General features: G+C 62.5%; 100 protein-coding genes and 1 pseudogene (1 of these 101 running past the window's edge). 50 read left to right on the top strand and 51 right to left on the bottom strand.

Annotated features, from left to right (window positions below):
• From CIT25_RS22535 to CIT25_RS22515, 5 genes are all read left to right on the top strand, one after another.
• Positions 1–478: the 3' end of an NAD-dependent epimerase/dehydratase family protein gene (locus CIT25_RS22535; RefSeq protein ID WP_095486718.1), read on the top strand. Its footprint begins 530 nt before the window's first position; only the last 478 of its 1008 coding nucleotides appear in the window; the start codon falls outside the window, past its left edge; it ends in the stop codon at positions 476–478.
• Positions 479–501: 23 nt separating this feature from the next.
• Positions 502–1974 (top strand): aspartate aminotransferase family protein, encoded by a 1473-nt coding sequence (locus CIT25_RS22530; RefSeq protein WP_095486759.1) that lies wholly within the window; start codon positions 502–504, stop codon positions 1972–1974.
• 16 nt (positions 1975–1990) lie between these two features.
• Complete coding sequence (locus tag CIT25_RS22525) at positions 1991–3220, top strand: hypothetical protein (RefSeq protein ID WP_095486717.1); 1230 nt, start codon at positions 1991–1993, stop codon at positions 3218–3220.
• Positions 3221–3497: 277 nt separating this feature from the next.
• Positions 3498–6059, top strand: a complete 2562-nt coding sequence (locus CIT25_RS22520) for a GcvT family protein (protein WP_095486716.1) — start codon at positions 3498–3500, stop codon at positions 6057–6059.
• Between the two features lie 120 nt (positions 6060–6179).
• Positions 6180–7022: a DUF1194 domain-containing protein gene (locus CIT25_RS22515; RefSeq protein WP_095486715.1), complete on the top strand. Its 843-nt coding sequence runs from the start codon at positions 6180–6182 to the stop codon at positions 7020–7022.
• 48 nt (positions 7023–7070) lie between these two features.
• Here CIT25_RS22515 and CIT25_RS22510 read toward each other — a convergent pair whose 3' ends face one another.
• From CIT25_RS22510 to CIT25_RS22500, 3 genes are all read right to left on the bottom strand, one after another.
• Complete coding sequence (locus CIT25_RS22510) at positions 7071–8009, bottom strand: GlxA family transcriptional regulator (protein ID WP_348627380.1); 939 nt, start codon at positions 8007–8009, stop codon at positions 7071–7073.
• A gap of 352 nt (positions 8010–8361) precedes the next feature.
• Positions 8362–8496 (bottom strand): hypothetical protein, encoded by a 135-nt coding sequence (locus tag CIT25_RS38130; RefSeq protein WP_013894968.1) that lies wholly within the window; start codon positions 8494–8496, stop codon positions 8362–8364.
• A gap of 335 nt (positions 8497–8831) precedes the next feature.
• On the bottom strand, positions 8832–9020 hold the full coding sequence (locus CIT25_RS22500) for a hypothetical protein (protein WP_095486713.1): 189 nt from the start codon (positions 9018–9020) through the stop codon (positions 8832–8834).
• A 220-nt stretch (positions 9021–9240) separates the two neighbouring features.
• Here CIT25_RS22500 and CIT25_RS22495 point away from each other — a divergent pair, with 220 nt between their 5' ends.
• Complete coding sequence (locus tag CIT25_RS22495) at positions 9241–10140, top strand: LysR substrate-binding domain-containing protein (protein ID WP_095486712.1); 900 nt, start codon at positions 9241–9243, stop codon at positions 10138–10140.
• Between the two features lie 107 nt (positions 10141–10247).
• Here CIT25_RS22495 and CIT25_RS22490 read toward each other — a convergent pair whose 3' ends face one another.
• The 10 genes from CIT25_RS22490 to CIT25_RS22445 all read right to left on the bottom strand — a co-directional run bounded on the left by CIT25_RS22490 (position 10248) and on the right by CIT25_RS22445 (position 19539).
• Positions 10248–11231 (bottom strand): alpha/beta hydrolase, encoded by a 984-nt coding sequence (locus CIT25_RS22490; protein WP_095486711.1) that lies wholly within the window; start codon positions 11229–11231, stop codon positions 10248–10250.
• A gap of 262 nt (positions 11232–11493) precedes the next feature.
• Complete coding sequence (locus CIT25_RS22485) at positions 11494–11679, bottom strand: hypothetical protein (RefSeq protein ID WP_095486758.1); 186 nt, start codon at positions 11677–11679, stop codon at positions 11494–11496.
• Between the two features lie 190 nt (positions 11680–11869).
• Positions 11870–14005, bottom strand: a complete 2136-nt coding sequence (locus CIT25_RS22480) for an ASKHA domain-containing protein (protein WP_095486710.1) — start codon at positions 14003–14005, stop codon at positions 11870–11872.
• Positions 13950–14924, bottom strand: coding sequence for a methyltetrahydrofolate cobalamin methyltransferase (locus tag CIT25_RS22475; protein WP_095486709.1), 975 nt, complete (start codon positions 14922–14924; stop codon positions 13950–13952). The genes CIT25_RS22480 and CIT25_RS22475 overlap by 56 nt, the downstream gene beginning before the upstream one ends.
• Before the next feature lie 79 nt (positions 14925–15003).
• A complete protein-coding gene (locus tag CIT25_RS22470) occupies positions 15004–16095 on the bottom strand; it encodes a methylenetetrahydrofolate reductase (RefSeq protein WP_095486708.1) in 1092 nt (363 codons plus the stop codon).
• Positions 16092–16691 (bottom strand): methylenetetrahydrofolate reductase C-terminal domain-containing protein, encoded by a 600-nt coding sequence (locus tag CIT25_RS22465; protein WP_095486707.1) that lies wholly within the window; start codon positions 16689–16691, stop codon positions 16092–16094. The genes CIT25_RS22470 and CIT25_RS22465 overlap by 4 nt, the downstream gene beginning before the upstream one ends.
• Positions 16684–16986: a virulence factor gene (locus tag CIT25_RS22460; RefSeq protein WP_095486706.1), complete on the bottom strand. Its 303-nt coding sequence runs from the start codon at positions 16984–16986 to the stop codon at positions 16684–16686. Before CIT25_RS22460 ends, CIT25_RS22465 begins: the two co-directional genes overlap by 8 nt.
• 145 nt (positions 16987–17131) lie before the next feature.
• Entirely contained in the window at positions 17132–18043 is a 912-nt protein-coding gene (locus tag CIT25_RS22455) for a fatty acid desaturase (RefSeq protein WP_245329949.1), read from the bottom strand.
• 46 nt (positions 18044–18089) lie between these two features.
• Positions 18090–18872, bottom strand: a complete 783-nt coding sequence (locus tag CIT25_RS22450; RefSeq protein WP_095486705.1) for a formyl transferase — start codon at positions 18870–18872, stop codon at positions 18090–18092.
• 91 nt (positions 18873–18963) lie between these two features.
• A complete protein-coding gene (locus tag CIT25_RS22445; protein WP_095486704.1) occupies positions 18964–19539 on the bottom strand; it encodes a DUF4893 domain-containing protein in 576 nt (191 codons plus the stop codon).
• A gap of 123 nt (positions 19540–19662) precedes the next feature.
• Here CIT25_RS22445 and CIT25_RS22440 point away from each other — a divergent pair, with 123 nt between their 5' ends.
• Complete coding sequence (locus CIT25_RS22440) at positions 19663–20586, top strand: NAD-dependent epimerase/dehydratase family protein (protein WP_095486703.1); 924 nt, start codon at positions 19663–19665, stop codon at positions 20584–20586.
• Between the two features lie 8 nt (positions 20587–20594).
• On the opposite strand, the gene CIT25_RS22435 is transcribed toward CIT25_RS22440, so the two are convergent.
• Positions 20595–21221: a DUF1638 domain-containing protein gene (locus tag CIT25_RS22435; RefSeq protein WP_095486702.1), complete on the bottom strand. Its 627-nt coding sequence runs from the start codon at positions 21219–21221 to the stop codon at positions 20595–20597.
• Positions 21222–21278: 57 nt separating this feature from the next.
• Between CIT25_RS22435 and CIT25_RS22430 the strand changes: the two genes are divergently transcribed.
• Together CIT25_RS22430 and CIT25_RS22425 are read left to right on the top strand one after the other, a co-directional pair.
• Positions 21279–21419: an entericidin A/B family lipoprotein gene (locus CIT25_RS22430; protein ID WP_095486701.1), complete on the top strand. Its 141-nt coding sequence runs from the start codon at positions 21279–21281 to the stop codon at positions 21417–21419.
• Positions 21420–21693: 274 nt separating this feature from the next.
• A complete protein-coding gene (locus tag CIT25_RS22425) occupies positions 21694–21906 on the top strand; it encodes a hypothetical protein (protein ID WP_095486756.1) in 213 nt (70 codons plus the stop codon).
• A gap of 201 nt (positions 21907–22107) precedes the next feature.
• Here CIT25_RS22425 and CIT25_RS22420 read toward each other — a convergent pair whose 3' ends face one another.
• On the bottom strand, positions 22108–22806 hold the full coding sequence (locus CIT25_RS22420) for a corrinoid protein (RefSeq protein ID WP_095486700.1): 699 nt from the start codon (positions 22804–22806) through the stop codon (positions 22108–22110).
• A 271-nt stretch (positions 22807–23077) separates the two neighbouring features.
• On the opposite strand from CIT25_RS22420, the gene CIT25_RS22415 reads away from it, so the two are divergent.
• The 6 genes from CIT25_RS22415 (at position 23078) to CIT25_RS22385 (ending at position 30680) form a co-directional block, all read left to right on the top strand.
• The gene (locus CIT25_RS22415) at positions 23078–24652 is read left to right on the top strand and encodes a trimethylamine methyltransferase family protein (protein WP_095486699.1); all 1575 of its coding nucleotides are present in this window, start codon (positions 23078–23080) and stop codon (positions 24650–24652) included.
• A 924-nt stretch (positions 24653–25576) separates the two neighbouring features.
• A complete protein-coding gene (locus CIT25_RS22405; RefSeq protein ID WP_095486698.1) occupies positions 25577–26392 on the top strand; it encodes a hypothetical protein in 816 nt (271 codons plus the stop codon).
• A gap of 20 nt (positions 26393–26412) precedes the next feature.
• Positions 26413–27084, top strand: coding sequence for a hypothetical protein (locus CIT25_RS22400; RefSeq protein WP_095486697.1), 672 nt, complete (start codon positions 26413–26415; stop codon positions 27082–27084).
• Between the two features lie 103 nt (positions 27085–27187).
• A complete protein-coding gene (locus CIT25_RS22395; protein WP_095486696.1) occupies positions 27188–27919 on the top strand; it encodes a dienelactone hydrolase family protein in 732 nt (243 codons plus the stop codon).
• A gap of 89 nt (positions 27920–28008) precedes the next feature.
• On the top strand, positions 28009–28563 hold the full coding sequence (locus tag CIT25_RS22390; protein WP_095486755.1) for an RNA polymerase sigma factor: 555 nt from the start codon (positions 28009–28011) through the stop codon (positions 28561–28563).
• A 2-nt stretch (positions 28564–28565) separates the two neighbouring features.
• On the top strand, positions 28566–30680 hold the full coding sequence (locus CIT25_RS22385; protein ID WP_095486695.1) for a VWA domain-containing protein: 2115 nt from the start codon (positions 28566–28568) through the stop codon (positions 30678–30680).
• 168 nt (positions 30681–30848) lie between these two features.
• On the opposite strand, the gene bmt is transcribed toward CIT25_RS22385, so the two are convergent.
• Both bmt and CIT25_RS22375 read right to left on the bottom strand, forming a co-directional pair.
• The gene (gene bmt / locus CIT25_RS22380; RefSeq protein WP_095486694.1) at positions 30849–31865 is read right to left on the bottom strand and encodes a betaine--homocysteine S-methyltransferase; all 1017 of its coding nucleotides are present in this window, start codon (positions 31863–31865) and stop codon (positions 30849–30851) included.
• A 90-nt stretch (positions 31866–31955) separates the two neighbouring features.
• A complete protein-coding gene (locus tag CIT25_RS22375; protein WP_029351899.1) occupies positions 31956–32798 on the bottom strand; it encodes a helix-turn-helix domain-containing protein in 843 nt (280 codons plus the stop codon).
• A gap of 229 nt (positions 32799–33027) precedes the next feature.
• Between CIT25_RS22375 and CIT25_RS22370 the strand changes: the two genes are divergently transcribed.
• The 3 genes from CIT25_RS22370 to CIT25_RS22360 all read left to right on the top strand — a co-directional run bounded on the left by CIT25_RS22370 (position 33028) and on the right by CIT25_RS22360 (position 36868).
• Positions 33028–34038: a fatty acid desaturase gene (locus tag CIT25_RS22370; protein WP_167391082.1), complete on the top strand. Its 1011-nt coding sequence runs from the start codon at positions 33028–33030 to the stop codon at positions 34036–34038.
• Between the two features lie 82 nt (positions 34039–34120).
• The gene (locus CIT25_RS22365) at positions 34121–34942 is read left to right on the top strand and encodes a phosphate/phosphite/phosphonate ABC transporter substrate-binding protein (protein WP_095486693.1); all 822 of its coding nucleotides are present in this window, start codon (positions 34121–34123) and stop codon (positions 34940–34942) included.
• A 93-nt stretch (positions 34943–35035) separates the two neighbouring features.
• Complete coding sequence (locus CIT25_RS22360; protein WP_095486692.1) at positions 35036–36868, top strand: hypothetical protein; 1833 nt, start codon at positions 35036–35038, stop codon at positions 36866–36868.
• A 12-nt stretch (positions 36869–36880) separates the two neighbouring features.
• Here the strand turns inward: CIT25_RS22360 and CIT25_RS22355 are convergent, their stop codons facing one another.
• The 4 genes from CIT25_RS22355 to CIT25_RS22335 form a co-directional block, all read right to left on the bottom strand.
• Positions 36881–38200: a M24 family metallopeptidase gene (locus CIT25_RS22355; protein ID WP_095486753.1), complete on the bottom strand. Its 1320-nt coding sequence runs from the start codon at positions 38198–38200 to the stop codon at positions 36881–36883.
• Between the two features lie 66 nt (positions 38201–38266).
• A complete protein-coding gene (locus tag CIT25_RS22350) occupies positions 38267–39796 on the bottom strand; it encodes a glycosyltransferase family 39 protein (RefSeq protein ID WP_245329948.1) in 1530 nt (509 codons plus the stop codon).
• Positions 39797–39911: 115 nt separating this feature from the next.
• The gene (locus CIT25_RS22345; protein ID WP_095486690.1) at positions 39912–42485 is read right to left on the bottom strand and encodes a GcvT family protein; all 2574 of its coding nucleotides are present in this window, start codon (positions 42483–42485) and stop codon (positions 39912–39914) included.
• A gap of 201 nt (positions 42486–42686) precedes the next feature.
• Positions 42687–44264 carry a trimethylamine methyltransferase family protein gene (locus CIT25_RS22335; RefSeq protein ID WP_095486752.1) on the bottom strand — a complete coding sequence of 526 codons (1578 nt, stop codon included), beginning with the start codon at positions 44262–44264 and terminating at the stop codon, positions 42687–42689.
• 252 nt (positions 44265–44516) lie between these two features.
• On the opposite strand from CIT25_RS22335, the gene CIT25_RS22330 reads away from it, so the two are divergent.
• Both CIT25_RS22330 and CIT25_RS22325 read left to right on the top strand, forming a co-directional pair.
• Entirely contained in the window at positions 44517–45692 is a 1176-nt protein-coding gene (locus tag CIT25_RS22330; protein ID WP_095486688.1) for an MFS transporter, read from the top strand.
• A gap of 111 nt (positions 45693–45803) precedes the next feature.
• Positions 45804–46967, top strand: coding sequence for an MFS transporter (locus CIT25_RS22325; protein ID WP_095486687.1), 1164 nt, complete (start codon positions 45804–45806; stop codon positions 46965–46967).
• A 19-nt stretch (positions 46968–46986) separates the two neighbouring features.
• Here CIT25_RS22325 and CIT25_RS22320 read toward each other — a convergent pair whose 3' ends face one another.
• Positions 46987–47526: a hypothetical protein gene (locus tag CIT25_RS22320; RefSeq protein ID WP_095486686.1), complete on the bottom strand. Its 540-nt coding sequence runs from the start codon at positions 47524–47526 to the stop codon at positions 46987–46989.
• 130 nt (positions 47527–47656) lie between these two features.
• Between CIT25_RS22320 and CIT25_RS22315 the strand changes: the two genes are divergently transcribed.
• From CIT25_RS22315 to CIT25_RS22300, 3 genes are all read left to right on the top strand, one after another.
• Positions 47657–49732, top strand: coding sequence for a prolyl oligopeptidase family serine peptidase (locus tag CIT25_RS22315; RefSeq protein WP_095486685.1), 2076 nt, complete (start codon positions 47657–47659; stop codon positions 49730–49732).
• 220 nt (positions 49733–49952) lie between these two features.
• Entirely contained in the window at positions 49953–51332 is a 1380-nt protein-coding gene (locus tag CIT25_RS22305; RefSeq protein WP_095486683.1) for an aspartate aminotransferase family protein, read from the top strand.
• A gap of 901 nt (positions 51333–52233) precedes the next feature.
• The gene (locus CIT25_RS22300) at positions 52234–53058 is read left to right on the top strand and encodes a methyltransferase domain-containing protein (RefSeq protein ID WP_095486682.1); all 825 of its coding nucleotides are present in this window, start codon (positions 52234–52236) and stop codon (positions 53056–53058) included.
• Positions 53059–53274: 216 nt separating this feature from the next.
• Here the strand turns inward: CIT25_RS22300 and CIT25_RS22295 are convergent.
• From CIT25_RS22295 to CIT25_RS22280, 4 genes and pseudogenes are all read right to left on the bottom strand, one after another.
• Positions 53275–55283, bottom strand: a pseudogene (locus CIT25_RS22295) (ABC transporter ATP-binding protein/permease); the annotation flags it as partial.
• Positions 55284–55351: 68 nt separating this feature from the next.
• Entirely contained in the window at positions 55352–55585 is a 234-nt protein-coding gene (locus tag CIT25_RS22290) for a hypothetical protein (RefSeq protein ID WP_095486680.1), read from the bottom strand.
• 204 nt (positions 55586–55789) lie between these two features.
• Positions 55790–56674, bottom strand: a complete 885-nt coding sequence (mmsB, locus tag CIT25_RS22285; protein WP_095486679.1) for a 3-hydroxyisobutyrate dehydrogenase — start codon at positions 56672–56674, stop codon at positions 55790–55792.
• A gap of 118 nt (positions 56675–56792) precedes the next feature.
• Positions 56793–57959 (bottom strand): isobutyryl-CoA dehydrogenase, encoded by a 1167-nt coding sequence (locus CIT25_RS22280; protein WP_095486678.1) that lies wholly within the window; start codon positions 57957–57959, stop codon positions 56793–56795.
• Between the two features lie 138 nt (positions 57960–58097).
• Between CIT25_RS22280 and CIT25_RS22275 the strand changes: the two genes are divergently transcribed.
• On the top strand, positions 58098–58712 hold the full coding sequence (locus CIT25_RS22275) for a dimethylsulfonioproprionate lyase family protein (RefSeq protein ID WP_095486677.1): 615 nt from the start codon (positions 58098–58100) through the stop codon (positions 58710–58712).
• Positions 58712–60178, top strand: a complete 1467-nt coding sequence (locus CIT25_RS22270) for a cobyric acid synthase (RefSeq protein ID WP_095486676.1) — start codon at positions 58712–58714, stop codon at positions 60176–60178. The genes CIT25_RS22275 and CIT25_RS22270 overlap by 1 nt, the downstream gene beginning before the upstream one ends.
• Here the strand turns inward: CIT25_RS22270 and CIT25_RS22265 are convergent.
• From CIT25_RS22265 to CIT25_RS22255, 3 genes are all read right to left on the bottom strand, one after another.
• Positions 60175–60597: a VOC family protein gene (locus tag CIT25_RS22265; RefSeq protein ID WP_095486675.1), complete on the bottom strand. Its 423-nt coding sequence runs from the start codon at positions 60595–60597 to the stop codon at positions 60175–60177. The genes CIT25_RS22270 and CIT25_RS22265 overlap by 4 nt on opposite strands.
• A 104-nt stretch (positions 60598–60701) precedes the next feature.
• Entirely contained in the window at positions 60702–61535 is an 834-nt protein-coding gene (locus CIT25_RS22260) for a helix-turn-helix domain-containing protein (protein ID WP_095486674.1), read from the bottom strand.
• 99 nt (positions 61536–61634) lie between these two features.
• Positions 61635–61805: a hypothetical protein gene (locus CIT25_RS22255; protein WP_095486751.1), complete on the bottom strand. Its 171-nt coding sequence runs from the start codon at positions 61803–61805 to the stop codon at positions 61635–61637.
• Positions 61806–62385: 580 nt separating this feature from the next.
• On the opposite strand from CIT25_RS22255, the gene CIT25_RS22250 reads away from it, so the two are divergent.
• A complete protein-coding gene (locus tag CIT25_RS22250; RefSeq protein WP_095486750.1) occupies positions 62386–62823 on the top strand; it encodes a TerB family tellurite resistance protein in 438 nt (145 codons plus the stop codon).
• A gap of 10 nt (positions 62824–62833) precedes the next feature.
• Here the strand turns inward: CIT25_RS22250 and CIT25_RS22245 are convergent, their stop codons facing one another.
• From CIT25_RS22245 to CIT25_RS22220, 5 genes are all read right to left on the bottom strand, one after another.
• The gene (locus tag CIT25_RS22245) at positions 62834–64477 is read right to left on the bottom strand and encodes an ABC transporter ATP-binding protein (protein ID WP_095486673.1); all 1644 of its coding nucleotides are present in this window, start codon (positions 64475–64477) and stop codon (positions 62834–62836) included.
• On the bottom strand, positions 64474–65343 hold the full coding sequence (locus CIT25_RS22240) for an ABC transporter permease (protein WP_095486672.1): 870 nt from the start codon (positions 65341–65343) through the stop codon (positions 64474–64476). The genes CIT25_RS22245 and CIT25_RS22240 overlap by 4 nt, the downstream gene beginning before the upstream one ends.
• Positions 65340–66287, bottom strand: coding sequence for an ABC transporter permease (locus CIT25_RS22235; RefSeq protein ID WP_095486671.1), 948 nt, complete (start codon positions 66285–66287; stop codon positions 65340–65342). The genes CIT25_RS22240 and CIT25_RS22235 overlap by 4 nt, the downstream gene beginning before the upstream one ends.
• Positions 66288–66525: 238 nt before the next feature.
• Positions 66526–68004 (bottom strand): ABC transporter substrate-binding protein, encoded by a 1479-nt coding sequence (locus CIT25_RS22225; protein WP_095486669.1) that lies wholly within the window; start codon positions 68002–68004, stop codon positions 66526–66528.
• A gap of 164 nt (positions 68005–68168) precedes the next feature.
• Positions 68169–69443, bottom strand: coding sequence for an acetylornithine deacetylase/succinyl-diaminopimelate desuccinylase family protein (locus CIT25_RS22220; RefSeq protein WP_095486668.1), 1275 nt, complete (start codon positions 69441–69443; stop codon positions 68169–68171).
• A gap of 217 nt (positions 69444–69660) precedes the next feature.
• Here CIT25_RS22220 and CIT25_RS22215 point away from each other — a divergent pair, with 217 nt between their 5' ends.
• From CIT25_RS22215 to CIT25_RS22200, 4 genes are all read left to right on the top strand, one after another.
• Positions 69661–70089 (top strand): L,D-transpeptidase, encoded by a 429-nt coding sequence (locus CIT25_RS22215; RefSeq protein WP_095486667.1) that lies wholly within the window; start codon positions 69661–69663, stop codon positions 70087–70089.
• A 217-nt stretch (positions 70090–70306) separates the two neighbouring features.
• Entirely contained in the window at positions 70307–71389 is a 1083-nt protein-coding gene (locus tag CIT25_RS22210; RefSeq protein WP_095486666.1) for a substrate-binding domain-containing protein, read from the top strand.
• Between the two features lie 84 nt (positions 71390–71473).
• Positions 71474–73729 (top strand): ABC transporter permease, encoded by a 2256-nt coding sequence (locus CIT25_RS22205; protein ID WP_095486665.1) that lies wholly within the window; start codon positions 71474–71476, stop codon positions 73727–73729.
• Positions 73722–74504: an ATP-binding cassette domain-containing protein gene (locus CIT25_RS22200; protein WP_095486664.1), complete on the top strand. Its 783-nt coding sequence runs from the start codon at positions 73722–73724 to the stop codon at positions 74502–74504. Before CIT25_RS22205 ends, CIT25_RS22200 begins: the two co-directional genes overlap by 8 nt.
• Positions 74505–74649: 145 nt before the next feature.
• Here CIT25_RS22200 and CIT25_RS22195 read toward each other — a convergent pair whose 3' ends face one another.
• Genes CIT25_RS22195 through CIT25_RS22175 form a run of 5 tightly spaced genes read right to left on the bottom strand, consistent with a single transcriptional unit; the run spans position 74650 to position 79546 of the window.
• Complete coding sequence (locus CIT25_RS22195; RefSeq protein WP_164759118.1) at positions 74650–75645, bottom strand: lipid A biosynthesis lauroyl acyltransferase; 996 nt, start codon at positions 75643–75645, stop codon at positions 74650–74652.
• A gap of 38 nt (positions 75646–75683) precedes the next feature.
• Positions 75684–76712, bottom strand: a complete 1029-nt coding sequence (locus CIT25_RS22190; RefSeq protein WP_095486663.1) for a zinc-binding dehydrogenase — start codon at positions 76710–76712, stop codon at positions 75684–75686.
• Positions 76713–76748: 36 nt separating this feature from the next.
• Positions 76749–78020 (bottom strand): beta-ketoacyl-ACP synthase, encoded by a 1272-nt coding sequence (locus tag CIT25_RS22185; RefSeq protein WP_095486662.1) that lies wholly within the window; start codon positions 78018–78020, stop codon positions 76749–76751.
• A 15-nt stretch (positions 78021–78035) separates the two neighbouring features.
• A complete protein-coding gene (locus CIT25_RS22180) occupies positions 78036–79226 on the bottom strand; it encodes a beta-ketoacyl-ACP synthase (protein WP_095486661.1) in 1191 nt (396 codons plus the stop codon).
• A gap of 38 nt (positions 79227–79264) precedes the next feature.
• Positions 79265–79546, bottom strand: a complete 282-nt coding sequence (locus CIT25_RS22175; protein WP_095486660.1) for an acyl carrier protein — start codon at positions 79544–79546, stop codon at positions 79265–79267.
• Between the two features lie 414 nt (positions 79547–79960).
• Between CIT25_RS22175 and CIT25_RS22170 the strand changes: the two genes are divergently transcribed.
• Positions 79961–80611, top strand: a complete 651-nt coding sequence (locus tag CIT25_RS22170) for a glutathione S-transferase family protein (RefSeq protein WP_095486659.1) — start codon at positions 79961–79963, stop codon at positions 80609–80611.
• Between the two features lie 152 nt (positions 80612–80763).
• Here CIT25_RS22170 and CIT25_RS22165 read toward each other — a convergent pair whose 3' ends face one another.
• Complete coding sequence (locus CIT25_RS22165; protein WP_095486748.1) at positions 80764–81312, bottom strand: histidine phosphatase family protein; 549 nt, start codon at positions 81310–81312, stop codon at positions 80764–80766.
• Between the two features lie 168 nt (positions 81313–81480).
• On the opposite strand from CIT25_RS22165, the gene CIT25_RS22160 reads away from it, so the two are divergent.
• From CIT25_RS22160 to CIT25_RS22150, 3 genes are all read left to right on the top strand, one after another.
• Positions 81481–82428 carry an AEC family transporter gene (locus CIT25_RS22160; RefSeq protein ID WP_095486658.1) on the top strand — a complete coding sequence of 316 codons (948 nt, stop codon included), beginning with the start codon at positions 81481–81483 and terminating at the stop codon, positions 82426–82428.
• A 203-nt stretch (positions 82429–82631) separates the two neighbouring features.
• Positions 82632–84089 carry an NAD-dependent succinate-semialdehyde dehydrogenase gene (locus tag CIT25_RS22155; RefSeq protein WP_095486657.1) on the top strand — a complete coding sequence of 486 codons (1458 nt, stop codon included), beginning with the start codon at positions 82632–82634 and terminating at the stop codon, positions 84087–84089.
• 85 nt (positions 84090–84174) lie between these two features.
• The gene (locus tag CIT25_RS22150) at positions 84175–85206 is read left to right on the top strand and encodes an aldose epimerase family protein (RefSeq protein ID WP_095486656.1); all 1032 of its coding nucleotides are present in this window, start codon (positions 84175–84177) and stop codon (positions 85204–85206) included.
• A 160-nt stretch (positions 85207–85366) separates the two neighbouring features.
• Here CIT25_RS22150 and CIT25_RS22145 read toward each other — a convergent pair whose 3' ends face one another.
• Positions 85367–86122: an SDR family oxidoreductase gene (locus CIT25_RS22145; RefSeq protein ID WP_095486747.1), complete on the bottom strand. Its 756-nt coding sequence runs from the start codon at positions 86120–86122 to the stop codon at positions 85367–85369.
• Positions 86123–86266: 144 nt separating this feature from the next.
• On the opposite strand from CIT25_RS22145, the gene CIT25_RS22140 reads away from it, so the two are divergent.
• Together CIT25_RS22140 and CIT25_RS22130 are read left to right on the top strand one after the other, a co-directional pair.
• On the top strand, positions 86267–87157 hold the full coding sequence (locus tag CIT25_RS22140; protein ID WP_095486655.1) for an AraC family transcriptional regulator: 891 nt from the start codon (positions 86267–86269) through the stop codon (positions 87155–87157).
• Positions 87158–87960: 803 nt separating this feature from the next.
• Complete coding sequence (locus CIT25_RS22130; protein WP_095486653.1) at positions 87961–88749, top strand: DUF899 domain-containing protein; 789 nt, start codon at positions 87961–87963, stop codon at positions 88747–88749.
• Positions 88750–88915: 166 nt separating this feature from the next.
• On the opposite strand, the gene CIT25_RS22125 is transcribed toward CIT25_RS22130, so the two are convergent.
• Entirely contained in the window at positions 88916–90937 is a 2022-nt protein-coding gene (locus CIT25_RS22125) for a putative bifunctional diguanylate cyclase/phosphodiesterase (RefSeq protein ID WP_095486746.1), read from the bottom strand.
• A gap of 283 nt (positions 90938–91220) precedes the next feature.
• On the opposite strand from CIT25_RS22125, the gene CIT25_RS22120 reads away from it, so the two are divergent.
• Positions 91221–92255 carry a class I SAM-dependent methyltransferase gene (locus tag CIT25_RS22120; RefSeq protein WP_095486745.1) on the top strand — a complete coding sequence of 345 codons (1035 nt, stop codon included), beginning with the start codon at positions 91221–91223 and terminating at the stop codon, positions 92253–92255.
• A gap of 63 nt (positions 92256–92318) precedes the next feature.
• Here CIT25_RS22120 and CIT25_RS22115 read toward each other — a convergent pair whose 3' ends face one another.
• Positions 92319–93239, bottom strand: a complete 921-nt coding sequence (locus CIT25_RS22115) for a sugar kinase (RefSeq protein ID WP_095486652.1) — start codon at positions 93237–93239, stop codon at positions 92319–92321.
• Between the two features lie 153 nt (positions 93240–93392).
• On the opposite strand from CIT25_RS22115, the gene CIT25_RS22110 reads away from it, so the two are divergent.
• Entirely contained in the window at positions 93393–93842 is a 450-nt protein-coding gene (locus CIT25_RS22110) for a FixH family protein (RefSeq protein ID WP_095486651.1), read from the top strand.
• Between the two features lie 13 nt (positions 93843–93855).
• On the top strand, positions 93856–95055 hold the full coding sequence (locus CIT25_RS22105) for a cytochrome-c peroxidase (protein ID WP_095486650.1): 1200 nt from the start codon (positions 93856–93858) through the stop codon (positions 95053–95055).
• A gap of 98 nt (positions 95056–95153) precedes the next feature.
• Here the strand turns inward: CIT25_RS22105 and CIT25_RS22100 are convergent, their stop codons facing one another.
• The gene (locus CIT25_RS22100) at positions 95154–95606 is read right to left on the bottom strand and encodes an Lrp/AsnC family transcriptional regulator (protein ID WP_023676441.1); all 453 of its coding nucleotides are present in this window, start codon (positions 95604–95606) and stop codon (positions 95154–95156) included.
• A gap of 161 nt (positions 95607–95767) precedes the next feature.
• On the opposite strand from CIT25_RS22100, the gene putA reads away from it, so the two are divergent.
• Together putA and CIT25_RS22090 are read left to right on the top strand one after the other, a co-directional pair.
• On the top strand, positions 95768–99379 hold the full coding sequence (gene putA, locus CIT25_RS22095) for a bifunctional proline dehydrogenase/L-glutamate gamma-semialdehyde dehydrogenase PutA (RefSeq protein ID WP_095486649.1): 3612 nt from the start codon (positions 95768–95770) through the stop codon (positions 99377–99379).
• Between the two features lie 98 nt (positions 99380–99477).
• Positions 99478–100536: a glycosyltransferase gene (locus CIT25_RS22090; RefSeq protein ID WP_095486648.1), complete on the top strand. Its 1059-nt coding sequence runs from the start codon at positions 99478–99480 to the stop codon at positions 100534–100536.
• 21 nt (positions 100537–100557) lie between these two features.
• Here CIT25_RS22090 and CIT25_RS22085 read toward each other — a convergent pair whose 3' ends face one another.
• From CIT25_RS22085 to CIT25_RS22065, 5 genes are all read right to left on the bottom strand, one after another.
• Positions 100558–100929 (bottom strand): bleomycin resistance protein, encoded by a 372-nt coding sequence (locus CIT25_RS22085; protein WP_095486647.1) that lies wholly within the window; start codon positions 100927–100929, stop codon positions 100558–100560.
• A gap of 1 nt (position 100930) precedes the next feature.
• A complete protein-coding gene (gene hmuQ, locus CIT25_RS22080; RefSeq protein ID WP_095486646.1) occupies positions 100931–101245 on the bottom strand; it encodes a heme-degrading protein HmuQ in 315 nt (104 codons plus the stop codon).
• Between the two features lie 62 nt (positions 101246–101307).
• Positions 101308–102348, bottom strand: a complete 1041-nt coding sequence (locus tag CIT25_RS22075; RefSeq protein WP_342587109.1) for a TonB family protein — start codon at positions 102346–102348, stop codon at positions 101308–101310.
• Positions 102349–102388: 40 nt separating this feature from the next.
• A complete protein-coding gene (locus tag CIT25_RS22070; RefSeq protein ID WP_095486644.1) occupies positions 102389–102832 on the bottom strand; it encodes a hypothetical protein in 444 nt (147 codons plus the stop codon).
• A 5-nt stretch (positions 102833–102837) separates the two neighbouring features.
• Positions 102838–104997: a TonB-dependent hemoglobin/transferrin/lactoferrin family receptor gene (locus CIT25_RS22065; protein ID WP_245329947.1), complete on the bottom strand. Its 2160-nt coding sequence runs from the start codon at positions 104995–104997 to the stop codon at positions 102838–102840.
• A 300-nt stretch (positions 104998–105297) separates the two neighbouring features.
• Between CIT25_RS22065 and hemP the strand changes: the two genes are divergently transcribed.
• The 5 genes from hemP to CIT25_RS22040 are packed head-to-tail and all read left to right on the top strand — an operon-like array spanning position 105298 to position 109418.
• The gene (gene hemP / locus CIT25_RS22060) at positions 105298–105504 is read left to right on the top strand and encodes a hemin uptake protein HemP (protein WP_095486642.1); all 207 of its coding nucleotides are present in this window, start codon (positions 105298–105300) and stop codon (positions 105502–105504) included.
• Positions 105505–105525: 21 nt separating this feature from the next.
• Positions 105526–106587: a hemin-degrading factor gene (locus CIT25_RS22055; protein ID WP_095486641.1), complete on the top strand. Its 1062-nt coding sequence runs from the start codon at positions 105526–105528 to the stop codon at positions 106585–106587.
• A gap of 11 nt (positions 106588–106598) precedes the next feature.
• A complete protein-coding gene (locus CIT25_RS22050; protein WP_095486640.1) occupies positions 106599–107507 on the top strand; it encodes a heme/hemin ABC transporter substrate-binding protein in 909 nt (302 codons plus the stop codon).
• 11 nt (positions 107508–107518) lie between these two features.
• Entirely contained in the window at positions 107519–108619 is a 1101-nt protein-coding gene (locus CIT25_RS22045; protein ID WP_095486639.1) for a FecCD family ABC transporter permease, read from the top strand.
• 10 nt (positions 108620–108629) lie between these two features.
• Positions 108630–109418: a heme ABC transporter ATP-binding protein gene (locus tag CIT25_RS22040; RefSeq protein WP_095486638.1), complete on the top strand. Its 789-nt coding sequence runs from the start codon at positions 108630–108632 to the stop codon at positions 109416–109418.
• A gap of 181 nt (positions 109419–109599) precedes the next feature.
• On the opposite strand, the gene rirA is transcribed toward CIT25_RS22040, so the two are convergent.
• Positions 109600–110061 (bottom strand): iron-responsive transcriptional regulator RirA, encoded by a 462-nt coding sequence (gene rirA / locus CIT25_RS22035; RefSeq protein WP_095486744.1) that lies wholly within the window; start codon positions 110059–110061, stop codon positions 109600–109602.
• A gap of 202 nt (positions 110062–110263) precedes the next feature.
• Between rirA and CIT25_RS22030 the strand changes: the two genes are divergently transcribed.
• The 3 genes from CIT25_RS22030 (at position 110264) to CIT25_RS22020 (ending at position 112842) form a co-directional block, all read left to right on the top strand.
• The gene (locus CIT25_RS22030) at positions 110264–111559 is read left to right on the top strand and encodes a DUF445 domain-containing protein (RefSeq protein WP_095486637.1); all 1296 of its coding nucleotides are present in this window, start codon (positions 110264–110266) and stop codon (positions 111557–111559) included.
• A gap of 96 nt (positions 111560–111655) precedes the next feature.
• Positions 111656–112084: a phasin family protein gene (locus CIT25_RS22025; protein ID WP_095486636.1), complete on the top strand. Its 429-nt coding sequence runs from the start codon at positions 111656–111658 to the stop codon at positions 112082–112084.
• Positions 112085–112344: 260 nt separating this feature from the next.
• The gene (locus tag CIT25_RS22020) at positions 112345–112842 is read left to right on the top strand and encodes a MaoC family dehydratase (protein WP_095486635.1); all 498 of its coding nucleotides are present in this window, start codon (positions 112345–112347) and stop codon (positions 112840–112842) included.
• Positions 112843–112881: 39 nt separating this feature from the next.
• Here the strand turns inward: CIT25_RS22020 and CIT25_RS22015 are convergent, their stop codons facing one another.
• Positions 112882–114285 carry an aminotransferase-like domain-containing protein gene (locus CIT25_RS22015; RefSeq protein ID WP_095486634.1) on the bottom strand — a complete coding sequence of 468 codons (1404 nt, stop codon included), beginning with the start codon at positions 114283–114285 and terminating at the stop codon, positions 112882–112884.
• 105 nt (positions 114286–114390) lie between these two features.
• Here CIT25_RS22015 and CIT25_RS22010 point away from each other — a divergent pair, with 105 nt between their 5' ends.
• Positions 114391–115254, top strand: coding sequence for a DMT family transporter (locus CIT25_RS22010; RefSeq protein WP_095486633.1), 864 nt, complete (start codon positions 114391–114393; stop codon positions 115252–115254).
• Positions 115255–115343: the final 89 nt, after the last annotated feature.

Raw genomic sequence — 115343 nt, 5'->3', positions numbered from 1 at the left:
CCTCGAGAAACTGTTCAAGCTGATCGACTGGAACCTTCCGGTGCCGATGATCGGCTCGGGCAAGAACCCCTATCAGTTCATCTCGGTGTTCGACTGCGCCGAGGCCGCGCGCGCCGCCTGGAAGGCGGGCGTGCCTGATGAGGCCTATAATCTCGGCTCGCTTAATCCGCCGCCGGTCAGGAAACTGCTCGGCGATCTGATCAGGCATGCCGGTTCGAAGTCGATCCTGATTCCGACACCGGGCTGGGCGGTCAAGCGCACGCTCGACCTGCTCGACCTCTTGAACATGCCGATCATGGATCCGGAGCAGTATCTGATCGCCGACGAGGACTGCGTGCTCGACGTGTCCAAGGCCGAGCGCCAACTCGGCTGGGTGCCGCAATATCGCGACGAGGACATGCTGATCGCCGCCTACAGCGAATATCGCGCCAAGAAAGACGGCCATGCCGTCGCCGCCAAACATGTGCCCGCCGAGTGAAGGGCCAGCAGGAGACTCTTGAGATGACCGTCATGACCAAGCCAGACCACACGACTGCGCGCGCCACGGTCAGCGCGCCGGCGCTTTCGCCCGCCACCACCGTCAAGCCCGATCTGATCAGCGTCGAGCAGGCCAAGACGATGGACGTCGCGCGCATGACCGACCTGTTCAAGGCGCACCTCAACCCCGGCCAGCTGCATTTCATGAGGCTGCTCGGCTTCCACAAGATCAAGATCGAGCGTGCCGAAGGCATGTTCTACATCGATCAGAACGGCCGCAGAATCCTGGATTTCTTCGGTGGTTTCGGCTCGCTGGCCTTCGGCCACAATCATCCGCGCCTTCTCGAAGCGCGCAAGAAATTCCAGGATGAGAAGCGGCAGGAAATCGCCATCGCGTTCATGTCGCAATATGCGGCGGCCCTGGCGCACAATCTCGCCAAATGCTCGCCCGGCGATCTCGACATGGTGTTTCTGGGCTCGTCCGGCTCAGAAGCCATGGAAGCGGCCGTGAAGCTCGCCGAGCGAGCCGCCGGCCCGAAGCGGCCGAAGGTCGTCTATGCCGAGAATTCCTTCCACGGCAAGACCAAGGGTGTGCTGGCGATTACCGACGGCTCGCTCTACCGCGCCGACTTCAAGGTCGCCGACAATGTCGTGCGTATCCCGTTCGCCGACATCGAGGCGGTCGAGCGCACCTTCCGCTCCGATCCCGAGGTCGGCGTCATCGTGCTGGAAACCATCCAGGGCGGCGGCGGGATCATCCAGGCGCCTGCCGAATACTGGCAGAAGTTGCGCGCGCTCTGCGATCAGTATGGCGTGCTGTGGGTCGCCGACGAGGTGCAGTGCGGCTATGGACGCACCGGCCGCTTCTATGCCTTCGAGCATTACGGCGTCGTTCCTGACGTGACGGCGCTGGCGAAGTCGCTCGGTGGCGGCAAGGCGGCGGTCGGCGCGATGATCGCCAGGCGCGAGGTCTACATGAAGGCCTATGGCACGCCGAAGACGGCGATGATCCACGCCATGGCCACCTTCGGCGGCATGGGCGAGGCCTGTATCACCTCGATCGAGGCGCTCAACGTGCTTTACGACGAGGGACTGATCGACAACGCCGCGATGACCGGCGACTACCTCCTGCAACGGCTGCAAGCGCTCAAGGAGAAATATCCCAAGATCATCAAGGACGTGCGGGGCAAGGGGCTTATGGTCGGGCTGGAATTCCACGACTTTTCGCAGACCTTGCCGATGGTGCTGCGGCCTGTGGTCAGCGTGCTTGACGACAAGCTGAAGGGGTCCTTGTCCGGCTTCGTCGGAGCGCTGCTGCTGCGCGACTACGACGTGCTCGTTGCCTTCACCGAATACAACCGCAACGTCATCCGCCTCGAACCACCGCTGATCTGCCAGCGCGAACATGTCGACCGCTTTGTCGAGGCGCTCGACAGCCTGCTGTCGCGCGGCATCGTGTCGATCGTGAAGGATTTCGTCAAAAGCCAGGTCCGCTAGGCTGCTGAGCGAAACCATGCTGACCAAATCCCCCGTTCCGACAAACCTGCTCGACCGGCTCACCGAGGCCGGTCTGGCGTGGGGCGAGGGCACCTATGCGCGTCTTGCCGCACCGATCGGGGCGGCGGCCTTTGCGCTCTACATCCTTCTGACTGCCGTGACGGCATGGTTCATGCCCGACGCCAATTGGGACATGCTGCCCTATCTGGCGATCGCCGAGGAAGGCACCTACCCCGATGTGCAGGCGCTGCACGACTATGCCTATGGCACGGTCAAGGACGGTGTGTCGGCTGGCGAATACAAGGCCTTGGTCGATGATGGCGGCGGCTTCCGCAGCCATATGGCCGGCAACGCCGCCGACTTCCATTCTCTGCTCGGCATGTACCGGGTCAAGTTCCTCTACGCCGAGATCCTTTCGATAACCAGTTCGGTGATGTCGCCGATCGATGCGATGCGGCTGTTACAGGTATTGTCGGTGCTGCTGTTCGGCGCGATCACGCTGTTCTGGCTGCGGTCCGAAGGCGCGCTGCCGCTGGCGCCGGTCGCCGGCGCGGTGCTGATCATGGCCGAATTCGGCGACGTGGCACGCGCAGCGACACCGGATCTCCTGTGCTCGGCCCTGTTCCTCGGCGGACTTTTTGCGTATGTGCGCGGCCGCGAGGTGGCCACCGCAATCTTGCTCTTTCTCGCCTTCATGGCGCGGCCCGACAACGTCGTCTTTCTTGCCATCTTCGCCATGTTACTGGTCGCCTTCCGGCAGAAGGCGTGGGGCGCGCTGGCCGGCTTTGCCGCCTCCCTGGTCGCCTATTTCGTCATCTCGCATTGGGCGCAGCATCCCGGCTGGTGGCCGCATCTGTGGTTCTCCAGCATCGAGCAGCACTACAATATGGACGGCTTCGATCCACCGTTCTCGGTTGTCGCCTATCTTCGGGCCTTTGCCGCCTCGCTGGTCCGCGCCGTCAGTCTCAACGGCTGGATCGGCGTCTCGGTGCTGGCGCTGGCGGGGTGGTATGCCTCAAGCCGCGCCGGCTTCAAGCTCGACCGCCGCGCCGGCATCCTGTTCGCGGCATTGGTGCTCGGCGTGCTGGCCAAGTTCACCGTCTTCCCGATCCACGACACCCGCATCTACTTTCCCAACCTGATTCCGCCGTTTCTGCTGCTCGCTGGTCCATTCATGGCGCTGTGGACGAGCATCAAAGGGCGACGAGCCGCAGTGTTGCACGTCATTCCGGACGATAAACCATGAGTTGCGTCTCCAGCCCGGCGCGCATCATTTTCCCTTGAAGCCGCTGATCTCACCTGCTGCGCCACGCGTCCTTTGGACGCGCAAAGGACGCCGTAGAACTTCTTTCTGCGCATGATCCCAGCGAAAATCGATTCCGATTTTTCGGCGTTATGCGTCGGGGTCGCGCCGCACCTGCGGCGTGTCGCAAACAGGCGGTAGCACGATGGCCGTCGCCTGCATATTGTGCGCCGGTCAAGCGGGCGCCGGCGCCTGCAACAGCACTTTGGAGTCGCGGGCAATGGCAGGGTTTCCGGAAAAGGCGAAGGTCGTCATCGTCGGGCTGGGCGGCATTGTCGGCGCATCGGTCGCCCATCACCTTATCGAGCGCGGATGGCATGACATCGTCGGCATCGACAAATCAGGCATCCCGACCGATATCGGCTCGACAGCGCACGCCTCCGACTTCTGCTACACGACCAGCCATGATTTCCTGTCCTGCTGGACGACGCTCTACTCCATCGATTTCTACGAGAAGATGGGCCATTACGCCCGCATCGGCGGCCTCGAGGTCGCCCGCGTCGGCGACGACGATCGCATGGCGGAGATCAAGCGCAAGATCGCCTCGGCAAAGGCGTTCGGCACGCGCGCCCGCCTGATCGAGCCGGCCGAGATCAAGCAGAAATTCCCGCTGATCGAAGAAGAGATGGTGCAGGGCGGCCTGTGGGATCCCGATGCCGGTCTCGTCATCCCGCGCTCGCAAACGGTCGCCGGCAAGCTGGTCGACCAGGCGGAAGCCTCCGGCAAGCTCAGATCCTTCGCGAACACACCGGCCAAGTCGCTTATCGTCGAGAATGGGCGCATCAAAGGCGTGGTGACCGATCGCGGCACAATCGAAGCCGACTACGTGATTGTTTGCGCGGGTATCTGGGGCCGGTTGATCGCGGAAATGGTGGGCGAGGACCTGCCGGTGATGCCGATCGATCATCCGCTCACCTTCTTCGGGCCGTATACCGAGTTCGCCGGCACCGGCAAGGAGATCGGCTGGCCGCTGCTGCGCGACCAGGGCAATTCGGCTTACATGCGCGACACCGGCGATCCCAAGACCGCCGAAGGCGGTCAGATCGAATGGGGCTATTACGAAGAGACCAATCCGCGCCTTTGCCATCCGCGCGACCTTCTGGAGAAGAACCAGGCCCGTCTTTCGCCCTCGCAGCGCGACCTCGACATGGAACAGATCCTCGCCCCGCTCGAGCGCGCCATGGAACTGACGCCGATCCTGGGCGAACTGGGCTACAATGAGAGCCATTCCTTCAACGGGCTTCTGCAGGTGACGGCAGACGGCGGCCCCTCCATGGGCGAGAGCCAGAAGGTGCGCGGCCTCTGGTATGCCGTCGCGATCTGGGTCAAGGACGGCCCCGGCATGGGCAAGCTCATCGCCGACTGGATGACGGACGGCCGGACGTCGATCGATCACCACGCCATCGACTATTCGCGCTTCTATCCGCACCAGACGCAAGAGCAGTTCATCTGGGACCGCTGCACCGAAACGGCGATGAAGGTCTACAATCCGGCGGTCCATCCGCGTGAGCCCTTCTCTAAGGCTCGCGACGTGCGCCGCTCGCCCTTCTGGGCGCGCGAGAAGGAACTCGGCGGCTATTTCATGGAACTGGGCGGCTGGGAGCGCGCCCATGGCTATGCCGCCAACGAGCACCTGCTCGAGAAATACGGCAACCGGGTGCCAGTGCGTGAAAACGAGTGGGACAACCGCCATTTCTGGCGCGTCTCAAATGCCGAGCATCTCGCCATGAGCGAGGATTGCGGCATCGTCAACCTATCGCATTTCGCGATGTACGACGTGGAAGGCCCGGATCACGTCGCGCTGATGGAGTGGCTATGCGCGGCCAAGATCGGCGGCGATACCAACATCGGCAAGGGCATCTATACCCATTTCCTCGACGACGAGGGCATGGTGCGCGCCGACCTGACCGTCATCCGCATGGCCGACCGCTGCCGCGTCATCGACGGCGCCGATGCCGGTCCGCGCGACTTCCAGTACATGCGGCGGACGGCAAAAGACAAAGGCTTCGACGTCACCGTCACGGACGTGACCGAAAAATACGTGACCATCGGCATCTGGGGTCCGAACGCGCGGTCGACCTTGCAGAAGGTCGTCGAGAACCCGGACGGGCTGACGCCGGAGAATTTTGCCTTCGCAGCGATCAAGCCTGTCAGGATTGCCGGAAAGGACGTGACCGCTTTCCGCATCTCCTATGTCGGCGAGCAGGGCTGGGAACTGCATATGCGATACGAAGACGGCCTGGCCGTCTGGGACGCGTTGCGTTCGACCGGCGTGATGGCCTTTGGCGTCGAGACCTATGCCAACAGCCGCCGCATGGAGAAGAGCCTGCGCCTGCAGAACGCAGATCTTCTGACCGAGTACAACCTGCTGGAGGCCGATCTTGCTCGCCCGAAGGTCAAGGAGGCCGATTTCAGCGGCAAGGCAAAGCATCTGGAATATCGCGCCCGAGCGCATCAGCCGGCCATGCTTTGCACGCTCGTCATGACGGACAATGTCGATCCCAAGGGGGTTGCCCGTTATCCGGTCGGCACGATGCCGGTGTTGGACCCGCAAACGGGCGAGACGCTGGTCGACGAACTCGGCCGCCGGTCCTTCACGACCTCGATCGCCTATGGTCCGACCATCGGCAAGAACATTGCGCTCGCCTATCTGCCCTGGGCGTATTGCCAGGAGGGCCGCAAGCTGAATGTCGAGTATTTCGGCGAGACATACCCGGTCGAGGTGGCCGCTGTCGGCTACAAGCCGCTCTACGATCCGGAGAATTTCAATCCGCGCAGCTGAGCGATGATGACTTGCCGGGCCGCTACAATGGGGTGGCCTCGCAAAAACGTGAACGCATGGGCCCAGCCCAGCCTCGGGCTTTTCGCTTTGTGACGCGACGATTCTCGCTTACCTTGCGGCATGTCTGCTTTTCCCCGCGCAAGACATCTCCTCTCTGCTGCCGCTGCGCTGACGCTTGGGCTGGCGCCAGAATCCCGCGCCGCCGAGCCGGTCGACGTCGAGCTGGTTCTTGCCGTTGACGTTTCGCTTTCGATGTCGCCAGCCGAGCTCGAAATCCAGCGTCGCGGCTATGTGGCGGCCCTGACGCACGACACGGTGCTGCAGGCGATAGCCGATGGCGCCTATGGCAAGATCGCCGTCACCTATGTCGAATGGGCCGGCACGACCTGGCAGCATGTCATCGTGCCGTGGACGGTGATCGCCAATCGTGCCGACGCCGCTCGGGTGGTCGAGCAGCTCTCCGCCCATGCGCCCAACAGCGCCCGGCGCACCTCGATTTCCGGTGCCCTGCAGTTCGGCAGCGATCTCTTCGCCGAAAGCGGCTTTCGGGGCGTCAAGCGCGTCATCGACATTTCAGGCGACGGCCCCAACAATCAAGGTGCTCCCGTCGACGTGGTTCGTGACGGGTTGGTCAAGCAAGGCATCACCATCAATGGCCTGCCGCTGATGACCCGAAGCGGCTTCACCAGCGTCTACGACGTCAACTATCTCGACCGCTACTACACCGACTGCGTCATCGGTGGGCCCGGCGCGTTCATGATTCCGGTCAATGAGTGGACGCAGTTTCCCGAAGCGATCCGCCGCAAGCTGGTGCTCGAGCTTGCCGGGCCTGCGTCCCCACAGTGGGCGGCGGACGAAGCGGCACATTCGCCGGTGGTGCTGGCGCAAGACAAGCCGGCCACCGACTGCCAGGTCGGCGAAAAAATGTGGCGCGACCGAAGCTGGATGTACGACAGCCGCTAGATTTCAAGCGCTCCCCGCCAGAGGCTACGCGTGCAAGATGTTGGCTGTTTACGCGGCCAGCAACTGCTTGCGATCGACGCGCTCCTGCTGCGGCGAGCGCGCATAGAGCTCGCGGTAGCATTTGGAGAAATGCGAGGCAGAGACAAAGCCGCAAGCGACCGCCACCTCGACCACCGGCATCGATGACTGGATCAGCAAGTGCCGGGCCCGATCGAGCCGGATTTCCAGATAGTAGCGGGCAGGGGATCTGCCCATCTCGGTGCGGAACAGGCGCTCGATCTGCCGGCGCGACAGGTCGACATGATCGGCGATCTCGATCAGCGACAGCGGCTCGGACAGGTTTGCTTCCATCAATTCGATGATGGTCAGCACTTTGGAGTTCTGCACGCCAAGGCGCGCGCGCAAAGGCAGGCGCTGACGATCGGTCGGGCTGCGCACGCGGTCAGTCAACACTTGCTCGCACACCCGGTTGACGAGATTGTCGTCGAAATCGTCGCCGATCAGCTTCAGCATCATGTCGAGCGCCGCAGTGCCGCCGGCGCAGGTGTAGATGTTCTGGTCGATCTCGAAGAGGTCGGCAAAGACATTGGCCTTGGGGAATGCCTCGGAAAATCCCGGCAGGTTCTCCCAATGAATGGCGCAGCGCTTGTTGGACAACAGGCCGGCGGCGGCCAATATATGTGCGCCGGTGCATAGGCCGCCGAGGGCGACGCCGCGGTTGTATTCCTCGCGCAGCCAGGCGAAGGCCGATTTGTTCTGGTAACGCTCGACATTGATGCCGCTGCAGACCACCGCCATGTTGGGCCGTTCGGGGCCAGACATCTTCTTGCGCTCGTCCTCCAGCGAGGTGTTGACGGCGCATTCGACGCCGTTCGAGGCGCGCACCGGCTTGCCGTCGATGCTGGCGAGCCGCCAGCGATAGGCCTCGTAGCCGAGCATCCGGTTGGCCGAACGCAACGGGTCGAGCGCCGTCGCAAAAGCGATCATGGTGAAATCGGGGACCAGGAAGAACACAAACGATCGCTTGATCGGATGATTTACGACGTTCACAGGGTAGCCCTCACGCTGCAATGGCGCGAACAGGATGTCGCGATCAGCATAGCGACATCAGGAAAAACCTTTCCTGTCAATTGGCTAGGCGGCAACGGAAAGACTTTATTTGCGACATGGGTCGCAAATGGGCAATCGTTATACGGTGACGGATCCAACATGCTGCCGGATTGAGCACATATGCCGGATGTGGTCGGCGCACGACAAAACGCCGCCTCGGCAGGACCGAAGCGGCGCTCTGATCAATTTCGAAGCAGCAGAAAGAAGCGCTGCTCGCAAGCTTGTCAGATCAGGCGACGAAACCAAGACGCGCGGCGGCCATGGCGCCGGTCTGGCCGGGCATGGTGTTGGCAAGGCGCTGGCGCTCGAGCGCGGTCGTCAGGTTCATTTCACGGCGAGCGAAAAGGCGGGCAAAAAGCTTCATGATCATCTCCATTCGGTTGCTCAGACGGGTCGCCTTCGCTTGATGGAGTGGGGCAGCTCGTTTGCTGGCGCTGATATAGGCTTACGTGAGGGGAAACTAAATCGCAAAAGCGAAGCACTTGATATGAAAAGCGACACGGAATGCGACATATTTGGGCATTCCGCCTAAGATTTATGATCACTTACAAGGCGTTAGTTCGAAATGTCGGCTGCTATGCAGCCCCTTCATATACGCCATGCAGCGGCGACATGGCTCGGAAGGTCATTTGACCACAAATAAAAAGGCCTGCCGGGCAGCGTCTGCGCGGCAGGCCTTCAGCTTTGAATACACACGATCTATTTTGCTCCACCAGCCCAGGATCCGACGCCGTAGCGAGTGGTGGTCTTGGTGTCTGCGGCTTCGGGCCAGCCGATATCCTTCTGCAGTTCGATCGGCAGAGAGCGGATGGCGCGTTCGGTCTGATAGCGGGCGCGGGCCGCGCTGAATTCGGTCGCGATGCGGCCGATGGATGACAGGATGGACATTTCATTCTCCTTTGCGTTGGGCCGGAAGTTTGCCCCGTATGAGAGCTACTTCAGGTTTGTTTCAGCTTCATTTCGTGTCGATTGCAGATCAATGTCACAGTCGTTTCAAGGCGGCCTCGGTACGTCTGCCTTCGATGGAGTTGACTATCCTCCCAAAGTGATGTTCAATCAAACGAAATGGAATGATGGTTTGAATCAGAAAAATTGAAGGTCGATCCCGATGAACGCCCCACTCAATCATCCGTTGCCGCTGCTTGATCTCGACGTTTTGCGCACTTTCGTGGCGATCGCCGAGACCGGCAGTTTCACCACCGCGGCCAATGCCGTCTTCCGCACGCCGTCGGCTGTTTCCATGCAGATCAAGAAGCTTGAGGATATTCTTGGTCGCTCCGTGTTCGCGCGCGACGCGCGCTCGGTGACGCTGACCACCGATGGCGAGATGCTGCTCGGCTACGCCCGCCGGCTGTTGTCGATCAACCGCGAGGTGGTGTCGAAGTTCATCATCCCCGATATTGTCGGGGTGGTGCGGCTCGGCTCGCCGGACGATTATGGCGAGCGCGTGCTGCCGCATGTGCTGAAGCGTTTTGCGCAGTCGCATCCCTCGATCGCGGTTGACGTCACCATCGACCAGAGCATCAATCTGCGCCGGCGCATGGACGACCGGGCGCTCGACATCACGCTACTCACCAATTCGTACAAGACCAGCGCGCTCGGCGCCGAGGTGCTGCTCACCGAACCGATCGTCTGGGCCGGCGCCAAGGGCGGCTGCGCGCATCTGCGCGAGCCATTGCCGGTGTCATTGTGGGAAGAGGGCTGCGCCTGGCGGGCCGGGGCACTCGAAGCGCTCGGCCGTGAGGGCCGCAACTATCGCGTCGCCTATATGAGCGCGCATACGGCCGGCCAGCGCGCCGCGATCATGTCCGACCTCGCGGTGGCGCCGCTGCCGAAATCGTTCCTCGGCAGCGAGATGGTTGAGCTTTGCCCGAAGGACGGCATGCCGGATATCGGCACCTACAATCTCGCCATGGTCGTGGCGCCGGACGCCAGCGCGCCGGTGAAGGCGGTTGCCGACCACATCCGTGCGACCTTCGAAGTGTTCAGGGAAACCGGCAAGTTCTGACTTAGAGCGCTTTGCGTTTTGGTGGAACCAAAACCGCGCTCCAAGTCTTTGTTTTAACGCATTTTGTCGGACGCCAAACGAAGACGTTTGGCTGCAAAATGCTCTAGCTACGACCTCAACGGCGCAGCCAGGTCGTGAGCGGGGTCGCTACGACCTGTCCTTTGCAGTGCCAATTCGCCGGCTTTGGCGTGATAGCTTTCGGTGTCGCTGGTCAGGAACGTCACGATGCTGTCCCGCGCGCGCCGCGCTTCTGGCATGTCGATCAGTGGCCAGACATGGAACATGCCTTGCTCGTGCACGACCTCTATCTCGACACCGGCGGCACGGGCCTTTTGCGCGAAGATCAGATTGTCGGGGGTTAGCATATCGCGTGAACCGGTCAGAAGCAGCGTTTTCGGCAACACCGAGAGGTCACCGTAAAGCGGGCTGATGCGCCAGTCACTGGGATTTATGCCGGCACTGTAGAGCCGGACTGCCTCCAGCCCGCCCGGAATTCCCAGCCATGGATCGTAGCGTTCCGCCTCGAACACTTCGGGGTTGGCGAGCGACAAGTCGAGGCCGGGCGAAATCAGCACATGGCGCGACGGTAAGGGCTGGGCGTCTTCCGCGGCCATCATGGTCAGCACCACGGCCATGTTGCCGCCGGCGGAATCGCCCATGAAGACGATATCCTGCGCTTCCGTTTCGTCGAGCAGCTGACGGTAGACCTCGCCGACCATGCCGAACATGGCGTGGAAATCGTGTTCGGGAGCAATGGGATAGATCGGCACGGTAATGCCGAAGCCCAGCCGGTCGGCCATATCGGCGATCAGCCCCCAATGATAGGACGTGATTTGAAAGACATAGGCGCCGCCATGCAGGTAGAGAATCCGCTTTCGCACACCGGCCTTCGGCGCGATCTCGTAGACGGGAAAGCCGTCCACGCTGCGCGTCGTGATCTCGAAACGCGATCGCAGCGGTGCGGGCGGCTGATGATTCTCCGTCTTGCGCGCATACGCGATCCAGCGCTGCAGGTTTTCCGGGCTGGAAAAGGCCTGCTTGCGGCTATGCCTGAGCACGAAGGACACGACGTGGCTTTTGAGACTTGGCATGCGGACACACGGACTTCGGCTGAGCCGACTAAGAGAACCCCTCGCTATCGAAGATCGTGCCTTCGCCCAAAATGTCAAGATTTGCGCAGTCTTAACACGGCGGTGTGATCTGGCTGGCAATCAAGGCCAGCGTCCAGTCTGGCTCGCTGCAATGCTCAGCGCCGGGGCAGCCGTGCGGCGCGCAGTCGACGGTCGCTTGCCGCCGGAGCCGCATGACGGCTCCGGCGCTTGGCCAGCAGCTTGCATTTGTCGGCGAAGGTCATCAGCGCGCCGAACCCAGGAGCAGAGCCGAGAAGGTGACCTGCGGGTCTTCGCGCGGCGACACGGGCCAGCCGATGTCCCTCTGAATTTCGGGCGGCAGGCTGTTCAGCGCCCGGACGGACCTGTTTCTTTTGTGTGCATTCCTGATGGCCATACCATAGCGGCCGAGGCTTTCGAACATCGACATCTTCATCTCCTTTGGAGTGCTGCGGCGGCCGAAAGTTATTTCCTGCCTGCCGTTCGATGCCGGTTAAATGCGCCGCACATGTATCTGGTGGATTACACGAAAACAGCGCCTTGTTTCAGTTTGGGCTGATCCGGAAACATTTGCATGCAAACGAGAATGAGGGCGAAATGCAGCTTTCGCCGGCGGGACGTTACCCCCGGCCGCGCCGCGCCGCGTGGCCTTCGCGCGAACGCCGCCGCGGGGCGGCATCGCCGGCAATGCCGTCCTCGCTGACCGTCTTGCGCGGCGGCAGCTTCACCGCCGCCGACAGTTTCGGGAACGGGTCGACCTTGTTCGGCAGCGCCATGGCGTAGACGAAATGTTCCTGGAATTTCGGCTCCAGCGCGGTCTCGATCTTCTCGATCTGGCTCACTGTTTCCTCGATCTCGCGGCGATAGCCGCGATTGAGCAGCGCCATGCGCGCACCGGCGCCGGCGGCGTTGCCGACGGCCGAGACCTTGTCGAGATCGCAATCGGGGATCAGTCCCAGCACCATGGCGTATTTCGGATCGATGAAGGAGCCGAAGGCGCCGGCGAAATGGATGCGGTCGACATGATCGGTGTGCTGCTTTTCCATCAACAGCTTGGTGCCGGCATAAAGCGCGGCCTTGGCGAGCTGGATGGCGCGCACGTCGGTCTGGGTGATGGTGATCCTCGGCTCGCCTTCCTTCAGCACATAGGAGAAGGTGCGGCCACTGGCAGTGACGCGCGGCGAGCGGGCGGAGAGGCTGCCGTCGACGACACCGTCCTCTGAGATGATGCCGCCCAGATACATCTCGGCGACCACCTCGATGATGCCGGAGCCGCATATGCCGGTGACGCCGGTCGCCTGCACGCTGTCGAGGAAGCCGGGCTCGTCGGACCACAGTTCCGAGCCGATGACGCGGTATTTCGGCTCCAGCGTGTCGGGATCGATGCGGACGCGCTCGATGGCGCCGGGCGCCGCGCGTTGGCCGCCGGAGATTTCCGCCCCCTCAAAGGCCGGGCCGGTGGGCGAGGAGGCCGCCACGACCCGCTGACGATTGCCGAGCACGATCTCGGCATTTGTGCCGACGTCGACGATCAGCATCATCTCATCCTGCCGGTGCGGACCCTCCGACAGCGTCACCGCAGCCGCGTCGGCGCCGACATGGCCGGCGATGCAAGGCAGCATATAGAGCCTGGCGCCCTGATTGAGCTTCAGGCCGATATCCGACGCCTTGATGTGCACGGCGCCCGAGACGGCCAGCGCGAAGGGCGCGCCGCCGAGTTCGGTCGGGTCGATGCCGAGGAACAGGTGATGCATGATCGGATTGCCGACGAACACGGAATCCAGGATGTCGTTGCGCTGGACGTTGCCTTCCGCGCAGACCTTGTCGACGAGACCCGAGATCGCCTCGCGCACCGCAACCGTCATGCCTTCGCGGCCGTCCGGGTTCATCATCACATAGGAGACGCGGCTCATCAGATCCTCGCCGAAGCGAATCTGCGGGTTCGACGTGCCCGACGAGGCAGCGACGCGGCCCGACAGCAGCGACACCAGATGCATGGCGATGGTGGTCGAGCCGATATCGCAGGCAAGCCCGTAGGCCTCGTTCTTGAGACCGGGCCACAAAGAGATGACCCGCGCGGTCTCGCTGTCGGCATCCTTGTGGATCGCGGCGGTCGCGGTCCAGTTGCCCTTGCGCAAGATGCCTTGCACCTGCGGCAACAGATGGAAGTCGAAATCGAGGCTCTTGAGCCCCCAGTCCTTCATCAGCGCGATCTTCAGGCGATCGAGATCGCCTGATGGATTGTGCATGTCGGGCTCTTCGATCTCGACATAGCACATATGGATTGCCGAATCGCGGGCGATGACCCTGGTGTCGGCGTCTTTGCGGATGGTCTGCGCGTTGATGACCGTGTCCTGTGGCACGTCGACGACGAGATCGCCGAGGATCTGCGCCGAGCAGGACAGGCGTCGCCGTTCGGGAAGGCCGCGCACGCGTTCGTAGCGCTCTTCCTTGGCGCCCTTGGGCGAGATGTGGTCATTGGAAGAGACGATCTTGTGCTTGGCGAAGTTGCCTTCCTGCACCTCGACCTGACAGCGCCCGCAAGTGGCGCGTCCGCCGCACACGCTCTCGACATAGACGCCGAGTTGGCGCGCGGCATCGAGCACCGGCGTGCCGACCGGAAACCGCCCGCGCTTGCCGGACGGCATGAACAGCACGAGCGGGTCGGTGATGTTGGCAGGAGAGTTCACGATTGCGCGCTTATCCTCGGGCCATACGGGCTTCACGGCCACCGCGCCGGCGGCCGCCGTTGCCATTGCTTTCGCCCGGCGCGTTGACTTGCGTCGGCGCTGCGACCGCCTGGCCGCCTTCGGCCGGCTTGTAGTCCTTGTAGGTCCTGATCCAGTTGGTGCAGTTCTCGTCGGTGCCGTTCAGCACGTTGGCGCCGCGTACCGCTTCCATCTCCTGCGGTCGCACCGGATTCATGATCGCCGAGGTCATGCCGGCGCCGATCACCATCGGGATGAAGGCGGCGTTGATGCCGTGGCGGTGCGGCAGGCCGAACGAGATGTTGGAGAGGCCGCAGGTGGTGTTGACCTTGAGCTCCTCGCGCAGCCGGCGCAGGAGGGCAAAGACCTGGCGGCCGGCATCGCCCAACGCGCCGATCGGCATGACCAGCGGGTCGACGACAACATCGTGCGCCGGAATGCCGAAATCGGCGCAGCGCTCGACGATCTTCTTGGCGACGGCGAAGCGCACGTCCGGATCCATCGAAATGCCGGTCTCGTCGTTGGAGATGGCGACCACCGGAACGTTGTATTTCTTGACCAGCGGCAAGATGGCTTCGAGCTTTTCTTCCTCGCCGGTGACGGAGTTGACCAGCGGCCGGCCCTTGGCGACCCTGAGCGCCGCCTCGATCGCGGCGGTCACCGAACTGTCGATCGACAGCGGCAGGTCGACCAGTCCCTGCACGATCTCCAGCGTCTGCACCAGCAGGCCGGGTTCGGTCTCGTTCGGATTGACAGAGGTCACGCCTGCATTGACGTCGAGCATGGTCGCGCCGCAGGCGGCCTGTTCCAGCGCGTCCCTGATGACAGTGTCGAAATTGCCCGCGATCATCTCGGCGGCGAGCTTCTTGCGCCCGGTCGGATTGATGCGTTCGCCGATCACGCAGAAGGGCTGGTCGAAGCCGATGATGATTTCTCGTGTCGCCGAGGCGACGATCGTCCGGGTCATGAAATCTCTCCGTCGTGATATAAAGACTTCTTTATATCGTTTCTGATCTCGATCAAGCGAATGGTGACCGTCCGCGCCATCAATGCGCGGTCTTGACCATGTCGACCTGCGTTTCGGTGATCTCGTCGTGCAATATGTGGTCTAGACGGTCGGCGACGAGCTGGTCGTCGCGGCGGATTTCGCGTTTCCAGGGCTGGCGGCCCTTCAGCACGCCCGATTCATCGACAATCTCGGCGACATATTCCTCCTGGCGATAGGCCATCACATGGACGCCGGAAACGCCGGGGATTTCCTTCACCTCGTTGATGATGTCGATGCAGAGCTGCTTGCCTTCCTTCTTCTGATCCTGGGCGCCTTCCAGTCGCTTGACGATCTGATCGGGGATATGAATGCCCGGCACGTTGGAGCGGATCCATTTGGCGGTCTTGGCCGAGGCCAGCGGTCCGACCCCGCACAGGATGAAGCATTTTTCCGTAAAACCGAGGTCCCGGATCTGCTGCATGTAGGTGCGGAACATCGGCACGTCGAAACAGTATTGGCTTTGCACGAATTGGGCACCGGCGGCGATCTTCTTGCCTAGCCGGTAGGGTCGGAAATCGATCGGCGGCGCGAACGGGTTGATCGCCGCGCCGAGGAAAAGCTGCGGCGGCGTCGTCAGCTTGCGGCCGGACAGGAATTTGCCGTTGTCGCGCATGATGCGGCAGGTTTCCAGCAATGACATGCAGTCGAGATCGAACACCGGCTTGGCGCCGGGCTGGTCGCCGGCCTGGACCCCGTCGCCTGTCAGGCACAGCATGTTGGCGACGCCCATCGCCGCCCCGCCCAGCACGTCGCCCTGGATGGCGATACGGTTACGGTCGCGGCAGGCGATCTGCATGATCGGGGCATAGCCCATGCGGGTCAGCAGCGCACAGATGCCGACCGACGACATGTGGCAGTTGGCGCCCGACGCGTCGACGGCGTTGATGGCGTCGACCCAGCCGTCGAAGATTTTGGCGCGGTTGTAGACATCTTCCGGATCGGCGCTGTCGGGCGGGTTGAGCTCGGTGGTCACCGCGAACTCACCGCGCCTCAGGACGCGCTCCAAGCGTCCGCGCGACGTGTGGCCGGGCAGGGGCTCAAGCGGCAGATGAATGCCGGCCGGGTTCTCGTCGCGCTGGCGGCCGATCATGTCGGTGCCCCGGTCTTCGGAGCGTTACGGGCGGCTTCGCGCGCGGCTGCGGCCTGCGCGGTCACCCGCAGCCATGCCGAGGTCTCGCGCAGCGACTGGTCGACCGGCTTCTGCACGTCGAGGATCTTGTCGCCATGCTTCATGTTGCGTGAGCCTTCCCAGGCCTTGACCCAGACGCAGGGCATATCAGGCTCGACCTCGCAATTGCCGTTGGCACGCACGCCGCCGCAAGGGCCGTTGCGCAATTGCTTGGGGCAATTCATCGGGCACGACATGCCAGTGGAGGAAAGGATGCACTGGCCGCACATGCGGCAATCGAACATAAAACCCTTGACGCGTTTTTCGACGAATTTGATCGGGGCTTCGACGCGGCCGTAACCGATGCCCTTCCACAGCGGGTGGAGAGTCAAGAACATGTCGGCGAACCTGGCGTAGAACCATTCGAGCAATCGCGAATGCCGCACGGACCACAGCCTGACCGCGAACGAGCGCTGCACGCGCCGCTGCGGCGACACGTCGGCCGGCTTGTAGTCGGATTTCGGCGCCGCCTTCTTGACCAAAGTGGCCTGGGTAACCGCCGGGGTTGGTTCAGGCATCTTCTTTTCCGCCCGCCTTGACCAGAGCGACCAGCCGCTCGCGGTCGTATTTCGCGTCGATATCCTGAAAGGCTTTTTCAGCCTCGCCTTCAAGATCGTCGCTGACCGGCACGGGGTCGGCCTTGCGCCATTCGGCCAGGTAGTCGTCGGTACCGCCGGCGCCGGTGCGCATCGCACACATGTCGATCGCCTCGGTGAAGCGCAGCGGCAGTTCGCGCTTGGCGTTCTGCCGGCCCTTCTTGACGATGACCTGCGCGGGGATGTCGCGCCAGTAGACGACGATCAGATCGGCCATGAATTTCTTACTCCTCGTGTTCCGAGCATTGCCGGAAGCGCTGTTGGGCTGCTTGTTATGGGACGACGCGCGCGCATTCAAAAGCGACGCAATCGCAGGGCGCAAAAGGAAAGGTGGAAATTTTCGATGCTTGGCTTGGTTTGGATCAGCCGCCGCGACGATCGAAGCTGCCGACGAGCTTCCTGTGGAAGCGAACGTAGCCTCGCTCGGTCGTGCGCAGATGCTCGGCGACGATCTGGTGGAAGCGCGGCAGGCGGTGAAAGGGAACGGCCGGATAACAGTGATGCTCTGAATGGTAAGGCATGTTCCACGCCACGAAGCGCACAAGCCTTGTGGTAAAGGTGGTGCGGGTGTTTTCGAGCATGTTGGCGACATGCGGGCACAGTGCGTGCTCGGCCAGCAGATAGGCCCGCAAAAAGGGTTGGCCGACGAGCACCGGCACAATCCAGACCCACAGCAGCAGCGCCGACTGCGCGACCAGCGAGGCCACCAGCAGCACCGCATAGGCGATCAGGAACCAACGTGCTTCCGAAATCACCTTGTCGCGGCCCTTTTCCGGCACGAAGCCGTCGCGGTTGCGGCCGGCGGCGTTGACGACAGTCACGCGCGCCATGCCGATCCAATAGGGGAGGCCGGAGAGATAGCGCAAATACTGGGCGATGGTCTCCGGTTTCGGGCTCATGAGTTCGGGATCATTGTCCGGATCGTGCGTGTGTCGGTGGTGCGCGAAATGGAAATAGCGGAACCAGACCGGCGGCAGCAGGATCAGGAAGCCGGTCACGGTGGCGATGGCGCGATTGAGCCACGCTGTCCTGAAAGCGGTTTCGTGGATGGTCTCGTGCAACAGCGTGAAGAAGAAGACGATCAGGATCCCCTGCGGCAGCATGATAATGGGCCAGAATGGGATGCGGGCGGTGATCATCGCGCCCAGCACGACAACCAGTCCGCCATGGACAGCCAGCCGGACAATGCCGGGCCTATCCAGCTTGGCGGTGAGGTCGCGACGATCCTCGACCGACAGACCGGCGATAATGGTGCGGTGGTCGATTTCGCTCATGCCTGCAAGCTTATCGCCGAGGCGCTGTCCGGTAAATCGGCGCTCCTTACCAGACGCCGGTTTTTACGCCGGTCCAGAGGTAGAACCAGATCGTCGGATGATACCATTGTTTGGAAGGCAGGCCGGGATCTGAGGTGGCAAGCTTGTCGGCCAGCGCATCCCTGACCGCCTCGACGCAGATGTCGCGTGAGAATGCCGCCTGCCGCAGCGCATAGCTTGAAATCGTATCGCCTGCCTCAGGCTTGCCGCGCACCTGCCGCAGCACGCCGCCGGTGTCGACGCCGGCGTCGACCAAATGCACGGTGGTGCCGAAGTTCTCCGCATCGCCGGAGGCCAACGCCCAGTAGCCGCCATTCATGCCGCGATACTTCGGAGCGATGCCGGCATGGTAATTGAGGACCGGGCAAGGAATTCTGGCAAGTGTCTGCCTCGACAGCAGGCGGCAGCCAGCGAGCAGCACGACGCCGGGCTGGATTTCCCTGATCGCCTGCAGGCACTCCGGCGCATTGGCTGAGGGAACGTGGATGATCGCTTGTCCGGGCTTTGATTCCGTCTGCAGCTTCTGTTCGGCGATGATGCGGGCTGCATGCCCGGCGAAAAACCGCTTGCCGAGCCGCGTCAGCACCATTGTGCCGAGCTGCCCGATGGCCTGTAGCCAGCCTTGGCGCCGGGCGCGCCCGAGCAGCAATTGCTTTTTGGATTCAGGGCTTTCGAGGATGACGCTCACCGGCCCGAGTCGGTCAGAGATGGCGTTGACGATGGCCCAGATATGCGGACCGCCTTCGGTGACGACGACGATCGGCCGCGGATTTGATTTCAACGGTTCCATGTTTGTGCCGCCCCGAAAAGACCTGCTCTCAGCGGGCGAGATGCTAGGCCGGCCGGGTTAATCCTTGGTGATCGGAACCAGGGCCGCAGGCTCAGCGCTTGAATTCAAGGATGTCGAGCTTCGATTCGTGATAGGGCGCCGGGAACTCGATGCGCCATTCGTTGACGCTGTTGCGAAAGGCGTAGCCGACCTGATCGCTTTGTGGGCCGCTGCCATAGGGTTTCGCGGGATCGTTGTTGACGGAGAAGGAGCCGAGATAGATCGAGCGCTTTTCGCCGTCGTCGAAGAAACGGCCCTTGGTGCGCTGCGAGCCGGTGATTTTTTCCAGCATCCAGCCCGAACCATCGTCGCTCACCTTGCACTTGAACCAGCCATAGATGACGAGCGGGCTTAGTCCGCCAGCCTTGATGGTGCGGCATTGCCAGTTGCCGGTCAGGTCCTTGTCGGAAAACGAGACCAGCGGCTTTGCCAGCAAGGCGTCGAGCTGCTTGACCTCGGCGGCGTCGCCGGCCTTGGCTTCATCAAGGGCGGCCTTACGCGTCTCATCATATTTGTCGAGCCTCACCTTGTCGGCGGGCGTGATCAGCTTCTGCACCTCGCCATCGGCGAGCGCGGGCAGGGCGAAGCAGACAACGCCTGCGGCGGCAATCAAGAGGCGAGCAATCATCGGTGCGTTTCCCGGTCGATGGCTGGAACAGCCTGTTTTCTCGTTTGGCACATAACTTACCCGTTCGCGGAGGCCTGTCATCCGTGCTTAACACCGGCCAGGTTAAAATTCGTGGTTTCGCCGATGCGGATCTTGCTTACGGGATCGTCAGGCTGGCTGGGCAGCGCGCTGGCGCCGCGCCTGCGGGCCCTTGGCCATGACCTCGTCGGCCTCGATCCCGTCCCGTCGGTGCAAACGCAGGTGATCGGCTCGGTCGCCGACCGTGATCTGGTCATGCGGACGGTCAGCAAAAATCACATCGAGGCGATCATCCACAGCGGCGCGCTGCACAAGCCTGACATCGAACACCAACGTAATGAGGATTTCATCGAGACGAATGTGCGCGGCACGCTCAACCTGCTCGACGCGGCGGTGGCATCAGGCATTCAGCGCTTCGTCTTCACGTCGACGACCTCGCTGATGATCTCGAAAGCCATACGCGCCGGCTTGACCGGCGGTGCGCGCAAGGCCGCCTGGTTGACGGAAGACATGTCGCCCGAGCCGCGCAACATCTACGGCGTCACCAAGCTTTCGGCCGAACATCTTTGCCGCCTCTATCACATTCAGTCCGGACTGCCGGTGATCGTGCTGCGCACCGCAAGGTTTTTTCCCGAAGCAGACGACATGGGGCATGCGATCGAGCAGTCGGACGCCAACATCAAGGCCAATGAGCTGTTGTTTCGCCGGCTGACCGTGGAAGATGCCGCCGAGGCTCATGCCGCGGCGCTGGAGAAGGCGCCACAGCTAGGCTTCGACATCGTCATCGTCTCAGCGCCAACGCCGTTCCGACCCGACGATTGCGAGGCATTGATCGCCGACGCACCGTCCGTCGTGGCGCGCTATTTTCCGGAATTTCCGGCACTCTATGCGCGGAAAGGCTGGACGATGTTTTCCTCGATCGACCGTGTCTACGACGCCTCGCGGGCGAGGGACAGGCTGGGCTTCGTCTGCAAGACGAGCTTTGCCGATGTGCTCGCCGCGCTTGCAGCGGAAGAAGGGACCGCCTGATCGAACGGTCAGCCGTGTGCGGCGCTGGCCAGCTCCGCCGTCAGGTCGCCATAACCGGTCGAGCGGCGCTCATAAGCGAGGCCGAGCATTTTCGCGGCCTTCTCGGCGACCTTGTCGAGTTCCGGATCGTCGGTCTGGGCGATATAGATCAGCTTCTCGTAATTGCCGAAATAGTCCTTGATCAGCTCCGGATGCCTGTCGAGGCCGAGCGGCTTCATGAAGAAGGCGTCGAACTGGCGGCACAGGAAGTCGGTCATGTAGAACGACATCATGTCGTCATCGGCGACCTTCGCATAGGCGTCCATGCCCTGGTAGAAGGCAAAGCAATGCGGCCCGGCCATGCGTTTGACGCCATGCTTCTCGCAGACGCGGTCGAGCAGGCCGCCGGTGCCGCAATCGGCGTAGCCGACGAAGATGTTTCTATAGCCATCCGCCTTGGCCTTCTCGATTGCCTTGTCCATGGCCGGCGCGATGCGGTCCGGGTAGAAATGGAACTCCGCCGGCAGGCAGGTCAGGTCGAGATGGTCGAGCCCCAGCTGCTCCTTGACGGCCAGAACTTCGCGCGCAATCATCCCGCAGGCGATGACGAGCAGCCTGTCGCCTTGATCGGGTTGTAGTTTTTGCACGGCGCTCATAGAACCGGGTTTCGTTGCTATTTGTTTCGAATCTATCGAACGAGGGAGACACCGTCCATGAAACTGTTGCGCCTTACACCCATTGCCATTCTCGCTTGCGCCCTGGCACTTTCGGCCTGCGCCAACACCGTCCGCGGCGTCGGCAAGGACGTCAAATCGACAGCAAACGCGGTTGAGGACACCGTCGAGAATCCCTGATCCGCAATCTCATCAACGCGCATCGCGATCAACGTAGTTCAAGCGATGCGCGTTAAGTCCTTGTAACATCTGGGAACAGCAAAGTCGCGCTGCAAGGCGCGACTCGGTTTAGTGTGCATGCCGAATTCGCCGAGATCGGGCCGAGGCGCGGACGTCGTGTCCGCCTGTTGCAATTGTTTTCTTCGGGGGCAGGCACGAAAATTTGACTTTTCGAGCAGGGGATATGCCGTTACCCTTTTCTAGTACCCTCAACAACGAAACTAGGAGCCTTACGATGAAGACCGCTCTCTTAGTTGTCGCCGCTCTGGGCCTTTCTGTGTCCGGCGCCGCAGCGGAATGTGTTGGCCACACCAAAACGACGGCTTCCGTAGATCAGCAAACCAAAGCTGCAAGCGTAGATCAGCAAACCAAAGTCGCAAGCATTGCAAATACGACAACTGCCGACACGCCGGTCCTGAAAAAGGAAGAGGCGAAAGAGTCAGAATAGGCGTTTCAACCGGCCCGAACGCCCCGAGCAAGGCTTGCCGCGCTCAACGTCCCGTTTAATGGTTTCATCGGGTATGTTCGCTACGCGGATCGCTGTCGCTTACTAAATGTTTTGACATGCCAGCGTTACGCGCCGCATCGGCCTTTATCATAGCATCAGTACGGGCTTCCGTACTGATGCTCCTGTCTTCTCCTCGCCAGCTCAGGCCGAAGCGCGGACGTTGTGCTTGCGCTTCATGAAGTCCTTGGCGGTCTCGACCGCCACGGCGGCGTCGCGGCAATAGGCGTCGGCGCCGACGGCCTTGCCGAACTCCTCGTTGAGCGGCGCGCCGCCAACCAGCACGACATAGTCGTCGCGGATGCCCTTTTCCTTCATCGTGTCGATGACGACCTTCATGTAGGGCATGGTCGTCGTCAGCAGCGCTGACATGCCGATGATGTCGGGCTGGTGCTGCTCGATGGCGTCGAGATATTTTTCCACCGCATTGTTGATGCCGAGGTCGATGACGTCGAAGCCGGCGCCTTCCATCATCATGCCGACAAGGTTCTTGCCGATGTCGTGGATGTCGCCCTTGACGGTGCCGATCACCATCTTGCCCTGCTTAGGCGCGCCGGTGGCGGCGAGCAGCGGACGCAGGATGAACATGCCGGCTTTCATCGCGTTGGCGGACAACAGCACTTCCGGCACGAACAGGATGCCGTCGCGAAAATCCTCGCCGACGATGCGCATGCCTTCGACCAGTGCCTCGGTCAGCACCTTGTAAGGCGCCCAGCCGCGCTCGAGAAGGATATTGGTGCCTTCCTCGATCTCTTCCTTCAGCCCGTCATAAAGGTCGTCGTGCATCTGCTGCACGAGCTCGTCGTCGGAAAGCTCGGAAAGGATGATCTCGTCGTCGGCCATTTTTAATCCAGCTCCTTGCCGCACGGATACAGTTGCGGGGCCTCAAATATCACGTCAATACCTAACCCGCTACAGCCTTGCGTCCATAGCTGATTTGCGACTTCCCGCAAAAGGAAAGCGACCGCAAATCTATTGGAATTCTTGTCGATTTTGCGACAGGCGTTGGCGCTGGCGGGCCGTTTCGAATAGGGTGCATGGCTACGATCCGGCCAGAAGGCGCAATATGCGGCCGTAACAATTATGCCAGAACAAAAGTCAGGGAAGAACGATCATGAGTGAGAACGCGCCGGTCGACCAGGAAGCGTCAAACGCGCGGCGCGGACGTGCCGCCAGCGGTGGTGCCGCTGCCCGGCGGGCAGCGCGCTCGGGTGGCGGCCCCGGCACCCAGCTCACCTACATCAAGCGCAAGATCAACGTCTATGAGGTGCTGGACGAGGAAGGGCTGGCGCTGATCGAGAAAAACACCGACACGGTGCTCGAAGAGATCGGCATCATCTTTCGCGACGACGCCGAGGCGCTGCAGCTGTGGAAAGAGGCCGGCGCCGACGTCAAGGGCGAGCGCGTGCATTTCCCGAAAGGCCTCTGCCGCTCGCTGTTGAAGACAGCGCCGTCCGTCTATACCCAGCACGCCCGCAATGCCGAGCGCTCAGTGCAGATCGGTGGCAACGCCACCGTCTTCGCGCCGGTCTACGGACCACCCTTCGTGCGCGACCTCGACGGCGTCAGGCGCTATGCAACGATCGAGGATTTCCGCAATTTCGTGAAGCTCGCCTATATGGCGCCGTCGATCCACCATTCGGGCGGCACGGTATGCGAGCCGGTCGACGTGCCGGTCAACAAGCGCCATCTCGACATGATCTACAGTCATATCAAATATTCGGACAAGCCGTTCATGGGCTCGGTCACCGCGCCGGAGCGCGCCGAGGACACGGTGGCGATGGCAAAAATCGTGTTCGGCGACGATTTCGTCGAGAACAACACGGTGCTGACCAGCCTGATCAACGCCAATTCGCCGATGGTGTTCGACGAGACCATGCTGGGGGCGCTGAAGGTCTATTCGCGCCACAACCAGGCCTGCATTGTCACGCCGTTCATCCTCGCCGGCGCGATGAGCCCGGTGACGGTCGCCGGCACGCTGACCCAGGTTCTGGCCGAAGTGCTGGCCGGCGCGTCGTTCACGCAGCTGATCCGGCCGGGCGCACCGGTGCTGTTCGGCACCTTCGCCTCGTCGATCTCGATGCAGTCGGGCGCGCCGACCTTCGGCACGCCGGAGCCGTCGCTGGTTTCCTATGGCGCGGCGCAGCTCGCGCGCCGGCTCGGCTTGCCGTTCCGCACCGGTGGTTCGCTGTGCGCCTCGAAAGTCCCGGACGCGCAGGCGGCGTACGAGAGCGCCAACACGCTGAACTCGACGATCCTTGCCGGCACCAATTTCGTGCTGCATTCGGCCGGCTGGCTCGAGGGCGGGCTCGCCTCCTGCTACGAAAAGTTCATGATGGACATCGACCAGCTCGGCATGACGCAGAAGTTCTCGGAAGGCGTCGACCTGTCGGAAAACGGCCAGGCGATGGATGCCATCCGCCAGGTGGGTCCAGGCAGCCATTATCTCGGCTGTGACCACACCCAGGCCAATTTCCAGACCGCCTTCTACCGTTCCAACATCGCCGATAACAATTCCTACGAGCAGTGGTTGGCCGAAGGCGAAAAGACCGCGCCGCAGCGCGCCAACGAACTCGCCCGCCGCTGGTTGGAAAGCTACGAGGCGCCGTATCTCGATCCGGGCATCGACGACGGGCTGAAGGATTTCATCGGCAGGAAAAAGGCGTCAATGGCCGACGCCTTCACCTGAAAGGAGCCCGAGTCAGGCGGGGCTAAAGTCGCCAACATCATCCACAAGGAAGTCTGGCGGAGCGCCTTCTCCGACCCGGACCGAAAGGGATGATTTGAGTCCGCCCCTCCGACGTCTTCGGACATCGCTTGCCCGGAGACCGATATGGCTCGAAGGAAGGTTTTCAAGGGTGTTGCGATCGATATCGCCAGATCGTTCGTGAGCCGTAACAACGACGTTAATGGCTACTGGGGCGTTGGCAAACTCCATTCATTGGCACAAGAAAATTCGACGTCCAAAATTCGAATAGACCTGTCAGAAGAGTCTTCCGCGACATTGCCAGCCTTCGCTTCGATGATAGGACGGTATCGTTCCATGATTGAGGCCCAAGCCGCGGTTCGCGGCTTGAAACTTCAAACTTGTTCGATCGAGGTGGAGTTTGACCTGTCTCGGAATATCATTGATGCCCCTGTCTGCTCGGATGACGAAAACGGGTTTAGGTGCTGGTTGACGATCGTCGATGATCGGGGGAAGGCTTGGAGCCATATGGTCTCGGGGTGTTCCCGCCCTCACGATCCGAAACGAGAGTCACGCAGCTTACGAGCTTCATAAGGCGACTATGTCCGATGTGACGTCCTTTGGGTTGCAATCTCACGGGTCGCGACCTCGTTATGAAGGCGTTGGCAAGGCCTTGGCCGCTCACGGTCTCATGCTTCGCGGTGGGTTCAATTTTCGCAGTATGTGAAGCGCCTCCACCTAGCCCCTCTGGCGCTGCCGCCAGATCCGTCTTGCTGGTGGGGCAGGCGGGCGCCGCGCCATGGCCGCATTTCCTGCGTTGGCGGGGGACGACCGTGATCAATCCGCTCAGCGACCGGCAGCCAGCATGTTGGTGGCCACCGCGATCCCGTGCTATTCCGCTCGCCTAGCTGAAGGCGTTCACCTTTGATGGATGAGCGATTTATCGGGGGACGGGTGCGGATGCCTTTCAATCCAGTCAGGCGAAACCGGAATATTGGCACGCCGAAGCAGGGCCATGGGCAAAACAACCGCATGATCGTTCCCCGACCGTGGATATCCGCTGGATGGTGTGCGGCGCAGCTCAATCCTGGCCAGATGCTGCGCAGGACGGTGAATGGCAGGGACGTAACACTCATTGTCGAAAAGACGAGCGGTGGGTGTGTTCACGCATGCTCGGTCGAAGATGTGATCTTCCTTCTCTCTCATGTTCCTCTCGCTGACTGGGCCGGGCTGGAAACATTTGTCTTGCGCCAACCGACGCGAAAAGCGCGCGTACTCAGACCGGCGTGGGGGCGAATGTTTTATTATGCCGATCTTGGTTTTCGCGGATCCTCCATCGAAAAAAGTGGTCCGGCCTTATTTTTGGAAGCCTGTAACGTTGGCGACACCATCGAATGGTCCACATCGCTGGACCCTGAGGATGCGGCAGAGTTGGACAGACTTCGTTTGGATGGTCACAAAGTCAGCCGGGTTGGGAAGAAGCATCTCGTTTCCACCTCACTCGATTCCGTGCGAGCCACGCAGCTCTATCGCACGCTTCTGCATGAGATCGGTCACTGGGTTGATTGGCTTGGAAAAGTGGAAGCGCCGTTCGCCCAAGGTGAGGACTACTCAACACTTTATGACCGCTATTTTGCCCGGCCCAAAGGTGAAGTAGAGGCGTTTGCGCATCGCTACGCCGATAATTTGCGTGAGACGCTTGAGAAAAGGGGAGTAATCCCGTTTTCAAGGATCGAAGGGTGACAGAGTTCCTTGAGCGCAGCATGGTCGAAACCGTCGCGGCTGCGCTTTCCGCTCACGGTCTCATGCTTCGTGGCGGCTTCAATTTTACGGACGGCGAGCAAGCACCTTCCGGTCTCTCTGGCGCTGCCGCCAGATCCGTGCTGTTGGTGGGGCAGGCGGGCGCTGCGCCGTGGCCGCATTTCCTGCGCTGGAAAGGAAGCCAACCGCAAACCATCGCCAATCCGCTCGATACGTGGTCGCGTGAAGTGATCGGCGCGGTGGCGAAGAAATTCGGCGCGCGTGCCGTGTCACCGTCCGACAGGCCGTATCTGCCGTTCCAGCAATGGGCGAAGCGGGCGGAGGGACTGAAGCCGTCGCCGCTCGGCATCCTCATGCATCCGCAATACGGGCTCTGGCACGCCTATCGCGGCGCGCTGCTGTTCGAGGACGAGATTGCGCTCCAAGAACCTCGCGACGTGATTCACCTTTGCGATGCATGTCTGGAAAAACCTTGCCTGAAATCCTGTCCGGTCGACGCGTATTCTGCGGATGGTTTCGCGCATGAAACGTGTCTGGCGCATGTGCGTGGGCAAAACGGCGCGCCTTGCCGAACCGGCGGTTGTCTCGATCGCAACGCCTGTCCCTATGGCACGGCCTATCGCTATCCCCCAGAGGCTCAAGCTTTTCACATGGCGGCGTTTGCGCGTCTTTAGCATCGCCGAATGCCGCACGGAATCTTGAATGCGGTTGCCTCATTACGACTTGCCCTGACGGACTGCGCGGATATCTATCGCACGACAAGTCAAAGGAGTGGTGATGGCGAAGCGGGACATTCAGATCAAAACCAGCGACGGCTTGGCAAAAGCCGGTCTGTTCCGCTCGGCAGCCCCGGCCAAGGCGGCTATCATCCTCTATATGGACGCTTTTGGCCCGCGGCCGGCGCTCGACCAAATGGCGGAACGGCTTGCAGGCGACAATTACGCGGTATTGGTCCCGGACCTTTTCTACCGCAACGCGCCCTACGGCCCTTTCGAGGCCAAGACCGCATTCAGCGACGAGAAGCGCAAGGCCGTCATCACGGGTCTTCTCAGCGGCACGACCCAGGACATGACCATCCGCGACAGCGGCGCTTTCCTCGATGCGCTCGATGCCGAAGGCGTGGCCGGACCAGTCGGCGCCGTCGGCTATTGCATGGGCGGAGCGCGGGCGCTGAATGCAGCCGCGGCCTATCCCGACCGCATCGTTGCCGCCGCCAGTTTCCATGGCGGCAATCTGGCGAGCGATGCTGCCGACAGCCCGCATCGGAAGGCTGCGTCGATCAAGGCGCGGGTCTATGTCGGCACGGCTGGTGTGGACCGCAGCTTCCCACCCGAACAGTCGGCGCGGCTGGCCGAAGCGCTGCGCACGGCCGAGGTCGACCACGTCATCGAAAACTATGCCGGCATGGCGCATGGCTGGTGCGCGCCGGACCACAGCGCCTTCGATGCAACCGGCGCTGAGCGCCACTGGAAGCGGCTGACGACGCTGTTCGCGGAGACGCTCGGGTAGGGCGCAGATGGTCTTCAAGTGACCGCCTCCCAAAAAATTTCTTCCATCATCCCAAGGAATCGCCATTAGCCTTCGTCCAACAGGCAATGATGGCGATGATGCTGGATGAAAGCGAAGCCTCCGACGCCGAATTGATCGGGCGGGCGAAGGGCGGAGACAGGGGGGCTTTCGGCAAATTGCTCGAAAGGCACTATGACTTCGTCTATCGCGCCGCCTATCGCTGGTGCGGGAAAAAGGCCGATGCCGAGGATGTCGCCCAGGAAGTCTGCGTCCGGCTTGGCCGGGCGATCCGCGATTATCATGGCAGCGGCGCCTTCACCACCTGGCTCTACACCATGACGCTGAATGCGGCACGCGACGTGATGCGCAAGACCGCCCGCGAGACGGTCAAGATCGACGCCTACGGCGCTTACGCACTGATCTCGGGAGAAGTCGAGCCTGAAGATCCGACCGAGGCGCTTTGGGCGGCAGTGCGGATGCTGCCGGGCAAGCAGCGTGACGCAGTGCTGCTCGTCTATGGTGAAGGGCTGAGCCACGCTGCCGCTGCCGAGGCGATGGCGATCTCGGAGACGACGGTTTCCTGGCACATCCATGAAGCGAAGAAACGGTTGAAGACGCTCATGCGTTCAGCCGGGGAAGTGTGATCATGGTCGACGATAACGAACTCAACAGGCTGCGCGACATCGCAACACCGGCACCGGGCACCGACGCGAAGGCGCGTGCCTTCGAGGCCGCCATGCGGGCTTACGACCTGGACGAAAAAACTTCACCTGCCGCCCAAGGATCGGCGAACGGGCTTCGTCTCATAGAGCGAGCACAAAAGCTCTGGAGTGAAATCATGCAAAAGAAGCTCTTCGCCACCCCGGCCATTGCCGGTCTCGTCGCCCTGCCGATCGCCGGATACGCCACCATCTATATGCTGCAGGAGCAGCCGTTCCATTCTGGTGGGGACGAGAAGATCACCGAAACGCTGGCCGACAAACCCACGGCTAAAGCGCCGGTCACGTTGGGGCCGATCACCGTGGCCGAGGCCGACAAACAGAAGAAAGCTGATGTCGACGCCGAAAGCCGCGCCGCGGCCGAGGCGCTTGCGCCGGCATCGCCGCCGAAGCCCGAGTCGAATGCGCTTGGTGGCCTGGTGCAACAGGATATGCTGGCTCGCAATGCGCCCGAGCCCTCGCCTCGCGAGGCGCTGGCTGGCGGTTCAAGTACCACGGCTCCTGCAGCCGATGGCGCCGCGCAGATTGGCCGTGTGCCCGGTACTGTCGCCCAATCCAGGTTGATGGCTCAGCCTTCGACCGCACCAGCCGACCAGATGCTGCTGCCGGAGCAAAACCGCGACCGCGTCGAGGATTTCAAGACCAATCCGGTGCGTGCCGCGCTCGAAGACCCGGTCTCGACCTTTTCGATCGATGTCGACACGGCCTCCTATTCCTTCGTGCGGCGTTCGCTCAGGGAAGGTGTTGTGCCGCAGGCCGACACGGTCCGCGTCGAGGAGATGATCAACTACTTCCCCTATGACTGGAAAGGTCCGGACACTGCCTCGACGCCGTTCAACTCGACCGTCAGCGTCATGCCGACGCCATGGAACGAGCATACCAGGCTGATGCATGTCGCCATCAAGGGTTTCGACGCCAAGCCGGCCGAGCAGCCCAAGGCCAATCTGGTGTTCCTGATCGACGTGTCGGGCTCGATGAACGAGCAGGACAAGCTGCCGCTCCTGCAGTCGGCCTTCCGGCTTCTGGTCAGCAAGTTGAGGCCCGACGACACAGTCTCGATCGTCACTTACGCGGGTGATGCCGGCACTGTCCTGGAGCCGACCAAGGTCTCGGAGAAGGACAAGATCCTCAATGCCATCGACACATTGACGCCCGGCGGCTCGACGGCCGGCGAGGCGGGCATCAAGGAAGCTTACCGGCTGGCGCAGAAATCCTTCGTCAAGGACGGGGTCAACCGAGTGATGCTGGCCACGGACGGCGACTTCAATGTCGGCCAGACCGACGATGACGATTTGAAGCGGCTGATCGAGCAGGAACGCAAGACCGGCGTGTTCCTGTCGGTGTTCGGTTTTGGCCGCGGCAATCTCAACGACCAAATGATGCAGACCATTGCCCAGAACGGCAATGGCACCGCTGCCTATATCGACACTTTGGCGGAGGCCGAGAAGGTGCTGGTCGAGGATGCGTCCTCGACGCTGTTCACCATCGCCAAGGACGTGAAGATCCAGGTCGAGTTCAACCCGAACAAGGTCTCGGAATACCGGCTGATCGGCTATGAGACGCGCGCCTTGAACCGCGAGGATTTCAACAACGACCGCGTCGATGCCGGCGAGATCGGCTCCGGCCATTCGGTCACCGCTATCTACGAGATCACGCCGAAGGGCAGCGGCGGCGAGAAGATCGATCCGCTGCGATACGGCCAGGCTTCGGTGAACAATGGCGGTGTCGCCAATGCCGACGAATACGCCTTCGTGAAGATCCGCTACAAGCTGCCGAACGAGGATGCCTCGAAGCTGATCACCACGCCGGTGACATCAGCCAACGAGGTGTCGAGCTTCAACCAGGCCAGCACCGACCAGCGGTTCTCGGTTGCCGTCGCGGCGTTCGGCCAGAAGCTGCGCGACGAGGATGCGACCGCGAAGTTCGGCTACGACAAGATCGTGGAGATTGCCACTGCCGCCCGGGGAGCAGACCCATTTGGGTACCGCTCCGAGCTCCTCTCGCTCGTGCGCCTTGCCTCGGCGCTGGGCGGCAATCGGTAGTGGCGATGATGGCCGGTTTTCTTCAGATGGGATCGTTCTGATACGGGATAACCGACCCACGGGCGGGGTGCGGCAGGCCGGCAGGGGAAACCTTGCCGGCCTTTTTCGACATTGTAATTCCGACATTGGTCGTGACGCCTCGACGAAAGTGCCGGGTAGCCGAAAGCGTCAGGCGCGGCTGCGCCGGCGCTCGCGGCGGGCTTCGCTGGTCTCGGCTGTGTTGACCGTGGCCTGCTTGTTGCGCATCGGGCCGATGCGCTCGACGATTTTCTCGACGGTCGGGCGATCCGACTTAGTGTGTGCGTCGAGCGCCTTGCGCATGGCGGCTAGGTGAGCGAACGAGGTGCCGCAGCAACCGCCGACGATCTTGGCGCCGGCATCGACGGCGAGCCTGACATAGTCGGCCATCAGTTCGGGCGTGCCGGAATAGTGGATTTCGGCGCCACGGAATTCCGGAATGCCGCAATTGCCCTTGACGATCACCGTCGCCTCCGGCTTCGCCTCGGTCATGTCGAGCAGCGAAGCGAGGATGTCGGAGGCGCCGACACCGCAATTCGCGCCGACACCGAGCGGCGCCTGCGACAGTCCATCGGCGACGCCATGGATGTCCTTCGGCAACAGCCCCATCATGGTGCGGCCGGCGGTGTCGAAGGAGCCGGTATAGGTATAGGGCAGGCCGACGCGGATTGCGGCTTCGACGGCGGCGCGGATTTCGTCCGGCGCCGACATGGTCTCGATCCAGGCGACTTCGGCGCCGCCGGCCTTCAGGCCCTCGATCTGTTCGGCAAAGGCCTCGACCGCCTCGTCATAGGTCATGGCGCCGAGCGGCACCAGCAACTCGCCGGTCGGGCCGACCGAGCCCGCCACGATGACCTTGCGGCCGGCTTTATCGGCGACGGCGCGGGCGATCTCGGCGGCGCGCTTGTTCAGCGCATGCACGCGGTCCTGCGCATGGTGCAGCTTCAGCCGGTGACGGGTGCCGCCGAAGGAGTTGGTGAGGATGATGTCGGCGCCGGCATCGACAAAGTTCTGGTGCAGGCTGGTGATGGTGTCCGCCGCGGTCTCGTTCAGCAACTCTGGAGCCTCGCCGGCCTCGAGCCCCATGGCGAACAGATTGGTGCCGGTGGCGCCATCGGCGAGCAGAACGCCCTTTTCGGCAAGCAGCGCGTCAATCGGGTTGGTCATTGGAAATACGCCTTCCGGGGAACTCTTTGTCGAGATAAGGATATAAAGAACTCTTTATATGGCGTCAATGTCGACGCGAGAAACAGGCCGTCAAAATCGCATCTCTGCCAGCCTTTGCGTGAAACTGGCTGCTTCATGCGCGTTGATGTCGGCAGCACGGATCAGATTGTCGAAATGGCTGGTCAGCGTGCGGACCGGCTGGGTCGCATTCAGCACCAGATACATGTCGCCGACATAGATGGCGGCGCGATACGGTCCGAAGATGGTGTAGGGGATCGAATAGCGCATCCGCCCATCATAGAGAAACAGGCGGAACGTGGGATAGAGGTCGTCGAGCAGCGTCGCCATGTGGAGAAGCTGCTGGTGGCGGTCGGCCTCCGGGAAACGGTCCCACACGCCTAAGCCCCGCGCAAAGATCTCCAGCGTGTGGCGCGGCATGCAGACCTCCATGTCGGTTTCCGGCCGCCGGTTGTAGTCGATGCGATACTGCGTCTCACCGGCCTGCGCCTCGCGGCTCTTGTTGGCGATGCCCGCCTCGTAGTCGACAAGCGCCTCGGTGCGCAGAAGATCGGGAATGCCGGCCGGCACGTAACGGATTTTCGTGCCTGCGGCCTCGGCATGCCACCTTGCCAGCAGCGTGCGGTCAAAGCCATCGGGCGCTTCTTCGATCTCCAGGCTCTCGCGGATTTCACCGGTGACGCCTTCGTCCTGGCTGAGGCCGAGCAGCCAGTCGAGCGACACCTTGAATTCGGCGGCGATGTTGAGCAGCGTTTCGGCGCGAGGAAGGCGTGTCGAGGCGCCGGACAGCAACTGCGAAAGCGCCGAACGGTCGATGCCCACCGCCGTCGCGAAGGCGGACTGGTTCAAGTCGGACCGTGTCAAGAGCATTTTCAGGCGCTCCCGAAAGATCGTCGACAGGTCGCGTTTGTCCATATCGTCATTCCGGCCATTGGGAGGAAAAAAATCCGCCGAAGCCACCGAAGCGGCACCTTAGGCGTAAATGAATCCTCCAGCTTGTTTACAAAATATAACATATGCGGCTGAAAATGCGCAATCGCAACATCTTGTGCGCTTTGTCGCGTTGCAGCGATTCAACGCTCCTGACACAATGCTGTCAGGAATCAAAAATGATTCCGGCGACTGGAAGGGCAGTGGTCGATCCATGACGAGCACGAATAACAGACGACGCAATGCACCGGCCATCGAATGGCCGACCGTGTTTCTGGCGTTTTTCTGTTACGGCACCTGGCTCGTCGGCGGCTCGCTCATCTGGCCATCGTACCCGCTGTTGGCGCTCGCCGTTCTGGCGTTGGTCGCCGCACTGCAATCCTCGTTGGCTCACGAAGTCCTGCACGGCCATCCGACCCGCAATGCACAGCTCAACGAAGTTTTCGTCTTCCTGCCGATAGGCCTCGTCTGGCCGTTCCGCCGGTTCAAGACCATTCACCTGCGCCACCATGCCGACGAACGGCTGACCGATCCGCTGGACGACCCCGAAAGCTACTACAAGGCGCTGTGGCACCATGACGAGTTGCCGCCGGCGATGAAATTTCTGCTGAAGATCAACAACACCATGGTCGGCCGCTTCGTGCTTGGCCCGTGGCTCTCCTGCATCGGCTTCTTCATCGACGATGCCAAGCAGATGCTTGCCGGCGACAAGGTGATCCGCAAGGCGTGGTTGCTGCACGCGATCGGCCTAGCCGTCGTGTTGCCGGTCGTGCAGTTCGGCTTCGGCATCCCGTTGTGGCTCTACATCCTGGTGCCGGTGTGGCTCGGCCAGTCGCTGATTTCGATCCGCACTTTCGCCGAGCACCAGTGGTCGGAGCATCCGGAAGGCCGCACGGTGATCGTCGAGCGTTCGCCGCTGTCCTTCCTGTTCCTCAACAACAATTTGCATTTCGTCCATCACAAGAGCCCGACGGTGGCCTGGTACCGGTTGCCGAAGTTGTTTGCCGACCGCCGTGACGAGTGGCTGCGGATGAACAATGGCTATGCCTATCCGAACTATTTCGCGCTGCTCAAGGCTTATGCGTTCAGGGCTAAGGAGCCGATCGTTCACCCCGTGCTGCGGCGCGCGCCGGAACCAGGCCGGGCGTTCAAGCCGCGCGTCAGGGCGCGCAGCCTCAATGGCCTTGGCAGCGCGCCGGTGCCGGCCGAGCCGCCGAAAGAATGAATTTTGCGGCATCGCCGCGGCGATAGCCAGGTGCGCGTCAATGGTCTCGTCAGTTTCTCAGCGTAACGATCAAAGTCCCGGCATGAGCGATTTCGTTGCCGCCTTGCCGATGTATGACTGGCCCGAAATGCGGAGCGAGGTCGATGCCCAATGGGCACGGCTGCGTGATGCCTTCCGGCAAAAAGGCATCGGCGCGCCGCAGACCATCGCTCGCGTCAATGCCGATCTGCGGCCTGTAGAAGGCGGCATCCGCGACGCCGCCGGAAAGGTTATCGCGCCCGATCCGGCGACGCTGCCGCCGGACGAACTGGATTTTCACGGCCTCTGGCTGCATCCGGCGCTGCTGTTCGCGCAGACCTGCTGGGGGCCGATGGAACTCGGCCTGTCGACGCATGTCCAGGTGATCGGCCAGCCGAATTACGATGCCTTCGAGGGCGGGCAGGGCGAACTCTATTCGAGCGCGCTCGTGATGCGGGCAGGTGAAGCGCCATCGGTTGGTTCACCGTCCGAAGGCAGCCCTCTCATCCCGCTCGATATTCTGCGTGGCAAGCACTTTACCTTCAACAGCCTCGATTCGATGTCCGGCTTCATCGGGCTAACGCGCGACCTGGAAGCAATGGGCGAAAGCCTGGACATCTTTACGGCGCGCAGCGAAAGCGGCGGCCACCGTGCCTCGATCGTCGCCATCGCCGAGGGCCGTGCCGATGTCGCGGCCATCGACTGCAAGAGCTGGGCGCTGGCGCAACGCTTCGAGCCAGCGGCGCAAGCGGTGAAGGTCGTTGGCTGGACGGGAAGGCGCAAAGGCCTGCCGTTCATCACCGCCAGATCGACGCCGGAGCCGGTCAAGAACATCCTCGTCGACCTGCTGATCTCTCTCGGAGCCGTCGGCACAACCGTTCGCTAACTCTGATTGGCAATAGATCCGGGCCTGGGCTGATCTTTACGCGACCGTCACCATGTGCGCGCAACCTGCGCGTGACTTCGCGGGGACAGCACCATGGCGGTGGCAACCATTCAGAGATGGACATTTCGGACCGTGCTGCTGGTCCTGGGGCTGGCGGCACTGCCATGTCTGCTCTTGCCGCAGATAGCCATCGTCGCGGCGATCAGCATCGTCGGCATCCCGCTCGCCCTGCTGATGGCGCTGATCCCGCCGGTGTTCCTGTTCCTGCTGTTGACATGGGCAATCAGCTTCGGGGTCCCGGGCCGATTAAACTGGTTGACGAGCCCGCTGATCGCGGTGGCACTGCTTGCGGTGCCGCCTTTCCTGATCAACAGGTCAATGGACCGGACCACGATGGCGCTGGTATCGGGCGACAACGACCGGATCGTGCGGCCGTTCCGGGCCGAGACGCTGGCGGTTCGCTCCGATCGGACAGCCTTCTGGACAAAGACCCAGACCCGCTGTGACGATTTCTGCATGCGTGCACTGCTGACACGCAGCGCCCGGCGTATCATGGTAATGAGCTATCCCGCGGAGATGCCGGAGCCGGACTTTTCCTCCATCGCCCGGACCTTCCACATGGAGCGCCGGGCGTCATGTCCGCCAGTCGAGCTTGCCGATGTCCGCCTCCTTGATCTCGAAAAGAGTCCCACGGCGCGGAACGCACCCAAGGCTTCGGAGCGCATGCGGCTTGAGATCGCCAAGGGCAATTGCCTGATCGAATCCGAGGCGTCACTTGCCGAAGCTGACACGGTGGTCAGCGCCGGGCAGATCAAGCGTGGGGTGAACGACTACCAGGCAGGGCTCAATCCGACCGCCGATACAATCGCGGTCTACCGCATCTCTGTGCACAACAAGGACGGAGCAACCTTCTCCGAGGTCTACCGATGGACCGGCGTTGCTTCCTACCGGCTGCTGCCGCTGCTTTTGCCAAGCTATGTGACCGGCTATCAGTTCGATATTCGCATCGGCTTCCCGAGAACGCTCGACCTTACCCACATCGTCCAGTTCGCCGACCGGCCCGATTGGAGCGCATTCGTAACCGGCACGCTCGGCATGGAGCTTACGCTGCCAGCAGTCGACGACTCGAACGATGCGGCCGCGGTCCTTGCCGCAAAGCTCAGTCAGCCGGGCCCCATCGACGCCGTCACCAACTCGCTTGCCAATGATTTCTTTGACAGGCTGCGCGGTAGGCAGACTGCGTCGCAGCCCGATGTCGACCTCGCCATAGCAGCCCTGAACGACCGCCGGCTGGGCGTTCCAGACAGCGTCTTCGCAGCAGCGAAATATGCGAAGGACGTGGCGCCCGAGAGCATGGCGCGGCTTGCCGACGCGCTTTTCGCGCGGCTTTTCGAAATCGATATCAAGGTAAGCAAATTCGGCAACATCGAAGCACCGCAAGCTGGGCGCCTGGCCATAGCTATCCAGTCCCTGCCCGATCAAGTGATCCCGGAGCATCGTGCCGACCTCGAAAGGCTGGCAAAGGATACGCACCGGCGCGTCGCCGCTTTTCAGGCTTTGACCAGGCTTTCCGTGTTCGGCGCCGACGCCATCCCGACGATGCTCTATCTGATCGACGACGCGGCGCTGCAGCCGCTCGACAAGGGCAATTTCTGGCAGCATTCCTATCTGGCAGGAGTGCAAGGCCTCTGCCGCCTCGGCGAGCGAGGCGCTCCCGCCATCGAGCCATTGCTGGAGCGTATCCGGGCGGGGATCATCCCGCTGCATGCCAGCTATGGCGACTTGGCGATCAACACGTTGGCCGGCATGGGCGCCGACAAGGCTACGCTCCTGCAAGCCTTTCCGGCCAAGGATCGGAACTCCAATCGAGCGCGGTTCGACCGCGTTTTCGACAAGGCCAGGCGCAAAATCGACTGCGGCTACTGAGCTTTCCGCCCTTCAGCCGCCGAGCAGTCGCTCATCCAGCGGGTAGCTTGAAAGCTGCTCGTTGCCGGTTTCGGTGATCAGGATCTGGTCCTCGATCTTGACGCCTTCGCGTCCGCCGAGCCGGCCGATGTAGCTCTCGACGCAAAGCACCATGCCTGACACAAGCACGCCGTCGGGCGTGTCGTCGGTCCAGTCGATCGCATGCGGCAGCGTCGGGTATTCGTCGGCCAGGCCGACGCCGTGATAGAGCACGCCGTAGCGCGTCGGGAAGCAATCACCAGGCGGCACCGCCGATCGCTCGACTAGGTCGCGGAACGAAGTGCCCGGCTGCATCAGGCCAATGTTGTGGGCGATCTGGTCGGCGGCGGTGCGAAACAGGTCGCCTTGCTCGGTGGACGGCTCGGTTTCGCCGCAGAGCCAGGTGCGCGACAGGTCGGCGCAGAAGCCGTAAGGGCCGATCAGATCGGTATCGAAAGCGACGAGATCGCCGGCTTCGATCATTCGCGCCGAGCATTCCTGGAACCACGGATTGGTGCGCGGGCCGGACGTCAAGAGCCGGGTCTCGACCCATTCGCCGCCACGCGCAATGTTGCCGCGGTGGAGTTCGGCCCATAATTCGTTCTCGGAAATTCCTGGCCGCAACGCTGCTTCCATCTCGCCCATAGCAGCCTCGCAAGCGACGATCGACCGGCGCATGGCCAGGATTTCGTCGGGCGATTTGATTAGACGTGCATTTTCCATCAGCGCTTCGCCATTGCCGATCGAAATGCCGAGGCGGGCGAGTTCCTCGACGCCCTCAGGATTGATGTGATCGACGGCGATGCGGCTGATACCGCCGCCATGTTCCCTCACCAGATCGGCTATGCCGGCCGCCCAGCGGCGGGTCTTTTGCTCGGTCAGCTCGCCGCTATAGAGATACATCCACGACACTGCCGGCCGCACCTCGTCGACGACGCCGGAGTGGTCGGAAAGGTGCTCGCAGGAGAAATAATCGAACAGCACCACCGGGCCTTCGGTGGCAACGAAACAATGCCTTGTCGGATTGTGCGCGACCCAGAGCTGCATGTTGGTCGAGTCGGTCGCATAGCGGATGTTGATCGGATCGTAGAGCAGGGCTCCCGCATAGTCGCGGCGCTTCAGCTCGGCGCGGATGCGGTCGAGCCGGTACTGACGCATGGTGGGTAGGTCGGGAGCAGCGATGCCGGCGGCATGCCATTCGGCTTCCGCCAGTGCGCCGTAGCCAAGCACATGCTGGTTGAGTGCCGCCGCCTTCTGCCGCGACTTCAGGCGCAACGCGTCGATAGAGTCCGCTTCGTCCGGCTCGAACGGCATGATCTTGCGGTGGCGACCGAACCGTCGCTCGACGCCTGGCTCGCTCACTTTCCTATCCTCCCGATCTCAATCGGCCGCAGGAGCATTGGCATTTCGCTTTTTCAACTTGACGACGGTCACAAGCCTGCCGTCGCTCGAACCGAGAAATTCGGGAACCCTGAGGCTGCGGCGTTCATTGTCCAGGATGAAACCCGCCTGGCTGATGCGGTCCAGGATTTCCGGTTCCGGGCTGGGCCTGTCGAGCCAGATCAGAACGGCGGGTTCCTGCAGCAACGCGGCGAAACCCGGCACCTCTTCTCCGAGGACGACAAGGTCTGGGTCGACGAGCCTGAGATTGCCCACCCAGTGCCAGTCCGACATGACCGTCTTGACTGCGCCATCTGCGGTCAGATCATGATACAGCGTCGGGTAGTCTAGACGGACGACGCGTCCCTGGCCCTTTCCGCCATAGACCTGATAGGCCCATGTCGCCGGCAAGATCAGTATGGCCAGTGTGGCTGCAACGGTGATGGTGAGGTTTTGCGCCGTCCTGCCTTTGTCGCCGAGGGTGTCCATGCGGGCGGCGAAGGCGGCAGGCAAAAAAAGCAGGACCGGCAACAACCAGCGCGCCTTGAACGTGGTGGCGCCGCTGGCGATCACCAGGACAATGGTGATGCAGAGCCCGAAGCCGAGAATGCGCCACAATAGTTTTTCCGAATCTGGAAGCCGTAGGCGGAGCGTCGATGGACTGACCCGTCCCGCCAGCATCGCCACTGCGAAAATCACGACCGGCAAGATGGCAAAATTCATTACGGCATCGCCAAAGCCGATGATGCCTTTCAACGCGACGAGGAAAGCACCGTCGCCTTCATTGATGCCGAACTTGTAGCTGCGCGCCAGCAATTCGCTCGGATGCGTGGCGGTCCAATACAATGTCGGCAGGCAGACCAGCAGCGCCACGGCCATGCTGATCATGATTTGCGGACGCAGGATGACCTGGCGGGTCTCGCGCAGCGATAAGGTCGCCGCCAGCATCGCGGCAATCAGGATGAAAAGATTGTATTTCGCCAGCACAGCCGCACCGATCGCCAGGCCGAACAAGGCATAGGTCAGCAGCGATTTGCGCTGCAGAAGCTCGACGAGCGCAAGCAGCAGCAGCCCCGAAAAACAAAAGGCGGCAACGGTATGCGATAAGGTGTGCTGCATTTCCCAGACCAGCTGAGGAAACAGCAAAAGACCTAGAATGGAGGCAACTGCGGTGCGCTGGGAATAGCCGAGTTTGCACACCGCGACGAAGACCGACGTCAAGGCCACGAAAATCAGGGAATACTTCAGTAGTTTAAGCGCGAAGATGTTGGTTCCGAAAACCGACGACGTCAACCAGCCGAGCCAGGAGTAAAGCGGCGGCTGCGAGCCGCCATAGCCGGCCCACAAAAACCGCATATACATCAGCTGTTCGGAGTCATCGACACCGACCCCGGTTCCCGCCCACAGGCTCGCCAGCGACAGCACGACGACCTGTGTGCAGCAATAAAGCGCGACCAACACGATCGCCGCGGGGAAACGGCCGATCCTGCCCTCGGCAAGCCATTCGGCCCATTTCATCGAATACTTCAAGGAGTTCTCATCGCCCGTGCCAGTTGCACCGGCTGCGCTAGCATGAGACCGTGCCCCGCACAATGTTGTAGCAGCCTTGGGATGGGCGGCGGCCTTGGGCAGCAACCCTGACCGCCTATGCCCGCATCTTCTCGCCACTCGGATCGAAAGGCGGCTCGACATTGATGCGGGCCGGCCGCCGGTGTCCGAGGATTTCAATCTCGAACAGTCCGGCGCTCTCGTTCTCGGCCAAGGCGGCCGGCACATAGCCCTGCGCCATCGATTTCTGGACGTAATGCGCATAGCCGCCGGAGGTGATCCAGCCGACCACGCGCCAGTCGCCGTCGACGATGCCGCGCACGGCCGAGGCGCCTTCCGCGGCCCTGGAGCCGCGCACTTCCTTGCCTGATATATCGAAGCGTGGCGCGCCATAGCCGTGCGGCTTTTCGACCGTGCCAAAATCCTTGCCGCCGACCTTGGCCCAGATCGGCTCGTCGCCCATCACGTCAGCATCCGCGGCATCTACGATGAAGGAGACACGGCGCCGTTTCGGCCCTTCTGTCTGTTCCTTGGCCGCCGCTTCGCGCCCGATGAAGTCGTTCTTCTCCAGCTTGATGAAGCGATCCATTGCTCCTTCGAACGGCCCGTAGATCGGGCGCAGCTCGCGAAACCAGGTCGGAAAATTCTTTTCCAGGCGCATCGAGAGCAAGGCGCGCATGCCGAAATCGACAAGGCCAAACTCTTCGCCGGCATCCTTGATCGCCTTGTAGACAAGGCGCTGGTAGGCCGGCGCCATCCAGATCTCGTAACCGAGATCGCCGGTATAGGTGATGCGATTGACCATGCAGGGCGCGCCGCCGACCGCCATCTCGCGGAAATCCATGAAGCGGAAAGCCTTGGTCGAGACATCCACGTCAACAAGCTTCTGCAGCAGATCGCGCGATCTCGGCCCGGCGATCGAGAGGCCGACAAGCGTCTGGTCGAAGCGGTGGATGCGGACGCTACCATCCCTCGGCAGGTGCTTCTCGAACCAGCGCATATGATATTTCTGCGCCGCCGACGAGCTCCAGATCATGAAGCGCTCTTCACCAGCCTTGGCGATGGTGAAGTCGCCGATCAGCCTGCCGAACTCGTTCAGCATCGGGGTCAGCACGATGCGGCCGATCTTCGGCATGCGGTTGGTCATCAGCCGGTTGAGGAAATCTTCCGATCCCGGCCCGGACACTTCGTATTTGGCGAAGTTGGCGATCTCGGTGACGCCGACCCTTTCGCGGGTCGCACGCACTTCCTCGCCGATCGGCCCGAAATCGTTGGAACGGTGGAACGAAACGATATCCTTCGGCTCCGTGCCTTTCGGCGCGAACCAGAGTGGCGTTTCGAGGCCCCACGAATCGCCCATGACGGCATTGTTGGCCAGCATCGTGTCGTAGAGCGGCGTCGTCTGAGCCGGGCGAGCAGCCGGCAATTCCTCGTTGGGAAAGCGTATGGAAAAGCGGCGCGAATAGTTTTCGCGCACCTTGGCATTGGTGTAGCGCAGGCTCGCCCATTCGCCGAAGCGAGCGACGTCCATGCCCCAGACGTCGAAGCCGGGGTCGCCATTGACCATCCAGTTCGACAGCGCCAGCCCAACGCCGCCGCCCTGCGAGAAACCGGCCATGACGGCGCAGGCGCACCAGAAGTTGGTCAGGCCCTGCACCGGGCCGACCAGCGGGTTGCCGTCCAGCGCGAAGGTGAAGGGGCCATTGATGATCTGCTTGATGCCGGCCTTCTCGATGCCGGGGAAATGCTTGAAGCCGATTTCGAGCGACGGCGCGATGCGGTCGATGTCGGGCTGCAGCAGCTCGTGGCCGAAATCCCATGGCGTGTTGACTGGAGACCACGGCTTGCAGGCCTTTTCATAGGTGCCGAGCAGGATGCCGTTGCGTTCCTGGCGGGTGTAGATCTCGCCCTTGAAGTCCATCACGCCGATCATCTCGCGGCCGGTCGACTTGTTGAATTCCTCGACCTCCGGCATCGGCTCGGTCAAAAGGTACATATGCTCCATGGCCAGCAGCGGCAGCTCGACACCGACCATGCGGCCGATCTCGCGCGCCCACAGGCCGCCGCAATTGACGACATGCTCGGCCTTGACCGTGCCTTGCTCGGTGACGACGTTCCAGGTGCCGTCGACTTCCTGCGTCAGCTCGACGACCCGGTTGCGCAGCACGATCTCAGCGCCGAGCTTCCTGGCCGCCTTGGCATAGGCGTGGGTGGTTCCGGAAGGATCGAGATGGCCTTCGACCGGATCCCACATGGCGCCGACGAAATTCGTCTCGTCCATCAGCGGGAACATCGCCTTGGCCTCCGACGGCGTGATCAGCTCGGTGTCCATTCCGAGATAGCGGCCCTTGGCGTGGGCAAGGCGCAAAAAGTCCATGCGCTCGGGGGTGTCGGCCATCATCACGCCGCCGGTCAGGTGCAACGAGCAGGACTGGCCGGAAAGCTCTTCGATCTCCCTGTAGAGCTGCACCGTATAGGCCTGCAGCTTGGCGACGTTGGGATCGCCATTGAGCGTATGGAAGCCGCCCGCTGCGTGCCAGGACGAGCCGGAGGTGAGCTCCGAACGCTCGATCAGCATGATGTCGGTCCAGCCGGCCTTGGCCAGATGATAGAGCACCGAGCAGCCGACGACGCCGCCGCCGATGACAACCGCTTTTGCATGAGATTTCATGAAGATAGTTCCGTTTTTGAAGAGATTGAATCGAGTGAGCGGGGCGTAAAAATAAAGCGGAGAAGGGCGCCGGCTGGAATAATCTCACGCCCTTCCTCTACCCCGTCGATCGGCGGAGAGGTGTCGAGCGAAGCTCGACGGAGTGGGGGTCGACCGTTCATCAAATCCATACAAATGATCAGTTCATCAACGACACAATCATCAAAAATCGGTCGGCGCGCCGCCTTCGGACCGGCGTTTCTCGACGAATGCGTTGAGCTCCTCGCGGATAGCCGGGTCCATGTAGGGCTCTTCATAGGTCGCCAGCCGCTCCTTCCAGACCCGATTGGCTTTTTCGATAGCCGTCGGCGATCCGGCTTCCGCCCAGGTCTCGAAATTGCGCCAGTCGGAGATGATAGGCGAATAGAAGGCGGTCTTGTAGCGGTCCTGGGTGTGCTGGGTGCCGAAGAAATGGCCGCCCGGACCGACCGACTGGATGGCGTCGAAGCCGAGAGCCTCCTCGGAGAGGTCGAGCGGGGTCAGGAATTCCGCCATCATCTGCAGCAGATCGATGTCCAGAATGGTCTTCTCGTAGGAGCAGCGCAGGCCGCCTTCCAGCCAGCCGGCCGCATGCATCATCAGATTGCCGCCGCCCTGGATGGCGCCCCATAGCGAGAACACGCTTTCATAGGCGGCCTGTGCGTCGACCGTGTTGGCGGCGCAGGTGTTGGAGGTGCGGTAGGGGATGTTGTAGCGGCGGGCGAGCTGGCCGCCGACCAATTGCGCCTTCATGTATTCCGGCGTGCCGAAGGCCGGCGCGCCGGACTTCATGTCGACATTCGAGGTGAAGCCGCCATAGCCGACGGGCGCGCCTTTGCGCACCATCTGGGCGAATGCAATGCCGGACAGCGCTTCGGCATTCTGCTGCACTAGCGCGCCGGCTATCGTCACCGGCGCCATGGCGCCCGACAGGGTGAACGGCGTCACGATGACGACCTGGCCCTTGCTCGACATCTGGATGATGCCTTCCATCATCGGCACATCGAGCTTGAGCGGCGAATTGGTGTTGATGATGGTGAACACCGACGGCTCTTCGAGAAGCTGTTCGTGGCTGATGCCGCGCGCGATCCTGGTGATCTCGATGCCGTCGACATTGCGTTCCTTGCCGAGTGAATAGATGTGGAACACCTTATCGGTGAGCACGCTCAAATCGCGGATGCATTCGAGGTGCCGGACGGACGGATGGATATCGATCGGCTCGACCGGGTAGCCGCCTGTGCAGTTCAGGATGTTGTGCATCTGCGCGAGCTTGAGGAAGTTGCGATAGTCCTGCTGGTTGCCCGGCCGGCGGCCGCGGTCGATGTCGGAACAATTGGGCGCCGACGCCATCATCGAGATGATCAGATTGTCGCCGCCGAAGCGCACATTGTGCGCCGGATTGCGGGCGTGGATGGTGAACTCCGACGGGCAGTGCGAAACCAGCTCGAGGATCATGTCGCTGTCGAAGCGGACCCGCTCACTGCCGTCGCGGACATCCGCGCCATGCGCCTTCATGATGCGCCTTGCCTCGTCATGCAGCACGTCGACGCCAATTTCACGCAGCACGCGCAGCGAGGCGAGGTGGATCGATTCCAGCTCGTCGTCGGAGACCAGCTTCGTCGGCGTCAGCGGGATTTTCAGCTGACGGAAAGGCGGCTGCTCGAACGCCGCCGCTGCGCCGGCACGTTTGCCCGCGCGGCCGCCGCGACGGGCGCGATCGTTTGCCAATGCCGGTTCGGCGGGATGAAGGGCGGCGGTCATGACAAGCCTCGTACGCTGCGACAGTGCGGCGGCATAATGGACCGCCGGCCGTCCCGCCATTGCGGAGGCGGCGACCACTAGGACGAGGGAAGCGACATGCCGGAAGGGCAGCTGACCGATCGTTGGGCACACGCACGGGGCGGATGACGTGGCGCAGGAGATTTGCCCGGGCGGCCCTTCCTTTTCCCAGGCCGAACCGCTAGCCGGGTAGCTTGCCGACCCCCGAGGGTGGGCGATTCACAGGGATGGCGGATGGTCGCGACCGGTTCGAGCGATGGCGAGGCGGCAACGCAGTGGGCAGCGCTTGCCGGCGTCACAGCCGCTCTGGCCATGTTCGGCGCCGCGCAGGGGCTTAGCTATCCGCTGTTTACGCTGTTGATGCAGCGGCAAGGCATGTCTCCGGCGCTGATCGGCCTTTCCGCGGCGATGATGCCGGTTGGCCTCATCCTGTCGGCTGCGTTCGTGCCGGCGGCCGTCCGCCTGGTCGGCGCGCGCAACCTCGCCGTCGGCTGTTCACTGGCCGGCGCGCTCTGCTTCTTAGGCATCGGCTATCTGCAGGATTGGGTGGCGTGGTTCATCATCCGCTTTCTCGTCGGCGTGGTCATCAATCCGCTCTATGTGCTTGGCGAGGTGTGGGCGCTGTCGCTGGCGCCGCCGACGCGCCGCGGCCGGGTGATGGGGGTGTTCAATACGCTGCTGGGCGCCGGCTACGCGGCGGGGCCGCTGATCCTGATCACGGTCGGCACATCGGGATGGCCTCCTTTCGTCGCGGCGATATCAGGCTTTGCGCTCTGTGCGCTGATCCTGCGCGCCGTCTCGTCCAAATTGACCGGTTTCGAGGATGACGGCCAGGTTTCGGGCGGCATCGTAGGCTTCGCCAAGCTGGCGCCGGCGCTGCTGCTGGCGGTCCTGGTTGCGGCCGCGGTCCAGCAGAGCACCTATGCGCTGATGCCAGTTTTCGGTTCCGGCTACGGCTTGCCGGAAGCGACGCTGGCGGCGCTGGTGACGGCGCTGTCGGCCGGCAACATCCTGCTGCAGATCCCGCTGGGGCTGATGGCCGAGCGCTTCGGCGGCCGGGCGATGATCGTCTTTTGCGCGCTGGCGACGGCCGCTTGCGCGCTCTCGCTGCCGCTCCTGATCACGACGCCGTTGGTCTGGCCCGTGCTGGTGGTGATGGGCGCGGTCGGCTACGGCGTCTATACAATGGCGCTGGTCGAGCTAGGCAGCCGGTTCAAGGGAACAGCACTCGTCGCCGGCAACGCAGCCTTCGCGCTGACGTGGGGCGCTGGCGGCATTGTCGGCCCGCCCGGCGCCGGCGCGCTGATGCAGGGGATCGGTCCGCTCGGCCTGCCGGCGGTGATCGCTGGCCTCGATGCGCTGCTGATCGCGTTCGCGCTCTACCGGTCGTCCGGACGCCGGAACCGTTGAGCCGGCGATCCGTTGGCGCAAATGGTTTTTGCTGGCCGGCCCTTTCTTTCGCGGAACCGGACCGGTAGCTGGGTGACTCGCCGAGCAGATCTCCAATGCAGGGATGGCAGAATGATTGCGACCGGCACCAGCGGCAACGAAACGGGAATGCCGTGGGCGGCGCTCACCGGGGTAATCGCGACCGTCTCGGTGTTCGCCATCGCGCAGGGGCTCTCCTATCCGCTGCTGAGCTTCATCCTGCAGCGACAAGGCATCTCGCCGGCCATGATCGGGCTGTCTGCGGCGATGACGCCGGTCGGCTTCATCGTCTCGTCGCCGCTCATCCCGGCGCTGGCGCGCCGGTTCGGGGCAGGGCGCACGGCGCTCACCTGCGCAGCGCTTTCCGCGATCACGCTGGCGCTGATCGGTTGGACGCAGAATGTCTATCTGTGGTTTCCGCTGCGCTTCCTGATCGGCGTGGTGACCAATCCGCTCTATGTGCTGAGCGAGATCTGGGTGATCGCCCTGGCGCCGCCGGCGCGCCGCGGTCGCGTGATGGGGATCTATTCCACAGTCATTTCGGCAGGTTTCGCGGCCGGCCCGCTGTGCCTGCTTGCCGTCGGCACCGAAGGATGGCCGCCGTTTCTCGTCGGCATCGCCGCATTCGTTTTTTGCGGCGCCTGCCTGGCGCTGGTGCTGCGACGGCTTCCGAAGGTCGATGAGGCCGGGCACCGGGTTTCGGTGATGGGGTTCATGCCGATGGCATGGCTGCTGTTGTCGGCGGTCGTCGTCGCCGCCGGCTTTGAGCAGGCGGTGCTGGCGCTGCTGCCGGTCTACGGGACCTATTACGGCATCGCCGAAGCCCGCATGTCGGCGCTGCTGTCGGTGATGATCGCCGGCAACATCGCCATGCAGGTGCCGCTCGGCCTGCTGGCGGAACGGCTGACGGCGCGTCTGGTGCGGTTTATCTGCGTGTCGCTGACCGTGCTCGGATGCGTGCTGTTGCCGGTTCTCATCGAGACGCCGCTGATCTGGCCATGCGTCTTTATCTGGGGCGCGGTTTCCTACGGCATCTATACGATGTCGATCATCGAGCTCGGCGAGCGCTTCACCGGCTCGGCGCTGGTCGCCGGCAACGCCGCCTTCTCGCTGATGTGGGGCGTCGGCGGTATCGCCATGCCGCCGCTGGCGGGAGGTGCCATGGATATTCTTGGTGCGGACGGCCTGCCGATCACGCTTGGCGCCATGTGCCTGGCGCTGGCGGTTACAACCGTCATGCGGCGGCGGATCGTGTGAGCTACGTATCGGAGTAGCCTTAATTGCCTTGCTGTATGAAAATAGCCCAGAGGTCACAATCGGCGTGGTGTTCAGGTGGATAGTATTTGCTTCGCAGCGTTCCTTGAATTTCAACAGCGCGATTAAAGTCTGGGATCAGTCCGACGCTGGAGAGTTCCGAGTTCGCGAATGCTTCCGGAAAGCCGCCGCAATTGGTTAGTGCGCTTGTTGAAACGTCCTGGTCCAGCAAGTCATAGCCGAGGAACGTGAATCCATTCCAATCAAGGTGGCGCACGTCCGTTGATGGCCTTCGGATCACGCCAAGGACGTTGAGATTGCTCGTATCGGCCAACTCCGAAAGAAGGAAGTCCAGGTCCACAAAGAAGTTGAGCATGTTGTCTTCGTTAACAATGTGGGGCCAGTGGCTGTCCTTCGTCTCTGGTAGTGCGAATGCGCAGAGCATCCCGTCGAGCGTGACAACCTCGGTCAGCTGGGTAAGGCCCGACCACTGAATGTACTCCTTCCACCCTGTGCCGTTGACCGGATCAAACTTCTCATTCGCAATGTAGAGACGTTGCATGAAGTTTCCTTCACCCCACGCAGAAGGCCTAGCTATACGGAGGCCGTTCATTTTACGTGTTTCAATTGAATCTCGATAGCGCCACGCCGATGTTTGTGGCACCGAACTTGACGAATTTTTCGGAGACCACATGACAAAGTCGATCGCACAGAAGCAGCAGGGTCCAGTTGGCGAGACCGAGGATCCCTTTCTCTGGCTGGAGGACAGGACAGGCAAGGAAGCGCTCGACTGGGTCCACCGTCAGAACGCGGTTACAACAGGTGAATTGCAGGGTGATCCGTCCTACCAGGCCTCCTTCCAGACCGCGCTCGACCTGATGACGGCCGAGGACAACATTGCGGTCGGGTCTGCACTCAGCGGCCATGTCTACAATTTCTGGCAGGACAAGACCAATGTGCTCGGCCTCTGGCGGCGCACGACGGTCGCTTCCTACAAGACCGAGAAGCCGGATTGGGAGACGATCATCGACTTCGATAATCTGTCCGCCAAAGAGGGCGTGAAATGGGTGTTCAGCGGCGCCAGCCGGCTTTACCCCGACTTCAGCCGCTGCCTGCTCAGCCTGTCGCCGGATGGTGGCGACGCCAGTGAGATGCGTGAATTCGACATCGACACCAAGTCCTTTGTCGAGGGCGGCTTTCGCGCGCCCGCCTCGAAGTCGGGCTTCAGCTGGTTGGACAAGGACACCGTCATCGTTTCGGCTGCCTTCGAGGAGGACGAAAAAACCCAGTCCGGTTATCCACGCGTGGTCAAGCTTTGGCAGCGCGGCACCAGGCTGGAGGATGCGACGCCGCTCTTCGAGGCGCAGAAGCAGGATCTCGCCGCCGGCGGTTCCCTCGAGTTCGACGGCGACAAGCGGCATCTGTTCCTGACCCGGACGCTCGACTTCTTTGCCTCGCACAGTTTTCTGCGTCTGCCTTCCGGCGAGAACAGGCGCATTCCGCTACCGGATGACGTCACCGACACGGCGCTGTTCAGGGATCAGTTCGTCTTCGGGGTGCGCAGCCCGTGGACGGCGCCGGATGGCACGTTGTGCCAACCTGACGGCCTCTATTCGCTGGATTTCGCGCGCTGGATCGAAGCCGATGCGTTTGGACCCATCGATACCGTGATCGAGCCGGCGCATAGGGTTTCGATCGCCGGCATTGCCCGCACGCAGGACCGGTTGTTCATCAACCTGATGGATAATGTGCGCGGCAAGGTCGTCGTCTGCGAGCGCGATGACGGCGGCTGGTCGCTGAAGCCAGTCGCGCTGCCTGAGAATGGCAATGTCGGCATCGCCCATGCCGAACATTTCGGCTCCAGCGTCTCCTTCTCCTTCACCGATTTCCTGACGCCGAGCTCGATCATCTGGTCGGACGACGATGCTGCGACGATGACAACGGTGAAATCGCAGCCGGCGCGTTTCGATGCTTCGTCCCTTGTGTCGGAACAGTTCGAGGCGCGCTCGAAAGACGGCACCATGATCCCTTACTTCGTCGTCAGGCAACGCGACCAGGACGGTCCGGTGCCGACATTGCTTTATGGCTATGGCGGCTTTGAAGTGCCGCTGCTGCCCGGCTATGCCGGCGTGCGCGGCAGGCTGTGGCTGGAAAAGGGCAATGCCTATGTGCAGGCCAATATCCGCGGCGGCGGCGAGTTCGGTCCGAACTGGCACCAGGCTGCGCTCAAGGCCAATCGCCAGAATGCCTTCGACGATTTCGCCGCGGTCGCGCAAGACATCGTGAAACGCGGCATCGCCACGCCGGCGACGCTCGGCATCCAAGGCGGCTCGAATGGCGGCCTGCTGACCGGCGTTTCGCTGACCCAGCATCCCGAGCTTTTCGGTGCGGTGATCATCGACGTGCCGCTGCTCGACATGCTGCGCTACACCGAGCTGCCGCCTGGCGCATCCTGGATGGCCGAGTATGGCGATCCGGCTAAGCCTGAAGAGGCGGCCTGGCTGGCCGCTTACTCGCCTTATCAGCATGTAAAGACCGATGCGGCCTATCCGCCGGTGCTGCTGACGACGTCGACCGCCGACGACCGCGTCCATCCCGGCCATGCGCGCAAGATGGCCGGGCGGCTGCAGGCTGCCGGCCATGCGAAGACGCTGTTCTTCGAGGAGACCGAAGGCGGCCATGGCGGGCGCGGTGATCGCCGGCCGCAAGCGGCACAGGCCGCAATGAAGTATGTTTTCCTGCAACGGGCGCTGACCAGCATCGCTTGAACGGAACGACTTGAACTGATCGCATCAGACGGCATATGGTGCAGGCCATGGCTCGGATGGGGACATGGTGCGCATTTGGGGTGGCGGTGACGCCGTCGCCGCGCACGCTTCGCGCCGAGCTTTTGCGGCTTTGCGCCCGCATCGGCTATTCGCCGCCCGCGCTCCTCTGACGAATCCGCCCCGGCAAACGCCGGATTGGTTCAAAGAGGAAAGATCAGACATGACTTATCAAAATTATTCGCTGAAGCAGCTTCAGCAGATCGATGCTGCTCATCACCTTCATCCGTTCACCGACCATAAGGAGATGCGTGAGGCCGGCTCACGCATCATCACCCACGCCAATGGTCCGTTCATCTACGATTCCGAAGGTATGGAAATCCTCGACGGCATGGCCGGGCTGTGGTGCGTCAACATCGGTTACGGCCGCGATGAGCTGGCCGACGCGGCTTACGCCCAGATGAAGGAATTGCCCTACTACAATTCCTTCTTCAAATGCTCGACACCGACGCCAGTGCTGCTGGCCAAGAAGCTGGCGGAACTGGCGCCGAAGCACGTCAACCAGGTCATCTACGGCTCGTCCGGTTCGGAGGCCAATGACACGGCGCTGCGCCTTGTCCGCCACTATTGGGCATTGGAAGGCAAGCCGGAGAAGAACCGCATCATCTCGCGCAAGACCGCCTATCACGGCTCGACCATCGCCGGCGCTTCGCTGGGCGGCATGGAGCCGATGCACAAGCAGCTCAACGGCGCGGTTCCCAACATCGTCCATGTGATGATGCCGTATGCCTACGAGCTGGCTCTGCCCGGTGAAAGCGACCATGATTTCGGCCTGCGCGCGGCCAAGGCCGTCGAGGACGCCATACTCGAAGCCGGTGCCGACAAGGTCGCCGCCTTCATCGGCGAGCCGGTGATGGGGGCAGGCGGCGTGAAGATACCGCCGATGAGCTATTGGCCGGAAGTGCAGCGCATCTGCCGCAAATACGATGTCCTCCTGATGTTGGACGAGGTCATCACCGGCTATGGCCGCACCGGCGAGTGGTTCGCAGCTCAGACCTTCGACATCGAGCCCGATACCATCACCACCGCCAAAGCGCTGACCTCCGGTTATCAGCCGCTGTCGGCACTGCTGGTTGGTGACCGCATCGCCGCGACGCTTGTCGAGAAGGGCGGCGAGTTCAATCACGGCTATACTTATGCCGGCCACCCCGTGGCCTGCGCCGTGGCGCTGAAGAACCTCGAGATCATGGAGCGGGAAGGTTTGGTCGATCGGGTCAAGAACGACACCGGACCCTATTTCGCCAAGGCGCTGCAGGAGCACATCGGCGGTCACGATCTGGTCGGCGAGGTGCGCTCGATCGGGCTGATGGGGGCGATCGAGATTGTTAGGGACAAGGCGACCAAGGAGCGCTTCCTGCCGGCCGGGAGTGCGGCCGTGCTTGTCCGCGATCACGCAATTGCCCAAGGCATGATGCTGCGCGCCACCGGCGACACGATGATCCTGTCGCCGCCGCTGATCTGGACGCGCGAGACAATCGACATGGCTTGCGGCCGCATCGCCAAGGCGCTTGATCTGGCCCAAGCGGATTTGCGCAAGCGGTAGGGTAAAACGATCGCCGGGCGTCCTGCAGCCAGACGCCCGGCGTTTGAATACCGCAATCTGCCGAAGATCTCGCCAGGCGAGGATCGGCCGTGAGGTCGGCAATCAGGTCTCCTACGCCCTGAAATACAACCCCAAGAAGGTCAGCTTGCAGAAACATTCGAAGGGTCATCGACCGCAACATCAATCTGATGCGCGCCGTGTCGGTCCTGCCCAGGCTGACACCTTGTCTTAGGAGTACCAGCCGGAGCAGCCGCTCACCAAGGGTCACTACGAGGATTCCGGCCGCGACGCGCCGTATTTACCTTAACGTGCGAGAAGTAGAGAGACATCGACACGAGGCGCGAAAAAGCAACGCCAATACAGCTGATTGGTTACGACGTAGGTATTCTCACAGATATGGTATTGGCCGTCCGGGGATTCCTGTACACGGTCCCGTGGGATGGTGAAATTATGCGGCAAATAAGTGTAACCACCGTCTATCCTGGACCGCACCGAAGACCGAGGTATGGCGCGGCAATCAGAACCACCGCAACACCTGAATTTCGTCTGTGGATCAATCTTGTCTTCGTACCAATCATGGGCGTTAGCGGCCGTTGCGGCGGCGATACACATTGCCGTGAAGATGAACCTTCGCATGGCATTCCCTCAGGGATTTGGCAGGCGCTGCTCGTTCGAACGTCCATTTATATTAGCGTTCCGTTAAAAACGCCATTAGCCTCCGACTGACTAACGCAGCTCCAGCAAGCGACGCTCGCAATGTGTGCGGACCGTCCTAACGATCTGCTCGGTATCCTTGTTTCTATCGCCCGGTTGCTCTGTGACAGATAGGCGCTTTATGATGGCTGCTTGAAGCGCCGATCGGGCCCGTTGTCGGAGCGGCTCATTGTGCGGGAGGGACGCTATGGCCCGGCAGGAGCAATGGCAGCTGGAAGGTAGCGCCGCGGAACTCTACGAGCGCTACCTGGTTCCGGCAATCACAGCCCTGTGGGCTGCCGACCTGGTGGATCGTGCTGCGCCTCGATCTGGTGAGCGGGTTCTGGACGTAGCTTGCGGCACCGGCGTGGTGGCACGCTCGGCGGCCGAGCGTATGGGAAGTGGGCATGTCGTCGGCCTCGACATCAACACGGGCATGCTTGCCGTTGCTCGGTCGCTCCCGAGCGGCGCTGGACCGCGTATTGACTGGCACGAGGGAAGCGCGCTCGAAATGCCGTTCCCTGACTCCACCTTCGATCTGGTTCTTTGCCAGCTCGGGCTGCAGTTTTTTCCGGATCGATCGAGTGCGCTGCGTGGGATGTTCCGGGTTCTGGTGGCTGACGGCCGACTGGCCTTAAGCGTTTTCAGCGCTATTGAGCATACTCCTGCGGCAAAGGCGCTGGCGGATGCCCTGGATCGGCATCTCGGTCCAGGCGCTTCGGCGACGAAACGGTCCGAGCATTCACTCGCCGACGCGGACGAGCTTTACCGATTGGTGACCGGGGCGGGATTTCGTCAGGTGACCATCCACACGACGACACAGAACATCCGATTCCCCTCGTCAAAGGAATATGTGCGACTACAGCTGGCAGCGACTCCGCAGGCTGGGCTGGTCAGCGGAATGGATGCCGGACAACGGGACGTAGTCATCGCAGCGATCATGGGGGATGTAAGTTCCTCGCTGGCAATCTATTCAACTGGAGGGGAGCTGACATTCCCCCAAGAGGCTCACGTCGTGCTCGCACGCAAATAGTGCAGCTGACGCGGTGGTCGTCGACGTAGGTCAGGACCGCCGCCACCAGGCCGACGATCATCTGCCATCGGGGCCGGCGATGCGCCCGAAGTTGTCGGCCAAGCCGCCATCGCCAAGCCATCGAGCAGACGTCGGACTTAGTTCGCAGTGCGCGCGGCGCGGGCTGCTTTCTTGCTGCCCTTGACCCAGGCCCGCCCGGCGGACTTCACTTTTTGTCTCGGGCAGCGCCGCTTTGCTCAATGTCGTGCTGCGTTTCGGTAGGCGCGCCGGCGCCCGAGAAATCGCACAAGCAAGTTCCGTCTGCTCTTACGCTGGACAAGATCGACGTCGCTGACAAGCTTTGCGCCGCCCTCGCGCCGCTCCAATGTGATCTTGCGGCTATGGAAGGCTTCCAACTCGGCGCGATGCGCTACGCTTATGATGGTGACCTTCGGCAATTCGTGAATGATCATCTCCATCATCTTGTCCTGACTCTTTTCATCGAGTGCTGACGTTGCTTCATCCAGCACGATGATATCGGGGCTGTGCAGCAGAAGACGTGCGAAGGCGAGCCGCTGCTTTTCGCCACCCGACAAGGTCTGGTCCCATGGCGCGTCGTCCTCGATCTTGTCGTTCAGATAATCGAGTCCGACCTTGTTGAGGGCAGCCTTGATCTTACCCAGCGTCCAGCGATCGGCGGCGCCTGGATAGGCGACTGCGCGGCGAAGCGTCCCGGTAGGTACGTAAGGCCTTTGCGGCAGCATGAACAGCCGTCTGTCGGCGCGGATGTTGACGCTGCCGCCACCCCACGGCCACAGACCTGCGATGGCCCGCACCAACGTACTCTTGCCTGAGCCGGATTCGCCGGAAACGAGCACCCGCTCGCCTGGTTCGATCACGACCCTAGTTTCCTTGACCACGGCGGTGCCGTCGTCGAGCGACACGGACAGATTGTTCAGGCTGAGCATCGCATCGCCTGCAGTTTCGCCGCGCTTTATGCGTCCCAGTGTGTTGCTCTGTTCCGCGCGCTCGAGTCCGTCGAGTGACATCATCAGTGAGGCGATGCGCCGTGCGCAGGCGTTCCAATCGGCGAGACGGGGGTAGTTGTCGACCAGCCATCCGAACGCGCCCTGCACGATGGCAAAGGCAGAGGCAGCCTGCATTACCTGTCCAAGTGTCATGCTGCCTTCGAGAAACTTTGGAGCGCAAAGCAAAACGGGCACGACAGGCGCAAACAAACTTGCCCCCTGCGACACCAGCGCTGTGCGCATGTGCTGGCCTGTAAGAAGCGCCCATTGCTTGAGCACATGGGCGAACGTCTTGTCGATGCCGCTACGCTCCTCCTCCTCGCCACCGAGCAATGCTATACTCTCGCCGTTTTCCCGCACCCGCGTCAGCGTGTAGCGGAATTCGGCTTCCGCCTGATTTTTTTCCTCGGAGAGGCGGACGAAGTGGCGGCCAATGACCGCCATCGAGGTGGATGTGATCGCGGCATAGGTTACCGCGGTGATGACGAGAAAGCCGGGAATGGTCACGGTCGAACCTGCGATCGTCAGGGTCAAGGCCCCACCGATCGTCCAGAGCACCACGATGAAGGTCGAGGCCGACAGAAACGCGTTGATGACGCCGGCGATGAAATCGACCGGAGATTCGGTGGCAATCCGCAAATCCTCGGTGATGCGGGCTTCGGGGTTCTGGTGATCGCCGCCGACGAGGTTCAACTGAAAGTAGCGGCCGCTTGCAAGCCAACGCGCGATGACCGCGGTGGCGAGCCAGGAACGCCAGCGGCGCTGAATCGTCATGCGAAGGAAGACTTGCGCAACGACAAGGCTGCCGCTTCCGAGCACGAGCGGCACGAAAACGGCGCTCAGGATATAAACGGTGCGGGCATTGCGTTGCTCAAGGGCGTCGAAAATTGCGCGGTTCCAGACATTGATCCCATACTGGAAGCCGACATTGATGATGATCAGGACCAAGAGCCCGATCGTGAACGGCCATGCGAGCCTATCGCCTCCGCGGCCCCAATAACCGCGCGCGCTGATCCAGAAACGCCTCAGCAAGTATCTCTTGCGTGCCTGCTCGGCCTCCTCAGGAGTGAGCTCTGGATCGGGTTCGATGAAGTCCGGCGGCGGGGCCGCGCCGGCGACCTCAGACGCGACTTCGACAGTCGATTGCTTCTCCTGGCGCGACTTCTCGGCATCGCGCGATTTGGAGATCGATTTCGGCTTGAATTTAGCCTCGGACATACCGGCGATAACGGCTTAAAAATGAGAAGGTTTCATGATGTTCGATCCAATGAGCTTCAGGAGCTAGGTCATCTCAGATCGTGCTCACGGCGGCGGGGGGATTCGATCGCGAGGCCATGGAACGAACATGACGAGCGACCGGAACCCTCGCGCTCCACCTGTGGGTCGACGTAGCTCAGGATCGCCGCCACCAGGCCGACGATCATCTGGAGGCGCGCCGGGGCGATCGTGTCACTGTCCTTGAAGAATGCGAAACGCAAAAACCGCGCTCCCTCGGGAACGCGGCTTTGCCAGATACGCATGGCGCTTCGCTAACGGAACACTTGCGAAACGTACGGGCTCCGGTACGCGAGACCTGATCCGGAGCGCCGGGCGGATGCGATATGCCGCCTCGCATTCCGTTTTACAGGCACATCGTTACCGGGGGGTTATCGAGAGTTTAAGCAAATCTAAATTTGCGGTGTTTCTTTTGCCGGGAAATCAAAAAGCCCTGTCGAGTTCGAGGCTTACTCCGGGGTGCCGCGCAAAAAGTTTATGATGCCGGAAAAATCGGCGCCGGCATGCCCCTGGGCGTTGAACAGCGCGTAAAGCTGGGCGGCCTCGGCGCCGAGCGGCGTCACCGCGCCGACGCTTTGCGCGGCTTCCTGTGACAATTTCAGGTCCTTCAGCATCAATGCTGCGGCAAACCCAGGCCTGTAGCCATTGTTGGCCGGCGATGTCGGCACCGGACCAGGCACCGGGCAGTAGGTGGTCAGCGACCAGCATTGGCCGGAGGAGGTCGAGGCGACGTCGAACAGCGCCTGATGCGACAGACCGAGCTTTTCCGCCAGAACGAAGGCTTCGGCGACGCCGATCATCGAAATGCCTAACATCATGTTGTTGCAGATCTTTGCCGCCTGTCCGGCGCCGTCATCGCCGCAATGGACGATACGGCCGGCCATTGGCTTGAGGACTGGCTCGGCTTTGGCGAAGGCGTCCTTCGAGCCACCGGCCATGAAGGTCAGCGTGCCGGCGGTGGCGCCGCCGGTGCCGCCGGAAACCGGCGCGTCGATCGACAGAAGCTCATGTCTTGCGGCGATCGCGTGGGCCTTTCGCGCCGATTCGACGTCGATGGTCGAGGAATCGATGAGCAGCGCGCCTTTTTTCGCCTTGGGCGCGATGTCTTCGTAGACCGACAGGACGTGCTTGCCGGCCGGCAGCATGGTGATGACCACATCGGCGCCCTTCACCGCGGCAATGGCATTGGCCATGACGACGACGCCATGATCCCTGGCGATGACGAGGTTTTCCGGCATCAGATCGAAGCCGTGCACGGTATGTCCTGCCTTGACGAGGTTGGCGGCCATCGGATTGCCCATGTTGCCGAGGCCGATAAAGGCGATGGTGGTCATCGTTTTTCTCCCGGTTTTGCCAGAGCGGGATGTTCAGGATCGAAGAGATATCCCGCTCTATCTGTTTGTTTAGCCGCATTTCTGCGACGCCAAGTGATTCCACTTGGCTGCAAAATGCTCAGCGGCCGATCAGGGCGCGCGCGATGATGACGCGCATGATTTCGTTGGTGCCTTCGAGGATCTGGTGGACACGCAGGTCGCGGACCAGTTTCTCGATGCCATAATCGTGCAAATAGCCATAACCGCCATGCAGTTGCAGGGCGTCATTGGCGACGTTGAAGCCGATGTCGGTGACGAAGCGCTTGGCCATCGCCGACCATTTCGAGGCATCGGGCGCGTTGCGGTCGAGCTTCGAGGCGGCGGCGTAGAGAAAGATGCGCGCTGCTTGCAGCTCGGTCTCCATGTCGGCGAGCTTGAATTGCAGCGCCTGGAACTGGTTGATCTTGGATCCGAAGGCCTTGCGCTCGGCGGTGTAGGCCAGCGCCTTGTCGAGCGCCGATTGGGCGCCGCCCAGCGAACAGGCGGCGATGTTGAGCCGGCCGCCGTCGAGCCCGGCCATGGCAATGCCGAAGCCGGCGCCTTCGACTGACAGCAGGTTTTGCGCAGGCACCTTGCAGTCCTCGAAGATGACCTGGCGGGTCGACTGCATGTGCCAGCCCATCTTGTGCTCGTTGGCGCCGAAGGAGAGGCCGGGCGCATCCTTCGGCACGACGAAGGTGGAAATGCCCTTCGGCCCGTCGGCGCTGGTGCGCGCCATGACGATGTAGATGTCGCTGTCGCCGGCGCCCGAGATGAACTGCTTGACGCCGTTCAGCACATAGTCGCCGCCGCCCTTCACCGCGCGCGTCTTCAGCGCCGCGGCATCCGACCCCGAGCCCGGCTCGGTCAGGCAATAGCTGGCCAGCCATTCCATCGAGGTCAGCTTCGGCAGGAAGCGCCGGCGCTGCTCGTTGCTGCCGAAGCGGTCGATCATCGACGCCACCATGTTGTGGATCGAGATGAAGGACGAAAATGCCGGATCGGCGCGCGAGAGCGCCTCGAAGATCAGCACGGCGTCGAGCCGGCCGAGGGCCGAGCCGCCGACATCGTCGCTGATATAGATGCCGCCAAGGCCGAGCGGGCCCGTCTCGCGGATCACATCTGCCGGAAAATGCTTGTTGCGGTCCCAGTCGAGCGCATTCGGCGCGACCCGGTCGGCGGCGAAGGCCTCGGCCATCTCCTGGATGGCGCGCTGGTCCTCGTTGAGCTCGAACTGGCTGGTGCTCGCATCGACAGCGGCGTCCATAGCGTGCTCCCTGATGTTTCCGGCCTGCTGGCCTGTCGTTTTTGGCTTTGCGCGCCGCTCAATCTAGACCAATGATGCCGCCGCGCAAGCCGACCATCTGTGAAGCGGGTGTGCGCTAATGCGTGTCTGGAGCAAGGCGTGACGACAAATTTCGATGAGCTGCTCAAACGTTTCCATGCCTATCTCGAGACGTTCAATAATGCGCTGGTGCGCGATGCCGTGGCTCGGATCGGCTGGGCCATGCCGGCGCGTCCGCTCGAGCCGCATCCGCTCGCTTGCCTGCGCCAGCTCGACCGAATCGTCGAGCTCGCTGCAGCGAACGCCCAGCCATTGGTGCGGCTGGTCGCCGAGCGTCGCGGGGAGCTGCACTGGGGGCAGACCTACGGCGAGGCGGATTTCGGCAAGACGTTCATCGACAATTACGGGTGGCTGGAAGTATTCGGCACGCGCGGCCATTTCGTCAACGACGAGGTTGCGGCCGGCCTGCTGATCCTCGGGCCTGATATCGTCTACCCCGACCATCATCACGTCGCCGAGGAGATCTACATTCCGCTGACCGGCGGCGCCGAATGGCGCATGGGCGGAGGCGAATTTCGCAGGCGCGAGGCGGGTGAGGTGATCCACCATGCCTCCGACGTCAGCCACGCCATGCGCACCGGCAAGGAGCCGCTGCTGGCGCTCTACATCTGGCGCGGCGGGCCGCTGGCGGCCAAGTCGACGATCACCGGAACGACGACGTGGGGCAGGGACTGATGGCCAAGGCGATCATGCTGCAGGGCACGGGCTCCGATGTCGGCAAGACGGTGCTGGTCGCGGGCCTCTGCCGCGCAGCGAAAAAACGTGGGCTGAAAGTGCGGCCGTTCAAGCCGCAGAACATGTCGAACAACGCAGCCGTCGCCGACATTCCGGGTGCCGGCGGCGGCGAGATCGGCCGCGCCCAATGGCTGCAGGCGATCGCCTGTGGCGCGGCGCCCTCCGTCCACATGAACCCGGTGCTGCTCAAGCCGCAGACCGATACCGGTGCGCAAGTGGTGGTGCAGGGCAAGGTGTTCGGCGAGGCGCGGGCGCGCGACTACCAGGCGCTGAAGGGCCAACTGATGGATGCGGTGCTGGACTCCTGGGCGAAGGTCGGCGAAGGCGCCGATCTCGTCATCGTCGAGGGCGCCGGCTCGCCGGCCGAGATCAATCTCAGGAGCCGCGACATTGCCAATATGGGCTTTGCCACGCGCGCCAACGTGCCGGTGATCCTCGTCGGCGACATCGACCGCGGCGGCGTCATCGCCTCGATCGCCGGCACCCATCTGATCCTGCCGGAAGAGGACCGGCGCATGATCGTCGGCTACCTCATCAACAAGTTCCGCGGCGATGTCTCGCTGTTCGATGACGGCATCAAGGCGATCGAGAGGTTCACCGGCTGGCACTGTTTTGGCGTCGTGCCGTGGCTGAAGGCGGCGGCGCGGTTGCCCTCGGAGGATTCGGTTGTGCTTGAGCGCCTCGCGTCCGGCGAGAAGCGCGCGCTGAAGGTCGCCGTGCCGATGCTTTCGCGTATCGCCAATTTCGACGATCTCGACCCGCTCAAGGCCGAACGCGAAGTCGAGGTGGTCTTCGTGCCGCCCGGCCAGCGCTTGCCGGAGGACTCTGGGCTGGTGGTCATTCCCGGCTCGAAGTCGACGATCGGCGATCTCCTGAGATTTCGCGAGAATGGCTGGGACCGTGATCTTGCCGCCCATCGCAAGCGCGGCGGGCATGTGGTCGGCATCTGCGGCGGCTTTCAGATGCTCGGCCGTATCGTGCGCGACCCCGACGGCATCGAGGGCAGCGTTACCGAGACCGAAGGGCTTGGCCTGCTCGACGTCGAAACGGTGATGGAGCCGGAAAAGACGGTGCGCAATGTCAGCGCGCGCTCGGTGCAATTCGACCTGCCGCTCGAAGGCTACGAGATCCATCTCGGCCGCACCACCGGTCCGGACACGCTGCGTCCATCCGCGGTGATCAACGGCGTTGACGACGGCGCCATCTCGGCCGACGGCAAGGTGTCAGGCACCTATCTGCACGGGCTGTTTTCCGCCGACGCTTTTCGGGCGAAATTCCTGGAAAACCTCGGCGTCAAAGGCGGCGGCATCGACTATCGCGCCGAGGTAGAACGGGCATTGGACGAGGTCGCAGCCGAGCTGGAGATCCACCTCGACTGCGACGCGATTTTTGGCCTCGCCCGTTAGCTGGCGGGCTCGGCGGCCTTCGGCCAGTAGGTGCCGAAGGACCAGACATTGCCCTCCGGATCGCGGCAGATGAACTCGCGGCTGCCATAGTCGCGGTCAGTCAGCTCTTCCAGTATTTCGGCGCCGGCCTTCTTGGCTTTGGCATAGGCGGCATCGGCATCGTCGACGGCAACATAGATCGATCTGCCGCCACCTGGCCCCGGTGCGCCGATTATCTGGCCGAACTTGTCGTCGCGTGCAGTGCCCAGCATGATCATCGAGGAGCCTAAAGTCAGTTCGGCGTGTTGGACGATATCGCCTTCGCCGTAGCGGGCATGAACGACAAAGCCGAAGGCCTCGCCCAGCCAATCGATCATCTTCGCGGCATTGCGGTAGCGCAAGGTGGGATAGAGTCTGGGCGGTTCGACGGACATGGTCATGGCGATTTCCTTCAGTTGGGTTGGTGATAACCCAGTCTGGGCGAAGCCTGTTGCGGCGTCTTGAAGAAATGTTACCTGAGTGTCCTGCAAAGGACCTGGGCGGTTTATGCCTGGGCGGCAAGCGTCGTCGGCGTTTCGCCGGCAAGATCGCGGAATTCGCGAACCAGATGCGCCTGGTCTGCATAGCCGCAATCGGCGGCGATATCGGCCCAATCGGATTGGTCCTGCCTTGAGAGCCCGAGCGCCCGGTTGAAGCGGACGATGCGCGACAGCGTCTTGGGGCCGACGCCGATCGCGTTGGAAAACTTTCCTGCGAGATGCTTGCGGCTCCAGCCTATCCTGTCGGCGAGCGACGACACGCGAATGCGGCCGCCCGAGACGATGATCCGTTCATAGGCCCAGGCGATTTCGGACTGCGTTTCCCGCGCCTCAGTCAGTCGCGCGGCGACGAACGCCTCGACGATGGCAAAGCGTGCGCTCCAGTCGTGCGCATTGCCAAGTCTTTCGCGCAGCGCGATGCCTTCGAGGCCAAGCACATCGTCGAGGCCGACCATGCGGTCGGTCAGTTCGCTCATCGGAAGGCCGAAGAAGCGGCGGGCGCCGAGCGGTGTGAAATTGACCTGTACACAGCAGGCGCCGCCGAAGGACTCGATCACCACCGGACCGGCAAAAAGGCCGGCGGCGAAACTGGCGAAGCGATCATTGTCGCCGGGGTTCTTGCCGAGCCCGATGGCGAAGGGTTCGGCAAAGCTGATAACCAGTGGGACGGTCAGCGACGCATATTCGACGTTGCGGAAATGGCCGGGCATTGTTTCGCGGTAGCCGCAGATGTCGGTGACCGCGCACCGGAGCCGAGGGCCGGGCGCGCGCCGCACCATCTCGAACCGGTCGAGGCCGGGATTTTCATGGCGGCTGCCGTCTTCGCTCTCGGCGGGCATGAGCTTTCCTTCCGCCCATGGAGTCTAACAGACCATCCCTCAAAATCAAAAGCGCCCGGCTTGTGGCCGGGCGCTCCGAGTTGCCTGAGATCTGAGTGCTTAAGCGCCGCGCATCAAGCAGCCACCGGCAAGCACGATATAAGCGATGAGGGCAATCCAAACCGCGGGTATGGGAATGAACGCAAGGACGCCAAAAGCGGCAAGAAGGCCGAGAATGGCGATAACAAGGGATATGATGAAAATAAGCTGCGTAGGCGCACTGAGATTCATGTGTGGCTCCTCCAACATGATTCGTACAACCGCATACTATCAGGCGCGCCGTCACACACCAATCAGCGTGCGCAGCGGGTTCGCCGGGTCAGCCAGCAGCTTGACGGGGAGTGGCCAGAAGGATGCGGCGCTTTCGATCACGAGGGCAATCCCTGGAGACGGATGATAGTTTCCAAATTGTGACGGAGACCACCAATTGTCGATCTTGGCGCCGCCCCTCATCGCCCTGCCGGGCAGGAGAAGGGGCTGGCCGCAGCTTCGGCGCCCTTCCTGCGACGCTGGTGATTGGCGAAACCGGTGACGAGAGCGCCCCTCTCCCCGTCGCTATACGGGGAGAGGATGCCGGCAGGCAGGTGAAGGGCAGCGCCAATGCCCGGAAAAGGATGAGGAGGCGAATTAAAAACCTGAAGCGATTGCCCCGTTCGAACCCAGCCGACCCGTTTGCGCAAGGCCGATTCCGCGCTACCTATGCCAAGCGCGCCGCGACGCGCTTGGCTCTTTTGTTTTATGCATGTCGTTATCTCAAAACCGCTGCGCACTTTTGAGCGACATGCATTTGACGAATCGGAAAGGGACGCTGATGGCATTCGCTTTACTGGACCAGATACGCTTGATCTTCGACGGCGACCCCGGCGTGCGCAAGGTTGCGGACGATCCTGTGCTGTCGGCGGAACTGCTCATGCTGTTTCGTATGATTCTCGCCGACGGCTCGGTCAGCGAGAGCGAAATGGTCGCGCTCAGGCGCATCTGCCGGGAAGCCTTCGGCATTCCGGAAGCCAGCATCGACAGCGTCATCGAATATCTCAACGAGTTCGGCTACGAGACCAACAGCTCGCAAGCCATCGCGCAGTTCCGTGACCTCGACGTCGAGCGGCGCAAGCTGCTTGCCCGCCACATGGCCGAGATCGCCAAGGCCGATTCACAACTTGCCGGGAACGAGATGAAGCTCTTGCGCCGCACGCTCGACCTGCTCGACATCAGCCCTGCCGATGCGGTGAAGCCGCAAACGCAAGCCTGAAGCGGCCCGCTCACCCTTGTTCGTGTAACCGGCGCGCTATTGCCCGGTGCAGGTCCGGAGCGGCAGCGACCAGCGCCTTGGCGGCTTCGGACTGCGGATGGTCGAGAACCTCGCTCGTCCTGCCGCGCTCGACGATCTTGCCGTCGTGCATGACCATCACCGCGTCGGTGATGGCGCGGGCGACGGTCAGATCGTGAGTGATGAAGACGTAGGCGATGCCGAGCTTCTGGTTGAGCTCGGCGAACAGGTCGAGAACCTGGGCGCGGATAGAGACATCGAGGGCCGAGACCGGCTCGTCGGCGACGACCAGTTTGGGACGGGTGATGATAGCGCGGGCGATCGACAGGCGCTGGCGCTGGCCGCCTGAAAATTCGTGGGGATATTTGTCCATGTCGCGTGGGCTGAGGCCGACCTCGTGCAAGGCCTTTGCCACCATCTCGCGCCGCTCGGCATTCGTCGGCTTCTTCTCCAGGACGTGCAGTGGCTCGGCGACCAGCTTTTCGACCTTCAGGCGCGGGTCGAAAGAGCCGTAAGGGTCCTGGAACACCACCTGCATGTCGCGGCGCGCCGGCTTGAGCTCAGCCTCGCTCTTGCCGGTGATGACCTGCCCCCGAAACCGGATCGTTCCCGATGTCGGCCCGTCCAGCGCCAGGACCATGCGGGCAAGCGTGGACTTGCCGCAGCCCGAACGTCCGACCAGAGCCACTGACTGGCCGGGATCAATCGAAAACGAGACATCGTCGACGGCGCGGATCGGGGCCGCCCGCTTCAGCAGCGATTTTCGACGTCCCGGATAGTCCCGCGTCACGCTGTCTACCTGGAGCAGGGGTTTGGCACCCTGGAGCAGGGGGTTGTCCAGGCCGACCTCATGTGTCCTGGCGCGCGCCGGGACATGCATAGAGGCCTGCGCCAGTTGTCGCGTGTAGGGATGAAGCTGCTCCGACAAAGTGCGCGCCGTGTCGCCGGCCTCCATCACTTCGCCATGGCGCAGGATGGTGATGCGATCCGCCATCTCGGTCACCACCGCAAGGTCGTGCGAGATCAAGAGCAGGCCCATGCGGTTTTCCGCGACCAGGTCGCGCAACAGGTCGAGGATCTGCGCCTGCAGCACGACGTCGAGCGCCGTCGTCGGCTCGTCGGCGATCAGCAGCTTGGGTTTCAGCGCGCAGGCAATGGCGATGACGACGCGCTGGCGCTGGCCGCCGGAAAGCTCGTGCGGATAGCGTGACAAAGGAAACTGCGCCGCCGGCAGGCCGACCCGGTCGAGCATTTTTCGCGCGTGGTCCTCGGCGTCGGCTCGGCTTGCCCTGGTGTGCCAGCGGATGCCTTCGGCGACTTGCTCGCCAATGGTCTTGACCGGATTCAGTGCCGTCATCGGCTCCTGGAAAACCATGCCGATATCGTCGCCGCGCAGCGCGCACATCTGGTCTTCGCTGGCCGCAAGGATGTCGATGCCGTCGAAGGTGACGCGCCCCGTGGCGCGCGCCGCCCAGGGCAGAAGCTGCATCACCGTCAGCGCCGTTATCGACTTGCCCGAGCCGGATTCGCCGACCAGCCCCATCACCTCGCCGGGCGCGACGGAGAGCTCGACATCCCTCAGGATCGGTGTGTTGCCGATGCTCAGCGACAGTTTCTCGATTTCGAGCAAGCTCATCGCTGCCGCCGCGATTTGGGATCGAGGATGTCGGCAATACCGTCGCCGAGCAGGTTCAGGCCAAGCACGGTGACGACGATCGCCATGCCTGGAAAGATCGCCATCCACGGCGCCGCCACCATGCGGGTCTGCGCATCGAACAGCATCCGCCCCCAACTCGGCATTGGCGGCTGTGTGCCCAGCCCGACATAGGAAAGCCCGGCTTCGGCCAGGATGCCGAGCGCGAACTGGATGGTGCCTTGAACCAGGAGCAATGTGACGATGTTGGGCAGCACATGTTCCAGCGTGATCAGCGTTTTGCCTTTGCCGGCGGCGCGCGCGGCAAGGATGAATTCGCGCGGCCAGATCGCCAGCGCACCGGCCCGGGCGACGCGGGCAAAGACCGGGATGTTGAAGATGCCGATGGCGATGATGGCGTTGAGCGCGCCCGGCCCGAAAATGGCGGTGATCATGATCGCCGAGAGCAGGGCAGGGAAGGCGAAGACGAGATCATTCAGCCGCATCACCGCTTCGTCGACGATGCCGCCGCGCGCCGCGGCAAAGGCGCCGAGCGGCACGCCGATGCCCATGCCAATGCCGACCGCCACCAACGCCACGGCGATCGAATTGCGGGCGCCGACCATGATCATGGAAAGAATGTCGCGGCCGAAATGGTCGGTGCCGAACCAGTGCGCCGGCGAGGGTGCCTGGGTCTTGTCGGCGATGATCAGCCTGGTGACGTCAAAAGGCGTCCAGAAAAACGAGACGATGGCAATCACTGCCACCAGTGCGGTGATGACGAAGCCGGCGAGAAACGAGCGGTTGGTGAAGGCCTTGGCCAGGATGTCGGCAAAATTTTCTTCCGGGATGTCGAAGCGCAGCGTCATTGGCGGCTTCTCAGGCGCGGATCGACGACCGCATAGGAGAGATCGACAAGCAGGTTGACGGCGATGACGGCGGCGACCAGCAGCATGACGACGCTTTCGACGACGATCAGGTCGCGCTGGGTGATCGCCTGGAACACCAGCCGGCCAAGGCCCGGCAGGTAAAAGACGTTCTCGATGATGATGGTGCCGGCGAGCAGAAAGGCGAATTGCAGGCCGAGAATGGTCAGCACCGGGATCATGGCGTTGCGCAGCGCGTGCCGCCAAAGCACCGCGCGATAGGGCAGGCCCTTGGCGCGGGCGGTGCGGATATAGTCCTCGTTCAGCACTTCGATCAGCGCCGAGCGGGTGACGCGGGCGAGGATCGCCGCTTGCGGCAGGGCGAGCGCGATCGCCGGCAGGAACAGCGATTTCAGTGCTGGCCAGACGCCCGCGCTCCACCCCGGAAAGCCACCCGCCGGCACCAGCCGCAGCCAGACGGCAAACAGGTAGATCAGCATCAGCGCAAACCAGAAGTTCGGCACGGCGACGCCAAGCTGGGCGGCACCCATCGCAATCGTGTCCCCGGCCCGTCCGTGCCGGCCGGCGGAAAACAGCCCGACCGGAATGGCAATGATAGTGGACAGCGCCAGCGCGATCAGCGCCAGCGGCAGGGAGACAACGACGCGCTCGCGGACCAGATCGATGACCGGCACCGAATAGGTGTAGGAACGGCCGAAATCGAGGCTCAGCAAGCCACCGGCCCAGTGCAGATAGCGCGAGGCAAGGGGCGCGTTGAGACCCATCTGGTTGCGCAGCAAATCGACTTGGTCGGCGCTGGCGTTCATGCCAAGCATCAGCCGCGCCGGGTCGCCGGGAATGATCTCCAGCACGGCGAAGACCACCATGGAGGCCAGAACCAGCGTGATGAGGGCGATGGCAAGACGCTTGAGGAGATAGGCGGTCATGGGGGCGGAACGGAAGCGATCGAGCGGTCGGGCTGTCGCGCCGGACCCCCCTCTGTCCTGCCGGACATCTCCCCCTCAAGGGGGGAGATTGGCAGTTTCCATGCCGGCGCTGGCCTTGCAACGCTGATGGTTAGCGAAAGCCGCGATGAGGGCTCGATCTCCCCCCTTGAGGGGGAGATGTCCGGCAGGACAGAGGGGGGTGCGACGGAGTGCAAGTTTCGCCTTTCTGTCAGCTGCCTCATTCCGTCCACTTCACCTTGGTCAGATCGTTGGCCTGGATCGGCGCGTTTTCCCAAAAACCCTCGAGCTTGGCGTCCCAGACGCCGGCTTTCGGTAGTTCGTAGAGGAAGCCGACCACGGCGTCGTCGGCCAGTATCTTCTGCGCCTCGCCGAGCAGCGTCATGCGCTTGGCCTCATCGGAGGTGAGGTTCAGATCGGCGATGATCTTGTCGAAGGTCGGATTGTCGTAGTTGAAGTAATAATCCTTGCGCGAATAGATATCGATGTCATTGGGCTCGGTGTGGGAGACGATGGTCAGGTCGTAGTCCTTTTTGGTGAACACCTGGTCCAACCACTGCGCCCATTCCACGGGCACGATTTCCAGATCGATGCCGATGTCGCGAAGCTGCGACGCGATGATCTCGCCGCCAAGCCGCGCATAGGAAGGCGGCGGCAGTTTCAGCGTCGCCTTGAAGCCGCTCTCCAGGCCGGCTTCCTTCAGCAGTTCCCTGGCCTTGTCGACATTGTGCGGATAGAGGCCGGTGAGGTCGACATAGGCCTTGGTGGCGGGCGACATGTGCGAGCCGATCGGCACGCCAAGGCCGGCCGAGGCGCCGTCGATGATCGCCTTGCGGTCGAGCGCAAACGAAATCGCCTGCCTGACCTGCAGCTTGTCGAAAGGCGACTTCTTGTTGTTCATCGAAAGGATGGTCTCACCCTCGGTCGCGCCGATCACCACCTTGAAGCGCGGGTCGCCCTGGATCTGCGCGACGCTGTCGGGATCGAAGAAAGGGAAGGCCTGAACATCGCCGGAAAGCAGCGCCGGCACGGCGGCTGCGGCATCCGTGACGATACGGAATTCGGCTTTGTCGAGAGCAACCGGGGCACCCCAGTAAGTGTCGGATTTGATCAGCGTGATCGAGGAGCCCTTGGCCCAGCTCTGGAACTTGAACGGCCCGGTGCCGACAGGCTTTTCCTTGTTGGTGTCGGCTGTCTCAGGCGCGACGATGACCGCGTCGCCCCAACCCATATTGTAGAGGAAGGAACTTTGCGGGTTCTTCAGCGCGATCTTGACCGTCGTCGGATCGACCACCTCGACCGTATCGATGGCGGCGAACAGGCCCTTCTGCGCGTTGACGGAGTTGTCGGCACGGGCGCGGTCGAGCGAGAATTTCACGTCGTCGGCGTTGAAATCGGTGCCGTCATGGAATTTCACGCCGGTGTGGAGCTTGAAGGTGTAGGCCTTGCCGTCATCGGAAATGGTCCAGCTGTCGGCGAGATCCGGCAGCACCTCGCCGTTCGGGCCGATGCGGGTCAACCCCTCGAACACGTTGGCGTAAAGCACTTCATCGATCGCCGCCGCGGCACCCGCGGTCGGATCGAGATGTGGGGGTTCGAGCGGAATGCCGATGACCAGATCGGTCCGCGCGGCAAATGCCGATGTTCCGGCGGCCAGAATCAGGCCCGCAGCGGTGAGAATGGTTTTCCACAATTTCATCGTGCAGCTCCCGATATGCTCAAAAAAATGTTCAAAACCCGGTGGATAGAAGCGTGATTTCGCCGAGGAGTAAATTGCGTTTCGTGCTTTCCGGCAGCGCCAGCAGGAATGTTTTTCCGTTAGCCGCCGACTCAGCAATTGAAGCTTGCCCCGTCGCTGCCGGATTACCGTGCGCTCCTGAGCAGTATGTTCAGCCCGATCGCCATCACCTTGGCCGATTCGACCATGTCCGATATCCCGACCCATTCGTCGGGCCTATGGGCGAGGTCGAGAATGCCCGGGCCATAGGCGATGCAGTCGTAGATGTGGCCGATGCGGGCAATGTGCTTCTGGTCGTAAGTGCCGGGCGAAATGACGTAGTCGGGCTCGCGGTCGAATATCTCCATGATGCCTTGCGCCACCGCCTTGACCACCGGCGCATCGCGCTCGGTCATCAGCGGCAGCACCTCCATCAGGTCGCGGATTTCGTAGTCGAATTTTTTCCGCTCGCGCTTCAGCCGGTCGAGGATATTGGTCACCTCGCTTTTGACCGTGCCCAAATCCTCTTCGAGCAGGAAGCGGCGGTCGATGGTCAGCCGGCAGGAATCGGGCACGTTGGGCGAGGGCAGGCCGGGCCGGAAATCCTCCGTCTGGCCGCCATGGATCGAGTTGATGTTCATGGTCGAGCGCTTTGCGCCGTCGGGCACGACCGGCATGCTTGTCACCTTGCGGTCGAGCGCCGGGAACAGCTCGTCCTCGAAAGCCCCCAGCACGGCGCCCATATGGCGCACCGCATTATCACCGAGGAACGGCATCGAGCCGTGGGCGATCTCGCCCTTGGTTTCGATCTCCGCCCACCACACCCCGCGATGGCCAAGGCAGATGCGATCCTTGTTCAACGGCTCGGGGATTATGACGTGATCGACCTTCGGCTTGGAGAAATAGCCGAGCCTGGCCAGATGGGCGACGCCGCCAAAGCCGCCAGACTCCTCATCGACCGTGCCTGATATTTCGATGGCGCCCGGAAAGTCGGGGAAGACCTCCATGAAGGCTTCGACGGCGATGATCGAGGCGGCCAAGCCCCCCTTCATGTCGCAGGCGCCGCGGCCATAGACCTTGCCGTCCCTGACGATGCCGGCGAAGGGATCGAGGCTCCAGCCGTCGCCGGCTTCGACCACGTCGATATGCGAGTTGAAATGCACGCAGGCGCCGGGCGAGCGGCCATCGAAGCGGGCGACGACATTGACGCGCGGGTAGCGATCGGTATCGCCGGGCGTGCCTTCGGCGCGGATGAATTCGACGTCGAAACCGCGCTTCTTCAGCCGCGCTCCAACGTATTCGGCGCATGGCCGGTAGGCTTCGCCGGGCGGATTGATGGTCGGAAAGCGGATCAGGTCGGCGGTCAGTGCGACCAGGTCGTCGATCCGATCATCGACCGCTTTCAGGAGAAGTTCGTTCATTCGGCGAATTGAGCAGCCAACAACGCCCTTTGGCAAGCCTGTTGGTGGGTGCGCCTTGGTTGCGTGTCGTTGCGGCAACTATCGCGGGAAATCGTTCAAATTCGCTGCTTTGGATTGGTGATTTCGTTAGAGGTGTGTGGTTACCTCATTCACTTGCCAAAAGAAGAAGAATAGCATGAAGGCAGGCAGGCAAGGGCAATCAAAGGGGTTTGATCGCATGAAAAAGACCGTTCTCATGGTAGCGTTACTGGCAACAATGCTGTTCGGTTCTTCGGTCGAGGGCTGGGCAGCCAAGCTGGTTGCAAGGATCGACGTGTCATCGCAGACGATGACTGTAAGATACGGTCAGGCGGTTTACCGATGGCGCGTATCCACGGCGCGCCAAGGTTATATCACGCCGCGCGGCACCTACCGGCCGCAACGAACGGCACGGATGTGGTATTCGCGCAAATACGACATGTCGCCGATGCCTCATTCGGTATTCTACCGCGGCGGCTATGCCATCCATGGCACGGGAGCGGTGAAGTCTCTCGGGCGCCCGGCGTCGCATGGCTGCGTGCGGCTGCATCCCTCCAATGCCGCCGCCTTCTATTCGATGGTGCGGCAAGCCGGCTTCCGCAACACACGGATCGTCGTGACCAACTAACTGGCTGCACGCTCGCGGCCCTACAAGAACTCAGAGAGGGCGCTTCTTGTGAAGCGACGCCTGCTTTCCGCGCTGAACCAATTCGTCGGGGAAAGTGGGAGCCTATTTACGCGGGCAAGCTTTGGGCAGAATATACGGGGTGGGAGGAAGCATTCGGAATCTCCTGAATAAATGCGCCTGAACGGCTTCCGACCGTTGGTTGCAAGGGAGGATAATCATGAAACGTATTTTCTCGCTCGCGGCGTGTGCCGCGGCGTTATCGCTCGGCGTATCGAACGCCTACGCACAATCGGGCGGTGTCGATAAGGCGGTCGGCGGCTACAGTTTCGAAGAAGCCGCAAAGGAGGCCCCCGGTACCAAGGACTTCCATTCGGCCGATGGCCACCTCACTTTCGCTATCGTGACACACACTGCCGGCAATGGCTTCTTCGATCCGGTCTACGTCGGCGCCACCGTCGCCGGCAATCTGATCGGCGCCAAGGTCCTGCTGCTCGGCTCGGAATCGCCGACCGACGACCCTGCCCGCGAGATCGAAATCCTGAACCAGATCGTGCAGGACCCGACGATCGACGGGCTGATCATGACAACGCCCCAGGTCGGCGCCTATAACGACATCGTCAAGGCCGCAGAGGCGAAGGGCATACCGATCGCCACGACCAATTCCTTTGACGGCACGATCCTCAACCGCAGCAGCATCGGCCACACCGGCCAGGACGCCTCGGCTGCAGCAATCGCCGGCGAGGCGCTCGTCAAGTGCCTCGCGGACAAGGGTATCGAGAAGGGTTCGATCGTCCTGCCGTCGTCGACCGCAATGGGCAACATCGAGGTGAACAATCGCGTCACTTCGGCTTTCAACGCCATCGTCAAGGGCTTGCAGGATGCCGGCAAGCTTGATGCCTTCAAGGTCGACGCGGGTCCGGAGAACACCGGTATCGACACCAATCCGAACGACCCGGTGAACGGCATCGTGACGCTGTTCGAATCGCGCGGCGACGTCGTTGGCGCGTTCGCCGGCAACAACGTGTTCACGCCGGCGCTTGCCAAGGCCGTTGCTCAGACCGGAATGACCGGCAAGATCTGCGCCTACGGTTTCGACCTCGGCCCGGCCCAGCAGGATGCGATGAAGAGCGGCGATCTGACCGGCGCGCTCGGGCAGCAGCCTTTCTTGCAGGGCTTCTGGCCGGTCATGCAGCTCTATCTGGAGATCGATCGCGGCATCGCGGCGGCCAACCTCGACACACGCGCCCAACTGGTGACGAAAGAGACCGTCGAGGACGTCGGCAAGCGCTTCGAGAACTGAGTCCGCTCGGAACGTCTGAAATCACTGCGGGAGGGCGCAAGCTCTCCCGCAATGCGGCAGCAGGGAAATCGACCAGAAGAGACCATGGCGTTTACCGCGACCACATCGCTCGGCCGTGCGCCGTCCCAGATTGTCGGCGGCTGGGAGGTGGGGCTCGTTGCCTTGCTTTTGCTGCTCTATCTCGGCGGCGCTCTCGTCAATCCCGCGTTCTTCGGGTCAACGGGGGCGTTTCACTCGCTGCTCCGCGACACCTCGCGCGTTGCCATCATCGCAGTCGGCGTGACCTTCGTCATCGTCAACAAGGACCTCGATCTTTCGGTCGGCTCCACCTACGGCCTCGTCGCCGTCGTCTTCGCCAGGCTGTTCGCGCCGAGCTTTCTTGATCTCGGCGTCGTCACGTCGGTGATCCTCTGCCTGCTGCTCGGCACGCTGATCGGGCTGGTCAACGGCGTGCTCGTCACCATCCTGAAGGTGCCGGCGTTCATCGCCACGCTGACTATCCTCTTCATCGGCCGCGGCTTCGTGCTGGCGCTGACCCACGGCCAGGCGATCTACTATCCCGCCAAGGCGACCGGCTATCCGGGTTTTTTTCACCTCGGCGAGACCAACCTCCTCGGCTTCAACAACCAGATCGTGATCTTCGTCGTTGTCGCCGTGATCGGCGCCTATGTGCTCGCCAAGACGCGCTGGGGCTACGAGACCTTCGCCACCGGCGGCAACGAGCAGGCGGCGTCCTATGCCGGCATCCCGACCAACTGGGTGCGCATCCGAGCCTACCTGATCTCCTCGCTCTGCGCGGCGCTTGCCGGCCTGCTGTCGGCAGCCCAGGACAAAGGCGTGACGCCCCTGTATGGCGTCAGCGGTGAGCTAATCGTCATTGCCGCCGTGATCATCGGCGGCGCCTCGATCCTCGGTGGCCGCGGCCGGGTCGCCGGATCCTGCCTTGGCGCGCTGCTGGTGGTGCTGCTCGACAAGGTGTTGCGCGAGGGCTGGCCGATCACGCGCATCATCAAGATCGGCGACGAGGAGATCACGGTCAACGCCGTCTTCTCGCTGCCGGTCGGCGCGGTGCCGGTGTTCCTCGGGCTGCTGCTCATCGTCGCGGTGCTCATCGAGCCCTATCTGATCCGGCGCCAGGTGGCAGGGCGCCTCTGGGCCTGGCTCCGCGGCCGGCCGCCGCCACCGGCCTACGAGATCGGCAGCATCGCGATCGAGGGGGTGCAGACCAAGGGCGCGATGGCGACCGACATGGCGCTGTCGGCCACCGGGTTCGGCAAGGTCCTCGCCCGGCGCGACGCGCTCGCCGTCATCCTGGCCGTGCTCCTGTGGCTGACCGGGCTCGCGCTCCGGCCGGACTACTGGTGGAACCTGTCCAATAGCTTCGCGATCCTGCTCAACTACACCGAGCTTGCGCTGATCACCATCGGCCTCACCTACGTCATCGCCGCCGGCGATATCGACCTCTCCGTCGGGGCGGTGCTTGCCCTCGCCGGCAGCACCGCCGCCTATTTTCTCAAGGTCCTCGGCGCCGACCCCGTGACCGCCGTGGCGATGGGCCTGCTCGCGGGCATGTGCGCCGGCCTCGTCAACGCGATCGTCACCGTCGGCTTCAAGCTGCCGGCCTTCATCGCCACGCTCGGCATGTTCTACATCGCCCGCGGCCTCGCCGCCTGGTTCGTCGCCGGGCAGCAGCTCACCGGCTGGCCCGAGGGCTACAACCTGCTTGGCCGCAAGGTGAACGACATCCTGCTGCACTACCGCATCTCGCTGTCGGACGGACTCCTGCGCTCGGTCGCCGAGGTGGTGAGCGTCCAGACCATCTGGATGCTGTTCGTCGCCCTCGTTGCCGGCGTCGTGCTCGCCTACATGCCGTTCGGGCAGAAGGTCTATGCGACCGGCGGCAACATTCGCGCCGCCGCTTATGCCGGGATCAACACCAACCGGGTGCGGTTCCTCGCGCTCATGCTGGCGGCGCTCTGCGCGACAATGGCCGGGATCATCAACGTCGCCTACTTCCGCAGCTTCAACCCGGTGGCCGGCCAGTTCCGCGAGCTCGACGCCATCGCCTCGGTGATCATCGGCGGCGGTTCGATCTTCGGCGGCTACGGCACCGTGATCGGGGCGCTCGCCGGGGCGGCAGTGATCACCCTGATCCGGGCGCTGCTGCAGCTCAACGTCCAGGGCTTCGCCATGCCGCAGCACTGGATCAACGTCTTCATCGGCGGCATCCTGATCGTGGCGGTGCTGATCGACATCTGGGTGCGCCAGGCCAACATCTTCGGCCGCCTGCGGGCGCGCCTCGCGCGGCGCACAAGAACGGCGGAGACCACCCATGCGTGACCCGACTAGGCCTGCACCGATCGTAGAAATGCGGGGCATCGAAAAAGCCTTCGGTGCGGTGCAGGCGCTCCGCAACGTCGACCTCGTGCTCTATCCCGGCGAGATACTGGGCCTCGTCGGCGACAACTCGGCCGGCAAGTCGACGCTGATGAAGATCCTGACCGGCGCCTACCAGCGCGACGCCGGCGAGGTCTTCGTCGCCGGGCAGCCGGTGCACTTCAAGAGCCCGCACGAAAGCCGCGACGCCGGCATTGAGATGATCTACCAGGATTTCGCTCTTTGCGGGAATATGGATGTCGGTCAGAACATCTTTCTTGGCCGTTGGCCGCTCAAGGGCCTTTTCGTCAATCGGCGGAAAATGTACGCGGAAGCCGACAGTGTGCTGAAGCGGCTCAAGGTCGACGTGAACTCCGTCTATCAAAAGGTCGAGAGCCTGTCGGGCGGCCGCCAGCAATCTGTGGCGATTGCCCGCGCTATCTCCTTCCAGCCGCGCGTGGTGATCCTCGACGAGCCGACCGCCAATCTCTCGGTGATGGCGACTGAGCGGCTGCTCGAGACCATGCTGGAACTGAAAAAGCAGGGCGTTGCCCAGATCATCATCTCCCACCGCCTCGTTGACATCTTCGCTGTGGGCGACCGCGTGATGGTGCTGAAGCGCGGCGAAAACGTCGGCGATCGCTACGTCAGGAACACCGACGAGCATGAGGTCCTGGAGATCATCGTCTCCGGCACGCGAGAGCACGCGCTTACGGCCGATGAGGCGATCAAAACTTGAAACGAGCTGTCAGGCGACCAACGAGCGGTCGATGGCCAAAACAAAAAAACCCGCCTCGGGAGCCGGGCGGGTCGTTGGCGCAAATCAGCACCATGCCCCAGTCACTAGCATAACTGCCGTCACAAAGCAATGTTGCGGCTTCCGCTCAGGCGGCTTTGCCGCGCTGTCTCGCCTGTTGACGCTTTCGGCGCCGGCCGCTGATTTCCCACCTTTTGTGGAACCACATCCACTGGCCGGGATCCTCGCGCACCCAACGCTCGACCACGTCGTTGAGCAGCTGGGTGGTGCCATGGACGTCGACACTGCCGCCGGCAGTGCGCGGCAAGGTCAGCTTGTCCTCGATCTCGAGCCGGAAGCGGTTGCCCGGCAGGCGCACGCAGCGCGCCGGATAGACATCGCAGTCATAGTGCCGCGCCAGAGTGCCCAGAACCCGGTTGCTCTCGCATGGGCGGCCGAAGAAGGTCGTTTCGAGCCCGCCCGAGAATTTCTGGTCGACCAGCACACCGATATTGCCGCCTTTCTCCAGGATGGCGGCAAGCGCGAATGAAGCGCCGGTCGAGGAGGGCAGCAAGGATCCCATGGTCGAGCGGCGCGTCGAGAGGATGTAGTCGGCAAGATACGGATTGTTGGGCGGGCGAAACAGCGCCGTGATGTTCATGCCGAAAGTGGCTGCCGCCACCGGAAGCAGCTCGAAATTGCCGAGATGCCCCGTGAAGATGATATGCGGTTTTTGCTCGCCGGCGATCTCGACGAAATGATCGACGCCGCGAACCTCGACGCGGCCCGGCTTCGTCGCTTTCGGGTCGTAATCGAAGAGCGCATCGAGAAAGATGTATTCCGCGGCGAGGCGAGCCATGTTGCCCCACATGTCGGAAGCGATGGCCTGGATCTCGCTGTCGCTCTTTTCCGGATATGCCTTGCGCAGATTGGCGATGGCGACGTTGTGGCGCCCAACCCAAGGCCCAACGCGGCGGGCGACACGGTCGGCGAAATTGAGCGCGCTGTCGACCGGCAGCAGGCGCAGCACCCAAATCATCGTCATCGCGGCGCGCGCCAGCAGCCAATAGTTGAACTGGCGCAACCGCCTGCCATGGCGGAACGCCAGGTCCCTGCGGAGCTTCCTGAAGGCGTCGCCGATCATTCCTAGACCACGATGTTCTTAGGCAGCAACATCAGGGTCTAACCGACGCGCAGGATGATCTTGCCGAACACGTCGCGGCCTTCCATGCGCTTCAGCGCGGCCTCGATGTCGCCGAAGCCGACTTCTGTGTCGATAACCGGAGAAACCAGCCCCGCCGCCATTTTCTGCATGGCGTCCGCCATGTTTTCCATGCGGCAGCCAAAGGAGCCGAGCAGCTTCAGCTGCTGCTGGAACAATTGCATCAGATTGATCTGGGTCGAAACGCCCGAGGTCGAGCCGCAGGTCACCAGGCGACCACCGCGTTTCAGGCACAGCATCGAGGCAGCAAAGGTGTCGGCGCCGACATGCTCGAAGACGACATCGACGCCCTTCTTCTTCGTCAGCTTGCGCACCACGCCTTCGAAACGGTCCTCGCGATAGTTGATGACATGGTCGGCGCCAAGCGCCTTCGCCTTATCGATCTTATCGTTTGAGCCGACCGTGGTGATCACGGTGCAGCCCATTTTCCTGGCAAGCTGGATCGCGGCGGAACCGATGCCCGAGCCGCCGGCATGGATGAGGATGGTTTCGCCAGCTTGCAGCTTGGCATTATCGAACAGCATGTGCTCGACCGTGCCGAAGGTGACGGGCGCGACGGCCGCGCCGATGTCCGTCACGCCGGGCGGGGCAGGGACCAGCAGGCGCGCCGGTAGGTTTATCTTTTCTTGCGCAAAGCCGTCGAGATGGAAGCCGTGAACGCCCGAAACATGCTCGCAAAGATTGTCGCGGCCTTCGCGGCAGGCGCGGCAAAGCCCGCAGGTGCGCGCGCCATAGATCGACACAAGCTGCCCGGGCACAAGGCTGGAGACGCCGGGGCCGACCGCCTCGACCTCGCCGGAGGCTTCGGCGCCGACGACCAGCGGCAGCTTGCGCTTGGCGAAGGCCATGCCGCGCCAGCCCCAGACGTCGATATGGTTGAGCGCCACGGCCTTGATGCGCAGCGTCACTTCGCCCAGCGCAGGCTGCGGCGGAGGCGGCAGGTCCACCGTTTCAAGGCGGCGGTCCTCGATAAGTTGCAATGCGCGCATTAGGCCTGTCGGTTCTGTTGAGCGGAAAGCGCTCGCTTAGACCGGTTCCCGCGCCATGACAAGGCAGGTGTTCTGGCCGCCGAAGCCGAAGGAGTTCGAGAGGACCGTGCCGACCTCGGCGTTGCGCTTCTTGTTCGGCACCACGTCGAGCACGATCGCCGGATCGGGATTGTCGTAATTGATGGTCGGCGGGATGACGCTTTCGCGCATGGTCATCAGCGAAAATGCGGCCTCGACCGCGCCGGCCGCCGACAGCGTGTGGCCGATCATCGACTTGTTCGACGAGATCGGCATCGAGCCGATCCGCTCGCCAAACACGGTCGACAGCGACAGATGCTCCATCTTGTCGTTTTCCGGCGTCGAGGTGCCATGGGCGTTGACATAATCGATCTCGTCTTCGCTCAGGCCTGCATCGGCGAGGGCGGCGCGAACCGCCGCGATCGCCGGCGAACCGTCCGGCTTCGAGCGGGTGCGATGGAAGTCGTCGGCCTTTTCGCCGCAACCACGCAGGATGCCGAGAATGGTCGCGCCGCGGGCAAGTGCTGCCTCCAGCGATTCCAATACCAGCGCGCCAGAACCCTCAGCGAGGACAAAACCGTCGCGGTCCTTGGAGAACGGCTTGGACGCCTTTTCGGGGATGTCGTTATGGGTGGAGAGCGCGGAAAGCAGCGAGAAACGGATCAGCGCCTCGGCGGTCGCCGAACCGTCGGCGCCGATCGACAGCGCCCTGTCGCATTCGCCGCGGCGGATCGCCTCGACGCCGAGCTGGATCGAGGTGGCGCCCGAGGCGCAAGCCGTCGACAGCGTGATCGGCAGGCCGCGCGTCCCAAAACGGTCGGCGAGCCGGTCGGCGATCGAACCGAACTGGGTGGTCTCGAAAACATCGAGTTCTTTCAAGCCGCGCGCCACGCGAAGCAGCCGTTCGGCGCCGATGTCGTGTTTGTCGGAATTGTAGAGCGAAAAGCGCTCGCTCCAGTCGAGTTCGACCGGCGGCGAGGCGAGGAAAAGCGGCCCGCCGAAATCGCCCGAATTAAGGCCGGCTTCGGCCACGGCTTCCTGCGCGGCGGTCTCGGCCAATTCGTAGGTGAGGAGACTGGCGCCCTTGGAGCTCGACGGCAGGAAATCGACCATGCCGGAGATGCGGGTGTTCAGATGGTCGACCGGAAAGCGGGTGATCGGATGGATGCCGGACTTACCCGCTGTGAGCGCTGCCCAATTGTCGGCCTTGCCGACGCCCAGCGACGTCACCACGCCGATGCCGGTGACGGCGACGATCGGCCTGCCCATGTGGTCGTTCAGATTGGCCATGACTGTCCTGGACCTTTAATCGGCGGCGTTGACCAACGCCAAGCCCTCGAATTGGTGATAGCCGATCGCCGTTGCAAGGACGGTCCTGGGAACGCCGTTGAACGGCTTCTCGGTGGCGGCGTCAAAAGCCGGGTAGGCGGCCTTGCGCTCGACAGCCAATGCCGCCAGCGCCACGGCGAAGGGAAACTGCGCTTCCTTCATGTGACCGGTCAGCGTCGAAAAGCCGCGTGCGGCAATCGCCGGATTGGCGCCGAACACCGATTTCTCCGCGGCAGTAGCGGCATGGGCGCCCGAAGCGCCTGAAATCGTCAGCAACTCGCCGTTCGGCAGCGCTGCCTGCCTGAGCAGCGCGGCAATCTCGGCATCGAGCTCGCCCTGCCGGCGTTTGGCGCGTCCGGATACGACCGGGCCGAGTTCGGCATAAATCTTTCGCCCGCGGCTGATCGCGTGTTCGCGCTGTTCCAGGACGAGAAACGCGCCACCGGATCCGGTCACCACGCCGCCGCCTTCGGCGCCTTGCCTCTGCCAGACCGGTTTCCAGGGGCCGCGATGCAGGTAGCCGGCCAGTTCATAGCCAAGCAGCATGTCGGAGTGTTCGGTCTGGAAGGCGCCGCCGACCAGTATGTGCGTCGATTGCCCGGAGCGGATGCGCGCGGCGGCCGTCTCGACGGCGGCGACGCCTGCACCTTCCTCGCCCATGAAGGTGCGCGACGATCCCGTCACCTTGTGGACGATCGAGATGTTGCCGGCGAGCAGGTTGGAAAGCTGCGCCAGAAACAGCGTCGGCCGCAACTCGGTGGTCAGTTTCTCGTTGAGCAGCACGTCGCGGTCGTTGCGGCTTTCCGAAGCGGCGAGAATATCGGCGTCGACCGCCTCGTCGCGCTCGCCGCCGCCGGCAGCCACCACCATGTCCATGGTCGTGCAGAGTTCGTCATTGCCCTTGATGCCCGCGTCGTCCAGCGCCATTCCGGCGGCGTAGGTGCCGAGCCTCTGCCAGGTTTCCATCTGCCGCTGGTCGCCGCGCTTGGCGATCTGCAGGTTCCAGTCGATCTCCGGCAGCGGGTGGACGGTGTAGGGCGAGAAGCGCGCGGCTTCGAGCACGGGTTCCAGGCCCGGCTGGGCAAGTTTGCGCCAATGCGCATCCGGACCTTCTCCCAGCGAAGAGACAAGGCCGATGCCTGATATGACGACGTGGTGAGGGCTCATGGGCGGCTGTTGTGGGTCAGGCTTGAAGACGAACTATTTTAGGCGTTCTTGGCCGCGACCAGGGCGTCGATCTTGGCGCACAGGTTCTTCATGACGAAGTAATCGTCGGTCGAGGCCTTGCCGTCATTGACCTCTTGCGTCCACTTTTCCAGCGGCACCTTGATGCCGAATTCCTTGTCGATGGCAAAGACGATGTCGAGGAAGTCGAGGCTGTCGATGCCGAGGTCGTCGATAGTGTGGCTTTCAGGGGTGATCGTGTCGATATCGATCTCACTGGTGTCGGCGATGATCTTGGCGACTTTGGCGAACGTGGTGGACAAGGGCTTTTCCTTCGGTTGCGGGCGGAATCTGTCCGCATGTGTTTGCGCGCTGTCTAATCGGTTTTTCCGGGCAGGAAAAGGGCCTGATGCGCCGGGCGCAGATGGGGTGGCAGTTCTGTCAGGGCAATAGGTGTTGCGGGAACCTCCCGGCGATGTTCCGCAACCATCCGATCGGATTGTCGTCGGCGCCATCGTTCCAAGCTCAGCGTACATGCCGTAGAACAGCCCTCCGGCCACAATAAACCGCGCTCAAAGGCCTAGGGAGCGCGCAGCTAAGGTTCGGACCGCGAAATCCCATGGTCAACGAAAACGAGGTAAGTTGTCGGGAGCCGCGCCGGTCGTTCGTCCTCTGCACGCAAAGCGCAAGAACCGAATACCTAACCGACAGCCTCATGTAATCACCCGGAGCTTCCAATGACCCCCACCATTACAGCCTTTGAACGGTCGCCCGACCGCGGCAGGGGACAGGCACGTGACATGCGTGTTCGTTGGGCGCTCGAAGAAGTGGATCAACCTTACGACGTTCGTCTTGTTTCGTTCAGCGAGATGAAGAAACCCGCGCATCGTGCGCTTCATCCTTTCGGGCAGATTCCGACCTATGAAGAAGGCGATCTCGCCTTGTTCGAGTCGGGGGCGATCGTGTTCCACATCGCGGAGCGCCATGGTGGCCTGTTGCCAGACGATGCGAATGCCCGGGCGCGCGCGATCACATGGATGTTTGCCGCGGTTAGCACGCTGGAGCCGCCGATCCTTGAACGGGAAACAGCCGTGCTGCTGGAGCGCGACGAGACCTGGCACGAAAAGCGTCTGCCTAGGGTTGAGGATCGCATCCGTAAGCGGCTAGCCGATCTTTCCGCTCACCTGGGCGATGCCGACTGGCTCGATGGTGCGTTCAGCGCCGGCGACCTCATGATGGTGGGGGTCCTGCGAAGGTTGAACGGATCGGGGATACTGGACGAATATCCGAACCTCTCCGCCTATTTAGCCCGCGGCGAAGCGCGGCCGGCCTTCAAGCGTGCTTTCGACGCTCAATTGGCGGTTTTCACTGCCGCATCGACCAGCTGACGAGGCCGCTCTGGTCATTTGAGCCTATCGGCGCGGATGTGCAGCTTTAGGCGGTAGATGTGTGTGAGAATGGTCGGAACCGGTATTCCAGTTAGCGTACCAAGCGTTAGATTTTCACCACTAGCGAACGCTTCAACCAGCTCCAGCGCGGATTAGAAGGTGACGCGACCGAGCACGCGCAGGCCGTCGCCTTGCGGCTCGACGATCACGGCTTCGCCTTCGCGCGGCGAGATGCCGGTGAGGGCCATTATGTTTTCCAGATGGGTGACCATGACCACATTGTCGGAGCCGGAATAATTACGAATCTCGGTCATGACCGCCTCGAGCTGGGCGGCTTTCTCGCTCGGGTCGGTCTTAAGCAGGTCAAGCGGCGCGAACGGTTCGGGCTCCGCTCTGAACGCGATGCGGGCGGTGTCGAGGCTGCGGCAATAGCGGCTGGACAGCATGCGCTCTATGGGCGCGGCGCGGGCGGCGAACAGCGCGCCGATCTTGCGTGCTTGCTGCTTGCCACGCACCGAGAGGTTGACCTGGGTCGCGCATTTCTCGATGTCGAAATTCGCCGGATCGGTAGTGCCGGTGACCATGGCATGGCGAAGCAGCACCACATGTCCGCCGTCGCGCAACAGCGCCCAGCCGGCTTCAGTCGCATGGACCGCGGCGGGAACGACGAGCAGCAGTAGAGCCAGCACAAATCGAAGCATCAGACGTCCTTTTCCGGTCACCGCAGGTGGGTTCCGGTGACCTGATATAGGGACGGCAAAGCCGGCTGAAAGACAAGGCACGACCAATCCCGGCTGTTTGCGAGGACAGAACGCTTCGGAAGGTGGGGGCGATTGCACTGCGATCGCGGCTCGCCTATCAGGAGAAAAATGTCTCCACTCATCGAAACCGTCCTTTTTGTCTTCGGTCTTGTCGCGCTCGGCTATCTCGCCGGGCTCACCGGCTATTTGAAGGCCGAGGCGGGCGAGACCATTGCCGAATTCGCTGTCGGGGTGGCGATGCCGCTGCTTCTGTTCCGCACCATGGTGAATGCCGATTTCCATGGCACCGCGCCATGGTCGTTCTGGGGAGCCTATTTCACAGCGGCGGCAGTCACGTGGGCTGCAGGCCATCTGGTCACCACACGGGTGTTCGGGCGCGATGCGCGTGCAGGGGTCGTTGGCGGCGTGTCGTCGGCTTTTTCCAATCTCGTCCTGCTCGGCATCCCGTTCGTCCTCGGCACATTCGGGCCAAGTGGATTCGAAGTGCTGTCGCTGCTGATTTCCGTGCATCTGCCGACGATGATCATGGCATCGATCATCCTGTTTGAAATCTTTGGCCGCGGTGACGAGCATGTGCATCCGCTGCGCATCATCCGGCGCTTCTTTCGAAAGATGCTCTCCAATCCGCTGATCATCGGCATCCTGGCCGGGTGGGTGTGGCGTATCGCCGATCTGCCGCTGCCGGCGTTGGCAGTCCGGCTGGTCGACGCGTTGGCCAACATCGCCGGACCGGTCGCGCTGTTTGCAATGGGGCTTGGCCTGTGCCGTTTCGGCATCTCCGGCAACGTGCGGCCGGCGCTGGCGCTGTCGGCGCTGAAGCTGCTGCTGATGCCGGCCGTCGCGCTCGGCCTGGTCTGGCTACTTGGGCTGCCGCCGCTGTCGGCGAAGGTGGCGGTGGTGGCGGCCGCGCTGCCATCCGGGGTCAATTCCTACCTGATTGCGACGCAATTCAACACCGGCCAGGCATTGGCATCGAACCAGATGACCATCGCCACCGCCTGCGCCGTCGTCACCACGGCGTTCTGGCTGACGGTGGTCGTCCACGTGTTCGGATAGCAACGTGTTTGGATAGCAATTTGGGCGCAAATCGGCCTCGCCTTGCGCTGGCCCAAACCCTATATGCCATCTTGCGATTGATTGCGGGGCTTGCCCTAGGTAAAGAGCAGTGGCTCCAGGCGTGCCGGCATCGATGCCATTGCGCACGCCCACCAAAGAAATCCAGATACCGGCCCGTCAGCGCGCCGAACGGAGGCTAGACCATGCTTCAGAAAACCAGCCATTTCATGCGCCAGGCCAATCTCATCAATGGCGAGTGGGTGCAGGCCGACAGCGGCCAGACGGTCGACGTCAACAATCCGGCCACAGGCCTCAAGATTGGCACTGTGCCGAAGTCGGGCAAGGTCGAGACGCGCCGCGCCATCGAAGCTGCCGACGCCGCCTTCAAGACATGGCGCAAGACCACCGCGCTCGAGCGTTCGAAGTTGCTGCGCAAGCTGCATGACGCGATGATGGACAATCAGGATGTGCTGGCCGAGCTCTTGACCATCGAGCAGGGCAAGTCGCTGTTCGAATCGAAGGGCGAGATCGGTTCGGCCGCGTCCTACATCCTGTGGTTCGCCGAAGAAGGCCGCCGCACTTATGGCGATGTCGTGCCGTCGCCCTGGGCGGACCGCCGCATCCTGGTGACCAAGGAGCCGGTCGGCGTCATCGCCGCCATCACGCCGTGGAATTTCCCGTCCTCGATGCTGGCCCGCAAGCTCGGCCCGGCGCTTGCAGCCGGCTGCACCGCGGTCGTCAAGCCGGCCTCGCAGACGCCTTATTCCGGCCTCGCCTGGGGCGCGCTCGCCGAGGAAGTCGGCTTCCCCAAAGGTGTCATCAACATCCTGACCGGCGCCGCCGGCGAGATCGGCGACGAGATCTGCGCCAACCCGCTGGTCAAGAAGATCACCTTCACCGGCTCGACCGAGGTCGGCAAGATCCTGATCCAGAAATCGTCCGTCACCGTCAAGAAGGTGTCGATGGAGCTCGGCGGCAACGCACCGTTCATCGTCTTCGACGACGCCGACATCGAGCGTGCCGTCGCCGGCGCGATCACCGCCAAATACCGCAATTCCGGCCAGACCTGCGTCTGCACCAACCGCTTCCTGGTTCAGGCTGGCGTCTATGACAAGTTCGTCGAAAAGCTCGCCGCCGCCAGCAACGGGCTAAAGGTCGGTTCCGGCCTCGAGGACGGCGTGCAGCAGGGGCCGCTGATCGATGAGAAAGCGGTCGAAAAAGTCGAGGAACTGATCGCCGATGCCACCGCCAAGGGCGGCAAGGTCGTCGCCGGCGGCAAGCGCCATGCGCTGGGCGGTTCGTTCTTCCAGCCGACGGTGATCGCCGATGCGACGCCGGAGATGCGCTTCATGAAGGAAGAGATCTTTGGCCCGGTAGCACCCGTGTTCAAGTTCGAAACCGAAGAGGAAGCCGTGGCACTCGCCAACGACACCGAATTCGGCCTCGCCTGCTATTTCTACACGGGCGATCTCGGCCGCGCCTTCCGGGTCATGGAAGGGCTGAAATACGGCATGGTCGGGGTCAATGAAGGCCTCATCACCACGCCTGAGGCGCCGTTCGGCGGCGTCAAGGAATCGGGCCTCGGCAAGGAAGGCGGACATCAGGGCATCGAGGATTATCTCGACACCAAATATGTCTGCATCGGCGGCCTCGGCCTCTGATTGGGCAGGGTCTGTTGACCATCAATGGACCCAAGCCGGCCCGAGAGGTCAGGCGGGGATCGATCAACCAACTGGCGTTTCGGGCATGGCGATGAAGGACGGCGAGGTCTTTGGCACGACGCAGACGGGCGAGGCCGTCCGCCGCTTCACCATCCGCGGCGGCGGTCTAACCGCCAACATCATCGGGCTGGGCGCCATCATCCAGGATCTGCGCCTGGCCGGGCACGATGCGCCGCTGGTGCTCGGCTATGACAGTTTCGAACCCTATGAAACGGATACGGCCTTCTTCGGTGCCGTCGTCGGGCGCTATGCCAACCGCATCCGCGATGGCCGCTTCACCATCGCCGGCCAGCGCTACCAGACCGAGCGCAACTTCCTCGACAAGCACACGCTGCATGGCGGCTCGCAAGGTTTTTCCCACCGGCCATGGGAGGTTTCGCTGCATGGCAGGGATTTTGTCACCCTGACCTTGCATGATCCCGACGGCACGATGGGCTTTCCCGGCGCGCTCGACGTGACCTGCACCTACCGGCTGAAAATCCCCGGCACGCTCAGCGTCGAGATGACCGCCACCTGCGAGGAGCCGACGCTGTGCAACCTCACCCAGCATTCCTATTTCAACCTGGATGACGGCGGCGCCGGCGACATTCTCGACCACCGGCTGATGCTGAACGCCGGCGCCTATCTTCCGGTCGATGGCGACCTGATCCCGACCGGCGTCGTGAAGCCGGTCGACGACACGCCGTTCGATTTCCGCCAGGCGCGGCCGCTGCGCATGGAGAGCGAGGGCAAGCAGCTTGCCTACGACCAGAATTTCTGCCTTGCCGCGACGCGCGGGCCGCTCAGGCAGGCGTCATGGGCGCAGGGCGCGAATTCCGGCGTCGAGATGGAGCTCTGGACCACGGAGCCGGGCGTCCAGCTCTATACCGGCCAGTATCTGGCGCCACCTTCGCCGGGACTTGAGGGACGTCATTACAAGGCTTTTTCGGGCTTCTGCCTGGAGCCGCAGGTCTGGCCGGACGCGCCGAACCGGCCATATTTCCCACAGGCCACGCTATGGCCGGGCCAGATCTATCACCATGTGACGGAATACCGGTTCCGGCTGCCTTACGCATGACCTGGAAGCCGGTACCGGATTTTACGGTGCTTACCTTCGGTTCGGAAAGGGATCATGTCCGCCGTCTAGGCAGACGGCCTGGCCGAGACAGCAGGTCCGCTCCAAGGAGCAGACGCTCCCAACGGACCTGACGCCAATCAACGGTGTGGTACCTGCTTCGTCAAATGGCTTGGCCGCCGGACACTTCGATCCGCTGGGCATTCACCCAGCGATTGTCCTCGGATAACAAGCTGGCGATCATTGGCCCGATGTCGTCCGGCATGCCGACGCGGCCGAGTGCAATCATATCTGCGAACACCTTGTTGAGGTCGGGCATGTCGCGGACAGCGCCGCCAAGGAAATCAGTTTCGATCGCGCCCGGCGCCACCGTGTTGACGGCGATGCCGCGGGCGCCCAACTCCTTCGCCATGTAAACGCTGAGCACCTCGACCGCGCCCTTCACTGCCGAGTAGGCGGCGAAGCCCGGATAGGACATCCTGGTGAGGCCCGAGGAGAGGTTCACGATACGGCCGCCGTCCGCGATCAGCGGCAGCAGCTTTTGGGTGAGGAAGAACACCCCCTTGAAGTGGACATTGACCAGCCGGTCGAACTGCGCCTCCGTCGTCTCTGCGATCATTGCCATGTCGCCATGGCCGGCATTGTTCACCAGATGATCGAACGTCTCGCGCTGCCAGGTCTCGCGCAATGCCGCCTGCAGGCGCTCAGTGAAAGAAGCGAAGGTGGCAACGTCACCGGTGTCGAGTTGCAGGGCGACTGCCCTGCGACCCGTTGCCTGAATCTCCGCGACAACGGCCCGAGCGTCTTCACTCCGGCTATGGTAGGTGAGGACAACGTCACCGCCGCGGCGTGCGATGCTGAGTGCGGTGTTGCGCCCGAGCCCGCGGCTGGCGCCAGTAATGAGCGTGATCTTGGTCATGGCCTGCTCCTTTGTTTGCACCACTGCTGTGGCCACGCCGATATCGGCCCAACGGGCAGGCTTTTGTTGCCGGATGCTCGACCGTTTTTGCCTAATCCTCCAAAATGCTTTGCGTGTCGGGCAGCAAAGGAATAGTTTTGGTCCATGACCGCACTCCTCAATGCCGTCCGCCGCCATGCAGACACCAATGCCGGCCCAGACGGCATTGCGCATACCCCGATACCGCGTCTCAACACGGTGCGGGCGACGGCGCCTAGCGGCCTGGTCTACGACATCTCCCGACCGCTCGCCTGTCTGGTGGTACAGGGGAGTAAGCACGTCACGATGGGTACTCAGGGCTTCGCCTTCTCCGCCGGAGATTCGCTGCTGATCACGGCGGACGTGCCGACGGTGAGCCAGATCACCCGCGCCAGCGCCGCTGCTCCCTACTACTCGCTTGTTCTGGAACTCGATCCGGCGGTCATCGCGGAGCTGAGTGAGCAAATAGACGCCCAGCATGTGGCCGACCACGCGCCCGTGCGGGTTGACCCGACTGACGCCGAGGTTGCCGACGCGGCCCTGCGTTTGATGCGGCTGCTCGATCGCCCGACATCGGTCCCGGTGCTACAGGCCCAGCTTGTGCGCGAGATGCACTATTGGCTGCTGGCCGGGCGGCACGGGTCGGCGATCCGTCGTCTGGGGTGGCCAGACGGCCAAATGCGGCGAGTGGCGCGCGCGGTCGCAGTGCTTCGGGCAGAGTTCGCGCGGTCTTTGCCAGTCGAGCGCCTGGCGGCTGTGGCCGGAATGAGTATGTCGTCATTCCACCAGCACTTTCGCGCAGTAACCTCGCTCTCTCCCTTGCAATTCCAGAAACAGTTGCGCCTGATTGAGGCGAGGCGGCTGATGCTGTCGGAGGGAAAGACTGCGAGCAGCGCAGCGTTCGCGGTCGGCTATGAAAGCGTGTCGCAGTTCACCCGGGAATATGGTCGTCTGTTCGGCCGGACGCCTGTTCGGGATGCGAAAGAAGCGAGAGGCAGAAACTTGGCCGCCGCTTGAGGTGCCTTCGGCAGCTTCGCTCGCTACGCGCCGAGCTTGCCGAAGCGAGCGCTGCGCCTGCTCGTCCGCGCCGACAGTTGGCGCGCTGATCTTACCTCATCGACATCAAGTTCGTGGTCTGAGCGGCCTTAACGACGTCGAGCACAGGTTCATGGGCCTCTGGATGACCGATGTCCTTCAGCTGATCGGGCGTCAAATCCGCTAGGGCCCTGCGTCTTGCGACGTTCTCTCGCCACGTCCTGAAGGCAACGATGATTATTGCTACGCTTTTCAGCCTTGACCCAAACAAGCGGCGGCTGGGTGCGCCGCGGCCGGAGCGAGTTTTCGTGTGAGCCATTTTTAGTCTCCCATTTTGAGTTTGCGGGTTGGGAGCGTGCCACGTGGTTTCGGGCTGTTCGGCTGTGCGTGAACAAAAGGGAAAAAGTTCCTTCGCGCTCCGCGGCTCTCGTGTCGAGAACGTCGTTGTCTCGGAGAATCTCGCTACGGAATGATTTCAGCGGAACGGAATTTGGTTACGTCTGTAACAGCGGGAGCGCCGTTGTCGATCGCCGGCGCCGCCCCGGAAAGCGGCCGTGCTGGGCCGTCGCGATATCTTGAAGCGTGGGCGCAGGAGCACCCGCTTCTGCGCAGGCCGCGGCTGGGATCAGCGGCGCCATTGGAATAGCGCCACACTTGTTACTCCCGCTGTCCGCTCTCCGGTGCCAAACTACCTCATGCCTAACCATGAGCGAAGAGCAGCGAATGAAACCGCGCTTCGGCCAACGAGGCGCGGGGTTTCGCCCAAATCAGGAGGTATCAAAGCCATGACTGCATCAGCCGGAAACGGACGGAAGAGCGGACAGCCTGCCATGCACACACCACCGGTCGTGTCGCCGCAGGCGTGGGAGGCGGCCCGCGAGAAGCTGCTCGTGAAGGAAAAGGCCCAGACCCGCGCCCGTGACGCACTGGCCGCCGAGCGCCGGCGGATGCCGTGGATGGCGGTGGAGAAGACGTATGCGTTCGAGGGGCCTGACGGAAAGGTGAGCCTGCTCGACCTGTTCAACGGTCGGCGTCAGCTGATCGTCTACCGCGCCTTCTTCGAGCCGGGAGTGTTCGGCTGGCCCGACCATGCCTGCCGCGGCTGCTCCCTGGTGGCCGACCAGGTCGCCCATGTCGCCCACCTGAACGCCCGCGACACCACCCTCGTCTTCGTCTCGCGTGCGCCGCAGGCGGACATCACGCGGCTGAAGGCGCGGATGGACTGGGAGATACCGTGGTTCACCATCACCGACAGCTTCGACGCCGATTTCGGCGTGGACGAGTGGCATGGTCACAACGTGTTCATCCGCGACGGCGACCGCGTGTTCCGCACCTACTTCATCGACAACCGCGGCGACGAACAGATGGGGGGCACCTGGAACTACCTCGACATCACGCCGCTGGGCCGGCAGGAGGTCTGGGAGGACTCGCCCGAAGGCTATCCTCAGACCCCGGCCTACAATTGGTGGAACTGGCACGACAGCTACGGCTCCGACGCAGCGGCCGACAAGAAATGGGTCGAGGTATCGGACGCCGGAGAGGCGGCGTTCCGGGAGGCCAGCACGAAGGCGTGAGCCAGGCCTGTTCGGTGAATCGGGCGGACGGCGACGGCCGGTCTGAGGGCCACCGATCCGCCGCCCGCTCCTGAGTGAGTTCGATTGTGAGTTAAATAGTGCCCGGTCTTCAGCGCGCTTCTGCGGCGGCGACGGCTTGCAGCTACTCAGATCGCTCTGCCGCTATTCATGCGGACTTAACGACCAGAAAAGGGCGTTTGTGGGTGGCCGGTCTCGCTCGAAAGCTCGCGGCGGGAGCAGGGCGGCCGACATGAAAGCCTTGGATTTCATCTATGTCGAATTCACGTATGAAGGCCATCTGCTTGTCGGTTTCCACCCCTTCGACCAGGATTTTATGGCCGCGATTTCGGACCAGCGCAATAATGTCTTGCAGCATTGCCTTGCCTCTGGGGGAGCCGCAATCATGAAGAAACGAGCGGTCAATCTTCACGGTATCGAAATCGATTAGACGAAGCCATGAGAGGCCCGCGAAGCCGGTCCCGAAGTCATCAAGCCATATCCTGATCCCTAGCAGCTTTAGGTCGCTGATGCAGCGAAGAATGTCGGAGTGCATCTCCATCTCGAGCCCTTCGGTGATTTCGAAGGCCAGCCTGCTGCCGGCTACGCCGGTCTCGCTCAAAATGGCCGCAACAGAGGTTGCGAAGCCGGGCGTCTTGAGCTGAATTGGAGAGACGTTGACGCTGACGACACGGACGTGATCGTCCGCCAGAAGCTCAGTGCACACTGTCCTAATTGCCCAGCGCCCGAGCGCCAGGACAGCGCCAGTTCGTTCCGCGACGGGAATGAAGAGGCTCGGCGGAACCGACGTGCCATCCAGCATTTTGAGGCGCATCAGAGCCTCGACGGCTTCAACTCGGCCCGACGCGACATTTTGGATAGGCTGATAGACGAGTGAAACGAGATCCTGGCCGATCGCGATCTTCAGCAAAGCCGCAATATTCTCGCTCTCATCGCTGCTCTGGGGATCGTTTGGATCGAACAGCCACGTACAATTTCGACCGCCTGCTTTTGCCAGATAGAGCGCGCGGTCGGCCTCGTGGATGATTTTTTCCAGCTTGGCGCCGGTCTGGACCCTGGTGAAGGCAGCGCCAACGCTCACCGTTACAACCGAGGTACCGTCTCTCCGGTGCTCGTGGGGAAGCGCGAGGTTCTCCACCGTGCTTCGGATGGCTTCCACAATATCTGCGACCTGTTCTCTTTTCTCCATGCGCGCCAGGACAATGAATTCTTCCCCGCCGTAGCGGCCGATTGAGCCATTGTGCTGCTTAATCATATCGGCAAGGGCATTGGCGACAAGAATCAGGCAGCGGTCACCTTCTTGATGCCCGTAAAAGTCATTGAACCTTTTGAAGAAGTCCACGTCGATGAGGATCGCCACAAAACTGCTGCCAGACCTCTGCCAGTCGCTCCAGTAGTCCCGCAGCTTCTCGTCAATCGCCCGCCGATTCTCCAGACCTGTAAGCGGATCGGTTCTCGACAGGTTCAACAGCGCCTGTCCGCGCTCGGTGGCTTCCTTGTGCTGGATTTTGGCTTCGAGGGCATTCAGGAAGACGTTGTAGCGCTCCTCGTTCAGCTTCCAGTTTACGTAAGATGTAAATGTGAAGCATGAGATATAGAATGTTCCAAATACCATTTTGTAAGTTAATGTGGATGGTACAAAATAGTTTACGATATACAAAATTACCAATATTATAGCAGAAGTTACAATAGACACGTTGAATTTAAATGTGAAAAATAGATTAGCGCTCATCATGAAGATGGTGCCGAAAACCATATAATAAGAGACGCTTTCCTTGTCCGCACCCATAACCGCTGGGCACAACCAGCCAACATAGCCAAAGATGATGGCTCCGGCGCAAGTCACGTCAATCCATTCCGTTCCGACTCCCTGGCGAAGTTGTGCTTCCAAGATCAGGAGCGCAGTTACTCCGACCACGAAGCGTGCCGTGATCGTATAGATTGCCACATCCGGAATCAGCAGCAGATCGGTTGCTGAAAACAGCAGATAGATGGCAACGGCGATCCATAGCCCTGGCCTAGCGTCCGTTCGTCGCGTCGCTTGGGATTCCTTTCGGTAGAGGTTGCGGAGTTCGTCGGACCGCGGCTCGTAGCGCGGTTCGAACGGTTCCGCATCGGCTATATCGGCCAATGCGGATGACGCGGAGTCGCTCGTCACCACAAACCCCATTTGAACCGGGCTTTGCATTCCGAACTCATTTTTAGCTTCTGCCCCCACGCCGGCCGACTCCTCAGGCGACAGCGATTGCGGCGCCTCGCAAACAATATGCAGCCGCGCAAATAGGTTTTCGTTAACTCGTATCGGGAATCCGAACCGCAAGGCGTTCAAACAACTAGGATGGTTGGCGGGAAATTAACGACACCGCTAAAATGCCAGGGATGTGCCTTGGCAAAGATAAAATTTTACGCAATATCTAGATAATATCTAACTAATTGTAATTATGGAGTCTGCGGTGGCAACCATCCTTGATGGCAAAAGTCTGATTACTGCCGAGATGATCGCCGCCAGTCTCCCTCGAAGAAAGCTCGGTCTTCACAGCGAAGCGTTCGAAACCGCCCGCGTAGAGCTTGCGCTCATTCTCCACGCGACACACCAGCAAGTCGAGCAACGAAAGGACCCGGCGGAGATCATCCGTCGGCTGATGTCGTACCTCGACGCAACCCGTTCCAAGGTTCATCCGGACGTTTGGCAAGCATTGATACCGGTAGTGCAGAACCACCCGATCTTGGAGTACTTTCTCGAGGATCCGCTCACGCGGTGGTCCCATGACAAGCCAAGAGGTTATTCTGGCGACGCGCAGTTGCTCGACTATATCTATTGTGATCCGCACGTGGCCGAGAGCGTGGCAAGCGCCTCGGAGATCGGCAAGGCACTCTATAGCCACACCAAGGATGTACCGTCGTGCATCGCGGCACGGGAGCGACGCGATCTTTTAACCCGGTATGTCGATGAGATTGCGGCCAAGAATGGACCGCAAGCCGAGGTCCTGGCGATTGCGGCCGGCCATTTACGGGAGGCCAATCGCTCGGCCGCCTTACAAGAGGGCCGTCTCAAGCGCTGGGTTGCGCTCGATCAGGATCCTCAGAGCGTTGGATTGATCACGCGCGACTTCCAGGGCACCGCGGTCGAGGCCATCGACGGCTCGGTACGAACCGTGCTCACGAGGGGCCACAAGCTTGGCAAGTTCGACTTCATCTACGCCTCTGGCCTCTACGACTACCTTGCGCACAACGTCGCCGTGAAGCTCACGAAGACCTGCCTGCAGATGTTGAAGCCGAACGGGACATTCCTGTTCGCGAACTACGCAGAGGGCAACCCCGACGCCGGCTACCGGGAGACGTTCATGAACTGGCTGCTGCTGCTGCGGTCGGAGGCCGATATGTGGGACATCATCAATGCCAGCGTCGACCGCAACACCGTCGAGGCGCAGGTGTTCTTTGGCGAGAACCGCAACGTCCTATATGGCGTCATCGAAAAGCGCGGATAGCGACCGCCTTGGGCTGCAAGGTTGCCGCCCATTGGCGGCAGCCGGTCTGATTGCGTTTTGATGCTAATCTTCGAACGCTGCCCTTAACGTCTCGAACGGCGCCAGCGCGCCGCGCACCTGGACGACAGCTGCGGCGACGCGATGCGCGCGCAGCACGGCCTCGGTCGGGGCATGACCGGCAAGCCGGGCGGCGAGATAGGCGCCATTGAAGGAATCGCCGGCGCCGGTCGTGTCGACGGGGGCGGTGACATGCACGGCCGGAACGGGCCGTAGCATTCCGCTTGCGGCGATCAGTGCCGGCTCCTCGCCATTCTTGACGACGACTTCGCCGACCAGCTCTCCCAGCCGCTCGGCGGTTGCCTGCGGTGCGGCGTCGCCGAACAGCATTTGCTCGTCGGGAAAGGTCGGCAGCGCGATGTCGGTGACTGCGAGCGCATCGAGGATCGCTGCCTGCGCTTCCTCGCGCCGGTGCCACAACCGCGGCCGGTAGTTGGGATCGAAGGCGACAAGCGAGCCGGCGGCGCGCGCCTTGGCCACCGCCGCCAGCAGGGTCTTGCGCGCGCCGTCGTTCAGAATTGCCAAAGTGATTCCGGAGAAGTAAACAAGCGCCTGATTTTCAAGGCTTTTCGCCAAGGCAACCGCGTCGGAGGCAAGCTGCCGTGCGGCCGCATCACCGCGCCAATAGGTGAAGGAGCGTTCGGCGCCGGTCAGCGTGATCGCATAGAGGCCGGGCCGGGCGCCTGCTATGATCGGGCTGGCGCCGATGCCGATGCCATTTTCGCCGAAGAAACCGATCTGGTCGCGCGAGAACGGGTCGTCGCCGAAGGCCGACACATAGGTTGCCGGCCGGTCGCCGCTCAGCGCATGCAGCGCCCACAGTGTGTTGAACGTGTCGCCGGCAAAGCCCATGCGCCAGTTCGGCCCGGCCTGGCCTGAAAGTTCGAGCATGCATTCACCGATCGAGGCGACGCCGTTTCCTGTCATGTATCTCTCTCCGCGTGATTCCGGTGCTGTAGCTTTTTGCGGCCGGCAGCGCCATGCTTGGCGTCAGCGGATTTTGCGCCAGATGTGTTTTCTCAACTGAGCGGCGGGACGCAATCTGCCCAGCGAGACGTTATCTCCGGAAGAGGAAACGGTTTGGCATCGTTATGGCGTTATGTTTTGGCAGGTCTTGGTCTGGCCGCCTTGCTGGCTGGCATTCTTGCCGCCGTCTATCTGACGGCGCCGCAAGCGCCTCGGCTTGCCAGCTCCGAGATTGCGCGCTCGAAAAAGACAGCGCACGGGCTGTTTGTGGCCAGTTTCGAACCGGAGCGGGGCGCTATCCGGCAAGGCGAGCTGCAATCCTGGCTGCTGACCCTCAAGACAGGTGCGGGAACCCCGGTGGAAGGGGCAGCGATCACGATTTCCGGGGGCATGCCGCAGCACAGGCACGGCCTGCCGACCAGCCCGCAGGCGACCGACTACCTGGGCAACGGGTGCTATCGCATCGACGGGGTGAAATTCACGATGAGCGGATTGTGGCAATTGCATTTCGCCATTTCCGCGGCGGCCGGATCCGACACGGTCGTCTTCAATGTGCTGCTGTGAGCGCTAGAGCAAGATGAGCCGATTCTCGCGTCTTCTCGCGCTGCTGGCGATGGCCGTGCTTGCCGGCTGCGGCAAGCCGGAGTTTTCCGATGCCGAAAAGAAGACCATCGCCTCACTGGCACTGTCGGCGCTGCCGCCGCTGAAAACCGACACCACCAACCGCTTCGCCGATGTGCCGGCCGCCGCCGCGCTTGGCTCGACGCTGTTCTTCGAGGTCGGGATGAGCGGCGATGGCAAGGTTTCCTGCTCGACCTGCCACAAGATCGACCGGCAGTTCCAGGACGACCTGCCGCAAGCGGTCGGCGTCGGCCGCACCAACCGGCGCACCATGCCGCTGGCCGGCGTCGCGCATGATCCATGGTTCTTCTGGGACGGGCGGCGCGACAGTCTTTGGGCGCAGGCGCTGACGCCGCTGGAAAATCCGCTGGAGCAGGCCGGCAATCGCGCCGCCTACGCGCACTATATCAAGGCGCGATTCGGCGAGCGCTATGAGCGCATCTTCGGGCCGCTGCCCGACCTTTCGACCGTGCCGGCCAATGCCAGTCCGCTCGGCAGCGATGCCGAGAAAGCGGCGTGGAACGCCATGTCCGCTGCGCAGGCCGAGGCCGTCAACCGCGTCTTCGCCAATATCGGCAAGGCGATCGCCGCCTTCGAGCGATCGATCGCGCCGCCGCAGACGCGCTTCGACCGGTTCGCCGCCGCCTTGGCTACCGGTATACAGCCGCAAGGCGACGATGCCTTTTCGCCTGAGGAAATCCTCGGGCTGAAACTGTTCATCGGCAAAGCCAGTTGCGTGACATGCCACACCGGGCCGCGCTTCACCGACAGCAGTTTTCACAACACCGGCGTGCCGCCGGTTGCGAATTTGCCGCCGGATCGCGGCCGCATAGATGCGGTACGCCAAGTCGAGGCCGATCCGTTCAACTGTTTCGGCGCCTTTCGCGATGGCGACGCCAGCGCCTGCGGCGAGCTGCGCTTCATGGTCAAGGCCGGACCGGAACTGGTCCGCGCCTACAAGACACCGTCGCTGCGCGGCGCCGCCACCCGGCCGCCTTACATGCATGCCGGGCAGTTCTCGTCGCTTGACGAAGTGGTGGCGCATTATTCGAAGGCGCCGACCAGTGTCGAGGGTGTGTCCGAGGTCCACCCACTGCAGCTTTCGGACCGCGAGCGTGGGGCGGTGGTGGCGTTCCTGAAGACGCTGGCCGAGTGAACGGCTCAGAAAGGCTACTCGGTAGCGATCCTTCGCGCCCCCCTCTGTCCGGCAGGACAGAGGGGCGCTGTCCCGCCGACGTTACCGCAACAGCGCGCCTACCGGTCTTTCACCGTCTCCATCGCCACGAAGGTCGAGGTCTGGGCGACGTGGGGCAGGGCCGAGATGCGCTCGCCGAGCACACGGCGATAGGCGGCGATGTCCGTGGTGCGGACCTTCAGCAGATAGTCGAAGCTCGACGCCATCATATGGCACTGCTCGATCTCCGGCACCGCCTGCACCGCGCGGTTGAACGCATCGAGCGCGGCTGAGCGGGTGTCCGACAGTTTCACCTGGACGAAAGCGACATGGCCTTCGCCCATGCGCTCGCGGTCGATGATCGCCTGGTAGCCCCTGATAAAGCCGTCCTTTTCCAGCCGCTTGACCCGCGCCTGCACCGGCGTCTTCGACAGCCCGACTTTTGCCGCGAGTTCCGACATGGAAAGCCGGCCATTGCTGCCTAGCGCCGACAGGATGTTCCTGTCGATGCGGTCCAATTGGTCTTCTGTCATTGAAATTCTGGTCAATTGGCGGGGATCAGTCATCATGATAGATCAATCGGCCTGCACTGTCGATTTCTTTGGACCGACTGAGATCAAGGTTTATGTTAGCTTGCGCCATTCGGCCCGGTGACCGCCGGCCCGCTCCCTGATGCTCGCTCTACAGGACCGTCATGCCAGCGCTCGAAGCCATCCGCCAGCAGATCCGTGCCAATTATTTGCCTGATGAAGACGAGGCCGTGAAGCGGCTGGCCGAGGCGACGGGGCTTTCGGGGAAAGACCGAAAGGCGATCTCGGCCCGCGCCGCCGATCTGGTGCGGGCGGTGCGCGGCTCGTCCGATCCACGGCTGATGGAGGTCTTCCTGTCCGCCTATGGCCTCTCCACCAAGGAGGGCGTCGCGCTTATGTGCTTGGCCGAAGCGCTGCTGCGGGTGCCCGACACCGAGACGATGGATGACCTCATCGCCGATAAGATCGCGCCGCATGACTGGTCGGCGCATTCAGGCGGCTCGAGCTCGATCTTCATCAATGCGTCGACCTGGGCGCTGATGCTGACAGGCCGGGTGCTCGACGAAGGCGAGGGCGGCATCGAAGGCACGCTGCGCGCCATGGTGCGCCGGCTGGGCGAGCCGGTCATCCGCAAGGCAGTCGCCGCCGCCATGCGTGAAATGGGCGAGCAGTTCGTGCTCGGCCGCACGATTGCCGAGGCCGTCAAGCGCGGCCGGCCGATGACCCAGAAGGGCTATCTCTATTCTTTCGATATGCTGGGCGAGGCGGCTCGAACAGAGGCCGATGCCTTGCGTTATCTCAAGGCCTATGCCGACGCCATCTCCTCGCTCGATGCCGGCGCCAACGGCCCTGACATCCGCCAGAACCATGGCATCTCGGTCAAGCTTTCGGCGCTGCACCCGCGCTATGAGATAACGCAGAAGGAAAAGATGCTGCCTGTGATGGCCGCGCGGCTTTTGTCGCTGGCGCTGGCGGCGCGTCATTCGCGCATGGGCCTCAACGTCGACGCCGAGGAGGCCGATCGCCTCGACCTGTCGCTCGACGTCATCGAACGGGTGCTGGCCGAGCCGGAGCTTGCCGGCTGGAACGGTTTTGGCGTCGTCGTCCAGGCCTATGGTCCGCGCGCAGCCTTCACCATCGACTGGCTCTATGCGCTGGCGAAGAAATACGATCGCACCATCATGGTGCGGCTGGTCAAGGGCGCCTATTGGGATACCGAGATCAAGCGAGCGCAGACGCTCGGGCTCGACGGCTATCCGGTCTTCACCCGCAAGGCCAACACAGATGTGTCCTACCTGGCCTGCGCGAAAAAGCTGCTGTCGATGACCGACCGCATCTATCCGCAATTCGCCACTCACAACGCCCACACCGTCGCCGCCATCCTGTCGATGGCCGGGGATCGTGACTCCTTCGAGTTCCAGCGCCTGCACGGCATGGGCGAAGCGCTGCACGAGACGGTGCGGCGCGCAGAAGGCACGCGCTGCCGCATCTATGCGCCGGTCGGCGCGCATTCCGACCTGCTTGCCTACCTGGTCCGCCGGCTGCTGGAGAACGGCGCCAACTCCTCCTTCGTCCACCAGCTCACCGACGAGGAGGTCGAGCCGGAGGATATTGCCCGCGACCCGCTCGAAACCGTCGAGAAACAGGGTCCCGCCGCCAATCCGGCGATCGCGCGACCATCGGCGATCTTTGGTGCCAGCCGACGCAATTCGAAGGGATTCGACATCACTGATCCGGTGACCCTGGCCGCGATCGACCAGGCGAAGACCGAGTTTTCCGGCCCGGACCGCTGGCACGCCAAGCCGATCACGCGGGCCGCCGGCTACGGCAAGCAGCGTCCGGTGGTCAATCCGGCAAAACCCGACGAGGTGGTCGGCACGGTCAGCGAGGCCAGCGCCAAGCAGGTCGCGACCGCCCTGCGCATCGCCGTGGAGGCGCAGCCGGCATGGGCAAGACGTGCCGTTCCCGAGCGCGCCGCCATCCTCAACCGCGCCGCCGATCTCTACGAAGCCAATGCCGTCGAGTTCTTCGCGCTCGCCAGCCGCGAGGCCGGCAAATCGCTGGCCGACGGCGTCGCCGAAGTGCGCGAAGCGGTCGATTTCCTGCGCTATTACGCGGCCGAGGCTGCCAACGCCGAACCCGGCACGGAAGCGCGCGGGGTGATCGCCTGCATCTCGCCGTGGAATTTTCCGCTCGCCATCTTCACCGGCCAGATCGCGGCAGCACTCGTCACCGGCAATTCGGTGATCGCCAAGCCGGCCGAGCAGACGCCGCTGATTGCGTTCCGCGCCGTCGAATTGCTGCGCGAGGCCGGCGTCCCGGAAGACGTCATCCAGCTTCTGCCCGGCGATGGTCCGTCGGTCGGTGGCCCGCTGACCGCCGATCCGCGCATTGCCGGCGTCTGCTTCACCGGCTCGACCGAGGTCGCCAAGCTGATCGAAAAGCAGTTGGCCGAGACCGCCGCGCCCGACGCCATGCTGATCGCCGAGACCGGCGGGTTGAACGCGATGATCGTCGATTCCACCGCACTTCCCGAACAAGCGGTGCGCGACATCCTTGCCTCGGCCTTCCAGAGTGCCGGCCAGCGCTGCTCGGCGCTGCGCGTGCTCTATGTGCAGAAGGACGTCGAGAAGAAGATGCTGGAGATGCTGAAGGGAGCGATGGAAGCGCTCAGTCTCGGCGATCCCTGGCAGATTTCAACCGATGTCGGCCCGGTCATCGACGATGAGGCACAAAAATCGATCCGCGACTATTGCACCGAAATGGGTCTGCAGGGCCGGCTGATCGCCAAGCTCGAAGCGCCGAAGAACGGCCGCTTCATGGCGCCGCATGTCTTTCGGGTCAAGGGCATCGAGGAGATGGAGCGCGAGGTGTTCGGGCCGGTGCTGCATGTCGCCACCTTCGACGCCGACGACATCGATGCGGTGATCGCCGCGATCAACCGCAAGGGTTATGGCCTGACCTTTGGCCTGCACACCCGCATTGAAGGCCGCGCCCAGCATTTCGTCGACGGCATCCATGCCGGCAACATCTACGTCAACCGCAACCAGATCGGCGCCGTGGTCGGCTCGCAGCCGTTCGGCGGTGAAGGGCTTTCCGGCACCGGACCGAAGGCCGGGGGGCCACATTATCTCAGGCGGTTCCGCAAGGGGCCGCAGGCGGGCGCGCCTATTCTTGACGGCCGCAAGGTGACGGCTACCGAACTCGCCGACAATCTGCCCGACCCGGCGCTCGGCGGCTGGTCGACGCGAGCGGACCGGGTGGCGGTGCTGAGGAAGCATCTGCGCGGCAAGGGCGCTGCCGCCATCGGTGCCGCCGCCAGCATCGATTTCGGCCAGGTCGATCTGCCCGGACCGACGGGCGAGGCCAACACGCTGTCGCTGTCGCCGCGCGGCCGTGTGCTCTGCCTGGGACCGGACGCCGACACGCTGCTTGCCCAGACGATCCAAGCGCTCGCGGCCGGCAATGCGGTGCTGGCCGTCGCGCCGGGTGCGCCGGCTGCACTGTCGTCACTGACCGGCAAGGGGCTGCCGCTGGCGGCCATCGACGGTCGTCCGGACCCGGTCGAGGCACGCTCGCTGCGGGTCGACGTCGTCGCCTTTTCCGGCACGCCCGAGGCCGCGCGTATCGTGCGCAAGGTGATCGCCGACCGCGCCGGCCCGATCGTGCCGCTGGTCAGCGAAGTGCTCAACCCGGCGGCCTATGCGCATGAGCGCGCCGTCTGCGTCGACACCACGGCTGCGGGCGGCAATGCCAGCCTGCTGGCCGCGGCGTAAGATTCCCCCAAGGCCCGCTTGCCGCGAAAGTGCCTCGTGTTGACAAGAAGCCACGTCGACTAACAAGTGGGCAACTCGACAGGGGCGAGGCCGAACAGATGCAGCCACCACGGTTTGAGCTTCCGCGTGTCGGCGTGGTCATCACATGTCACAATTATCGCGACTATATTGAGGATGCGATCCGCTCGGTTCTGGCGCAGACCTATCAGAAATGGCACTGCGTCATCGTCGACGACGCTTCGACCGACGGCTCGGCCGATCACATCCGCCGGCTACTCGAAGCGATCGATGACCCGCGCTTCAGCCTGTTGGCGCGTTCGCAAAATGGCGGCCAGCTTGAATCTTTCCGCGATGGTTTTGCCGCAAGCGACGCGCCGTTCGTGGCGTTTCTCGATGCCGACGATATCTGGTTGCCGAATTTTCTCGTGGCGCACCTTGCGGCCCATTTGAATGCGATGCGCCCGGCATCGCTGTCCAGTTCCGATGTCTTTCTGGTCGACCGCGATCGCAGCTTGCTGGCTGGCACCTATATTCAATTGCGAAAGCCGCGTTCCAGTCTGGACGGACCTGGCGTCGGCATCATCCCCGGCAAACAGCTTGGCGCGATGGCGCCGGAGATCGGCTATGTTTCGGACCATCCGATCACGTATTTCAAGCCCGGCGCCTATGGCTGGATGTGGGCGCCGACATCGTCGATGGTCTTTCGGCGCGCCGCGCTGGAACCGGTTCTGGCGTTCCCGTTCAAGGCCAGGATAGGGACCGACTATCTCGCGGCGACATGTGCGCATCTGGCGGCCGGCAGCCTGCTCCTGTCGGAATGTCTCGGCCTCTACCGCCTGCACGGGGCCAACGCATCCACCAACATCGCCTACACCGGCGGCAATGTGCAGCAATCGCTGGCATACCGAGCGCATGAGATGGTCATGGCGAATGATATCGTCGACTACGTCGTGGCCAGTGCAGAGCAGCTCGCCGCCGCCAATGGCCGGGGTTTTGTGCCCGGATTCCTGTCGCAGCACGCCAAGCGGTTTGGCAGCCTCGGCGACGATCCGCGTGTCATGCCATTTCTTGGTCGCCGAAGCCGTTTGCGACGGCTGCGCAAGCGCTTCGCCAAGCGCCTGGTTTGGGCGCTGCGACGATTGTTCGGCAAGGCCTGAGAACCGGCAGGCCCGGAAGCTTCACACTTCTTCGGGCGCGCAGCCGAACCTCAGCAGATTGCCATGCGGGTCCCAGACATAGAATTCCTTCATGTTCCACGGGCGAACGGTGAAAGGGCTGAGTTTCTCGACGCCGCGCGCCGAAAATTCGGCATGCAGCGCCGGCACCTCGCCGCCTCTGATGTAGCAGGACGACACTTCCGGCAGCTTGCGGTCGTCGCTCTTCCAGAAGTGAATCTCCATCTCGTTGCGGCGCATGATGAGATAGTCGTCCATCTCGGGCCCGACGATGCCGAAACCGAGCTGGTCGCGGTAGAAATCGCGCGTCGCCTTGATGTCGGGCGAGGCCAGCACGGGAATGCTGCGCGCCGGGTCGGCTGCGGGCAAGGCCATGTCACGCGCCCTCGACGACCGAAAAGCCTTCGAACTGCGGATGGTCGAGATAGTGCACCTTGGTGGTGCCGGTATTGCGGTGCGCCGCGCGGAAATTCTCGGATTTGGTCCAGGCGACGAAATCCTCATGGCTCGCCCATACGGTGTGCGAGGCGAACAGCGTGTAACCTTCGGCCTCGTTGACCGGACCGCGCAGCAGATGAAATTCCTTGAAACCTTTCATCTCCGAAAGGCTCGAATCACGGTTCTTCCAGACGTCCTCGAAGGCGTCCTCAGAGCCGTTCTGGACTTTGAAGCGGTTCATGGCGATGTACATTGGGCTGTCCTTTCGGGATTGGTGAACTGTGACCGTAGATGGAAACGACGAGGTGAAGATTCTCAAAACGGACCGATCGCACCTGTAAACACCAGATTGTTGCCGACTTTTGTCGGGATGGGAGGAAAGGGGGCTGCCTTCCTCACGATACCGAGCACGACCTGATCGAAATCTTCCGAACCAGAACTCTCTAGGATGCGCAGCTCATTGATGCCGCCACGGCTGCCAATGACGAATGTGACAATTGCATTGTTGCGGGCGGTTGCTTGCACCGAGGGCGGGACGCTGCGATTGACACGGCTGAGCTTTCTTATGACGTCGCTGCGGTAGCTGGATTCCGCCGCAATACCTGCTTCATTTTGTCTCTTGCCCTTACTCGCCGCCCGAGCAGAGCGGTCCCGGCCATCTGCCGTGCCGCGCTTCTCATCTGCTTCGCTTGTCCTTGAAGGAGGCATTGGTGGGCTTGGTCTGGCGCTGGGGATCGGCGGCTGCCCGGCAAACACAGCAGGCGCTTTGGTGCTTTCTGTCTGAACAGTTGGTTGTACTGGGCGCTTTGGGGCCGCGCTCTGGTCATCGGAGACCCCGGACGCCAATATGTCTGGCAGGGCCGCCGACTGTTTGACAGCTTCCGGGGAAGGTTCAAGGGGCGGCTTCGTCGCTTCTTTGGCGGGCTGAGGAGGCATTGTTGGCGGCACCGGTTTCTTTGCCGCCGCTGGTTTGGTCGGCTGCGGGTTCGGCACCAATGTGACCTTCATTGCCTGCGCTTCCCGATCCAGGGCGCTGCCAACCACGTTGGCGCCCGACTGATCGCTGCCTTCCGACTGAGTGGCATCCTGGAAGTCAAATGTCCCGGCCGGCGATAACAGGAAAACCGCCGCCACCGCGGCGTGGAGAAGGCAGGAAGTGACAATCGCCAGCACCCACTTGCGGTTCCGGGCAAATGGCGTCGCCTGGGGCTCGGCCGGTGCTATGGCCAGCTCGCCGCCGACGTTAGGGAGGGGACTGATTTCCTGCATGTCGCGGAACGGAAACTGCAGCGGCCCGCTTGTCAAATCAAGATCATTTGCCCTCGGCGGCAACGGTCCGGCCAGCGGCCATGCCACGATGTTCCGTCCGAGCGCGGGCTCCAGTCCCACTGCGTTCTCAGACCCCGAAGGCGATGCCGGTCTTGGTCTCGGTCTTCAGCCTGCGCATGCAAGCGTCCGGCTCGATGCCGGTGCCGGCGCATTCGGTCGCGCTGTTGATCAGCACGCGGCTGACCTTGGCGCAGTCGGCGCCTGCAAGATCGAAACGCGTCACCTTGGTCTTGCCCGCCGGCAGGTCCTTGAAGTCGAGCACGGTCAGCCGGTCGACGACGCCAGCCTCGTTGAACAGCGCGATCTCGAACGCCGCTTTCGAGAGGTCGGCGCCGAGAGTGTTGTTGACCACGAACGTCAAACGGCAGCCCTTGTCGGAAGGTTGTGCGCCGTTGAGTTCAAGCGTGAGACCAGGGACCGGCGCGGACTCTTGCGCCCACGCCGGACCCATCACAAGCGGCATTGCCAGCACCGAGGTCAGCAGGCGAAGCGATGCCGTCAAGCTTGCCATTGTCGTCAGCCTCCAAATCGCATTGTCGCCGCCAGCTTCAGCGTGACGCCGGGCTCGTAAATTACACTCGTGGCCGATGCATTCAACGGATTGGTGTATTTCACGTCGAACAAATTGTCGGCGCGGAAATCGACCTTGAAATTGTCGGTCGCCTGGTAGCTGGCGAAGGCATTGACCAGCGTGTAATCCTTGGCCACCGCGTTGCCCTTTGGCTTGCCATTGTACTGCACCTCGCCGCCGACGGTCAGCTTATCCTCCAGAAAGCGCAAGCCGAGTTGCGCGGTGACTTGGGACGAAGGGACGGTGACGAGGTCTGCCCGCTCGCCCTCATAGGAGATGGTGTGGCCATCGATAATCGAGGCCGACAGCCCGGCGAAACCCCAGCTGGCGTCATAGACAGCTTCCATTTCAAAGCCGCGGATCTTGGCTTTTGCGAAGTTCTGGTACTGGAAGCAGATCGGGATGCCGGGGCCGAATGGGCAGCCGCTGGTCGGATCGAATGCCGATAGCGTTACACCGTCGATGTAGTCGTCGACGTCGTTGTTGAAGTAGGCCGCCTTGAAACGAAACGCGTCGCCGGCTTCGAGGATGTCGTCGTGCTTATAGTTGACACCGAATTCGACCGTCTTGCCGGTTTCAGGCTTCAGGTCGGGATTGGGGAGAAACGGAAAGCTGACGCCTGCCGGATGGTTGCCACTGATGAGAGTTTCCGACAGCGACGGGGAACGATATCCCTCCGCATAGGTGCCGTAAAATTGCAGTCCCGAAAGACTGGCGGTTTCGAATGGCGAGACGCCGACGGTGATGCGCGGCGACAACCGGTCGCCGGAGGTTTCGCCGACATCGCTTTCGAGGTTGTAGCTGTCGTAACGCAGCCCGGCGATGACTTCGAGCCAGTCCCATGTGAGCTTGTCCTGGACGTAAGCGCCGGAAACGTTTCGCTTTCCCGAAGGGGTATAGAAACTGGCGCCGCCTGCGGTACCACCCGTCTCGACGTCGTCGCCAACCCAGTCGCCACCGTAGGTCAGCTCGTGCGCAATGCCGGCGGTCTCGAACCGCGAGGTGTTCCAGATGTCGATGCCCGAAGTGCCGATATCGAAGGTCGACATCGAACCCGCCGGCAAGACGATGGGAAGACCGGTGACTGGATCAAACCGGTTTTGCGGGACAAGGCTTGTCATTTCCATGTCGGTCTTGTTGTAGGAGGCGTTGATGTGGAGATCGAGCCAGCTCTTGTCTTCGTCGGTGATGTTGTAGCGGCCCGTGAAGGTATTCGCTTTCAGGTCGACATCATTCACCGGCGTGCCGCCGCTGACCTCGTTCCACCCGTCGCTCGTGCCATTCCAACCCAGCTTCAGTTCGCTGTTTTCAGTGGGGCGGATGGTCGTCTTGAGCAGGCCGCTCAAGACATCGAAGCCGGTGCCGTTCACCGTATCGCCGCCGCCATCCTTGTAGTCGTCATAGTCGCGATAGACGATGTTGCCGAGGACATCCCAGTTCTCGTTGAAACGGTATGCGCCGGCAGCGCTGGTCGTCCAGCCTTCGCCATTGCTCTCGTAGCGCCCGGTCGCAGACGCCGCCCATGTCTCGCCGTCGCGAAGATAGTCGTCCGCGTCCTTGGTTTCGAACAAGACGACGCCACCAATGGCGCCCGAGCCGTAGGTGTTGGCAACGGGGCCGCGGATCACATCGACGGATTTGATGAGCTCCGGGTCGATATAGAAGGTCGATTGCGTGCCGTGATCGGAGCGCTGGAAATTCTGCCGCGCACCGTCGACGATCACCGCGACGCGGCCGAAATCCTGCAAGCCACGGATATTGATGCTTGAACTGACGCGCCTTGCGTCCGCCTGGACCGCTACACCAGGCACACCCAACAGCATTTCGTTAGGTGTGGTCGCCATGCGGCGTTCCAATTGCTCCTGATCGACATGACTGACCGAAGCCAGGGAATCGATCGCCGTCTCGCCGGTGCGGCTGATGACCAGGATCTGGTCGAGCAGCGTTGCGCCTGCCGGGGCCAGCGCAGCCTCTTCAGGCGTCTGCGCTTGTTCGGGCTGCTGCTGGTCTGTTGCCGGTTGGGCGGCGTGTTGAGCGTTGGCTGACGGCGTGAGCAGAGCAATCGCCGCAGCACCCGCCAGCAGTGCGGCGATTCCCGTTGCCATAGACCGGCCCTTTGCCATCGATCGATGCGCCGGACCTTGATGCGCCGGACCTGGGCTGCTATTCGCCAGACCCAGCCGTCCCCAATTCGCCAACCCCATGCCCCAACTCCAAAATGCCTGGTTCGATGCTGGCTGGCTTGAAGCTTGCTGGCATTTTTCGTCGTGTCCGGCGTCTTAAATCTTGACTCACTTAGTCCGGTATTGCACTGACTAATAAACATGATTATTCAAGTCAAGAAATGAATCGGCATCTACGCAACGCCTAGCCAGACGCCCGGCACAGGAAAGGGATCGAACCAGATGAACACGCACAATCCCAGTGACTTTCGCTATCGCGTCCGCCGTTCCGACGACAATTCGGCTCGTTTCGACCGGGTTCCGTTGACCGTGAGAACCCTGTCCAGCAACACGCTGTTCCAAGGCGAGCACGAGATCGGCATCGAGCATCACGGAGCGCTCTACCGGCTGAAGATCACCCGTCAGGGCAAGCTCATCCTCAACAAGTAGGCAAGAGTAGGTATCTAAGAGATGGACCAGCGCGTAAAACCCGCTCCGCACGAGATCCGGTGGGCGCGGGCAGACAATCCGAAGACGCGCGAGCGCGATCTCGCCGCCCAACTCGGCATTTCGGAGGCCGAGCTGGTCGCCGCGCATTGCGGCGACGGCGTCGTCCGCGTCGAGCCGCGCGTCAACGATCTTCTGACCGGCCTCGAAGCCGTCGGCGAGGTCATGGCGCTGACGCGTAACGAAAGCGCTGTTCACGAGAAGATCGGCGTCTACGACAAAGTCGTCACCGGCAACCACAATGCCATGGTGCTTGGCGAGAACATCGATCTGCGCATCTTCCCGAAAGTCTGGACGCACGGCTTTGCCGTCGAAAAGCGCGACGGCGGCGATATCAGGCGCAGCCTGCAGTTCTTCGATGCGGCAGGCGAGGCGGTGCACAAGGTGCATCTGCGGCCCGCGTCCAACCTCTATGCCTATCAGAAGCTGGTGGCCGAGCTCGAATCGCCAAACGAGGAGTCGACGGTCGCAATTTCAGACGGCGGATTTGCCGACGAGACCGAGGCTTCCGACGCTTCCGCTGATGTCGACGATCTGCGCGACCGCTGGAGCCGCCTGACTGACGTGCACCAGTTCTTCGGCATGCTGAAGACGCTCAAGCTCGACCGCCGCCAGGCGATGCGCATGGTCGGCCAGGATTACGCCTGGCTGCTCGACAACGATGCCGTCAGCGCCATGTTCCACCATGCCGCCGAGGGCGAGATGCCGATCATGTGCTTTGTCGGCAATCGCGGCTGCATCCAGATCCATTCGGGCCCAATCAAGTCTATCAAGCCGATGGGGCCATGGATCAACGTGCTGGACGAGACCTTCCACCTGCATCTGCGGACCGGCCACATCCATGAGGTCTGGGCCGTGCGCAAACCGACCAAGGATGGCCACGTCACGTCTCTCGAAGCCTATGGCGCCGACGGCAAGATGATCATCCAGTTCTTCGGTAAGCGCCATGAAGGTGAAAGCGAGCGCGAGGACTGGCGGTTTCTGGCAGAGAACCTGCCGCGCATTCCAAGCCCGACCGCAGCCTGAGGACAACGACAATGGCTCCTTTGCTTAAACGGGCGCGTGTTTTCAGAACGACGCTTGGGGCCGCGATCGGCCTTGCCCTGGCCTTTGCCGCATTGCTGCCGGCCCGTGCCGCCGAAGGCACGGAGGTCTTTGCGGACCCGTCGAAGATAGCGGCCATCGGCGGTTCGATCACCGAGATCGTCTTTGCGCTCGGCGAGCAGGATCGGCTGGTCGCCCGCGATTCGACCAGCCGTTATCCCGAGGCGGCGCTCAAGCTGCCTGATGTCGGCTACATGCGCCAGCTGTCGCCGGAAGGCGTCCTGTCGGTCAATCCGTCAGGCATCCTGGCGCTGCACGGCAGCGGGCCGAAGCAAGCGGTCGACGTGCTGAAGAAAACGAGCATTCCATTCATCGAGGTGCCCGAGCGCTACGACCATGAAGGCATTCTCGAAAAGATCCATATCGTCGGCAAGGCGCTTGGCGTGGACGCCAAGGCCGATGCGCTGGCAGCCGAGATCGATGCCAAGCTGAAGGCCGCCGAAAAGCAGACCGCTTCGATCAAGGAACGCAAGCGCGTCCTGTTCGTGCTGTCGATGCAGGGTGGCAAGATACTCGCATCCGGCAGCGAGACTGCCGCCGACGGCATCATCAAGCTTTCGGGCGGTGTCAACGCGGTTGACGGCTATTCCGGCTACAAGCAATTGTCCGACGAGGCTGTTATCACCGCCAAGCCGGACGTGATCCTGATAATGAACAATGCCGGTCCCGCCGCATCCGATGACGAATTGTTCGCGAACCCGGCCATCTTGTCGACGCCGGCGGGTGCGGCGCGCAAGGTGATCCGCATGGATGGCGGCTATCTGCTCGGCTTCGGGCCGCGCACGGCCGACGTCATCCACGACCTTGCCGCCTCGCTTTATGGCGATCAGGCCGCGGACTGAGCGGGCTTCCAATGGTGGATCAATCGATCGCTGGTGCGGGCACCATGGCGACAGCATCCGACGGCGACCGTTCGGGGCGGGCGCGCATCGTCATTCTGCTTTTATGCCTGGGACTTGCCGTTGCCGTCCTGCTGTCGCTGACATCAGGCGCATCCGATGCCTCCGCCGTCAGCGTCGTCGGCGACTGGCTGTTGGGCGCAGCACCCGGCAATGAGGCGCTGAGCGCCCGCGACCGCCTGATCGTCTACGATATCCGCCTGCCGCGCGTCATCCTCGGTGTGCTGATCGGCGCCGCGCTTGCCGTCTCCGGCGCGGTCATGCAAGGGCTGTTCCGCAACCCGCTGGCAGATCCCGGTCTCATCGGGGTTTCGGCTGGGTCGAGCCTCGGCGCGGTGGCCGTCATCGTGCTTGGCGCCACGGTGCTGGCGCCGATAACTTCGGTGCTGGGCACGCTCGCTCTGCCGCTTGCCGCGTTCTGCGGCGGGCTGGCGACGACATTGGTGCTCTATCAGGTCGCCACCCGGCAAGGCCGAACCTCGGTTGCCACCATGCTGCTCGCCGGTATTGCGCTGGCTGCCCTTGCCATGGCGCTGACCGGCATCCTGATCTTCATGGCCGACGACCGGCAGTTGCGCGACCTGACCTTCTGGCAGCTCGGCTCGCTCGCCGGCGCGACCTGGCAAAAAATCGGCTCAGTCGGGCCGATCATCGTGCTGGCGTTGGCGGCGATGCCGTTCCTGGCGCGCGGCCTCAACGCGCTGGCACTGGGCGAAGCCACCGCCGGCCATCTCGGCATCCCGGTGCAGCGGCTGAAATACACTGCAATCATCGGCGTTTCGGCGGCGGTCGGGGCATCTGTCGCGGTCAGCGGCGGCATCGGCTTTGTCGGCATCGTGGTGCCGCATCTGTTGCGCTTGGCTATCGGCCCGGACAACCGTTATTTGCTGCCGGCGTCGGCCCTGCTTGGCGCTTGCCTGCTGCTTCTGGCCGATGCCATCGCCCGCACCATCGTTGCGCCGGCCGAGCTGCCGATCGGCATCGTCACCGCGATCGCGGGCGCTCCGTTCTTCCTCTGGATCCTGCTGCGCAAGCGTGGGGTCATCGACCTGTGAGAGGGTTTTTATGATCGATGCGCGGGATGTCTCGGTGGCGATCGGCGGCAAGCGTATCGTCGCCAATGTCGATTTCGACATGCGGCCCGGCGAAATCGCGGCCATCGTCGGCCCCAATGGTTCGGGCAAGACGACCTTCCTGAGGGCGCTGTCCGGCGATCTTGCCTATTCGGGAGAGGTCACCATCAACGGCCGCGACCTCTCGGTGATGAAACCGGTCGAGGCCGCGACGATGCGCGCCGTCCTGCCGCAGGCGACGACGTTGTCCTTTCCCTTCACGGTGCGCGAGATCGTCAGGCTCGGCCTGCTCGGCGGGCGCTCGGGCGCGCTTCCCGGTGAGGACGAGCGCCTGCCCGAACGGGCGCTGGCGCGGGTCGACCTCGACGGCTTTGCCGGCCGTTTCTACCAGGAGCTTTCGGGCGGCGAGCAGCAGCGCGTGCAGTTGGCCCGCGTGCTCTGCCAGGTCTGGGCGCCGGTCCTCGACGGCAAACCGCGCTATCTCTTCCTCGACGAGCCGGTTTCCAGCCTCGATATCAAGCACCAATTGATCATCATGAACATCGCCCGCGACTTCGCCAGACGGGGCGGCGGCGTGGTCGCCATCCTGCACGACCTCAATTTGACGGCCATGTATGCCGACCGGATTTTCGTCATGCATCGCGGCAGGCTAGCCGCCACTGGCTCACCGCAGGACGTGCTGAGCGACGATCTGATCGAAAAAGTGTTCGATTGCCGGCTGAGGGTAGGCGTGCTGCCGGCCGGAGACATGCCGTTCGTATTGCCGCAGTCGGTCTGTTGATATTCAGGTGATGCCGGCCTGCAAATGGCGATTTCCTGCGCTTCCGTACTCACGTACCCAAACGTACGCTCCGTTCCGGTTCTCGGAACCCACCTGTTTGGTCGCTTCGCGCCCGTCTTCGACTCCGGCTCGGCCTGACCTGAATCTCAACAGACCTAGCCAAACCGCGATGCGACCAGGATCAGGCGGCCGGCGCCCTTTGCACCAGCATGTCGATGCCGAGCAGGTGTCGCACATTCGGACGCGCCGCCACCATGTCGGCGATCGTGTAGCGCTCAAGCACGGCGAAGAAGGCGTTGAGCGCCTCGCGAAGCGCCGAATTCAGCGCGCAACTGTCGACCAGCGGACATTCGGCGGCATCGTTCTCGAAGCATTCGGCCATGGCGAAGCTCTCTTCGGTCACGCGCACGACGTCGAACAGCGTGATGGATTCGGCCTCGCGGCCGAGCCTGACGCCGCCGTTCCTGCCGCGCACCGTCTCGACCAGACCATGCTCGACCAAAGGCTGCAGGATCTTGAAGAGAAAAAGTTCAGACACCGAATAGGCGGCCGCGATCTCTGGGATGCGGCTCAGCCGATCGGTGTTCGCGGCGCAATACATCAGGATGCGCATGGCGTAATTGGTCTGGCGTGTCAGCCGCATTTTGTCCTCACGAAGCATTAGCTCAAGCCTAATATGGCCTATACCTTGGAATAATTCCAGACAAGCATCGCATAATAGGTGAATTTTTTTGTCAAGTTTGTGTGCAGGGTCGTGCAAAACATCACCCCGATTAATCTGGGGCGCATTCGGGCGGGCGGATTACTAAATTAAGTCCGCGAGATCGACCAGGAGTAGTTCATCCATGTCACAATCAGCACCGACTTTGGCATCCGCCCGGTTCGATGCCGACGCGGACGCCAATCTTTCGGCGCTTCGGCGCACCAAGTTCGTCGCCACCGCGGCGCTCGCGCTCTGCGTCCTCATCTTTGCGGTGGCCAAGTCCTTCGAGGGCCACTATCCGTGGCTGGGGTTCGTCGCCGCTTTCGCCGAGGCGGCGACGATTGGCGGGCTGGCCGACTGGTATGCGGTGGTAGCGCTGTTCAGGCGGCCGCTCGGCCTGCCGATCCCGCACACCGCCATCATTCCGGAGAACCAGAACCGCATCGCCGACAATCTCGGCCGCTTCATCGAGGTCAATTTCCTGGCGCCCGAGCCGGTGCGCGAAAAGCTTGCCGAGGTCGACTTTTCCGCGCTCGTCGCCGACTGGCTGGCCGACCCCAACCGCGCCGCCGATCTATCGCATTTCGTCGGCCGGCTGGTGCCGCAGACGCTGGCGGCCGTCAAGCAATCGGGCCTGCGCGGCTTCGTCACCAGCCGCATGCTGGAGCAGATCGAAAAGGTGCCGCTGGCGCCGCTCGCCGCCGAGTTGCTGTCGGCCCTGACCGACGACCGCCGCCACCAAAGGCTGTTCGACGAATTCACCAAGGTCGTCGGCCGCTTTTTGAGCGACGAGCAGGCGCTGGCGAGCATGCGGGAGAAGATCCGCGAGGAACTGCCGTCGCTGTTCAACCTTTTTCGCGCCGACGCCTATCTGCTGAAGAAGATCGTCGCCTCCGCCGGTTCGCTGCTCGACGAGGTGAGGGCCGATCCCGAACACCCGATGCGCGCCGAATTCGACCGTTTTGTCCTGACCTTCGTCGAGCGGCTGAGGACATCCAAGCAATACGCCAAGCGCGCCGAGAAACTGAAGCGCGATTTCCTCGCCAGGCCGGAGCTGAAGGCGCTGGCCGGCGACATGTGGGAAAGCCTCAGCCTGTTCATCGAGCAGGACGCCAAGGCGTCGAATTCGATGATTCGCGCCCATCTCGCCAATATGTTCGTCGAAGTCGGCCGCCATCTTGCCGGCGACGCGCAGATCAGAGCCGACATGAACCAGGGGTTCGTCGTGGCGCTGTCTTCCTTCGTCGAAAGCCAGAAGAGCGGCGTCTCGAAATTCATCGCCGATCAGGTCAAGCGCTGGGACCTTGCCCAGCTCACCAGGCTGATCGAGATGAACATCGGCAGGGACCTGCAATATATCCGCTTCAACGGCATGGTCATCGGCGGCCTTGCCGGCGTCGCGCTTTATACGGTGGAACGGCTGTTCCTCGTCGGCTGAACCGCGATGTGTTGCGCCTTCGAATGGACCGCGAAGCGCCAGTGCCCTATTCTTCTCCTCAGGCGCTGCATTCGCAACAAGAGGGGAGAAACCACCATGGCAAAGCAACCGGATCCCGGCTCTTTCATGGACATGTTCGGCAGGTTCGGCCGCGACCTGAAGCTGCCGAACGTAGACGTCGAGGCGATCCTCAACCATCATCGCAAGAACCTCGAGGCACTGGAAAAATCAGCCAGGGCAAGTGCCGCCGGCGCGTCGTCGCTATTCTCCCGACAACGCGAGATGCTGCAGGACACGCTGCACGAAATCGCCGACATGGCGCAGAGCTACAGAGCGCCGGGCGATCCTCGGGAGTTGATGGCCAAGCAAGCGGCGTTCGCCAGGAAATCCTTCGAGACCGCATTGAAGAATGCCGGCGAAGTGGCCGAACTGGCAAGGAAATCCGGCACCGAATCGGTCGAGATCCTGCGCGACCGCATCAAGGAGGCGATGGAGGAAATCCGCACCGGCTACGACAAGAAGTAGGCTATTCCCAAGCCAAAGCAGACGGACTTTTCTCCCGCCTATCCGGCTCCTGAAAGTCGTATTGTTGATTCTCGGCCTCGGCGAGGCACAAAGTTTCTCTTGGCCCGGATAGCCTGTTTTGCGGCGCTGGACACAGGCGTTGACGCGATCCGACCGAGGATGCCGCAGCGGAACGCGCGGAGCGAATTGACAGAGGCGGCCGGTTCGTGGTCGGGAGGCAGGACAAGTGATCGGGAAAGCAGGCGATCGGGAAAGCAGGAATGACGCAAACACGGCCGAGGACGCCGCCGACCTACGAGCAGCTCAGGATGATGACCGGGCAGGAGCTCGGTGTGTCGGACTGGACGACGGTCGACCAGAGCCGCATCGACCAGTTCGCCGAATGCACGGGCGACCGCCAATGGATCCATGTCGATCCAGAGCGGGCGAAGCGGCAAAGCCCGTTCCGCACCACCATCGCGCACGGCTATCTGACGCTGTCGATCATCGGCGCGCTGGCGCTGGACATGGGCATCGTGCCCGAAAACACGCAAGCCGCCTTCAACTATGGCTTCGACAAGGTGCGGTTCCTGGCGCCGGTCAGGGCCGGCGCGCGCATCAGACTGCGCATCACGCTTTTGTCCGTGGAGGACAAGGGCCCCGGCCAGTATCTGATGAAGGCCGCCAACATCGTCGAGATCGAAGGTGAGCAGAAGCCGGCGCTGACGGCCGAAACGCTCGTCATGCTTTACGAGCGGCGCAAGCGGGGCAGGGCCTGAGGCGAAGCGCCAAGGCCTGCATTTCCGTGATAGCGAAAATCAACGCGACATCGCCTCCTCGAGTGTCCTGAAAATTCTCTCGTCTGCCGACTGCGCGACGTTGAAGCGCAGGAAACGGCTGGCAGTTTGAGACAGGCTGAACGCATTGCCGGGCGCCAGCACGATATTGGCCGACAAGGCGCGGCGGGCCATTTCAGCTGCATCCACGCCTTCCGCTAGGCTGCACCACAAGAACATGCCGGCCGGCTGGTCGATCCACGGCGTGATGCCGATCGCCTTCAGCCGCGTGCTTGTCTCAGCCATGGCGCGTGAAAGCCGCGTGCGCAACAAATCCACGTGCTTGCGATAGAGACCGTCCTTCAGCAGCGTCAGCACCAGTTCGGAGGCAAGCCTGCCGCTGCCAAAGGACGTGGCGATCTTGAGGTCGGTCAACCCATCCATCCAGTCGCGTGGAGCCGCGATGAAGCCGCAGCGCACCGACGCCGAAAGCGTTTTTGAGAAGCTGCCGATATGGACGACGCGACCAAGCCCGTCGAACGCCGCCAGTCTGGGCGCGGGGGTGTGTTCGAAGTCGGCAAAGATATCGTCTTCGATGATCGTCAGATCCGATTGGTCGGCGAGCTTGAGCAATCGATGGGCGACGACCGGCGACAGAATTGCACCCGTCGGATTGTGAAGTGCGGAATTGGTGATGTAGAGACGCGGCTGGTGCTCCGTCAGCGCCTGCGCGAACAGCTCGATATCCGGTCCCGACGGCGTATAGGGAACGCCGACCACCTTGGCCCGGTGAGCGCGCAACAGGGCATGGAAGTTGAAATAGCAGGGGTCGTCCACCAGCACCGTGTCGCCCGGCTCGAGCAGGAACCGGCAGAGGAGGTCGATCGCCTGGGTTCCCGATTCCGTCAGCATGATCTGGTCGGGAGACGCCTCGATGCCGTGCCCTGCCATGCGCCGTGCGAGCAGATGACGCAGCGGCGGCAGCCCGAGAGGCGTGCCGTAATCCGTCAGCGTGACATCATCACCTCGTGCCAATGTCCGCAATGCCCGGCGCAATCCAGCCTCCGGCATCCACGATGCAGGCAGCCAGCCGCAGCCGGGTTTGAGCACACCGTCGCCGGCTTCCAGCGACTGGCGCGAAACCCAGAGCGGATCGACGGCACGGTCAAGCCTGGGGCCGATCTCGGCCAGCGATAAGGGAGCCAGCGGTCCGGCGGCATAGAAACCCGAACCTGGACGCGAGCGGATGATGCCTTCCGCCGCAAGACGCTCATAGGCTTCGACCACGGTGGATTTGGAAACCTGCACGGTTTTCGCGAAAGCCCGGATCGAAGGCAATCGTGTTCCCGGTGTCAGGCTGCGCGCGGCGATCCTCTGCCTGATCGTCGCCATGACGCTTTCGACAAGCGTCCCGCTGCCCCCACTTGCCGTCGTCTGCTCATCCATCCGTACTGCTCAACCTACCATGACAGTTTTGCAAAACTGTACCTCATTGTCTCTGGTGGCGCCATGCGTCCGGCCCGATAGAGGCGAGAGCATCAGGAGCGTGCGATGGACAAGACGGCGGGTGGTTGGATGAACGGATTCGTGGGCGTGCTGATTTTCAGCGGATCGCTTCCGGCAACGCGTGTTGCGGTGATGGATTTCGATCCGGCCTTCCTTACCGTCGCCCGTGCTGCCACGGCAGGCATACTCGGCCTCGCGCTTCTGCTCATTTTTCGCCAGAAGCGCCCGGAGCGGCAGGATCTGTTGTCGCTGGCCATCGTGGCGCTCGGCGTCGTGGTCGGCTTTCCCTTGCTGACCGCGTTGGCGCTCAAGCATATCACCTCGGCCCATTCCATCATCTTCGTCGGCCTGTTGCCGCTGGCGACCGCGATCTTCGGCGTTATTCGTGGCGGCGATCGCCCCAAACCGGCCTTCTGGCTGTTTTCGTGCCTTGGCAGCGCCCTCGTTGCCGGTTTTGCGGTGACGCAAGGCGTTTCGGCCTCGCCGATTGGTGACATGCTGATGCTCGCCGCAATTATCCTGTGCGGACTGGGCTATGCGGAAGGAGCCAAGCTGTCGCGCAAACTTGGTGGCTGGCAGGTGATCTCATGGGCGCTGGTGTTGTCGCTGCCGGTCATGCTGGCCCTGACGCTCATCACCATGCCACCGTCGCTCGAAACCATAGGCAAAGCCGCCTGGATCGGCTTAGCCTATGTCTCGCTGTTCAGCATGCTGATCGGTTTTGTGTTCTGGTATCGCGGACTGGCGCAAGGCGGCATCGCTGCGGTCGGACAGTTGCAGCTTCTCCAGCCTTTCTTCGGCCTCGGGCTGGCGGCAATGCTGCTGCACGAGCAGGTCAGTCCTGCGATGATCGCCGTCACTGCCGCCGTCGTGCTTTGCGTGGTCGGCGCGAAGAAATATGCGAGATAGGACAACCCTTCTTCCTTCTCCCCTTGTGAGACCTTTGCACAGAAGCCGAACGGTGATTCTGTGGTGAAGGTTGGAGCAGGGAGATTCGG

Origin of the sequence: Mesorhizobium mediterraneum (genome assembly GCF_002284565.1) — a bacterium.
Lineage (GTDB): Bacteria > Pseudomonadota > Alphaproteobacteria > Rhizobiales > Rhizobiaceae > Mesorhizobium > Mesorhizobium mediterraneum.
This window is presented reverse-complemented; position numbering and strand designations above follow the sequence as displayed.

Excerpts from the sequence above, each read along its gene's own strand:
- hemP (WP_095486642.1), top strand. The coding sequence starts at position 105,298 with ATGAACACGCACAATCCCAGTGACTTTCGCTATCGCGTCCGCCGTTCC.
- CIT25_RS22315 (WP_095486685.1), top strand. The coding sequence starts at position 47,657 with ATGACAAAGTCGATCGCACAGAAGCAGCAGGGTCCAGTTGGCGAGACC.
- CIT25_RS22335 (WP_095486752.1), bottom strand. The coding sequence starts at position 44,264 with ATGACCGCCGCCCTTCATCCCGCCGAACCGGCATTGGCAAACGATCGC.
- CIT25_RS22405 (WP_095486698.1), top strand. The coding sequence starts at position 25,577 with ATGGATGAGCGATTTATCGGGGGACGGGTGCGGATGCCTTTCAATCCA.
- CIT25_RS22325 (WP_095486687.1), top strand. The coding sequence starts at position 45,804 with ATGATTGCGACCGGCACCAGCGGCAACGAAACGGGAATGCCGTGGGCG.
- CIT25_RS22160 (WP_095486658.1), top strand. The coding sequence starts at position 81,481 with ATGTCTCCACTCATCGAAACCGTCCTTTTTGTCTTCGGTCTTGTCGCG.
- CIT25_RS22510 (WP_348627380.1), bottom strand. The coding sequence starts at position 8,009 with ATGATCGCTTTTGCGACGGCGCTCGACCCGTTGCGTTCGGCCAACCGG.
- CIT25_RS22170 (WP_095486659.1), top strand. The coding sequence starts at position 79,961 with ATGACCCCCACCATTACAGCCTTTGAACGGTCGCCCGACCGCGGCAGG.
- CIT25_RS22375 (WP_029351899.1), bottom strand. The coding sequence starts at position 32,798 with ATGGACAAACGCGACCTGTCGACGATCTTTCGGGAGCGCCTGAAAATG.
- CIT25_RS38130 (WP_013894968.1), bottom strand. The coding sequence starts at position 8,496 with ATGAAGCTTTTTGCCCGCCTTTTCGCTCGCCGTGAAATGAACCTGACG.
- CIT25_RS22530 (WP_095486759.1), top strand. The coding sequence starts at position 502 with ATGACCGTCATGACCAAGCCAGACCACACGACTGCGCGCGCCACGGTC.
- CIT25_RS22255 (WP_095486751.1), bottom strand. The coding sequence starts at position 61,805 with ATGAATCTCAGTGCGCCTACGCAGCTTATTTTCATCATATCCCTTGTT.
- CIT25_RS22395 (WP_095486696.1), top strand. The coding sequence starts at position 27,188 with ATGGCGAAGCGGGACATTCAGATCAAAACCAGCGACGGCTTGGCAAAA.
- CIT25_RS22470 (WP_095486708.1), bottom strand. The coding sequence starts at position 16,095 with ATGATCGGCCGCCAGCGCGACGAGAACCCGGCCGGCATTCATCTGCCG.
- CIT25_RS22235 (WP_095486671.1), bottom strand. The coding sequence starts at position 66,287 with ATGACCGCCTATCTCCTCAAGCGTCTTGCCATCGCCCTCATCACGCTG.
- CIT25_RS22045 (WP_095486639.1), top strand. The coding sequence starts at position 107,519 with ATGGTGGATCAATCGATCGCTGGTGCGGGCACCATGGCGACAGCATCC.
- CIT25_RS22195 (WP_164759118.1), bottom strand. The coding sequence starts at position 75,645 with ATGATCGGCGACGCCTTCAGGAAGCTCCGCAGGGACCTGGCGTTCCGC.
- CIT25_RS22425 (WP_095486756.1), top strand. The coding sequence starts at position 21,694 with ATGAAGACCGCTCTCTTAGTTGTCGCCGCTCTGGGCCTTTCTGTGTCC.
- CIT25_RS22115 (WP_095486652.1), bottom strand. The coding sequence starts at position 93,239 with ATGACAGGAAACGGCGTCGCCTCGATCGGTGAATGCATGCTCGAACTT.
- CIT25_RS22370 (WP_167391082.1), top strand. The coding sequence starts at position 33,028 with ATGACGAGCACGAATAACAGACGACGCAATGCACCGGCCATCGAATGG.
- CIT25_RS22360 (WP_095486692.1), top strand. The coding sequence starts at position 35,036 with ATGGCGGTGGCAACCATTCAGAGATGGACATTTCGGACCGTGCTGCTG.
- CIT25_RS22030 (WP_095486637.1), top strand. The coding sequence starts at position 110,264 with ATGTCACAATCAGCACCGACTTTGGCATCCGCCCGGTTCGATGCCGAC.
- CIT25_RS22525 (WP_095486717.1), top strand. The coding sequence starts at position 1,991 with ATGCTGACCAAATCCCCCGTTCCGACAAACCTGCTCGACCGGCTCACC.
- rirA (WP_095486744.1), bottom strand. The coding sequence starts at position 110,061 with ATGCGGCTGACACGCCAGACCAATTACGCCATGCGCATCCTGATGTAT.
- CIT25_RS22090 (WP_095486648.1), top strand. The coding sequence starts at position 99,478 with ATGCAGCCACCACGGTTTGAGCTTCCGCGTGTCGGCGTGGTCATCACA.
- CIT25_RS22155 (WP_095486657.1), top strand. The coding sequence starts at position 82,632 with ATGCTTCAGAAAACCAGCCATTTCATGCGCCAGGCCAATCTCATCAAT.
- CIT25_RS22210 (WP_095486666.1), top strand. The coding sequence starts at position 70,307 with ATGAAACGTATTTTCTCGCTCGCGGCGTGTGCCGCGGCGTTATCGCTC.
- CIT25_RS22245 (WP_095486673.1), bottom strand. The coding sequence starts at position 64,477 with ATGAGCTTGCTCGAAATCGAGAAACTGTCGCTGAGCATCGGCAACACA.
- CIT25_RS22010 (WP_095486633.1), top strand. The coding sequence starts at position 114,391 with ATGGACAAGACGGCGGGTGGTTGGATGAACGGATTCGTGGGCGTGCTG.
- CIT25_RS22040 (WP_095486638.1), top strand. The coding sequence starts at position 108,630 with ATGATCGATGCGCGGGATGTCTCGGTGGCGATCGGCGGCAAGCGTATC.
- CIT25_RS22105 (WP_095486650.1), top strand. The coding sequence starts at position 93,856 with ATGAGCCGATTCTCGCGTCTTCTCGCGCTGCTGGCGATGGCCGTGCTT.
- CIT25_RS22100 (WP_023676441.1), bottom strand. The coding sequence starts at position 95,606 with ATGACAGAAGACCAATTGGACCGCATCGACAGGAACATCCTGTCGGCG.
- CIT25_RS22165 (WP_095486748.1), bottom strand. The coding sequence starts at position 81,312 with ATGCTTCGATTTGTGCTGGCTCTACTGCTGCTCGTCGTTCCCGCCGCG.
- CIT25_RS22520 (WP_095486716.1), top strand. The coding sequence starts at position 3,498 with ATGGCAGGGTTTCCGGAAAAGGCGAAGGTCGTCATCGTCGGGCTGGGC.
- CIT25_RS22015 (WP_095486634.1), bottom strand. The coding sequence starts at position 114,285 with ATGGATGAGCAGACGACGGCAAGTGGGGGCAGCGGGACGCTTGTCGAA.
- mmsB (WP_095486679.1), bottom strand. The coding sequence starts at position 56,674 with ATGACCACCATCGCCTTTATCGGCCTCGGCAACATGGGCAATCCGATG.
- bmt (WP_095486694.1), bottom strand. The coding sequence starts at position 31,865 with ATGACCAACCCGATTGACGCGCTGCTTGCCGAAAAGGGCGTTCTGCTC.
- CIT25_RS22495 (WP_095486712.1), top strand. The coding sequence starts at position 9,241 with ATGAACGCCCCACTCAATCATCCGTTGCCGCTGCTTGATCTCGACGTT.
- CIT25_RS22400 (WP_095486697.1), top strand. The coding sequence starts at position 26,413 with ATGGTCGAAACCGTCGCGGCTGCGCTTTCCGCTCACGGTCTCATGCTT.
- CIT25_RS22420 (WP_095486700.1), bottom strand. The coding sequence starts at position 22,806 with ATGGCCGACGACGAGATCATCCTTTCCGAGCTTTCCGACGACGAGCTC.
- CIT25_RS22385 (WP_095486695.1), top strand. The coding sequence starts at position 28,566 with ATGGTCGACGATAACGAACTCAACAGGCTGCGCGACATCGCAACACCG.
- CIT25_RS22515 (WP_095486715.1), top strand. The coding sequence starts at position 6,180 with ATGTCTGCTTTTCCCCGCGCAAGACATCTCCTCTCTGCTGCCGCTGCG.
- CIT25_RS22125 (WP_095486746.1), bottom strand. The coding sequence starts at position 90,937 with ATGGGGTTTGTGGTGACGAGCGACTCCGCGTCATCCGCATTGGCCGAT.
- CIT25_RS22500 (WP_095486713.1), bottom strand. The coding sequence starts at position 9,020 with ATGTCCATCCTGTCATCCATCGGCCGCATCGCGACCGAATTCAGCGCG.
- CIT25_RS22215 (WP_095486667.1), top strand. The coding sequence starts at position 69,661 with ATGAAAAAGACCGTTCTCATGGTAGCGTTACTGGCAACAATGCTGTTC.
- CIT25_RS22490 (WP_095486711.1), bottom strand. The coding sequence starts at position 11,231 with ATGCCAAGTCTCAAAAGCCACGTCGTGTCCTTCGTGCTCAGGCATAGC.
- CIT25_RS22465 (WP_095486707.1), bottom strand. The coding sequence starts at position 16,691 with ATGCCTGAACCAACCCCGGCGGTTACCCAGGCCACTTTGGTCAAGAAG.
- CIT25_RS22415 (WP_095486699.1), top strand. The coding sequence starts at position 23,078 with ATGAGTGAGAACGCGCCGGTCGACCAGGAAGCGTCAAACGCGCGGCGC.
- CIT25_RS22140 (WP_095486655.1), top strand. The coding sequence starts at position 86,267 with ATGACCGCACTCCTCAATGCCGTCCGCCGCCATGCAGACACCAATGCC.
- CIT25_RS22185 (WP_095486662.1), bottom strand. The coding sequence starts at position 78,020 with ATGGCCAATCTGAACGACCACATGGGCAGGCCGATCGTCGCCGTCACC.
- CIT25_RS22200 (WP_095486664.1), top strand. The coding sequence starts at position 73,722 with ATGCGTGACCCGACTAGGCCTGCACCGATCGTAGAAATGCGGGGCATC.
- CIT25_RS22445 (WP_095486704.1), bottom strand. The coding sequence starts at position 19,539 with ATGATTGCTCGCCTCTTGATTGCCGCCGCAGGCGTTGTCTGCTTCGCC.
- CIT25_RS22130 (WP_095486653.1), top strand. The coding sequence starts at position 87,961 with ATGACTGCATCAGCCGGAAACGGACGGAAGAGCGGACAGCCTGCCATG.
- CIT25_RS22450 (WP_095486705.1), bottom strand. The coding sequence starts at position 18,872 with ATGGAACCGTTGAAATCAAATCCGCGGCCGATCGTCGTCGTCACCGAA.
- CIT25_RS22050 (WP_095486640.1), top strand. The coding sequence starts at position 106,599 with ATGGCTCCTTTGCTTAAACGGGCGCGTGTTTTCAGAACGACGCTTGGG.
- CIT25_RS22085 (WP_095486647.1), bottom strand. The coding sequence starts at position 100,929 with ATGGCCTTGCCCGCAGCCGACCCGGCGCGCAGCATTCCCGTGCTGGCC.
- CIT25_RS22205 (WP_095486665.1), top strand. The coding sequence starts at position 71,474 with ATGGCGTTTACCGCGACCACATCGCTCGGCCGTGCGCCGTCCCAGATT.
- CIT25_RS22260 (WP_095486674.1), bottom strand. The coding sequence starts at position 61,535 with ATGCCCGCCGAGAGCGAAGACGGCAGCCGCCATGAAAATCCCGGCCTC.
- CIT25_RS22055 (WP_095486641.1), top strand. The coding sequence starts at position 105,526 with ATGGACCAGCGCGTAAAACCCGCTCCGCACGAGATCCGGTGGGCGCGG.
- CIT25_RS22180 (WP_095486661.1), bottom strand. The coding sequence starts at position 79,226 with ATGAGCCCTCACCACGTCGTCATATCAGGCATCGGCCTTGTCTCTTCG.
- CIT25_RS22345 (WP_095486690.1), bottom strand. The coding sequence starts at position 42,485 with ATGAAATCTCATGCAAAAGCGGTTGTCATCGGCGGCGGCGTCGTCGGC.
- CIT25_RS22390 (WP_095486755.1), top strand. The coding sequence starts at position 28,009 with ATGGCGATGATGCTGGATGAAAGCGAAGCCTCCGACGCCGAATTGATC.
- CIT25_RS22330 (WP_095486688.1), top strand. The coding sequence starts at position 44,517 with ATGGTCGCGACCGGTTCGAGCGATGGCGAGGCGGCAACGCAGTGGGCA.
- CIT25_RS22220 (WP_095486668.1), bottom strand. The coding sequence starts at position 69,443 with ATGAACGAACTTCTCCTGAAAGCGGTCGATGATCGGATCGACGACCTG.
- CIT25_RS22020 (WP_095486635.1), top strand. The coding sequence starts at position 112,345 with ATGACGCAAACACGGCCGAGGACGCCGCCGACCTACGAGCAGCTCAGG.
- CIT25_RS22150 (WP_095486656.1), top strand. The coding sequence starts at position 84,175 with ATGGCGATGAAGGACGGCGAGGTCTTTGGCACGACGCAGACGGGCGAG.
- CIT25_RS22290 (WP_095486680.1), bottom strand. The coding sequence starts at position 55,585 with ATGCGTATCTGGCAAAGCCGCGTTCCCGAGGGAGCGCGGTTTTTGCGT.
- CIT25_RS22485 (WP_095486758.1), bottom strand. The coding sequence starts at position 11,679 with ATGTCGATGTTCGAAAGCCTCGGCCGCTATGGTATGGCCATCAGGAAT.
- CIT25_RS22475 (WP_095486709.1), bottom strand. The coding sequence starts at position 14,924 with ATGACCCGGACGATCGTCGCCTCGGCGACACGAGAAATCATCATCGGC.
- CIT25_RS22300 (WP_095486682.1), top strand. The coding sequence starts at position 52,234 with ATGGCCCGGCAGGAGCAATGGCAGCTGGAAGGTAGCGCCGCGGAACTC.
- CIT25_RS22065 (WP_245329947.1), bottom strand. The coding sequence starts at position 104,997 with ATGGCAACGGGAATCGCCGCACTGCTGGCGGGTGCTGCGGCGATTGCT.
- CIT25_RS22440 (WP_095486703.1), top strand. The coding sequence starts at position 19,663 with ATGCGGATCTTGCTTACGGGATCGTCAGGCTGGCTGGGCAGCGCGCTG.
- CIT25_RS22280 (WP_095486678.1), bottom strand. The coding sequence starts at position 57,959 with ATGGACGCCGCTGTCGATGCGAGCACCAGCCAGTTCGAGCTCAACGAG.
- CIT25_RS22270 (WP_095486676.1), top strand. The coding sequence starts at position 58,712 with ATGGCCAAGGCGATCATGCTGCAGGGCACGGGCTCCGATGTCGGCAAG.
- CIT25_RS22460 (WP_095486706.1), bottom strand. The coding sequence starts at position 16,986 with ATGGCCGATCTGATCGTCGTCTACTGGCGCGACATCCCCGCGCAGGTC.
- CIT25_RS22240 (WP_095486672.1), bottom strand. The coding sequence starts at position 65,343 with ATGACGCTGCGCTTCGACATCCCGGAAGAAAATTTTGCCGACATCCTG.
- CIT25_RS22145 (WP_095486747.1), bottom strand. The coding sequence starts at position 86,122 with ATGACCAAGATCACGCTCATTACTGGCGCCAGCCGCGGGCTCGGGCGC.
- CIT25_RS22265 (WP_095486675.1), bottom strand. The coding sequence starts at position 60,597 with ATGACCATGTCCGTCGAACCGCCCAGACTCTATCCCACCTTGCGCTAC.
- CIT25_RS22190 (WP_095486663.1), bottom strand. The coding sequence starts at position 76,712 with ATGCGCGCATTGCAACTTATCGAGGACCGCCGCCTTGAAACGGTGGAC.
- CIT25_RS22430 (WP_095486701.1), top strand. The coding sequence starts at position 21,279 with ATGAAACTGTTGCGCCTTACACCCATTGCCATTCTCGCTTGCGCCCTG.
- CIT25_RS22305 (WP_095486683.1), top strand. The coding sequence starts at position 49,953 with ATGACTTATCAAAATTATTCGCTGAAGCAGCTTCAGCAGATCGATGCT.
- CIT25_RS22025 (WP_095486636.1), top strand. The coding sequence starts at position 111,656 with ATGGCAAAGCAACCGGATCCCGGCTCTTTCATGGACATGTTCGGCAGG.
- hmuQ (WP_095486646.1), bottom strand. The coding sequence starts at position 101,245 with ATGTACATCGCCATGAACCGCTTCAAAGTCCAGAACGGCTCTGAGGAC.
- CIT25_RS22070 (WP_095486644.1), bottom strand. The coding sequence starts at position 102,832 with ATGGCAAGCTTGACGGCATCGCTTCGCCTGCTGACCTCGGTGCTGGCA.
- putA (WP_095486649.1), top strand. The coding sequence starts at position 95,768 with ATGCCAGCGCTCGAAGCCATCCGCCAGCAGATCCGTGCCAATTATTTG.
- CIT25_RS22455 (WP_245329949.1), bottom strand. The coding sequence starts at position 18,043 with ATGAGCGAAATCGACCACCGCACCATTATCGCCGGTCTGTCGGTCGAG.
- CIT25_RS22355 (WP_095486753.1), bottom strand. The coding sequence starts at position 38,200 with ATGCCGTTCGAGCCGGACGAAGCGGACTCTATCGACGCGTTGCGCCTG.
- CIT25_RS22480 (WP_095486710.1), bottom strand. The coding sequence starts at position 14,005 with ATGGCAACGGCGGCCGCCGGCGCGGTGGCCGTGAAGCCCGTATGGCCC.
- CIT25_RS22250 (WP_095486750.1), top strand. The coding sequence starts at position 62,386 with ATGGCATTCGCTTTACTGGACCAGATACGCTTGATCTTCGACGGCGAC.
- CIT25_RS22320 (WP_095486686.1), bottom strand. The coding sequence starts at position 47,526 with ATGCAACGTCTCTACATTGCGAATGAGAAGTTTGATCCGGTCAACGGC.
- CIT25_RS22365 (WP_095486693.1), top strand. The coding sequence starts at position 34,121 with ATGAGCGATTTCGTTGCCGCCTTGCCGATGTATGACTGGCCCGAAATG.
- CIT25_RS22435 (WP_095486702.1), bottom strand. The coding sequence starts at position 21,221 with ATGAGCGCCGTGCAAAAACTACAACCCGATCAAGGCGACAGGCTGCTC.
- CIT25_RS22225 (WP_095486669.1), bottom strand. The coding sequence starts at position 68,004 with ATGAAATTGTGGAAAACCATTCTCACCGCTGCGGGCCTGATTCTGGCC.